Source organism: Streptomyces sp. NBC_00631, assembly GCF_045206895.1.
GTDB lineage: Bacteria > Actinomycetota > Actinomycetes > Streptomycetales > Streptomycetaceae > Streptomyces.
Genome location: NZ_CP107734.1, coordinates 7,180,622 through 7,294,117, shown reverse-complemented (window position 1 = coordinate 7,294,117; position 113,496 = coordinate 7,180,622). Strand labels below are relative to the sequence as shown.

At 71.3% G+C, this 113,496-nt stretch carries 104 protein-coding genes, 2 tRNA genes and 1 riboswitch (2 of these 107 only partly in view); of the genes, 41 read left to right on the top strand and 65 right to left on the bottom strand.

All coding sequences use genetic code 11. The features are described from left to right. The 6 genes from OHB00_RS33675 to OHB00_RS33650 all read left to right on the top strand — a co-directional run. On the top strand, positions 1-473 hold the 3' portion of the coding sequence (locus OHB00_RS33675) for a GntR family transcriptional regulator (RefSeq protein WP_406440398.1). 292 nt of this gene lie to the left of the window's left edge; 473 of the gene's 765 nt are visible here — the last part of the coding sequence; its start codon lies beyond the left edge, outside the window; it ends in the stop codon at positions 471-473. Positions 474-677: 204 nt separating this feature from the next. After that, a complete protein-coding gene (locus OHB00_RS33670; protein ID WP_406440396.1) occupies positions 678-953 on the top strand; it encodes a DUF3311 domain-containing protein in 276 nt (91 codons plus the stop codon). Continuing rightward, positions 950-2,578, top strand: a complete 1,629-nt coding sequence (gene mctP / locus OHB00_RS33665) for a monocarboxylate uptake permease MctP (RefSeq protein WP_406440394.1) — start codon at positions 950-952, stop codon at positions 2,576-2,578. Before OHB00_RS33670 ends, mctP begins: the two co-directional genes overlap by 4 nt. A 77-nt stretch (positions 2,579-2,655) precedes the next feature. Further along, the gene (locus OHB00_RS33660) at positions 2,656-3,162 is read left to right on the top strand and encodes a GNAT family N-acetyltransferase (RefSeq protein WP_406440393.1); all 507 of its coding nucleotides are present in this window, start codon (positions 2,656-2,658) and stop codon (positions 3,160-3,162) included. Between the two features lie 77 nt (positions 3,163-3,239). Then, positions 3,240-3,318: riboswitch (cobalamin riboswitch) on the top strand. 146 nt (positions 3,319-3,464) lie between these two features. After that, a complete protein-coding gene (locus OHB00_RS33655) occupies positions 3,465-5,819 on the top strand; it encodes a ribonucleoside-diphosphate reductase subunit alpha (protein ID WP_406440391.1) in 2,355 nt (784 codons plus the stop codon). After that, a complete protein-coding gene (locus OHB00_RS33650; RefSeq protein ID WP_406440390.1) occupies positions 5,819-6,832 on the top strand; it encodes a ribonucleotide-diphosphate reductase subunit beta in 1,014 nt (337 codons plus the stop codon). Before OHB00_RS33655 ends, OHB00_RS33650 begins: the two co-directional genes overlap by 1 nt. Positions 6,833-7,002: 170 nt before the next feature. Here the strand turns inward: OHB00_RS33650 and OHB00_RS33645 are convergent, their stop codons facing one another. Then, on the bottom strand, positions 7,003-7,197 hold the full coding sequence (locus OHB00_RS33645) for a hypothetical protein (RefSeq protein ID WP_406440388.1): 195 nt from the start codon (positions 7,195-7,197) through the stop codon (positions 7,003-7,005). A 93-nt stretch (positions 7,198-7,290) separates the two neighbouring features. Between OHB00_RS33645 and OHB00_RS33640 the strand changes: the two genes are divergently transcribed. After that, positions 7,291-8,256, top strand: coding sequence for a helix-turn-helix domain-containing protein (locus OHB00_RS33640; protein ID WP_406440387.1), 966 nt, complete (start codon positions 7,291-7,293; stop codon positions 8,254-8,256). A gap of 39 nt (positions 8,257-8,295) precedes the next feature. Here OHB00_RS33640 and OHB00_RS33635 read toward each other — a convergent pair whose 3' ends face one another. The 10 genes from OHB00_RS33635 to OHB00_RS33590 all read right to left on the bottom strand — a co-directional run bounded on the left by OHB00_RS33635 (position 8,296) and on the right by OHB00_RS33590 (position 18,405). Next, positions 8,296-9,675 (bottom strand): cytochrome P450, encoded by a 1,380-nt coding sequence (locus tag OHB00_RS33635; RefSeq protein WP_406440385.1) that lies wholly within the window; start codon positions 9,673-9,675, stop codon positions 8,296-8,298. Next, positions 9,672-10,757: an epi-isozizaene synthase gene (gene cyc1, locus OHB00_RS33630; RefSeq protein ID WP_406440383.1), complete on the bottom strand. Its 1,086-nt coding sequence runs from the start codon at positions 10,755-10,757 to the stop codon at positions 9,672-9,674. The genes OHB00_RS33635 and cyc1 overlap by 4 nt, the downstream gene beginning before the upstream one ends. Positions 10,758-11,051: 294 nt before the next feature. Beyond that, a complete protein-coding gene (gene def, locus OHB00_RS33625) occupies positions 11,052-11,702 on the bottom strand; it encodes a peptide deformylase (protein ID WP_406440381.1) in 651 nt (216 codons plus the stop codon). A 167-nt stretch (positions 11,703-11,869) separates the two neighbouring features. After that, positions 11,870-12,850, bottom strand: coding sequence for a tetratricopeptide repeat protein (locus tag OHB00_RS33620; RefSeq protein WP_406446106.1), 981 nt, complete (start codon positions 12,848-12,850; stop codon positions 11,870-11,872). Between the two features lie 114 nt (positions 12,851-12,964). Further along, complete coding sequence (locus tag OHB00_RS33615; RefSeq protein WP_406440379.1) at positions 12,965-14,227, bottom strand: HD-GYP domain-containing protein; 1,263 nt, start codon at positions 14,225-14,227, stop codon at positions 12,965-12,967. Then, positions 14,224-15,543 (bottom strand): HD-GYP domain-containing protein, encoded by a 1,320-nt coding sequence (locus tag OHB00_RS33610; RefSeq protein ID WP_406440377.1) that lies wholly within the window; start codon positions 15,541-15,543, stop codon positions 14,224-14,226. Before OHB00_RS33610 ends, OHB00_RS33615 begins: the two co-directional genes overlap by 4 nt. 151 nt (positions 15,544-15,694) lie before the next feature. Continuing rightward, positions 15,695-16,012: a mycothiol system anti-sigma-R factor gene (gene rsrA, locus OHB00_RS33605; RefSeq protein WP_406440375.1), complete on the bottom strand. Its 318-nt coding sequence runs from the start codon at positions 16,010-16,012 to the stop codon at positions 15,695-15,697. After that, a complete protein-coding gene (sigR, locus tag OHB00_RS33600) occupies positions 16,009-16,692 on the bottom strand; it encodes an RNA polymerase sigma factor SigR (RefSeq protein WP_381165761.1) in 684 nt (227 codons plus the stop codon). The genes rsrA and sigR overlap by 4 nt, the downstream gene beginning before the upstream one ends. 255 nt (positions 16,693-16,947) lie before the next feature. Next, a complete protein-coding gene (locus OHB00_RS33595) occupies positions 16,948-17,580 on the bottom strand; it encodes an alpha/beta family hydrolase (protein ID WP_406440373.1) in 633 nt (210 codons plus the stop codon). A 9-nt stretch (positions 17,581-17,589) separates the two neighbouring features. Beyond that, on the bottom strand, positions 17,590-18,405 hold the full coding sequence (locus OHB00_RS33590) for an SOS response-associated peptidase (protein WP_406440371.1): 816 nt from the start codon (positions 18,403-18,405) through the stop codon (positions 17,590-17,592). A gap of 51 nt (positions 18,406-18,456) precedes the next feature. On the opposite strand from OHB00_RS33590, the gene OHB00_RS33585 reads away from it, so the two are divergent. The 4 genes from OHB00_RS33585 to OHB00_RS33570 all read left to right on the top strand — a co-directional run bounded on the left by OHB00_RS33585 (position 18,457) and on the right by OHB00_RS33570 (position 22,149). Then, a complete protein-coding gene (locus tag OHB00_RS33585; RefSeq protein WP_406440369.1) occupies positions 18,457-19,179 on the top strand; it encodes a M50 family metallopeptidase in 723 nt (240 codons plus the stop codon). A gap of 218 nt (positions 19,180-19,397) precedes the next feature. Beyond that, complete coding sequence (gene aroA / locus OHB00_RS33580; protein ID WP_406440368.1) at positions 19,398-20,726, top strand: 3-phosphoshikimate 1-carboxyvinyltransferase; 1,329 nt, start codon at positions 19,398-19,400, stop codon at positions 20,724-20,726. Positions 20,727-20,738: 12 nt separating this feature from the next. After that, positions 20,739-21,749 carry a ribosome small subunit-dependent GTPase A gene (gene rsgA / locus OHB00_RS33575; protein ID WP_406440366.1) on the top strand — a complete coding sequence of 337 codons (1,011 nt, stop codon included), beginning with the start codon at positions 20,739-20,741 and terminating at the stop codon, positions 21,747-21,749. A 76-nt stretch (positions 21,750-21,825) separates the two neighbouring features. Next, entirely contained in the window at positions 21,826-22,149 is a 324-nt protein-coding gene (locus OHB00_RS33570) for a multidrug efflux SMR transporter (protein WP_365712037.1), read from the top strand. A gap of 173 nt (positions 22,150-22,322) precedes the next feature. Here the strand turns inward: OHB00_RS33570 and OHB00_RS33565 are convergent, their stop codons facing one another. Further along, positions 22,323-22,931 (bottom strand): TetR/AcrR family transcriptional regulator, encoded by a 609-nt coding sequence (locus OHB00_RS33565; protein WP_406440363.1) that lies wholly within the window; start codon positions 22,929-22,931, stop codon positions 22,323-22,325. Positions 22,932-23,163: 232 nt separating this feature from the next. Between OHB00_RS33565 and hisN the strand changes: the two genes are divergently transcribed. The 3 genes from hisN to OHB00_RS33550 all read left to right on the top strand — a co-directional run bounded on the left by hisN (position 23,164) and on the right by OHB00_RS33550 (position 25,067). Next, on the top strand, positions 23,164-23,964 hold the full coding sequence (gene hisN, locus OHB00_RS33560) for a histidinol-phosphatase (RefSeq protein ID WP_406440362.1): 801 nt from the start codon (positions 23,164-23,166) through the stop codon (positions 23,962-23,964). 181 nt (positions 23,965-24,145) lie between these two features. Next, positions 24,146-24,538: a cyclic nucleotide-binding/CBS domain-containing protein gene (locus OHB00_RS33555; RefSeq protein ID WP_406440360.1), complete on the top strand. Its 393-nt coding sequence runs from the start codon at positions 24,146-24,148 to the stop codon at positions 24,536-24,538. 109 nt (positions 24,539-24,647) lie between these two features. Beyond that, complete coding sequence (locus tag OHB00_RS33550; RefSeq protein ID WP_406440358.1) at positions 24,648-25,067, top strand: Fur family transcriptional regulator; 420 nt, start codon at positions 24,648-24,650, stop codon at positions 25,065-25,067. Between the two features lie 120 nt (positions 25,068-25,187). On the opposite strand, the gene OHB00_RS33545 is transcribed toward OHB00_RS33550, so the two are convergent. The 4 genes from OHB00_RS33545 to OHB00_RS33530 all read right to left on the bottom strand — a co-directional run bounded on the left by OHB00_RS33545 (position 25,188) and on the right by OHB00_RS33530 (position 30,567). Next, positions 25,188-25,261 (bottom strand) — tRNA-Met (locus OHB00_RS33545). A gap of 83 nt (positions 25,262-25,344) precedes the next feature. Next, positions 25,345-27,198 carry a sel1 repeat family protein gene (locus OHB00_RS33540; protein WP_406440356.1) on the bottom strand — a complete coding sequence of 618 codons (1,854 nt, stop codon included), beginning with the start codon at positions 27,196-27,198 and terminating at the stop codon, positions 25,345-25,347. Between the two features lie 222 nt (positions 27,199-27,420). Continuing rightward, positions 27,421-27,494, bottom strand: a tRNA-Met gene (locus OHB00_RS33535). Between the two features lie 97 nt (positions 27,495-27,591). Continuing rightward, a complete protein-coding gene (locus OHB00_RS33530; protein WP_406446104.1) occupies positions 27,592-30,567 on the bottom strand; it encodes a UPF0182 family protein in 2,976 nt (991 codons plus the stop codon). A gap of 187 nt (positions 30,568-30,754) precedes the next feature. Here OHB00_RS33530 and OHB00_RS33525 point away from each other — a divergent pair, with 187 nt between their 5' ends. Beyond that, positions 30,755-31,297, top strand: a complete 543-nt coding sequence (locus OHB00_RS33525; RefSeq protein WP_406440354.1) for a PPA1309 family protein — start codon at positions 30,755-30,757, stop codon at positions 31,295-31,297. A 103-nt stretch (positions 31,298-31,400) separates the two neighbouring features. Here OHB00_RS33525 and OHB00_RS33520 read toward each other — a convergent pair whose 3' ends face one another. The 4 genes from OHB00_RS33520 to OHB00_RS33505 form a co-directional block, all read right to left on the bottom strand. Next, positions 31,401-32,498, bottom strand: coding sequence for a PDZ domain-containing protein (locus OHB00_RS33520; RefSeq protein ID WP_406440352.1), 1,098 nt, complete (start codon positions 32,496-32,498; stop codon positions 31,401-31,403). Between the two features lie 70 nt (positions 32,499-32,568). Continuing rightward, entirely contained in the window at positions 32,569-32,745 is a 177-nt protein-coding gene (locus tag OHB00_RS33515) for a hypothetical protein (RefSeq protein ID WP_406446382.1), read from the bottom strand. A gap of 104 nt (positions 32,746-32,849) precedes the next feature. After that, a complete protein-coding gene (locus tag OHB00_RS33510; protein ID WP_406446102.1) occupies positions 32,850-33,311 on the bottom strand; it encodes a molybdenum cofactor biosynthesis protein MoaE in 462 nt (153 codons plus the stop codon). A 353-nt stretch (positions 33,312-33,664) separates the two neighbouring features. Beyond that, positions 33,665-34,777: an SDR family oxidoreductase gene (locus tag OHB00_RS33505; protein ID WP_406440350.1), complete on the bottom strand. Its 1,113-nt coding sequence runs from the start codon at positions 34,775-34,777 to the stop codon at positions 33,665-33,667. 192 nt (positions 34,778-34,969) lie between these two features. On the opposite strand from OHB00_RS33505, the gene OHB00_RS33500 reads away from it, so the two are divergent. Next, positions 34,970-36,412 (top strand): zinc-dependent metalloprotease, encoded by a 1,443-nt coding sequence (locus OHB00_RS33500; RefSeq protein ID WP_406440348.1) that lies wholly within the window; start codon positions 34,970-34,972, stop codon positions 36,410-36,412. Then, complete coding sequence (locus tag OHB00_RS33495) at positions 36,409-36,930, top strand: NUDIX hydrolase (protein ID WP_406440346.1); 522 nt, start codon at positions 36,409-36,411, stop codon at positions 36,928-36,930. Before OHB00_RS33500 ends, OHB00_RS33495 begins: the two co-directional genes overlap by 4 nt. An 83-nt stretch (positions 36,931-37,013) precedes the next feature. Here the strand turns inward: OHB00_RS33495 and OHB00_RS33490 are convergent, their stop codons facing one another. The 4 genes from OHB00_RS33490 to OHB00_RS33475 form a co-directional block, all read right to left on the bottom strand. Further along, positions 37,014-37,769 (bottom strand): AIM24 family protein, encoded by a 756-nt coding sequence (locus OHB00_RS33490; RefSeq protein WP_406440344.1) that lies wholly within the window; start codon positions 37,767-37,769, stop codon positions 37,014-37,016. Between the two features lie 17 nt (positions 37,770-37,786). Beyond that, positions 37,787-38,467, bottom strand: a complete 681-nt coding sequence (locus OHB00_RS33485) for an AIM24 family protein (RefSeq protein ID WP_406440342.1) — start codon at positions 38,465-38,467, stop codon at positions 37,787-37,789. An 11-nt stretch (positions 38,468-38,478) separates the two neighbouring features. Further along, positions 38,479-40,086: a TerD family protein gene (locus OHB00_RS33480; protein ID WP_406440340.1), complete on the bottom strand. Its 1,608-nt coding sequence runs from the start codon at positions 40,084-40,086 to the stop codon at positions 38,479-38,481. Positions 40,087-40,223: 137 nt separating this feature from the next. Further along, the gene (locus OHB00_RS33475; protein WP_406440338.1) at positions 40,224-40,820 is read right to left on the bottom strand and encodes a M48 family metallopeptidase; all 597 of its coding nucleotides are present in this window, start codon (positions 40,818-40,820) and stop codon (positions 40,224-40,226) included. A 226-nt stretch (positions 40,821-41,046) separates the two neighbouring features. On the opposite strand from OHB00_RS33475, the gene OHB00_RS33470 reads away from it, so the two are divergent. Both OHB00_RS33470 and OHB00_RS33465 read left to right on the top strand, forming a co-directional pair. After that, positions 41,047-42,252 (top strand): TOMM precursor leader peptide-binding protein, encoded by a 1,206-nt coding sequence (locus OHB00_RS33470; protein WP_406440336.1) that lies wholly within the window; start codon positions 41,047-41,049, stop codon positions 42,250-42,252. After that, on the top strand, positions 42,245-43,645 hold the full coding sequence (locus tag OHB00_RS33465) for an ABC1 kinase family protein (RefSeq protein ID WP_406440334.1): 1,401 nt from the start codon (positions 42,245-42,247) through the stop codon (positions 43,643-43,645). The genes OHB00_RS33470 and OHB00_RS33465 overlap by 8 nt, the downstream gene beginning before the upstream one ends. A 10-nt stretch (positions 43,646-43,655) precedes the next feature. Here OHB00_RS33465 and OHB00_RS33460 read toward each other — a convergent pair whose 3' ends face one another. The 5 genes from OHB00_RS33460 to OHB00_RS33440 form a co-directional block, all read right to left on the bottom strand. Further along, entirely contained in the window at positions 43,656-43,877 is a 222-nt protein-coding gene (locus tag OHB00_RS33460) for a hypothetical protein (protein WP_406440332.1), read from the bottom strand. 134 nt (positions 43,878-44,011) lie between these two features. Then, on the bottom strand, positions 44,012-44,338 hold the full coding sequence (locus OHB00_RS33455) for a hypothetical protein (protein ID WP_406440330.1): 327 nt from the start codon (positions 44,336-44,338) through the stop codon (positions 44,012-44,014). Beyond that, a complete protein-coding gene (locus OHB00_RS33450) occupies positions 44,335-44,703 on the bottom strand; it encodes a WhiB family transcriptional regulator (protein ID WP_010984500.1) in 369 nt (122 codons plus the stop codon). The genes OHB00_RS33455 and OHB00_RS33450 overlap by 4 nt, the downstream gene beginning before the upstream one ends. Before the next feature lie 174 nt (positions 44,704-44,877). Continuing rightward, the gene (locus OHB00_RS33445; protein ID WP_406440328.1) at positions 44,878-45,192 is read right to left on the bottom strand and encodes a hypothetical protein; all 315 of its coding nucleotides are present in this window, start codon (positions 45,190-45,192) and stop codon (positions 44,878-44,880) included. Between the two features lie 164 nt (positions 45,193-45,356). Continuing rightward, a complete protein-coding gene (locus OHB00_RS33440; RefSeq protein ID WP_406440326.1) occupies positions 45,357-47,552 on the bottom strand; it encodes an ATP-dependent DNA helicase UvrD2 in 2,196 nt (731 codons plus the stop codon). A 178-nt stretch (positions 47,553-47,730) separates the two neighbouring features. Here OHB00_RS33440 and OHB00_RS33435 point away from each other — a divergent pair, with 178 nt between their 5' ends. Continuing rightward, entirely contained in the window at positions 47,731-47,973 is a 243-nt protein-coding gene (locus OHB00_RS33435) for a mycoredoxin (RefSeq protein ID WP_234542942.1), read from the top strand. A gap of 41 nt (positions 47,974-48,014) precedes the next feature. Here the strand turns inward: OHB00_RS33435 and OHB00_RS33430 are convergent, their stop codons facing one another. From OHB00_RS33430 to OHB00_RS33405, 6 genes are all read right to left on the bottom strand, one after another. Then, positions 48,015-48,638: a class I SAM-dependent methyltransferase gene (locus OHB00_RS33430; RefSeq protein ID WP_406440324.1), complete on the bottom strand. Its 624-nt coding sequence runs from the start codon at positions 48,636-48,638 to the stop codon at positions 48,015-48,017. 10 nt (positions 48,639-48,648) lie between these two features. Further along, positions 48,649-49,593 carry an NAD(+) diphosphatase gene (gene nudC, locus OHB00_RS33425; RefSeq protein WP_406440322.1) on the bottom strand — a complete coding sequence of 315 codons (945 nt, stop codon included), beginning with the start codon at positions 49,591-49,593 and terminating at the stop codon, positions 48,649-48,651. A gap of 150 nt (positions 49,594-49,743) precedes the next feature. Then, on the bottom strand, positions 49,744-51,147 hold the full coding sequence (locus OHB00_RS33420) for a dipeptidase (RefSeq protein ID WP_406440321.1): 1,404 nt from the start codon (positions 51,145-51,147) through the stop codon (positions 49,744-49,746). Positions 51,148-51,157: 10 nt separating this feature from the next. Continuing rightward, positions 51,158-54,628, bottom strand: a complete 3,471-nt coding sequence (locus tag OHB00_RS33415) for a UvrD-helicase domain-containing protein (protein ID WP_406440319.1) — start codon at positions 54,626-54,628, stop codon at positions 51,158-51,160. Positions 54,629-54,710: 82 nt separating this feature from the next. Then, positions 54,711-58,004: an ATP-dependent helicase gene (locus tag OHB00_RS33410; protein ID WP_406440317.1), complete on the bottom strand. Its 3,294-nt coding sequence runs from the start codon at positions 58,002-58,004 to the stop codon at positions 54,711-54,713. A gap of 266 nt (positions 58,005-58,270) precedes the next feature. Continuing rightward, positions 58,271-58,657, bottom strand: coding sequence for an MGMT family protein (locus OHB00_RS33405; protein ID WP_406440315.1), 387 nt, complete (start codon positions 58,655-58,657; stop codon positions 58,271-58,273). 161 nt (positions 58,658-58,818) lie between these two features. On the opposite strand from OHB00_RS33405, the gene OHB00_RS33400 reads away from it, so the two are divergent. From OHB00_RS33400 to OHB00_RS33390, 3 genes are all read left to right on the top strand, one after another. Continuing rightward, positions 58,819-61,647, top strand: coding sequence for a lysylphosphatidylglycerol synthase domain-containing protein (locus tag OHB00_RS33400; protein WP_406440313.1), 2,829 nt, complete (start codon positions 58,819-58,821; stop codon positions 61,645-61,647). Between the two features lie 62 nt (positions 61,648-61,709). Continuing rightward, on the top strand, positions 61,710-63,251 hold the full coding sequence (locus OHB00_RS33395; RefSeq protein WP_406440312.1) for an alpha/beta hydrolase: 1,542 nt from the start codon (positions 61,710-61,712) through the stop codon (positions 63,249-63,251). 180 nt (positions 63,252-63,431) lie between these two features. After that, positions 63,432-64,988: an alpha/beta hydrolase gene (locus OHB00_RS33390; protein WP_406440310.1), complete on the top strand. Its 1,557-nt coding sequence runs from the start codon at positions 63,432-63,434 to the stop codon at positions 64,986-64,988. 62 nt (positions 64,989-65,050) lie between these two features. Here the strand turns inward: OHB00_RS33390 and moeZ are convergent, their stop codons facing one another. The 12 genes from moeZ to OHB00_RS33330 form a co-directional block, all read right to left on the bottom strand. Beyond that, positions 65,051-66,229 (bottom strand): adenylyltransferase/sulfurtransferase MoeZ, encoded by a 1,179-nt coding sequence (gene moeZ / locus OHB00_RS33385; protein WP_406440308.1) that lies wholly within the window; start codon positions 66,227-66,229, stop codon positions 65,051-65,053. A gap of 63 nt (positions 66,230-66,292) precedes the next feature. Beyond that, entirely contained in the window at positions 66,293-67,042 is a 750-nt protein-coding gene (locus tag OHB00_RS33380; protein ID WP_406440306.1) for a spherulation-specific family 4 protein, read from the bottom strand. Beyond that, positions 67,030-67,989: an NAD-dependent epimerase/dehydratase family protein gene (locus OHB00_RS33375; protein ID WP_406440304.1), complete on the bottom strand. Its 960-nt coding sequence runs from the start codon at positions 67,987-67,989 to the stop codon at positions 67,030-67,032. The genes OHB00_RS33380 and OHB00_RS33375 overlap by 13 nt, the downstream gene beginning before the upstream one ends. A gap of 181 nt (positions 67,990-68,170) precedes the next feature. Further along, the gene (locus OHB00_RS33370; RefSeq protein WP_406440302.1) at positions 68,171-69,502 is read right to left on the bottom strand and encodes a hypothetical protein; all 1,332 of its coding nucleotides are present in this window, start codon (positions 69,500-69,502) and stop codon (positions 68,171-68,173) included. Continuing rightward, complete coding sequence (locus OHB00_RS33365) at positions 69,499-71,211, bottom strand: glycosyltransferase (RefSeq protein WP_406446101.1); 1,713 nt, start codon at positions 71,209-71,211, stop codon at positions 69,499-69,501. The genes OHB00_RS33370 and OHB00_RS33365 overlap by 4 nt, the downstream gene beginning before the upstream one ends. Positions 71,212-71,466: 255 nt before the next feature. Continuing rightward, entirely contained in the window at positions 71,467-73,095 is a 1,629-nt protein-coding gene (locus OHB00_RS33360) for a dipeptide ABC transporter ATP-binding protein (protein WP_406440301.1), read from the bottom strand. Further along, positions 73,092-74,090, bottom strand: a complete 999-nt coding sequence (locus tag OHB00_RS33355; RefSeq protein ID WP_406440299.1) for an ABC transporter permease — start codon at positions 74,088-74,090, stop codon at positions 73,092-73,094. The genes OHB00_RS33360 and OHB00_RS33355 overlap by 4 nt, the downstream gene beginning before the upstream one ends. Further along, a complete protein-coding gene (locus OHB00_RS33350) occupies positions 74,087-75,091 on the bottom strand; it encodes an ABC transporter permease (RefSeq protein WP_406440298.1) in 1,005 nt (334 codons plus the stop codon). The genes OHB00_RS33355 and OHB00_RS33350 overlap by 4 nt, the downstream gene beginning before the upstream one ends. Positions 75,092-75,095: 4 nt before the next feature. Further along, positions 75,096-76,814, bottom strand: a complete 1,719-nt coding sequence (locus OHB00_RS33345; protein WP_406440297.1) for an ABC transporter substrate-binding protein — start codon at positions 76,812-76,814, stop codon at positions 75,096-75,098. Positions 76,815-76,982: 168 nt separating this feature from the next. Then, complete coding sequence (locus tag OHB00_RS33340; protein ID WP_309500592.1) at positions 76,983-77,075, bottom strand: Ms4533A family Cys-rich leader peptide; 93 nt, start codon at positions 77,073-77,075, stop codon at positions 76,983-76,985. A 56-nt stretch (positions 77,076-77,131) separates the two neighbouring features. Continuing rightward, complete coding sequence (locus OHB00_RS33335; RefSeq protein ID WP_406440295.1) at positions 77,132-78,733, bottom strand: DUF3152 domain-containing protein; 1,602 nt, start codon at positions 78,731-78,733, stop codon at positions 77,132-77,134. A 7-nt stretch (positions 78,734-78,740) separates the two neighbouring features. Continuing rightward, entirely contained in the window at positions 78,741-79,760 is a 1,020-nt protein-coding gene (locus OHB00_RS33330) for an alpha/beta fold hydrolase (protein WP_406440293.1), read from the bottom strand. 256 nt (positions 79,761-80,016) lie between these two features. Between OHB00_RS33330 and OHB00_RS33325 the strand changes: the two genes are divergently transcribed. The 4 genes from OHB00_RS33325 to OHB00_RS33310 all read left to right on the top strand — a co-directional run bounded on the left by OHB00_RS33325 (position 80,017) and on the right by OHB00_RS33310 (position 81,885). Next, positions 80,017-80,247 carry a hypothetical protein gene (locus OHB00_RS33325; RefSeq protein ID WP_406440292.1) on the top strand — a complete coding sequence of 77 codons (231 nt, stop codon included), beginning with the start codon at positions 80,017-80,019 and terminating at the stop codon, positions 80,245-80,247. Positions 80,248-80,426: 179 nt separating this feature from the next. Next, positions 80,427-81,071: a TetR/AcrR family transcriptional regulator gene (locus tag OHB00_RS33320; protein ID WP_406440290.1), complete on the top strand. Its 645-nt coding sequence runs from the start codon at positions 80,427-80,429 to the stop codon at positions 81,069-81,071. 139 nt (positions 81,072-81,210) lie between these two features. After that, a complete protein-coding gene (locus OHB00_RS33315; protein ID WP_046730492.1) occupies positions 81,211-81,438 on the top strand; it encodes a DUF3107 domain-containing protein in 228 nt (75 codons plus the stop codon). A gap of 174 nt (positions 81,439-81,612) precedes the next feature. Then, entirely contained in the window at positions 81,613-81,885 is a 273-nt protein-coding gene (locus OHB00_RS33310) for a hypothetical protein (protein WP_406446099.1), read from the top strand. Positions 81,886-82,032: 147 nt separating this feature from the next. On the opposite strand, the gene OHB00_RS33305 is transcribed toward OHB00_RS33310, so the two are convergent. Then, complete coding sequence (locus OHB00_RS33305) at positions 82,033-82,779, bottom strand: ferritin-like fold-containing protein (protein ID WP_217553818.1); 747 nt, start codon at positions 82,777-82,779, stop codon at positions 82,033-82,035. Positions 82,780-83,276: 497 nt separating this feature from the next. On the opposite strand from OHB00_RS33305, the gene OHB00_RS33300 reads away from it, so the two are divergent. Beyond that, complete coding sequence (locus OHB00_RS33300; RefSeq protein WP_406440288.1) at positions 83,277-85,988, top strand: DEAD/DEAH box helicase; 2,712 nt, start codon at positions 83,277-83,279, stop codon at positions 85,986-85,988. Between the two features lie 135 nt (positions 85,989-86,123). Continuing rightward, complete coding sequence (locus OHB00_RS33295) at positions 86,124-87,014, top strand: alpha/beta fold hydrolase (RefSeq protein WP_406440286.1); 891 nt, start codon at positions 86,124-86,126, stop codon at positions 87,012-87,014. On the opposite strand, the gene OHB00_RS33290 is transcribed toward OHB00_RS33295, so the two are convergent. Further along, positions 87,011-87,904 carry an NYN domain-containing protein gene (locus OHB00_RS33290; protein ID WP_406440284.1) on the bottom strand — a complete coding sequence of 298 codons (894 nt, stop codon included), beginning with the start codon at positions 87,902-87,904 and terminating at the stop codon, positions 87,011-87,013. The genes OHB00_RS33295 and OHB00_RS33290 overlap by 4 nt on opposite strands. A gap of 170 nt (positions 87,905-88,074) precedes the next feature. Between OHB00_RS33290 and OHB00_RS33285 the strand changes: the two genes are divergently transcribed. Next, positions 88,075-88,227, top strand: a complete 153-nt coding sequence (locus tag OHB00_RS33285) for a hypothetical protein (RefSeq protein WP_089098921.1) — start codon at positions 88,075-88,077, stop codon at positions 88,225-88,227. Between the two features lie 151 nt (positions 88,228-88,378). Here the strand turns inward: OHB00_RS33285 and OHB00_RS33280 are convergent, their stop codons facing one another. From OHB00_RS33280 to OHB00_RS33270, 3 genes are all read right to left on the bottom strand, one after another. Then, the gene (locus tag OHB00_RS33280) at positions 88,379-88,984 is read right to left on the bottom strand and encodes a MarC family protein (protein WP_406440282.1); all 606 of its coding nucleotides are present in this window, start codon (positions 88,982-88,984) and stop codon (positions 88,379-88,381) included. Between the two features lie 48 nt (positions 88,985-89,032). After that, complete coding sequence (locus OHB00_RS33275) at positions 89,033-89,896, bottom strand: PHP domain-containing protein (RefSeq protein WP_406440280.1); 864 nt, start codon at positions 89,894-89,896, stop codon at positions 89,033-89,035. 191 nt (positions 89,897-90,087) lie between these two features. Beyond that, positions 90,088-90,729, bottom strand: coding sequence for a DUF6758 family protein (locus tag OHB00_RS33270; protein ID WP_406440278.1), 642 nt, complete (start codon positions 90,727-90,729; stop codon positions 90,088-90,090). Positions 90,730-90,917: 188 nt separating this feature from the next. Between OHB00_RS33270 and OHB00_RS33265 the strand changes: the two genes are divergently transcribed. Further along, complete coding sequence (locus tag OHB00_RS33265) at positions 90,918-92,180, top strand: MFS transporter (RefSeq protein WP_406440277.1); 1,263 nt, start codon at positions 90,918-90,920, stop codon at positions 92,178-92,180. Between the two features lie 44 nt (positions 92,181-92,224). Here the strand turns inward: OHB00_RS33265 and OHB00_RS33260 are convergent, their stop codons facing one another. Further along, positions 92,225-92,821, bottom strand: a complete 597-nt coding sequence (locus tag OHB00_RS33260; RefSeq protein WP_406440275.1) for a suppressor of fused domain protein — start codon at positions 92,819-92,821, stop codon at positions 92,225-92,227. 485 nt (positions 92,822-93,306) lie between these two features. Here OHB00_RS33260 and OHB00_RS33255 point away from each other — a divergent pair, with 485 nt between their 5' ends. After that, positions 93,307-94,437: a magnesium and cobalt transport protein CorA gene (locus tag OHB00_RS33255; RefSeq protein ID WP_406440274.1), complete on the top strand. Its 1,131-nt coding sequence runs from the start codon at positions 93,307-93,309 to the stop codon at positions 94,435-94,437. Positions 94,438-94,447: 10 nt separating this feature from the next. Next, entirely contained in the window at positions 94,448-94,960 is a 513-nt protein-coding gene (locus OHB00_RS33250; protein ID WP_406440272.1) for a hypothetical protein, read from the top strand. Between the two features lie 333 nt (positions 94,961-95,293). On the opposite strand, the gene OHB00_RS33245 is transcribed toward OHB00_RS33250, so the two are convergent. Then, positions 95,294-96,019 carry a hypothetical protein gene (locus tag OHB00_RS33245; protein ID WP_406440270.1) on the bottom strand — a complete coding sequence of 242 codons (726 nt, stop codon included), beginning with the start codon at positions 96,017-96,019 and terminating at the stop codon, positions 95,294-95,296. Positions 96,020-96,218: 199 nt separating this feature from the next. Between OHB00_RS33245 and OHB00_RS33240 the strand changes: the two genes are divergently transcribed. Genes OHB00_RS33240 through OHB00_RS33230 form a run of 3 tightly spaced genes read left to right on the top strand, consistent with a single transcriptional unit; the run spans position 96,219 to position 99,307 of the window. Continuing rightward, the gene (locus OHB00_RS33240) at positions 96,219-97,547 is read left to right on the top strand and encodes a magnesium transporter MgtE N-terminal domain-containing protein (protein ID WP_406440269.1); all 1,329 of its coding nucleotides are present in this window, start codon (positions 96,219-96,221) and stop codon (positions 97,545-97,547) included. Then, positions 97,537-98,130, top strand: a complete 594-nt coding sequence (locus tag OHB00_RS33235; RefSeq protein WP_406440268.1) for a DUF1003 domain-containing protein — start codon at positions 97,537-97,539, stop codon at positions 98,128-98,130. Before OHB00_RS33240 ends, OHB00_RS33235 begins: the two co-directional genes overlap by 11 nt. 43 nt (positions 98,131-98,173) lie before the next feature. Continuing rightward, entirely contained in the window at positions 98,174-99,307 is a 1,134-nt protein-coding gene (locus tag OHB00_RS33230; RefSeq protein ID WP_406440266.1) for an Mrp/NBP35 family ATP-binding protein, read from the top strand. A 57-nt stretch (positions 99,308-99,364) separates the two neighbouring features. Here OHB00_RS33230 and OHB00_RS33225 read toward each other — a convergent pair whose 3' ends face one another. After that, positions 99,365-99,787 carry a hypothetical protein gene (locus OHB00_RS33225; RefSeq protein WP_406440264.1) on the bottom strand — a complete coding sequence of 141 codons (423 nt, stop codon included), beginning with the start codon at positions 99,785-99,787 and terminating at the stop codon, positions 99,365-99,367. Between the two features lie 131 nt (positions 99,788-99,918). Here OHB00_RS33225 and OHB00_RS33220 point away from each other — a divergent pair, with 131 nt between their 5' ends. Further along, positions 99,919-102,513 (top strand): DUF6185 family protein, encoded by a 2,595-nt coding sequence (locus OHB00_RS33220; RefSeq protein ID WP_406440262.1) that lies wholly within the window; start codon positions 99,919-99,921, stop codon positions 102,511-102,513. 67 nt (positions 102,514-102,580) lie between these two features. Here the strand turns inward: OHB00_RS33220 and OHB00_RS33215 are convergent, their stop codons facing one another. From OHB00_RS33215 to sigE, 5 genes are all read right to left on the bottom strand, one after another. Beyond that, positions 102,581-103,252, bottom strand: a complete 672-nt coding sequence (locus OHB00_RS33215) for a hypothetical protein (RefSeq protein ID WP_406440261.1) — start codon at positions 103,250-103,252, stop codon at positions 102,581-102,583. A 238-nt stretch (positions 103,253-103,490) separates the two neighbouring features. After that, on the bottom strand, positions 103,491-103,934 hold the full coding sequence (locus tag OHB00_RS33210) for a sec-independent translocase (protein WP_406440259.1): 444 nt from the start codon (positions 103,932-103,934) through the stop codon (positions 103,491-103,493). Between the two features lie 201 nt (positions 103,935-104,135). Then, positions 104,136-104,729 carry a trypsin-like peptidase domain-containing protein gene (locus tag OHB00_RS33205; protein WP_406440257.1) on the bottom strand — a complete coding sequence of 198 codons (594 nt, stop codon included), beginning with the start codon at positions 104,727-104,729 and terminating at the stop codon, positions 104,136-104,138. A 155-nt stretch (positions 104,730-104,884) separates the two neighbouring features. Further along, on the bottom strand, positions 104,885-105,856 hold the full coding sequence (locus OHB00_RS33200) for a zf-HC2 domain-containing protein (RefSeq protein ID WP_406440256.1): 972 nt from the start codon (positions 105,854-105,856) through the stop codon (positions 104,885-104,887). Continuing rightward, positions 105,853-106,569 (bottom strand): RNA polymerase sigma factor SigE, encoded by a 717-nt coding sequence (gene sigE / locus OHB00_RS33195; protein WP_406440254.1) that lies wholly within the window; start codon positions 106,567-106,569, stop codon positions 105,853-105,855. Before sigE ends, OHB00_RS33200 begins: the two co-directional genes overlap by 4 nt. A 250-nt stretch (positions 106,570-106,819) precedes the next feature. On the opposite strand from sigE, the gene OHB00_RS33190 reads away from it, so the two are divergent. After that, positions 106,820-107,503 carry an O-methyltransferase gene (locus tag OHB00_RS33190; protein ID WP_406440252.1) on the top strand — a complete coding sequence of 228 codons (684 nt, stop codon included), beginning with the start codon at positions 106,820-106,822 and terminating at the stop codon, positions 107,501-107,503. Between the two features lie 88 nt (positions 107,504-107,591). Here OHB00_RS33190 and OHB00_RS33185 read toward each other — a convergent pair whose 3' ends face one another. Next, entirely contained in the window at positions 107,592-107,759 is a 168-nt protein-coding gene (locus OHB00_RS33185; protein WP_004950282.1) for a DUF3117 domain-containing protein, read from the bottom strand. 379 nt (positions 107,760-108,138) lie between these two features. On the opposite strand from OHB00_RS33185, the gene OHB00_RS33180 reads away from it, so the two are divergent. Continuing rightward, entirely contained in the window at positions 108,139-108,942 is an 804-nt protein-coding gene (locus OHB00_RS33180; RefSeq protein ID WP_406440250.1) for an enoyl-CoA hydratase/isomerase family protein, read from the top strand. A gap of 79 nt (positions 108,943-109,021) precedes the next feature. Here the strand turns inward: OHB00_RS33180 and OHB00_RS33175 are convergent, their stop codons facing one another. Then, a complete protein-coding gene (locus OHB00_RS33175) occupies positions 109,022-109,609 on the bottom strand; it encodes a DNA-3-methyladenine glycosylase I (RefSeq protein ID WP_406446098.1) in 588 nt (195 codons plus the stop codon). A 14-nt stretch (positions 109,610-109,623) separates the two neighbouring features. After that, the gene (locus tag OHB00_RS33170) at positions 109,624-109,983 is read right to left on the bottom strand and encodes a DivIVA domain-containing protein (RefSeq protein ID WP_406440248.1); all 360 of its coding nucleotides are present in this window, start codon (positions 109,981-109,983) and stop codon (positions 109,624-109,626) included. Between the two features lie 161 nt (positions 109,984-110,144). Between OHB00_RS33170 and folP the strand changes: the two genes are divergently transcribed. Beyond that, positions 110,145-111,005 carry a dihydropteroate synthase gene (folP, locus tag OHB00_RS33165; protein ID WP_406440246.1) on the top strand — a complete coding sequence of 287 codons (861 nt, stop codon included), beginning with the start codon at positions 110,145-110,147 and terminating at the stop codon, positions 111,003-111,005. A 113-nt stretch (positions 111,006-111,118) separates the two neighbouring features. Here the strand turns inward: folP and OHB00_RS33160 are convergent, their stop codons facing one another. Continuing rightward, on the bottom strand, positions 111,119-111,877 hold the full coding sequence (locus OHB00_RS33160; protein WP_406440245.1) for a TIGR00730 family Rossman fold protein: 759 nt from the start codon (positions 111,875-111,877) through the stop codon (positions 111,119-111,121). Between the two features lie 104 nt (positions 111,878-111,981). Beyond that, the gene (dapE, locus tag OHB00_RS33155; protein WP_406440243.1) at positions 111,982-113,061 is read right to left on the bottom strand and encodes a succinyl-diaminopimelate desuccinylase; all 1,080 of its coding nucleotides are present in this window, start codon (positions 113,059-113,061) and stop codon (positions 111,982-111,984) included. A gap of 93 nt (positions 113,062-113,154) precedes the next feature. On the opposite strand from dapE, the gene OHB00_RS33150 reads away from it, so the two are divergent. Further along, positions 113,155-113,496, top strand: partial view of a heavy metal transporter gene (locus tag OHB00_RS33150; protein WP_406440241.1) — the beginning only. The gene runs 654 nt beyond the window's last position; only the first 342 of its 996 coding nucleotides appear in the window; it begins with the start codon at positions 113,155-113,157; the stop codon falls past the right edge of the window.

Sequence of the window (113,496 nt, the reverse complement as noted above, 5' to 3'; positions counted from 1 at the left end):
ACACCGAGGACATGCGCGCCCAGGGTCTGGAACCGACCTCTCAGCTGCTGGACATCGGCTACATCACCGCCGACGACCGGCTCGCCGGCCTGCTCGACATAAGTGCCGGCGGCCGGGTGCTGCGCATCGAGCGGCTGCGCATGGCCAACGGCGAGCCCATGGCCATCGAGACCACCCACCTGAGCGCCAAGCGGTTCCCCGCCCTGCGCCGCTCCCTCGTCAAGTACACGTCCCTCTACACCGCCCTCGCCGAGGTGTACGACGTCCATCTCGCCGAGGCCGAGGAGACCATCGAGACCTCGCTGGCGACTCCGCGCGAGGCCGGCCTGCTCGGCACCGACGTGGGCCTGCCGATGCTGATGCTCTCCCGGCACTCCCTGGACCACGAGGGCCAGCCGGTGGAATGGGTCCGCTCGGTGTACCGCGGCGACCGCTACAAGTTCGTGGCGAGGCTCAAGCGGCCTGCGGAATGAGCCCCGGCCCGCCGTCGGGTCCAGGACTGAAGGCCCCTCACAGCCGTGTCTCCTGACATCGCGTCACCCTTCTCCACCAAATCGACATACCGATATGCGGATGAGGTCTTCCACTGACCTCACGCGTTCGCCATGATTGCCTGCGCATTACACAGGTGAACAACGGTGATCGCCGTGCGGTCAGTGAGGGGACGGAGCCGCCAGATGTCAGATGCGTCCGGTGTGACCAAAGCGGCGGTGGTGACGCCTCTGCGCGCCGCCATCGCCCTGTGCCTGATAGCGCCCTTCGTGGCGATGCTGTGGGTGGGCTCGTACGCCAAGTCGGACCCGGTGTTCATCGGGATCCCGTTCTTCTACTGGTACCAGATGCTGTGGGTGCTGCTCTCCACCGCGCTCACGATGACGGCCTACCAGCTGTGGCAGCGTGACCAGCGCGCCCGCAAGGCCGCCACGAGCACGGACGGGGGTGCGCAGCGGTGAAGGACGGTGTGAACGGCGTCGCGCTCGGCGTCTTCGTCTTCTTCTTCCTGGCCGTCACGGCCGTGGGTTTCTGGGCCGCGCGCTGGCGCAAGGCCGAGAACGAGCACTCCCTCGACGAATGGGGCCTCGGCGGCCGGTCCTTCGGAACCTGGATCACCTGGTTCCTGCTCGGCGGCGACCTGTACACGGCGTACACCTTCGTCGCCGTACCGGCGGCGATCTACGCGGCGGGCGCGGCCGGCTTCTTCGCGGTGCCGTACACGATCCTGGTCTATCCGCTGATCTTCACGTTCCTGCCGCGTCTGTGGTCGGTCTCGCACAAGCACGGCTATGTGACGACCTCGGACTTCGTGCGCGGCCGCTTCGGCTCCAAGGGCCTCTCGCTGGCCGTCGCGCTGACCGGCATCCTGGCAACGATGCCCTACATCGCGCTGCAGCTCGTGGGCATCCAGGCGGTGCTCGACGTGATGGGCGTCGGCGGCGGCGACGGCACCAACTGGTTCGTGAAGGACCTCCCGCTCCTCATCGCCTTCGGTGTGCTGGCGGCCTACACCTACTCCTCCGGCCTTCGTGCCCCCGCCCTGATCGCCTTCGTGAAGGACACGCTGATCTACATCGTCATCGCGGTGGCGATCATCTACATCCCGATCAAGCTGGGCGGCTTCGACGACATCTTCGCCAAGGCGGGCGCCGCGTTCGCCCAGACCAACCCGGCGACCGGCAAACCGCGCGGCGCGCTGGTCCCGGCGGAGGCCGGACAGTGGACGTACGCCACCCTGGCGCTGGGCTCCGCGCTGGCCCTGTTCATGTACCCGCACTCGATCACCGCGACGCTCTCCTCCAAGAGCCGTGAGGTGATCCGCCGCAACACCACGATCCTGCCGCTGTACTCCCTGATGCTGGGCCTGCTCGCCCTGCTGGGCTTCATGGCCATCGCGGCCGGCGTCAAGGTCACCAACGGCCAGCTGGCCATCCCCCAGCTGTTCGAGAACATGTTCCCGGACTGGTTCGCGGGGGTCGCCTTCGCGGCGATCGGCATCGGCGCCCTGGTCCCGGCGGCCATCATGTCCATCGCGGCCGCGAACCTCTTCACCCGCAACATCTACCGGGACTTCATCAAGCCGGACGCCACGCCGAAGCAGGAGGCCCAGGTCTCCAAACTGGTGTCCCTGCTGGTGAAGGTGGGCGCGCTGGTCTTCGTCCTCACCATGGACAAGACGGTCGCCATCAACTTCCAGCTCCTGGGCGGCATCTGGATCCTGCAGACCTTCCCGGCGCTGGTGGGCGGCCTGTTCACCCGCTGGTTCCACCGCTGGGCACTGCTGGCGGGCTGGGCGGTCGGCATGGTCTACGGCACGGTCGCCGCCTACGGCGTGGCCTCCCCCACCCAGAAGCACTTCGGCGGCTCCTCCAAGGAGATCCCCGGCATCGGCGAGATCGGCTACATCGGCCTGACGGCGTTCGTGCTGAACGTGGCGGTCGTGGTGATCCTGACCTTCGCCCTGAAGGCGTTCAAGGCCCCCGAGGGCATCGACGAGACCAGCCCGGAGGACTACACGGCGGACGCGGGCGCCCCGGGCGTGGAAGTGGAGCTGCCGCCGGCCGTGGCAGGAAGCGCCCACTAGAGCGACCACACACAACCCGCAGCGGGCCGCCGAAAACCAGGCACGACGGCGGCCCGCTGTCGTACACACTCACTCGCATGACGATCGTGATCCGCGAAGCGCATCCCACCGAGTACGACCCCCTCGGCGAGATAACGGTCCAGGCCTACCTCCAGGACGGCCTCCTCGACTACGGCGAGGACGACGCGTACCTGCCCGTGCTGAAGGACGTCGCCGCGCGGGCGGCCGCCGCCGAGGTACTCGTCGCCGTGAACGGCGACACTCTCCTCGGCGGCGTCACCTTCGTCCCCGGTCCCGGCCCGGTCGCCGACATCGCCCGGCCCGGGGAGGCCGAGATCCGGGCGCTCGCGGTCGCTCACGCGGCTCGCGGCCGAGGCGCGGGCGAGGCCCTCGTCCGCGTCTGCGTCGACCGCGCACGGGCCACGGACGGCTGCGGAGCGGTCGTTCTGTCGAGCCAGCGGAGCATGCACACCGCCCACCGGATCTACGAACGTCTCGGCTTCGTCCGCACACCGGACCGGGACTGGAATCCCGTGCCACACCTGGACGACCTCACTCTCCTCACCTACAAACTGACGCTCTGACACCACCGCGACACAACATCTGGGGGTGACACCGCAGCCCGGCACTAGATGTATGCTCATGCTCGCTGTCACCGCAGGGGAATCCGGTGTGAATCCGGAACTGTCCCGCAACGGTGTACTTGCGCACATCTGTGCGCAGGAGTCAGTCCGAGGACCTGCCGACAGCACGCCCGGCCACCCGGTCTGGGCGTTCTGACGTCCGGGCCTCGTGGAGTGGGCCGGGGTCCCGACGCGTGCCCGCGTGCGCTCGTGCTGCCCCCTGCCCTCCGCCAGGCCCCGTGCCGAGCGAGGGAGAGCCCCACGTGACCATCGCGCCAGCCGACCCGGCTTCAGCGACCATCTCTGTGGAAGAGGACGGTCCCGGTACCGCGCTGCTGCGGACCCTGGCCGAGCTGACCGCCGACCTCCCCGACGCCGACCCCGGCCGGGTCGCCGCCGCCGCGCTGCGCGGCCGGTCCGCCCGGGCCGACGAGGCGGAGTTGCGGGAGCTTTCCACCGAGGCCGCCGCCGGTCTGATCTCGGAGGACCCCGCCTACTCGCGGCTGGCCGCACGCCTGCTCACCGTCTCCATCCGCGCCGAGGCCGCCTCGCAGGGCGTGACGTCGTTCACCGAGTCCGTGGCGGTGGGGCATCGGGAGGGGCTCATCGCCGACCGGACCGCCGAGTTCGTACGGCTGCACGCGGCGCGCCTGGACACGCTGGTCGACCCCGCCGCCGACGACCGCTTCGGCTACTTCGGCCTGCGCACACTGCACAGCCGCTACCTGCTGCGGCACCCGATCACCCGGCGCGTGATCGAGACGCCCCAGCACTTCATGCTCCGGGTCGCCGCCGGTCTCGCCGAGGACGACACCGTCAGGTCGGTGGACGAGGTCGCCGCGCTCTACGGGCTCATGAGCCGCCTCGACTACCTCCCGTCCTCCCCCACCCTCTTCAACTCCGGCACCCGGCACCCCCAGATGTCGTCCTGCTACCTCCTCGACTCCCCGAAGGACGAGCTCGACTCGATCTACGACCGCTACCACCAGGTGGCCCGGCTCTCGAAGCACGCCGGCGGCATCGGGCTCTCGTACTCCCGGATCCGCAGCCGCGGTTCGCTGATCCGCGGCACCAACGGGCACTCCAACGGCATCGTGCCGTTCCTGAAGACCCTGGACGCCTCGGTCGCCGCCGTGAACCAGGGCGGCCGGCGCAAGGGCGCGGCCGCGGTCTACCTGGAGACCTGGCACTCCGACATCGAGGAGTTCCTGGAGCTGCGCGACAACACCGGTGAGGACGCCCGCCGTACCCACAACCTCAACCTCGCGCACTGGGTCCCGGACGAGTTCATGCGCCGGGTCGACGCCGACGGGCAGTGGTCGCTGTTCTCCCCCGCCGACGTGCCGGAGCTGGTGGACCTGTGGGGCGCGGAGTTCGACGCGGCCTACCGGGCGGCGGAGGAAAAGGGCCTGGCCCGCAAGACCATCCCCGCCCGTGACCTGTACGGCCGGATGATGCGCGCCCTCGCGCAGACCGGCAACGGCTGGATGACCTTCAAGGACGCGGCCAACCGCACCGCGAACCAGACCGCCCTGCCCGGTCACGTGATCCATTCCTCCAACCTCTGCACGGAGATCCTGGAGGTCACGGACGACGGCGAGACGGCGGTCTGCAACCTGGGGTCGGTCAACCTCGGCGCGTTCGTGAGCGACGGGGAGATCGACTGGGAGCGGCTGGACGAGACCGTCCGCACCGCCGTCACCTTCCTCGACCGGGTCGTCGACATCAACTTCTACCCGACCGAGCAGGCGGGCCGGTCCAACGCCAGGTGGCGGCCGGTCGGCCTGGGCACGATGGGCCTCCAGGACGTCTTCTTCAAGCTGCGCCTGCCCTTCGACTCCCCCGAGGCCAGGGCCCTGTCGACCCGGATCGCCGAGCGGATCATGCTCGCCGCGTACGAGGCCTCCGCCGACCTCGCCGAGCGCAGCGGCCCGCTGCCGGCCTGGGAGAAGACCCGTACCGCGCAGGGCGTGCTGCACCCCGACCACTACGGCGTGGAGTTCACCTGGCCGGAGCGCTGGGCGGCGCTGCGCGCCCGGATCGCCGGCACCGGCCTGCGCAACAGCCTGCTGCTCGCGATCGCCCCCACCGCCACCATCGCCTCCATCGCCGGCGTCTACGAGTGCATCGAGCCGCAGGTCTCGAACCTCTTCAAGCGCGAGACGCTGTCCGGCGAGTTCCTCCAGGTCAACTCCTACCTGGTGCGGGACCTCAAGGGCCTCGGCGTCTGGGACGCCCGCACCCGCGAGGCGCTGCGCGAGGCCAACGGCTCGGTGCAGGACTTCGCGTGGATTCCGGAGGAGGTACGACGCCTCTACCGCACGGCGTGGGAGATCCCGCAGCGCGGCCTGATCGACATGGCCGCGGCCCGCACCCCGTACCTGGACCAGGCCCAGTCGCTGAACCTCTTCCTGGAGACGCCGACCATCGGCAAGCTCTCCTCGATGTACGCGTACGCCTGGAAGTCGGGCCTGAAGACCACGTACTACCTGCGCTCGCGCCCGGCGACCCGGATCGCCCGCGCCGCCCGGGCCACCGTCCCCGTGCAGGCCACCCCGGATTCCGAGGCCGTCGCCTGCTCCCTGGAAAACCCCGAGTCCTGCGAGGCCTGCCAGTGATGTCCAACGACCACAAGAACCTGCTCGACCCGGGCTTCGAGCTGACCCTGCGTCCCATGCGCTACCCGGACTTCTACGAGCGCTACCGGGACGCGATCAAGAACACGTGGACCGTGGAGGAGGTCGACCTCCACTCGGACGTCGCCGACCTCGCCAGGCTCACGCCCGCCGAGCAGCACCTGATCGGCCGGCTGGTCGCGTTCTTCGCGACCGGTGACTCGATCGTCGCGAACAACCTGGTGCTGACGCTGTACAAGCACATCAACTCTCCCGAGGCGCGGCTGTATCTCTCAAGGCAGCTCTTCGAGGAGGCAGTTCACGTCCAGTTCTATCTGACCCTCCTGGACACCTACCTCCCCGACCCGGAGGACCGCGCGGCCGCGTTCGCCGCCGTGGAGAACATCCCGTCCATCCGCGAGAAGGCGGAGTTCTGCTTCAGGTGGATGGACTCGGTGGAGAACCTGGACCGCCTGGAGTCCAGGGCCGACCGGCGCCGCTTCCTGCTCAACCTGATCTGCTTCGCCGCGTGCATCGAGGGCCTGTTCTTCTACGGCGCCTTCGCGTACGTCTACTGGTTCCGCAGCAGGGGTCTGCTGCACGGTCTCGCCACGGGCACCAACTGGGTGTTCCGCGACGAGACGATGCACATGAGCTTCGCGTACGACGTGGTCGACACGGTCCGCAAGGAGGAGCCGGAGCTCTTCGACGACGAGCTCCGGCAGCAGGTCACCGACATGCTGCGGGAGGCCGTCGAGGCGGAGCTGCAGTTCGCCCGGGATCTGTGCGGTGACGGTCTGCCGGGCATGAACACCGACTCGATGCGCCAGTACCTGGAGTGCGTCGCCGACCAGCGGCTCGGTCGCCTGGGCTTCGCCCCGGTGTACGGCTCGGAGAACCCGTTCTCCTTCATGGAGCTGCAGGGTGTTCAGGAGCTGACGAACTTCTTCGAGCGGCGTCCGTCCGCGTACCAGGTGGCGGTGGAGGGCACCGTGGACCTGGACGAGGACTTCTGAGCCGCTCCGCGCCGGCTACTTCAGGCCGAGTGCGTCCCCGGATGTCGCCCCGCCCCTCCGCGTGCGCTCCGGTCGCCGTCGTCAGCACCAGGGCCGCCGCCCCGCCGGCCGCGGCCCAGGCCGTTCTGCCTCGCATGATCCTCCCCTTGTCGTGCGCATACCAGGAGAGGCTAAGCGATCAGGGACCTCCCACGGCGGGGGGTTTCCGGGCGGCGCCCGGCCTCTGCGACCCGTCGCGCCTGCCTGAGCTGCCGGTCGACGCGCCTGTCGTGCAGGATGCCGAGCACGGACGGCAGGGCCATGAGGACCAGGATGCCGAGGACCAGGACCATTCCGATGAGACCTTCGATCTGGTTTCCGTTCATGGACACCACTGTGGCGCTCGACACTCCTTACCGCGAGTGGCAGCACTGCCACACACCCTCGAATTACTGCCAGCGACGAGGCACACTGGCAGCATGCTGAGGAACGTGGCGACAGTGCTTCTCGACGGCGTGCACCCCTTCGAGCTCGGGGTGGTCTGCGAGGTCTTCGGCCTCGACCGCTCCGACGAGGGGCTTCCGGTGTACGACTTCGCGGTGGTCTCGGCGGAGGGGCCGGCGCTCGGCACCCATGTGCCCGGCCTCACCGTCTCCACGCCGTACGGTCTCGACCGCCTTGAGGAGGCCGATCTGATCGCGGTGCCGGCCTCGGACGCCAACGTGGCCCGGGACTACCCACCCGAGCTGCTGGACGCGCTGCGCCGGGCGGTGGACCGGGGCGCCAGGGTGCTCAGCGTCTGCTCCGGCGTCTTCGTGCTCGGCGCCGCCGGACTGCTGGACGGGCGCCGGTGCGCCGTGCACTGGCGCCACGCGGAGCTGCTGGCCCGCCGTTATCCGCGCACCCGGGTCGAGCCGGACGTGCTGTACGTCGACGAGGACCCGGTGATCACCTCGGCGGGCACCTCGGCCGGCATCGACGCCTGTCTGCACATCGTGCGCAAGGAGCAGGGCCCGGAGGTGGCCAGGAAGATCGCCCGGCGGATGGTGGTGCCCCCGCACCGGGACGGCGGCCAGGCCCAGTACATCGAGCGTCCGCTGCCCGAGGGCCCCTGCGACACGGTCGGCGAGGTGCTGGCCTGGATGACGGAGCACCTGGACGAGGAGGTCACCGTCGAGCAGCTGGCCGCCCGTGCCCTGATGGCCCCGCGCACCTTCGCCCGCCGCTTCCAGCAGGAGACCGGCACCACGCCGTACCGGTGGATCCTGCGGCAACGGGTGCTGCTGGCACAGGAGTTGCTGGAGGGCACGGACGAGACGATGGACGCCATAGCGGGCCGGACCGGCTTCGGTACGGCGGCCGCGCTGCGGCACCAGTTCGTGCGGTCGCTGGGCACCACTCCGCACGCCTACCGGCGCGCGTTCCGGGGCCCTGAGGCCGCCTGAGCGCGCGCCGGTATCAGGCGTGACCCGCCGCTCGGCCGGTCACCAGGGCACGGGTGCGAGCAGCAGCCGGTGCGGGCGCAGGGTGATACCCACCCGGGTGGTGTCGTCCGACCCGGCGACCTGTTCGAAGCGGTACCTGGCACACAGCGCCGCGGTGATCAGGCTGAGCTGGGTCATGGAGAAGTGGTCGCTGGGGCACTTGCGGTTGCCGACGCTGAAGGGGCTCATGGCGTACTTGGGCACGTCCCCCGCCCGCTCCGGCAGCCAGCGGTCCGGGTCGAAGTCGAGGTGCCCGGCGTACGAGTGCGGGTCGCGCTGGATGGCGTAGGGGCTGTAGACGATGTCGGCCCCGGCCGGAATGCGATAGCCCCCGAGCTCGGTGTCGGCCTTGGCCCGCCGCGTCAATATCCACACGGCCGGCCGCAAACGCATCGCCTCGACGACGACATTGTTGGTGTACGTGAGCCGGCGAACATGCTCAAAACCAACCGGCTGACCACCCGTCACGGATTCGACCTCGGTCCGTACCTTCTCGGCGTGTTCCGGGTGTTCGGCGAGGACCTGGAGCAGCCACATGATCGTGGAGGCGACTGTTTCGCTGCCCGGGGTGAGTATCGCGACCACCTGGTCGTGGATCTCCTGTTCCCCGATGGGGTCGCCATTCTCGTCCCGCGCGTCGAGCAATGCCGTCAGCAAATCGTCCGGCTTTTGACCAGATGCCCGGCGCTCGGCGACGATCTCGTCGACGAGGAGATGCAAATCGGCCAGCGCCCGGTTGAATTCGCGGTTGGCCGGCAGCGGCAGCCGGTACAGCGGACCGAGTGGTACGACCATCCGCCGGTACATACCGCGGAAGACGCTCGCGAGATCGACGCTGAGCCGCTCCGCGCGCTCGTCCATGTACTCGCCGCGCAGCAGGCAGCGGGCGGCGATGCGGACGGCGACCCGGAAGGACTCCGAGGTGCAGTCGACGGTGCGGCCGGGCTGCCAGCGCTCGGTCAGCGCATGCGCCTCCTCCTCCATGATCGGCCCGTAGCCGGGGATCGCGGAAAGGTTGAACGCGGGCTGGATGGTGCGGCGCTGGCGCCGGTGGCGGGGGCCGTTGGCGGTGGCGACGCCCTCCTTGCCGAGCAGTCCCTCCAGGGACTCCCACAGCGGGCCGGCGATGACGAAGTCCGGGTTCAGGGCGAGGGCGCCGGTGAGCGCCGGTGTGGTGACGGCGTACACCTCCTTGGGGCCGAGCCTGAGGCGCACCATGTCGCCGTGGGTGCGGAGCCGGGCCATGAAGGCCAGCGGGTCGCGGGCCAGCCGCCAGCCGTGCCCGAGTATCGGCACCCCGCCGCCGGCCAGGGGCGGTTCGCGCAGTTCACCGTGGACGGATGCCTCGGCGGTCGTGGACTTCACGGACTCGACGGTCATTTCTCACCTGCCGCTTCGTTGTTGACGTACGGGGGCGTGGACCGGTCGTCCCAGCTGTCGACCATGTAACGGCCGGATTCGTGGTGGAACCAGTAGACGGAGCTGAACCAGTTCCGCATATTGGCGACGCAGGCCGTGACGGCGGCGCCGAGTTCTTTTCCGCGCACTGTTCCGTCGTCGAGCCGATCGGCGAACCGCAGCGCGGCCCGCTCGGCCACCAGGAATTCGCGAACGCATTCCTCGACGCGTCGCCTGACTTCGTCGACCGCCTGTTCCAGGCTCATTCCCTCGTGGGTGACGAGACTGATTCCGAGATTGTGCACCTCGTCGCCCGCGATTTCCTTCGGAAGTGAGCAGAGGTCGTTGTACCAGGCGGCAAATTCCTGGCTGAGCAGCGCCGACCTGCGGTAGGCCGGGTTTTTCCTCACGGCGTCCGGGAGTTCGGTCCCGGCGCTCGGCTCCAGCAGGTCCGTCCATATCCAGTGGGCGAAGGTGAGGCGCCGCAGGGCCAGGTATTCCTCCACCCCGGGGACGTATCCCGAGGTGCGGTTGCGGAACTCGCGGTCGTACGCCTCGATCACCGCGTGGAAGTGCCGGGCGAAGCGCTGGTTCCAGGCCCCCGGGAGGAACGAGTACAGTCGCGCGACGCTGTCCGCGAACCCCGCGACCAGGGTGTCGGGATGGTGCAGATGGTGCAGGGGTGCGTCGAGGGCCGCGTGCAGCCGGAACCGCAGCCGCCGCCAGTGGGCCGGCCTGCGGTGCACGACGTCACGGTCGTGGCGGTCGTCCCAGACGAAGAACCAGGCGCTGTAGTCGCATATCGCCTGGATGACCTCGTCGGACGCGCCCAGGTAGTACCCCGCCATGAGGTCGGTGTAGCAAAGACCGTCGGCATATTCCTGTACCTTGTCCGCCGGCATCAGCCGCTTTTCCAGCAGCCAGAGGCGGGTCTTCTCCTGGAGCCGTGGCCAATACGGATGCCGCTGCCGGGGAAACTCGGCCTCGATCACCGGGAGGGCGAGTTGCGGTGGAACCGCGACCGCCGTCGGCGTCGATGTGGTGCTGTGTGAGAAAGCATGCACGAACAAACCCCTCTCAGCCGAGCCAGGTGCGCACACCCCTCCCGCTGTGCCGGGCGTGCGCCGTGCGTATCCCCGCAGTCCCCATTCAGCACCACAACTGACCGGTCTGGGAACGGATTTGCTTCACTCACTACCCCACAGTGCCGAGAATCTCCCCTTGTGTGACTGGTTAGGGATCGCTAGGGGTGCACAAAGGATCGAATGTGCGACGCACAGACGAGCGAGTCCGACCGAACATGACGAACGCCTGGTCGGAGCAGGCCCGACCAGGCGTCACAACTGTCCTTCTGCGTCTCAGTCGTTGGCGACCACGGGGTAGCGTGGCTCGTTCTCGGCCATCTGCCGCAGCGCGTCCTTGCGCTCGCGCTTGGAGAGCCGGTCGATGTACAGGTAGCCGTACAGGTGGTCGGTCTCGTGCTGCAAACACCGAGCGAAGTAGCCGGTGCCCCGCACCTTGACCGGGTTGCCCTTCTCGTCCTGGCCGGTGACCTCGGCGTAGTCGGGCCGGGCGAGCGGGGCGTAGGCGGTGGGCACCGACAGGCATCCCTCGTTGCTGTCGTCCAGCCGCCGCTTGTCGGCCGGCAGATCGACGAGCTTCGGGTTGCACACCACGCCCACGTGCCGGACGCCCGCGTCGTCCTGGCAGTCGTAGACGAAGACCTTCAGGTCGACGCCGATCTGGTTGGCGGCCAGCCCGACGCCCTCGGCGGTCCGCTGGCTGGCGAACATGTCCGCGACGAGCTGGTCCAGCTCCGCCCCGAACTCGGTGACGTCCTTGCACTCCTTGTGCAGCACCGGGTTCCCGACGACGGTGATGGGCCGCGAGGTCCCCCGCTCACGCCAGGCGTTCTCGCGCTCCTCGGTCCCCTCGGTGTCGACGACGAATCCCTCGTCGTCCACGGGGAGCACGCCCACGTGCTGCTGATCGGTGTCCTGCTGCGCCATGACCGCGGTAAGCCTTCCTAGGTAAAACGGGGGTGATATTGCTGATACAGGGTACGTGGAGGCGCCCCGTCAGGGGCGCGCCCCAAAGGGGCGCGGGGCTGAATCGACTTGCGGCTCCGTCGCGTGGGCGCGATCAGCCCCCGCCCGGCCGCACCCGGAACACGACCTCAGCAGACCTCTTCCAAATCCCGCCAGTCCCGAGAATCAGGGCTGTCCGCGACCCACCCGTCCAGCAACCCCCTCACCAGCGCAGCCGGCGCAGCCACCCCGCACTCCCGCTCCGGCACCCACAGCTGCCCGTCCGTCCGATGCCCCAGCGGCCCCGGGTGCCCCGGCTCACTGTGATCGTGGGGATCGAGATGCACCCCGTCGCCCTCGTCCGACGGCATCCGCGACTCGGAGCACATCCGGCACAGCAACCGCACAGAAGAGGACCAGTCCTCCGCCGCGAACCCGGCATCCCCCGCCAACTGCTCCAGCGCGTCCCGGTCCGTCTCCGTCGCCGCCTCCAGCAGCACCACCCACGTCGGCACCGGCGACGGCGCCCACAGCTCGATCTCGTCGAAGACGGGGTACGCGTGCCCGGTCGCCGTCGTGCGCTCGCCGTGCGGCACCCCGTCGTGCAGGACGACCTCGCCCCAGCGCCGCCCGGACGAGGGAAGCGGGATGGACTGCACCTCGATACGGGCGGGGTCCAGCCGCCGCCCCCACACCACCTCGGCCTCCCCCTCCGGAGACAGCCGTACGGCGGCACTGCCCAGGTCCATGCCGTCCGGCTCGCCCGAGACGGCGGCGCCGCCCGGCACCCGCAGCCCGTAGGCCTGCCAGGCCCGCCGGGCCAGCGGCCAGTCCTGCAGCGCGGTCGCCGCGATGCCCACGTTCCACCAGTCGGGCGCCCCGGCCTCCCGGTCCAGCAGGGCCACCGCCCGCAGCCCGGCCGCCCGCGCCTGCTCCCAGTCGTGCCGGAACTTGTGCAGCAGAGCGAGGTTGAACCAGGACTCGGACAGCCAGGGTTCCAGGTCGGCGGCGCGTGTCAGCAGCTCGCCCGCGTCCTCGTACCGGCCGTCGCCGATCAGCGTGAACGCGCGGTCGGTGGCCTGCCGCCAGGAGGCGGAGGGCCGGTGCCGTCCCTTGCCGAAGATCCTCACGATTCCCGCCTGCCAGTTCCAGTTCCGCACAGTGGGCTGGCTTGTGCCCCCGGACATCACCCTCTCCCTCGCATCCAACCACGTACGACGGGAGGGCCGCTCATTACCCATGGGTTACCCAGCCGCACGCAAGGTCAGACAGTCTCTGGAGAGCACGCGGGCCAGGGATTCCACGACCTCGGGAGCGTAGTCCCCCGCAGTGGCCAGGCGTAACTCCTCCAGCGCGGTCAGCGGCCCGCCGGGCCCGGAATCCCGGGCCTTCTCCTCGTACGCGTTGACGGCCCGCACGATCCGCGCGGCGACCGGCTGCTCCCGGTACGGGTCGGCCTGCCGCTCCACGACCACGGCGACCGCCGCGTCCACCCCGGTCTGCCGTACGACGGCTCCGCCGAGCAGGGCTATCCGCCGCTGCTCGGCCGCCGGCAGCCCGGCGGTGGCCCCGGCGGGCACCGGGTCGACGAGACTGAGCTGGCCGATGTCGTGCATCAGCGCCGCGTACTCCAGCACGGTGAGCTCCGCTTGGGACAGCCCCAGGTCCCGCCCGACGGCCTGGCTCAGCGTGGCCACCCGGCGGGCGTGCCCGGCCGGGGTGTACCCCGCTGTCTCGGTGGCGCGGGCGAGCGAGGCGATGGTCTGCCGGTAGGTGGCCCGGACGGCCGCGTACCGGCGCAGGGACAGCTGGGTCAGGAGCAGGGGCAGGCAGAAGACGGGCAGCGCCCACAGTCCCGCGACGGCGACGGCCAGCGCCATCACCGCGCCGGTGGCGCAGACGGCGGACCCGATGCCGAGCAGCCCGCGCAGCTCGTCCCGCAGCAGCGGCCCGAACGGCCACCCCGTGCGGGAGTGGGCCTGCGCGGCGGCGAGCACGGCGTCGCACAGCGCGGTGAGCACGAGCAGCGATACGAGCAGCAGCGCGTACGCCGGTCCGCCCCAGTGCTCCAACGCGCCCCTGCTGTAGAGGGGTTGGAAGCAGACGGCGGCGAAAGCGACGGTGAGGACGCGGCGGGCGAGGTGGTCGAGGGTGGGTCGCCGCCCACTGGCTATGTGCGGGACGTTCCCGAGCAGCGCGGCCGCGCAGACGACGGTGACGACCTGGAGGGCCCCGTCGTGCGTGGCGACCCCGGCATCGGCGCCGAGCAGGGCGTAGGCGAGCCCGCCGGCGGCCCCGAGCGGGGCGGCCTCACGCACCTCGGCACCGGTCCACCGGGCCCACTCCCCGACCGTGACGAGGACACCGAAGGCGAGGGCGGCACCGCGGTTGCCGAGACCTTCCCAGAGGGTGCCGGCGAGACAGCCGAGGGCAAGGAGCAGAGCGGCGAGCCGGACACACCCGAGCGCGACGGGACGACGGGGCCGGCATCGGTCGCCGGGAGTCATGGGGCGCCTCGTCCGATGCTTGCGCGGTCGCCGCTCGGCCGGCCGGACGCGGGAGCGCCGGCCGGCGGGACGTCGGCGGTGACCGCGGGGTGCCAGCCGTGCCTGGCCAGTGCTCGCGCCAGGGCGTCGACGACCCCGGCGTCGAAGTGCCGCCCCGCGCACCGTCGTAACTCCGCCACCGCGGCGGCCACCGGGCGGGCCCGGCTGTAGGAGCGCGTCGACGTCATCGCGTCGAACGCGTCGGCGACGGCCACCACGCGGGCGGATTCCGGGATCTGGCTGCCCGCCAGTCCGTAGGGGTAGCCGCTGCCGTCGATGCGCTCGTGGTGGTGGAGGATCGCCGCGCGGGCCTCCCCGAGGAAGGAGATCCCGCGCACCATCTCGTGGCCGTACTCGGGGTGGAGTTCGATGATCCGCCGCTCTTCCGGCGTCAGCGGCCCGTTCTTGCGGAGCAGCCGCGTGGGGACGCCCAGCTTTCCCACGTCGTGGAGGATGCCGGCGAAGCGGAGCATCTCCACCCGGTCGTCGTCCATGTCCAGCTCGCGCGCGATCATCACGGAGGCCTGTCCGACCCGTTCGCTGTGCCCGCGGGTGTATCCGTCCTTGATGTCGACGGCCTGGACGAGCGCGCGGATGGTGGCCTGATGGGCGGCGCGTTCCCGGTGGTACTGGGCGAACACCCACCACGAGACGCACATCGGCAGCAGGACGAGCAGTGCGGCGACGGGACCGTAGGGGCTGCGCCAGAGCACGGCCATCATCAGCCCGGCCAGCCCGTGCACCCCGACGGGCGCGAGGGAACGGGACAGCAGACCGCGCCAGGCCCGCCGGACCGGCACCCTCTCCGCCACCGCCAGGATTCCGCCGTCCAGCAGGGCGAGCACGGCGGAGAAGGCCAGCACGGCCGCGACGCAGGGCAGCAGCGCGTACGGGAAGTCGGAGTCCACCACCGCGTTCCGCCCGCCCAGTGCCCAGTGCACCCGCCCCGCGCCCCAGACGGCGAGCGCCAGTTCGGCGGCCCGCCAGGTCCGGCGCAGCGCCTGCGGCCGTTCCTCGGTGCGCGAGAGCAGCGCGCCCGGCAGCGGTACGAGCGCCGCGGCCGGCGGCGGCAGCAGGAAGGCACCGGCGAGCAGCACCGGGTAGAAGGTGCCGCCCAGACGGCGCCGTACGGCGTGCTCGCAGGCCGCGTACAGCAGGGCGAGAAGGGCGACGGCCCACCAGGGTGTACGTACGCCGGGCAGGGGCAGCAGACAGAACAGGGCTGCGAGGGCGACGCAGGTCACGTACGCGCGTACGCGTGCCGGAACCGCCTCCATCTCGCCCCTCCCCCGACCTTGCCTGCCCAGGCTCCGGAGCCTAGGGCGGGAGCCGGAGGGTCCGGGAGGTCATGACCGGAGGATTAGCACGTTCGGGTGATGGGACACCGCGGCGGGAACGACTCGGCGGCGCTCGGTGGTGCTGCCGCGGTCAGCTCTCCGGCGTGACCGGTGCGGCCTGGGCGGCCGTGACATCGTGGTCCGGGACCGCCTGGCCGGAGCGGATCAGGTCCAGCCGCCCCAGCACCTTGGCCCGCAGGTCGGTGGGCACGTCGTCATGCCCGCAGCACCGCTTGACCAGCTTCTTCACGGCCTGCTCCAGCCCGTACTTCTCCAGGCAGGGGGAGCACTCGTCGAAGTGCTGCTTGAACTTGACGCGATCGACGTCCGGCATCTCACTGTCGAGGAACTCGTACAGATGATCGAGTACCTCACTGCAGTCCGTCTCGTGCGGCTCTCCGCAGCTCATGAGCCCGAGCCTTTCGCTTCGTTCGACTCGCCGGCACCGGCCGGGACGAGCCCGCGCTCACGCGCGTAGTCCTCCAGCATGCCGCGCAGTTGACGGCGGCCCCGGTGCAGCCGGGACATGACCGTACCGATGGGTGTCCCCATGATGTCCGCGATCTCCTTGTACGCAAAGCCCTCTACGTCGGCGAGGTAGACGGCGATGCGGAATTCCTCGGGGATCGCCTGCAGCGCTTCCTTGACGTCCGAGTCGGGCAGGTGGTCGAGCGCCTGCGACTCCGCGGAGCGCAAGCCCGTCGACATGTGCGACTCGGCACGGGCGAGCTGCCAGTCCTCGATCTCCTCGGCCGCGGAGCGCTGGGGTTCGCGCTGCTTCTTGCGGTACGAGTTGATGAAGGTGTTCGTGAGAATGCGGTACAGCCACGCCTTGAGGTTGGTGCCCTCACGGAACTGGTGGAAGGACGCGTACGCCTTGGCGTAGGTCTCCTGCACCAGGTCCTCGGCGTCGGCCGGGTTCCGCGTCATGCGCAGCGCGGCCGAGTACATCTGGTCGAGGAATTCGAGCGCGTCGCGTTCGAAGCGCGCGCTGCGCTCCGTGGTCGACTCCGCGCTGACGCCCTGGCCCTCGGGCAGCTCCGCCTGGCCGTTGTCGGTCCCTGCGTCGGTACCGGTGACCGGACCCACCTCCTCAAGATCCCGGGCAGGACCGAAACCGATCCCACTCGTCTCGGAGGATAGAACACGACCCGTGCCTGCCGCCGCTCGAATAGGAGCGGTCTTGGCCGCGTGCAGCACCGTCCAGTCGAGCTCAGCGCTGCGCTCACGGCTGGGGCAGATGGTCGAACCCATGCGGCGGACTTCCTCTCCTTCGGCGTCGGCGCTGGTTTCCAGCACTTCTTTCCGCCTCAACAGTGGTCCGTCGCCCGACATTCCCGGGCGTCACCCGAGTGAGGCGGTCCACGCGACGACCGCGTCCGTGATGATGGTCACCGCTTGCTCCGGCCCGGTCTCCGCCCGTTTGGGCACCCCGAAACCATGATCGGCGCCCGGCACCTCGACGAGGTCGTACGCCCCGTCCGGGAACTCGTCCGGCTTGCCGAACGGATCGTTCCCGCCCTGGACGACGAGCGTGGGCACCCCGGCCCCGAGCAGCTCCTCGGCCCGTGACTTCTCCGGCTTGCCCGGCGGGTGCAGCGGAAAGCTCAGGGCGAGGACGGCGGCCGCGCCCAGCTCCGTCGCCGTACGGCAGGCGACCCGGGCGCCGGCACTGCGCCCGCCCGACACCACCGGCAGCCCCGGCGTGGCCAGCGCGGGCCACACCCCGCGCCAGCCGGCATCGAGCGTCTTCGGCGCGGGCGCCAGCTTCCTCCCCGCGACCCGCCAGGGCTGCTCCACGAGCGCGACGGTCACGCCGTGGCCGGGGAGGACCGCGGCGATCGCCTGCAGATCCCGCGCCTCGATGCCTCCGCCCGCCCCATGGCTGGCGGCCAGCACCAGCCGCGCCCGCTCAGCCTCGTACCAGGTGATGCGGGCGTCCCCCGCCTCCGTACCGACGATCTTCGACGTAGTCACGCCAGAAGGCTAGAAGAGGGTGCCCGCTTCGGGCCCCTCCAGCTCTTTCAGCAGCTCCGGACTGTTGTTGCGGACGTTGCTGACCGCCGTGGAGACCGGGTAGGCCCGCATCAGGCCCGGCGGCGGCGGGGCGAGCAGCGAGCGCAGGTCCTCCACGTCCGTGCGGGCAGGGTCGAGCCAGGCGTCCCACCGGTCGGGCGTGAGCATCAGCGGCATCCGGGGGTGGATGTCCGCGAGCGCGTACGGCCCCTCGGCCGGCGCCACGGCCAGCGGCGAGGTCTCCGCCTCCGTGGTGATCACCGAGCAGGTCGCCCACCAGGCCAGCGGGTGCTCGTCGGGCAGCGTGCGGTCCCGCCAGAACTCGTACAGCCCGGCCATCGCGAAGACCGAGCCGTCGGCGGGCAGCACGAAGTACGGCTGCTTGCGCGGCCGCTTCTTCTTCCCCTCGACCTCCAGATCCCGCTCCTCCTTCGCCGTGACCCACTCGTAGTAGCCGTCGGCGGGCAGGATGCAGCGGCGGGTGGCGAAGGCACGGCGGTACGACGGCTTCTCGTGCACGGTCTCGGCCCGCGCGTTGATCATCCGGGCGCCGCCCTCGGGCGACTTGGCCCAGCTGGGCACCAGCCCCCACTTCAGCCTGCGCAGCTGGCGAACCGGACGGAGGTCGTCGGCGTCTTTCAACGGACGGTCGAGGACGGCGTAGACCTCCTTGGTCGGAGCCACGTTGTAGTCGGGCTCCAGGGTCTCCTCCGGGTCCCACTTCTCTATTTCAAAGACTCCTGCGAGATCCTCGGGCCCACGACTGGATGCATACCGTCCGCACATACGTGCAACACTGCCAGATTCCGCCTGACCAGAGGGAGTAACCGCCAGATCATGGAGAGCACCGCCGCCCTCGCGCTGCCCGACCTCTGGGACCGTCTGACCGGCACCCAGTCCGACCCCGATCTGTGGGTGGTGCTCGCGACCCTGGTCGCCGCGCTCGCCGTGGTCGTCCCGCACAACCTGTGGCGGATATCCCGCAACGCCATCACCATCGCCCACGAGGGCGGCCACGGCCTGGTCGCCCTGTTCTCGGGCCGGCAGCTCACCGGCATCCGGCTGCACTCCGACACCAGCGGCCTGACGCTCAGCCGGGGCAAGCCGCACGGCATCGGCATGATCCTCACGGCTGCGGCGGGCTACACGGCTCCCCCGCTGCTCGGTCTCGGCGGCGCGGCCCTGCTCGGCGCCGGCCGCATCACCCTTCTGCTCTGGCTCGCCACCGCCCTGCTCCTCGTGATGCTGGTGATGATCCGCAACGCCTACGGCGTCCTGACCGTCTTCCTGACGGGCGGCACCTTCCTGCTGGTGTCCTGGCTGGCCGGACCCCAGGTGCAGGCGGCGTTCGCGTACGCGGTGGTGTGGTTCCTCCTCCTCGGCGGAGTCCGCCCGGCATTCGAACTGCAGGCCAAGCGCTCCCGAGGCGGCGCCGGCGACTCGGACGCGGACCAGCTGTCACGGCTGACCCATCTCCCGGCGGGCGTATGGCTGTTCCTGTTCCACACGGTGTCGCTGTGCTCGCTGATCGGCGGGGGCAGGTGGCTGCTGGGGATGTGAACGGCACCTCGCAGCCGACGGCGGCACAGCCGGCGTGGAGGAGCACGGGGCGCAGATCGCAGCCGACGGCGGCACAGCCGGCCCAAGGGGCGCGGGGCGGTGCTGGATCCGCGGCTCCGCCGCGCGGGCGCGACAAGCCCCCACCGCGCCGCACCCGGCCGGCCACCCCCGCGCCACCGCCGCCGCCCCTCACCCCCGCCGCGCACTAAAGTGACCCCATGGCCGCAAACCCCACCGCACCAACCGCCCTCTGGCCCGCCCCCCACGCGCGCGGAGCCGTCGACGCCACGGTTCACGTGCCGGGGTCCAAGTCGGTCACCAACCGCGCCCTCGTCCTCGCCGCCCTCGCCTCCGAACCCGGCTGGCTGCGCCGCCCCCTCCGCTCCCGCGACACCCTGCTGATGGCCGACGCCCTGCGCGCGATGGGCGTCGGTATCGACGAGGGCGTGGGCCCCGACGGCTCCGGCGAGGCCTGGCGGATTCTCCCCGCTGGGCTCCGCGGCCCCGCCACCGTCGACGTCGGCAACGCCGGCACCGTGATGCGCTTCCTCCCGCCCGTCGCCACCCTCGCCGCGGGCGACATCCGCTTCGACGGCGACCCCCGTTCCTACGAGCGCCCCCTGCACGGCGTGATCGACGCCCTGCGCGCCCTCGGCGCCCGCATCGACGACGACGGCCGCGGCGCGCTCCCCCTCACCGTCCACGGCAGCGGCGCCCTGGACGGCGGCCCGGTGTCGATCGACGCCTCGTCCTCCTCCCAGTTCGTGTCGGCCCTCCTCCTCTCCGGCCCGCGCTTCAACCAGGGCGTGGAGGTCCGTCACATCGGCGGGTCCCTCCCCTCGCTCCCGCACATCCGGATGACCGTCGACATGCTGCGCGCGGTAGGCGCCCAGGTGGACACGCCCGAGTCGGGTGGCGAGCCGAACGTCTGGCGGGTGACCCCCGGCGCCCTGCTGGGCCGCGACCTGACCATCGAGCCGGACCTGTCGAACGCCCAGCCCTTCCTCGCCGCCGCCCTGGTCACGGGCGGCAGGGTCGTGATCCCCGACTGGCCGCAGCGGACCACCCAGCCGGGTGACCGGCTGCGGGAGATCTTCACCGAGATGGGCGGCTCCTGCGAACTGACCGAGTACGGCCTGGAGTTCACCGGCTCGGGCCGGATCCACGGCATCGATGTCGACCTGGGTGACGTCGGCGAGCTGACCCCCGGCATCGCGGCGGTGGCCGCCCTCGCGGACACCCCCTCCACCTTGCGCGGGGTCGCCCACCTGCGACTGCACGAGACGGACCGGCTGGCCGCGCTCACCAAGGAGATCAACGAGCTCGGCGGTGACGTCACCGAGACCGCCGACGGCCTGCGCATCCGCCCGCGCACGCTGCACGGCGGCGTCTTCCACACCTACGAGGACCACCGCATGGCGACGGCCGGCGCCGTCATCGGCCTCGCCGTGGCCGACGTGCAGATCGAGAACGTGGCGACGACGGCGAAGACCCTGCCGGACTTCCCCGACCTGTGGGCCGGGATGCTCGGGAGCGACGGGGCCTAGGGGCGTACGACCATGCGCCGCTACGGCAAGCACACCGACGAGGACGACATCCGCGCCCGCCCGAACCGCAAGGGCAACCGGCCGCGCACCAACATCCGCCCGAAACACGAGGACGCGGCCGAGGGGATGGTCCTCACCGTGGACCGCGGCCGGCTGACCTGCCTGGTCGACGACCGTACGATCCTCGCGATGAAGGCCCGCGAACTGGGCCGCAAGGCGGCGGTGGTCGGCGACCGGGTGGCCCTGGTCGGCGACCTGTCCGGCCAGAAGGACACCCTCGCCCGGATCGTCCGCATCGAGGAACGCTCCTCCGTGCTCCGCCGCACCGCCGATGACGACGACCCGTTCGAGCGGGTGGTCGTGGCCAACGCGGACCAGCTGGCGATCGTCACCGCCCTGGCCGACCCGGAGCCCCGACCCCGTCTGATCGACCGCTGCCTGGTCGCGGCCTACGACGGCGGGCTCACTCCCCTGCTGGTCATGACCAAGTCGGACCTGGCCCCGCCGGACAAGCTCCTGGAGCTGTACGGCGACCTGGAGATCCCGTACGTGGTCACGAGCCGCGAGGAACTGGCGGCGGGGGAAGCGGCCCGCCGGGTCCGGGACCACCTCGACGGCAAGATCACGGCGTTCGTCGGCCACTCGGGCGTCGGCAAGACCACGCTGGTGAACGCGCTGGTCCCCGAGGACCGCCGCCGTACGACCGGTCACGTCAACGCGGTGACCGGCCGCGGCCGCCACACCACGACCTCCGCCCTGGCCCTGCCCCTCTCCGACGACGAGGGCTGGGTCATCGACACCCCGGGCGTCCGCTCCTTCGGCCTGGCCCACATCGACCCGTCCCGCGTGATCCTCGCGTTCCCCGACCTGGGGCCCGGCACCGTGAACTGCCCGCGCGCCTGCAGTCACAACGAGCCGGACTGCGCGCTGGACGAGTGGGTCGCCGAAGGTCACGCGGACCCGGCCCGCCTCTACTCGCTGCGCCGGCTGCTGGCGACACGGGAGCGCACGGAGGGCGACTGACCACCGGGGTGTTTGTCATGACCGGAGTTCGGTAAGTGCATAATCGCACCGAGCTGGACATACGGGAGGACAGCACATGGCGTGGCTGCTGGTGATCGTGGCCGGGATCCTGGAGACCGGCTTCGCCGTGTGTCTCAAGCTGTCCCACGGCTTCACCCGACTATGGCCGACGATAGCCTTCGCCTCCTTCGCCCTGGGCAGCTTCGGCCTCCTGACCCTCTCCCTGAAGAAACTGGACGTGGGCCCGGCATACGCGGTCTGGACCGGCATCGGCGCGGCAGGCACCGCCATCTACGGCATGATCTTCCTCGGCGACCTGGTCTCGGCCCTGAAGATCGTCTCCATCAGCCTGGTGATCGCAGGAGTGATCGGCCTCCAGCTCTCGGGCTCGGCACACTGAAAAGCGCCCAAAGGCGCGCGGGGCCATACCTGATATCCGGCTCCGCCGCACGGACCCGACCAGCACATCACAGCCCACGCGAAAACAACCGACCTGAAGGGGCGCGGGGAACTGCGCGATCAACCCCCACCCGCCCGCAGCCGACGCACAAACCGGCACCACCCCTCCCCTCCTCACACCGGCTGCCGACAGAGCGCCCCGCGCACCAGCTCCGCCACCCCGCCCTCCCCCGGCGGCGCCGCGACACACGACAACGCCAGCCGCACCACCAGCTCGCACGACCGGGCCAGCTCACCGTTCCCCTTCACGGCCCCGGCCCCGGCCCGGGAAAGCACCGTCACCGCCCGGTCCCGCACGATCTGCACGAAGTCCCCGGGAGAAGGCAACGGCCCGTCCGCCCTCCGCTGCGCCGGCACCGCCGAGGAAGACGACACCGCGGACAGCGTCGGCGACGGCAAACGCTCGCTCCAGCACCCCGTGAGCATCGCCCGTACCAGCACGTTGTCCCGAGCCGCCACCGCCATCCACTCGGCCGTCGCCGTAAGCCGCTCCCGTACCTCGGTATGGCTCCCCAACGCCCGCTCGACCCCCGCGAGATACCCGTCGGCCTCCCTGCGTACCAACGCTCTCGCCAGGCCTTCCTTGCTGCCGAACTCGTTGTACAGCGTCTGCCGGGACACTCCGGCCGCCGCCGCCACATCGACCATCCGCACGGCAGCCCACGGCCGGCGCGCAAGCGCCGCGTAGGCGGCGTCCAGTAGGGACTCCCGGGCTGCAGGCATCATCGCCTCCCTGTGGGCGAGCGACTCTGCGCCCAGATTTGACGCGCACGAATCCACTGTCAAGGGTTCGCGAAGGCACCGGGGGGCGCCCTTCGGCCAACACGCGCGGGCGTGCCACGGGCGGGCCACCGGCGTACCGCAGACGCACCGAGGTGCCGGTCCGATCACTTACCGGCATCACCACGCCCTCCCTTGTAGCCCCGCGCCCACCCCGGCAGATACCGTTCGTCACATGCCGGACTACCTTGATGACCTGCGTCTCGCCCACGTGCTCGCGGACGCGGCCGACGCCGCGACCATGGACCGCTTCAAGGCCCTCGACCTCAAGGTCGAGACCAAGCCGGACATGACCCCGGTGAGCGAGGCGGACAAGGCCGCCGAGGAACTGATCCGCGGCCAGCTGCAGCGCGCCCGCCCACGGGACGCGATCCTCGGCGAGGAGTACGGCATCGAGGGCACCGGCCCGCGCCGCTGGGTGATCGACCCCATCGACGGCACCAAGAACTACGTCCGCGGTGTCCCGGTCTGGGCGACCCTGATCTCCCTGATGGAGGCGGCCGAGGGCGGCTACCAGCCGGTCGTCGGCGTGGTGTCCGCGCCCGCGCTGGGCCGCCGCTGGTGGGCCGCGAAGGGCCACGGCGCCTTCACCGGCCGCAGCCTGTCCTCGGCGACGCGCCTGCACGTCTCCAAAGTCTCGAAACTGTCCGACGCGTCCTTCGCGTACTCCTCGCTGGGCGGCTGGGAGGAGCGGGGCCGGCTGAACGGTTTCCTGGACCTCACCCGCGACGTGTGGCGCACGCGCGCGTACGGCGACTTCTGGCCGTACATGATGGTCGCCGAGGGCTCCGTGGACATCTGCGCCGAACCGGAGCTGTCCCTGTGGGACATGGCGGCCAACGCCATCGTGGTGACGGAGGCCGGCGGCACCTTCACCGGCCTCGACGGCCGTCCCGGCCCGCACAGCGGCGACGCGGCCGCGTCCAACAGCCTGCTCCACGACGAGCTGCTGTCGTACCTCACCCAGGGTTACTGAAACGGTCTTCTGAGGCACAACGGGCTCACAGAGCTCGGCACATATGAGCGCGTGCGCCCTCAATTGGCCGCACGCACCCCCTTGTTGACCCCCGCTTTGCCTGCCACCCTGAGAGCACCCCCACTTGTGCATTTGTGAATCGCTGAACTATCCGGCGATTCCCTAGGAGGTGGCACCTTTCATGCTCGTCCGCGACGCCATGAGCACGGTGGTCCTCACCGTCGGCCCCGCCCATACCCTCCGCCAGGCAGCCGTCCTGATGTCCGCGCGCCGCGTGGGCGCGGCGATCGTCCACGACCCGGACGCCGGCGGCATCGGAATCCTCACCGAACGCGACATCCTCAACTCCGTGGGCCTCGGCCAGAACCCGGACACGGAGCCCATCCACGCCCACACCACCAACGACGTCGTGTTCGCCACCCCGACCTGGACGCTGGAGGAGGCGGCCCGGGCGATGGCCCACGGCGGCTTCCGTCATCTGATCGTCCTGGACGGCGGCGAGCCGGCCGGCATCGTGTCGGTCCGCGACGTCATCCGCTGCTGGGCCCCGGCCCGCGCACCGGAACCCGTCTAGCGCCCCCGTTCCAGCCAACCCGTCCCATCTTGGACGTAGTCCAAGTCAAGTAGAGCTCCAAAGTCACACCTGTTCGGAAAAAGGGGGCCCTGCTGTTAGGCTGAATGCCATGAGTGACCTTCTGGAACGGCTGCGTGGACGCGGATGGCGGATGACCGCGCAGCGACGCGTCGTAGCCGAGGTGCTCGACGGCGAACACGTCCATCTGACGGCCGACGAGGTCCACGCCAGGGCTGTCGTCAAGCTGCCCGAGATCTCGCGGGCGACCGTCTACAACACGCTGGGCGAGCTGGTCTCGCTCGGTGAGGTCATCGAGGTCTCGACGGACCAGCGCGCCAAGCGGTACGACCCGAACGCGCACCAGCCGCACCACCACCTGGTCTGCGCGCACTGCGGCTCGATCCGCGACGTCCACCCGACCGGCAACCCGCTGGCCGACCTCCCCGCCTCGGAGCGCTTCGGCTTCACGGTCTCCGACGTCGAGGTGACGTACCGCGGGCTGTGCCCGGACTGCGCGGCAGCCGCCTGACGAACGAACGTTCCCGAAGGCCCCGGCACTCGCGATGAGCGCCGGGGCCTTCGTCGTGTCCTGGTCCGGCAAACACCGAGGGCCGGAATCCGTTTCCGGATTCCGGCCCTCGACCTTCAGTAGCGGGGACAGGATTTGAACCTGCGACCTCTGGGTTATGAGCCCAGCGAGCTACCGAGCTGCTCCACCCCGCGTCGATGAATGCAACACTACGTGAGAGACACGGACGGAGGCAAATCAATACCGCTCAGCCATCCTGACCTGCGAGAACCTCGGCCTAGGCCGACAGCTCCTCGCGCAGTGCGTCCCGGAGCCGTCCCGCCCGCTCGGTCACCTCCGCCGGGCCCAGCGCCACCGCCCGGTCGGCCCATCGCTGCCCCTCGGCCAGCTCGCCCCGACGCGCGTAGACGAGGGCGAGTCGCAACGCCGCCCGCCCGTGCCCCGCGTCGGCGGCCCGCTCCCACCACACGGCCGCCTCCGGCTCACTGCCCTCCCGGGCCAGCAGCAGCCCGAGGTTGAACGCGCCGTTCCGCGACCCGGCTTCGGCCGCCGCCCGGTACCAGCGCGCCGCCTCCACCACGTCCCCGCGCGCCGCGGCCAGCATCCCGACCCGCACCTGGGCCCGCCGGTGCCCCTGCGTGGCGGCCCGCTCGTACCACTCCTCGCACTCGGTCTTCACGTTCAGGGAGGACTCGCCGAGCTCGTGCTCGGGCACCGGCGGCCGGCGCGCGTCGAGGACCGCGGCGAGCCGGTAGGCGGCCTCGGCGCTGCCTCCGCCCGCCGCACACCGCAGGTGGCGCTCGGCGGCCGCCTCGTCGCCCTCACGCAGCCGGGCGATGCCGACCTGCAGGGCCGCCTCCGTGTGCCCGGCGGCGGCCGCCTGCTCGTAGCAGCGCAGCGCGACCCGGTCCTCGCCCCGCCCGGCGTACAGGATCCCCAGGTTGAACGCGGCGTCCACACTGCCCGCCTCCGCCGCCTTGGAGAACCACGGCTCGGCGCCGCTCGTGTCGCCGCCCTGGAGCAGCAGGATGGCGAGCGCGTTCGCGGCCTCGCGGTGCCCTGCGTACGCGGCTCGCCGGTACCACTGCTCGGCCTGCGCGGTGCGCCCCTGCTCGGCGCAGAGCAGCCCGAGGTTGTACGCCCCGTTGTCGTCGCCGGCGTCCATCGCCGCCCGGTACCAGCGCTCGGCGGTCTGCGTCTCGCCACGCTCGGCGTGCAGCGCGCCGAGCGCGTTCGCCGCGTTGCCGTCGCCGTCCTGGGCGGCTCGCAGCCACCAGACGGCGGCACTCTCGGTGTCCCCGGCGTCGCGCAGCAGGAAGCCGAGCGCGCAGGCGGCCCTGGCCTCGCCGTCCTTGGCGGAGGTCAGGTACCAGCGCCCGGCCTCCTTGAGCGCACCGCGGCGCTCCAGGATCGCGCCGAGGTGCAGCGCGGCCCGCCGGTGCCCGCGGGCGGCGGCCTGCCGGTACCACTGCTCGGCCTCGTCGGTGTCCGGTGCCCCGGTCGCGTCCTCCACCGGGTTCTCCGTGCCGACACCGTTGTCAGGCCCGGCCTCGCCCTCGGCCACGGCGGCCCTGCGGTCGAGCGCGCGCGCCAGCCGGTACGCCGCCTCCCGGTGCCCCCGCTCGGCGGCCGCCCGCATCCACTGTCCGGCCTCCGTGTCGCCCCGGTGTTCCAGCAGGTCGGCCAGCGCGTAGGCGCCGAGCGCGTGTCCCTGCTCGGCGGACTGGCGCAGCCAGTACTCGGCGGCGGGCTCGTCGCCACGTTCGCGGTGGTGGCGGCCCAGCGCGTGGGCGGCGGCCGCGGATCCGGCGACGGCGGCGATCCGCCACCAGCCGGCGGCCTCCTCGGGGTAGCCGCGCTGGTGCAGCAGGACACCGAGGTTGTTGGCGGCGGCCCGGTCACCGGCGGCGGTGGCCGCGCGCAGCCGGGGTTCGGCTCCGTCGAGGTCGCCACGGCGCAGCAGCATGGCGCCGAGCACGCTCATCGACTCCACGTCACCGGCCTCGGCCTGGAGCCGGTGACGTGCCTCCTCAGCGGCCTCGGCGGCCTCGTCGCGGGTCGGCTCCTCGCCCGAAGGCTGCACAAATCGCCCTGTCTCGAACAGAGTTGCCTTGTCCCCCATAACGTTCATCGTCGCACCACCTGCAACCTGGGTACACCACGTATACCGCAGACCGTGAGGTCACTTCAGCGTTTTGTCGACATGCCCACAGAACGACAAGTCAAACACATCTCAGCCAACTCCCCGCGGCGGCACGGCGACCCGTCCACCGGTACATGCGTTCGCCGCCCGTCCGGACACCGGGACGCACGAAGGCCCGGATCCCAAGAGGATCCGGGCCTTCGACTTCAGTAGCGGGGACAGGATTTGAACCTGCGACCTCTGGGTTATGAGCCCAGCGAGCTACCGAGCTGCTCCACCCCGCGCCGTTGCAGTGAAACCGTACCACGGCGCGGGGCGGCTTGATCACCAATTCGGGATCACCCCGGGCGGGATCGCCCGCCCGGGATCATCCGCTCGGGATCATCCACTCGGACTGGAACTTCCGCTCGGACTGGGGCTGGTACTGGTCGCGGGACTCGGGCTGCTGCTGGCTTTGGGACTCGGGCTGCCGCTAGGCGTCGTGCCGCCGCCGCTGGTCTTGGCCGACTTGGACTCCGCGTCCGCGGCCCGCTTCAGCGCCTCCTGGAGCTCGCTCTGCGCCTTGCCGTACGCCGTCCAGTCGCCCTTCTTCAGGGCCTCCTGGCCCGCCTCGAAGGCCTTCTGGGCGTCGCTCAGCGCCTGTTGGACGGTCGGGTTGGCCGACGTCGGCGGTGTGGTCGTGCCGGTGTCCGAGGACCCGGTGTCCGTGCCGGCCGAGCCGAAGACCTTGTCGAGCGCCTCGTCGAGGGTGTCCTCGAAGGCCGTCTTGCCCTCGTAGGTCACCAACACCTTGCGCAGCAAGGGGTACTTGACGCCGGCGCCGCGTACATAGACCGGCTCCGCGTACAGCAGGCCCCCGTCCAGGGGCACGGTCAGCAGATTGCCGTACTCGACGTCGGAGTCGCCGCCCTTGAGGAGTTTGATGGCGGCCGCGATGTCCTGTTCGGAGTTGAACTGGCTCTGGACCTGTTTGGGTCCGTCGACGGTGGTACTGGTCGGCAGTTTCAGGATTCTGATCTTGCCGTAGTCCTTGGAACCGGCCTCGGAGTCCACCGACATGAACGCACTGAGGTTGTCCCGGCCGTTGGGCGTGAACGTCGTCGACAGCGAGAACGCCTGCGCGCTCTGGTCGGGCATCTTCATGCTCAGGTAGTACGGCGGTACCGCGTCGCCCGAGTTGTTGGTCGGGTCGTCGGGCACCTGCCACACCTCGCTGCCGGTCAGGAACGTCTGGGCGTCCGTCACGTGGTAGCGGGTGAGCAGCTCGCGCTGCACCTTGAACAGGTCCTGCGGGTACCGGAGATGGTCCATCAGGTCCTGGGAGATGGCGCTCTTGGGCTGCACCGTGCCCGGGAAGGCCTTCATCCAGGTCTTCAGCACCGGGTCCTGGGTGTCCCACTGGTAGAGCTTGACCTCGCCGGTGTACGCGTCGACGGTCGCCTTCACCGAGTTGCGGATGTAGTTGACCTGGTTCTGCTGGGCCACCACCGCACGGGAGTTGTTGGTCGCGGTCAGCGAGTCCGCCGTCGTGTCACCGAGGGTGGTACGGGAGGCGTAGGGATAGCCGTTCGACGTCGTGTAGGCGTCGACGATCCACTGGATACGGCCCTTCACCACCGCCGGATAGGCGTCGCCGTCGATGGTCAGCCAGGGGGCGACCGCCTCGACGCGCTCCTTGGGCGTGCGGTTGTACAGGATCCGCGAGCCCTTGCCGATCGCACCGGAGTACAGGATCTGCGGCTCGTTGAACGCCACCGCGTACGCGGCCCGGTTGATCGGGCTGGAGAGGCTGACCCCGCTCTTGCCCGCGTAGCTGGTGGTCTTCTCCCCGCTGTCGTCGGAGTAGTCGATCTCCTTCTGGGGACCGCCGACGATCGAGTACGTGGTCGTCTTCTCGCCGTAGTAGACGCGCTGCTGGTACGTGCCCAGGCTGCCCGTGGACGGCAGGTCGGACTCGGTGAAGACCGGCTGGCCCTGGTCGTCGGCCTCGGTGCCCTTGGCGGCGACCACCCCGTAGCCGTGGGTGTAGCGGAAGTGGTCGTTGATCCAGTTGTTCTTCGGGATGCCGGCCAGGTTCAGCTCGCGGAGGCCGATGACGGTGTCCTGGGCCTTGCCGTCCTTGGTGTAGCGGTCCACGTCCAGATTGGTCGGGAACGCGTAGTAGTTCCGCATCTGCTGGAGCTGCTGGAACGTGGGCGACACGATGTTCGGGTCCATGATCCGGATGCTCGCCGTGGAGTCGACGTCGTCCCGGAGCTTGGTCTTGTCCGTCGTGGTGCTCTTGCCCGTGTACTCGGTGACCTGGGTGTCGTCGATGCCGTACGCCTCGCGGGTCGCCTTGAGGTTCTTCTGGACGTACGGGGCTTCCTTGGCCTGCTCGTTGGGCTGGACCTGGAACTTCTGGACGATCGCCGGGTACAGGCCGCCGATGAGGATCGCGGACAGGACCATCAGGCCGAAGCCGATGACGGGCAGCTGCCAGGTGCGCCGCCACAGGGTGGCGAAGAACAGCAGCGCGCAGATGACCGCGATGCAGAACAGGATCGTCTTGGCCGGCAGATACGCGTTCGCGTCGACGTACCTGAGGCCGGTCCAGTTGTCGGTGGCCTTGAAGTCGCTGGACTTGACGGCCAGTCCGTAGCGGTCGAGCCAGTAGGCGACCGCCTTGAGGGCGACGAAGATGCCGAGCAGCACCGAGAGGTGGCCGGTCGCGGCACCGGTGGCACGCGCGCCGGGGCTGGTGACGCGCAGCCCGCCGTACAGGTAGTGGGTGAGCGCGGCGGCGATCAGGGAGAGGATCGCGGTGGCGAAGCCGAAGCCCAGCAGGAAGCGGTACCAGGGCAGGTCGAAGGCGTAGAAGGAGACGTCGAGGTGGAACTGCGGGTCCTGCTGGTGGAAGGGCACGCCGTTGACCCACATCAGCCAGGTGCGCCACTGACCGGCCGCGGACGCGCCGGCGATCAGCCCGACCAGCGCGGTGACCGCGAGCAGCAGCCACTTCTTGTACGGCGCGATGCCCATCCGGTAGCGGTCGAGGCTCTGCTGCTCCATGGACATGGCACTCAGCGGGGGCCGCAGCCGGTGCGCCAGCCAGATGTTGAACCCCACCGCGGCGGCCATCAGCAGGCCGAAGACGGAGAACAGCCCGATCTTGGTCCACAGGGTGGTGGTGAACACCGAGGAGTAGTGCACCGACCGGTACCAGAGCCAGTCCGTCCAGAAGCCCGCGAACATGGTGAACGCCATGCCGAGCACGGCAAGGACGCCCAGTGTCAGGAGCAGGGTCCGAGCCCGCCGGGACGGGCGTCCCGTCGCTCTGATCCGTGGCCCCGTCGGGCCTCCGCCGCGGTCCGGCATCTGGAAAGCCAAGGTGCGCACCTCGAAGTTCGCTGTTTGATCCGCTGTTGAATCCGTGTTGTTGCGTCAGGCCGTCTTGTTCGCGGGCCCGACGTGTCCCCCTGTGATCGCGGGGCCACACCTATGCAACTTACTCACGGCTTACTCGGTTCCCGATTCCGGCCATGAACGAGGCAGGATTGTGACCATGTCCAACACTCCCATGGCAGCGAACCCGCTCACCCGGGCCGTGCTCGAAATCGACGAGTACGCCTCCGGCCTCGGCTGGGACCAGCCCGCTCGCCTCTTCGCCCTCGTCGACACCGCACGGCTGCGCGCCCAGGAACCGGCTCTCGCCGCCCAGCTCGGTCTGGAGGACGAGTCCGCGACCACCGGTCTCACTCCCATCGAGCAGGACGAAGTGCCAACGGACAAGGCGTTGGACGAGTTCCTGGGCACCATCGCCTGGCCGGACGCGGTGGTCGGCTGCGCGCTCACGGTGGAGCGGCTGATGCTGCCGCCGTCCGCCGAGTCCCAGGTCCCCGAGGGGCTGAGCGGGGCCAGCCTGACCAAGTGGGTGGCGAGCCACCCCGAACGTCAGGAGGTCAGGATGACGGTCGCCGTGCTGCGCGACGGCAGCCGCGACTCGGCCGTGCGTCTGCGCGAGAAGGACACGCCGACGGAGGTCCTCACCGGCCCCGACCTGGTGCCGGGCCTGGCGGACGCGCTGAAGGCGACGTTCGAGGACTGAGCCCACCGCCGGACCGCGCCGGACGCCACCGGACGGGCACCGGCGGACATCGGGGGCGCCCCTTTCGTCAGGAAGGGCGCCCCCGGCCGCGTACACAGCCTTCTCAGTCCTTCGTGGTGCACTTCGGCAGGGCGCCGGTGTCTCCGCTGCGGATGTCCTTGAGGGCGCCGAGGGCGTCGTCGATGGTCTTGACCTTGACCAGGGTGAGCCCGCTCGGAGTGTCCTTGGCGGCCTCGGCGCAGTTGTCTGCCGGGGTCAGGAAGTACTGGGCGCCCTTGCTGCGGGCGCCGATGGTCTTCATCGAGATGCCGCCGATCGGCCCGACCGTGCCGTCGTCGTCGATCGTGCCGGTACCGGCGACGAACTTGCCGCCGGTGAGGCTGCCCGGGGTGAGCTTGTCGTAGATCCCGAGCGAGAACATCAGCCCCGCGCTCGGCCCGCCGACATCGGCGAGCTTGATGTCGATGGAGAACGGGAACGTGTGATCGGTCCCGGCGGAGATCCCGACGATCGCGCGCTTCGCGCCGCTGTCGTCGGAGGTGGTCGTGGTGACGGTGACCTTCTCGGTCTTGGTGGCCGTCTTGTTCGCCTTCTCGGCGGCGGCCTGCTCCTTGACCGGCACGACGGTGAAGACGACGTCCTGGCCGGGCTTGTGCTTGGTCACCAGCGTGGCGACGTCGGCCGGCTCTTTGACCGCCGTACCGTCGACGGCCTTGATCACGTCACCGGCGTGCAGCTTGCCCTCGGACGGCGAGCCCTTCAGGACCGTGGAGACGATCACCCAGGACTTCACCGGGACGCCCAGCTCCTTCAGCGCGGCGACCTTCGCGCTCTCCTGGGACTGGCTGAACTCCTCGGCGTTCTCCTGGGTGGACTGCTGCTCCGTCTTGCCGTCCGGGTAGAGCGTGTCGTGCGGGACGACCTTGCCGTCGTGGGAGAGCCACCCGTAGACGGCCTCGACGAGATTCATCTTGTAGTCGGCACTGGTGACCCTCACCGTGGTCATGTTCAGATGCCCGGAGGTCGCGTAGGTCTTGTGCCCGGAGATCTGCAGCACCGGCTCGCCGTCGTGGTCCCCGAGCGTGTTCACGGTCGGGCCGGGAGACATCTCCGAGTACGGCACGTTGATGAGCACTCCGGCGCACAGGAGCGCGATCAGCATCAGGGTGGAGGCGAGCATCGTCGCGGTGCGGCGTGGCATGCGACGACAGTACGGGACGGGTCTGTCAGCACACCGTCAGGGCCACCCGTCACACGCGCCCCGGCCCGCCTCAGCTGCCGGAGCGGGACTTCTCCATGGCCTCGCGGAAGCGCGCGTACCCGTCGAGTTCCGGTCCGTCGCTGCGCGCTCTCCTGGTCCGGTTGGCCCAGCTGCCCCACAGACCGGCACCGACCGCCGCCACAAGCGGAATCAGCAACCAGACGAGCGCCGCCATGCCGACCTCCAACCCCGTGACCGTCCGCGACTGACTGATCAGCAGATTAATCACCCGCACTGACAACGCTCACGCGAGGGGTACGGTTACGCAAGCGGAGGCCGGACAGGGGTCATTCAGCAGGCCCCGACCCATTCCTCCGTCCCATCCGAGAACTTCTGGTGCTTCCAGATGGGCACCTCGTGCTTGAGGTCGTCGATCAGCTTCCGACAGGCTTCAAAGGCGTCGCCCCGATGCGGACACGACACGCCGACGACCACGGCGAGATCACCCACCCGCAGGTCCCCCACCCGATGCACGGCGGCCAGCGCCCGCACCGGGTACTCGGCGGCGACCTTCTCGGCGATCCGCCGCATCTCGCTCTCCGCACTGGGATGACACGAATACCCGAGCGCGTCCACGTCGGCGCCCCCGTCGTGATTCCGCACCGTGCCCACGAACAGCGCGATCCCACCGGCCGCGTCGTCCCCCACGGCCGCGAAGACCTCGTCCACGGAGAGCGCGCTCTCCCGAATCCCGATCAGCTTCACGGGATCGCCGGCGCCCAGCTCCCCAGGATGATCACTCACAGCAGCCATACCCCCATCGTGCCGCACCCCCACCACCACACGAAATACGACCAGCACCACGCACCCACGCGTGCGGCTTTGGAGACTCCCACAAAGGAGAACGACCAGCCCGCACCCCCACCCCCCAGCCCGTCCGGCCTCCCAGGACAAAAACCGGCCCACCCCCACCCTCCAGCCCGTCCGGACTCCGAGGACGAAGGCCAGTCCGCACCCCCACCTCCAGCCCGTCCGGCGTTTGAGGACGAGGCCGTTCAGGCCGATGCGGGGGTCCGGGGGCGGCAGCCCCCGGAACGGGCGGTCGAAGGGGGCCCACCCCCTGGAGGACGGGACGGGTAGGGGCGGCGGGGGCGAAGAACCCGCCCTCAGATCCGCCGCCGAGCCTTCCGCGCACGCCGCACCACAGCCGCCGCCCCCAGCAACGCCACCGTCGCCCCCGCGGCCCCCGCGGCCGTCGCGTCCTTACGCCCGAGCCGCCGCCCCACCACCGTGTGCCGCCCGGTCACCTCCTCCAGCAACTCGGCCAGCACCTCCTCGTTCGTCCACCCCGGCCGCCACCCGGCGTCATGCAGCCGGCTCCCGCTCACCACCCACGGATACATCGTGTACGCCAGATCCCCGGCCGGCGACGGCGTCAGACCGATCCGGTGCAGCCGAGCCGCGGCCCCCAGCGCCACCGCCGACGGCAGCTCCATCCGCCGTACCCCGCTGAGCTCCTCGACCTCCTCCTGCTCCAGCCAGCCGTCACACCCGACGGCGAGTTCCCCGTCGACCTTCTCCAGGACGGCGTACTCCAGCGCACTGCACAGATCCTCGACATGGCAGAACTGCCACGCGGGCCGCGACCCGGCGACGACAAGCAGCCGCGGCGACTCGAAGTACCTGGTCAGCGCGGTGTCGGTGCCTCCGACCAGCACCGCGGGGCGCACCACGGTGACATTGAGCCCGGGGTGCGCGCGGGGCGCCCGGCGCGCGAGCCGCTCGATCTCCAGCAGGTCGCCCACGCCGGTGGCCTCGGCGGTGGCCCGCAGCTCCGCGTCCTCGGACAACGGCAGCTCGTTGTCCGGCAGCGCGCCGTAGACCATCGCGGAGGTGCACAGCACCACGCGATGCACGCCGGCCGCGGCCGCCGCGGTCAGCACGGTCTGCGTCCCGCGCACGTTGTAGGCGGTGCGCGCCGCCGGATCCGTCTCCAGATCCAGGTCGAGCGCGAGGTGCACGACCACGTCGGCCCCGCGCAGCTTGTCGGCGATGGCCGGATCCCGTACGTCGAGGATGTGCCAGAGGGCGTCCGCGCACTCCCCGCGCCGCTCGTCGATGGCGATGACCTGCTTGATCTCCTCGGACGCGGCCAGCCGCTCGGTGAGCAGCGCGCCGACCCCGGTCGCGGCGCCGGTCACGGCGACGACGGGCCCGCGCACCGCGGGAGGGGTTGAGTGGTTTCGCGCTGCGCGAACCTGCGGATCTGGGGAACTCACCGGGCGTCTCCAGCGGTTGTCTTCAGTACGAGCGTGAGTGACGCGTACGTACCAGGTGGCATCCATCCTGCCGCAGGCCGACTGTCGGCGAAGCACCGAGGCCCGATCGGGTCGGGGTGTCTACGCTGGGTGGTGTTGTCGGGCAGCCGCGCCGCCGGAGCAAACCGGTGGCCTTACCAGCCGAGGATTCCCGTGAGTGACACCCCATTCGGTTTCGGCCTTCCGCCGGAGGAGCCGGAAGACGGCGACGAGGGCAAGGAGAAGGACCAGCAGAGCGGTGGTGGGCAGGGACCGGCCAATCCGTTCGGTTTCGGCACGCCCGGAGCCGGCGGCTTCGGCGGCCCCGGCGCAGACAATCCGTTCGCTGCCATGTTCGGTTCGCTGAACCCCACCGACCTGGGTGCGGCCTTTCAGCAGCTGGGCCAGATGCTCTCGTACGAGGGCGGCCCGGTGAACTGGGACATGGCCAAGCAGATCGCCCGCCAGACGGTCTCCCAGGGCACCTCGGACGGCGTCAAGGACGCGAGCGTCGGTCCCGCCGACCGCACCGCGGTCCAGGAGGCCGTCCGCCTGGCCGACCTGTGGCTGGACGACGCGACGTCGCTGCCGTCCGGTTCCGGTTCGGCCGTGGCGTGGTCGCGCGCGGAGTGGGTCGAGGCGACGCTGCCCGCCTGGCAGGAGCTGGTCGACCCGGTCGCCGAGCGGGTCGGCGCCGCGATGGGCGACGTCCTGCCGGAGGAGATGCAGGCCATGGCGGGCCCGCTGATCGGCATGATGCGCTCGATGGGCGGCGCCATGTTCGGCACCCAGATCGGGCAGGCCGTCGGGGTGCTCGCGGGCGAGGTCGTCGGTTCGACCGACATCGGTCTGCCGCTGAGCCCGGCCGGCAAGGCCGCGCTGCTCCCGGTGAACATCGAGGCGTTCGGCAAGGACCTCGGTGTGCCGAAGGAGGAGGTGCGGCTGTATCTGGCGCTGCGCGAGGCGGCCCACCAGCGGCTCTTCTCGCACGTGCCGTGGCTGCGCTCGCACCTGTTCGGCGCGGTCGACGGGTACGCGCGCGGCATCAAGGTCGACACGGCCAAGCTGGAGGACGTGGTCGGCCAGTTCGACCCGCAGAACCCCGAGCAGCTTCAGGACGCGCTCCAGCAGGGCATGTTCCAGCCCGAGGACACGCCCGAGCAGAAGGCCGCCCTGGCCCGTCTGGAGACGGCTCTGGCGCTGGTGGAGGGCTGGGTGGACGCGGTGGTCCACGCGGCCGCGAAGCCGCGCCTGTCGTCCGCCGACGCGCTGCGCGAGACGCTGCGCCGCCGCCGGGCCACAGGCGGCCCCGCGGAGCAGACGTTCGCCACGCTGATCGGCCTGGAGCTGCGCCCGCGCCGCCTGCGCGACGCCTCCCGGCTGTGGGCCTCGCTCACGGACGCGCGCGGTGTCGACGGCCGGGACGCGCTGTGGGCGCACCCGGACATGCTGCCGACGGCGTCCGACCTGGACGACCCGGACGGCTTCGTCCACCGCGAGCAGCTGGACTTCTCCGAGCTGGACAAGATGCTCGGCGAGGCGGCCGAGAAGCCCGACCTGCGCAAGAAGGACGCCCAGGAAGGAGACGACCGGACAAAGGGTGACGACACCGAGTGAGCCTGTACGACGACGCGGTCCTCGTCCTCAAGGGGCACGAGGACCAGGACGAGCTGCGCCAGGCGTACCTGGACCACCTCGCGGCGCACCCCGACGGTATGTGGAAGGCCTGTCACGCCGGGCATGTCACGGCGAGCGCGCTGGTCGTCGACCCCGAGCACGGCCGGGTCCTGCTGACCCTGCACCGGAAGCTGCGGATGTGGCTGCAGATGGGCGGCCACTGCGAGCCGGGCGACGACACGCTGGCGGCGGCAGCGCTGCGGGAGGCGACCGAGGAGTCCGGCATCCCCGGGCTGACGCTGCTGCCGGGCGGCCCGGTCCGCCTGGACCGGCATCCGATCCCGGCTCCTTGCCACTGGCACTTCGACGTCCAGTACGCGGCCCTCGCCCCGCGGGACGCCTCCCATGCCATCAGCGACGAGTCCCTCGACCTGCGCTGGTTCGCCTACGACGAGGTACCGGAGGTCGCCGACGACTCGGTCGTACGGCTGCTGGAAGGGTCCCGCGCGCGGCTCTGACCCGGGATGTCAGAGACATCGACCCATGTGTAAGGGGCGCCCGCTAAGGCGGGCGCCCCTTACTTTGCGGGTCTTCGTGGACCTCAGCTCCAGACGTTGCCCTGGTTCATCCCGCGCGCACCCTGCTGGCCCATGCCGAACTGGGCGGCGACGCCGTGGCCGATCTGGGCGTGCTGCGGGGGCAGCAGTTCACTCGGCTGGACCAACGCGAAGCCACTTCCCATGAAACTCAGCTCCCAGCCCTCCCCGGTGCTGCCCCGGCGCCGCCACACCCCCGAGGAATGCGTCTGGGCCTGCATCTGGACGCGCAGCCCGGTGGACCAGGCGACGATCGCGTCGGCGTCGCAGTTGACGTACCGGTCGGGCGTGACCTGCATCAGCAGCGGCGCGCCCGAGGTCATCAGGGCGACCTTGCCGCGTCCGGTGATGTTGAGCTGGTACTTCCCGGAGCCGGAGATGCCGTAGAGGCTGTCGACGGCGACGACCTCGTAGTGCAGTGAGGAGTCCATGGCGAGGACGTAGCCGCTGTCCACGGTCAGGCCGTCCTGCTCGACGTCCAGGACGTGGATGTGCTGGGCGAGGTTGGCGAAGTAGACCGTGCCCTGACCGTGGCAGCGCATCAGGTCCAGGCCCTCGCCGGTGTACGCACGCGCGCGTGCCTGGTTGCGGCCCTGGTACTCGGCGTCGAACTCGACGAGCCCCTGGTAGGCGACCATGGTGCCCTTGCGGGCGAGGATGTCGTCGTGGCCCTCCAGGACGACCCGCAGCATCTGCTTGTTCTGCAGGCTGTAGCGGTCCGGGGCCTGGGAGTCGTTGAAGGCGAAAAGCGGGCTCTGCATGGTTTCCTGACTCCCCCTCAGCCCCGGAACCGGAGGCGGTCGGTGCTGTCCTCGCTGGGCTGGACGACGACGATGCCCTGTCCGGAGAAGGCCATCTGGTAGGCCTCGCCGCTGCCCCGGCCGATCAGCGACTGCGCCTTGAAGCTGCGCTTGCCCTTCACCTTGAGGTTCGGGGACCAGGCGACCAGCGCGTCCGGGTCGACGTACGTCTCGTCCTCGCCGCCTCCGCAGTCGACGACGATCGGCTTGCCCCGGGAGGTCAGCGCGACCCAGCCCTGTCCGGAGATCTTGGTGTTCCACAGGCCCTGACCGGCGAACTTCGCGAGCCCCTTGACCCGCTCCACGCCCCACGTCAGATGCGCGTCGAAGGCGAGGAGGTTGGTGGCGTTGACGGAGATGCCGTCGCCGTTGAGGTTGATGACGACGACGTCGGCGCCGTAGTCGGCGAGGTAGAGCAGGCCGTCGCCGGAGCACTTCATCAGGGGCGCGCCCTCGCCGGTCATCCAGTCACGGGCGATCTGGCGGACGGCCGGCGGGTTGGGCTCGTACTGGATGAAGCCTTCGTAGGCGACCATCGAGCCCACGCGCGCGAGGAGGTCGTTCCCGGTCTGCATGGCGACCTTCAGCATGTTGTTGCCGTGGTTGTCCATGCGGGCGGTGACGGGTGCGGGGGCGTAGCCCGCGAGCGGCTGGTTCATGACGGGCTCCCTCAGACCTCGTACGGCTGGACGACGATGAAGTTGCCGGGCGCGCCCCGGAACTGCAGGTTGACGCTCTCGCCGGTGTCACCCGGATAGGCGTTGCGGCGCATCCGCACCTGGCTGGAGACGATCACCTGGGAGGCCGCCGACCAGGCGACCACGGCGTTGCAGTCGGCGAACGTCGTCGGGGTCACGGGCAGCACGACGGGCGTGCCGTGCGTCTTGACCACGATCGTGCCGGTGCCCTGGAACTGCATCGTGAACAGTGCGCCGCCGGGAATGCCGTGCCCCTCGATCCTGCGGACCTCGTACTGGAGGCCCTCGTCGAAGGCGAGGACGCTCTCGGCGGAGACGCAGATCGCGTCGCCCTGGAGCTCGATCGGGTGCAGATGGGCGGAGTTCTCGGCGAAGAACACCTGGCCCTGGCCGGTGCAGCGCATCAGCTGCATCTCCTGGCCGGTGGCGTTGCCCACGATCCGGCCGGCGAATCCGGCGCCCTTGTAGCTGAAGTCGACCTTGCCCTGGTAGAGCACCATGCTGCCCTGCCGGGCCAGCACCGGCTGACCGCCCATCCCGAGGTCGACGCGGATGAGCTTGCTGTTCTGCGGAGTCCAGCGCTGCCCGGTGGGCGTCTCCTTGAACTTCTGCAGTGCGGCACCGACACCGGCACCGCCCTGGGGAGCGCCCTGCGGAACCGCGTAGGCCTGCTGGCCGGGGACCTGCCCGAACGGGGGCTGCTGGCCGTAGCCCGGGGGCGGGGTCGGGGGCTGGGGCGCCTGGGGGTATCCGGGCGGCGGGCCCGGAGTCTGCGGGGGCGCCGGGGGCTGGCCGTAGCCGGGCGGGGCGGGCGGCTGACCGTAGGGCGCGGGCGCCGGGGCCGGGGGCGGCACGGTGCCGGGAGCGAGCGGGGCGATGACGGTGGGCGCATGGTGCACGTTCGGGGCCGACGCGGGAGACGGGGCCGGGGGCGGGGTGAAGCCCTGAGGTGCCGGGGCCGGCGCGGGCGGGGCGGCGAACGCGGGCGGCGCGAAGCCGGGCGCGGACCCGGTCTGCGACTGCTGCGGCTCCGGCGCGGCGGGCGCCGCCTCCTCCAGCACCTCGCCGCCGAAGTTCTTCAGCAGCGCGTCCAGACCGCCGTCGAAGCCCTGGCCGACGGCGGCGAAGCGCCACACGTCCTTCAGGTAGAAGTCGCCGAGCATCACCGCGCGCTCGGTGGAGAACTCCGAGCCGGTGAAGGAGTACCGGGCCACCTCCTCGCCGCCTGCGACGATCCGGACGTATCCGGGCCCGACCTGCGACATCTGTCCGGCGCCGTCGATGGTCGCCGTGAACGCCAGCTTCTGGATCTGCGGCGGGACCCGGTCCAGCGTGACCCGGAAGGACTCCGTGTCGCCCGCCTGCGCACCCAGCAGCTGGATGGACTCCTCGGGCGACTTCGGCTGGTTGAAGAAGACGAAGTACCGGTCGTCCGACAGCCGTTCGTCGGTGTCGAGGCCGAAGCAGCTGATGTCGAAGGTCAGTCCGGGGCCGGAGATCTGCACGCCTACGTACAGATCCGTGCCCGCCGTGAGGTCACTGATCCTGGCCTTGTGGCCGCGTTGGAATTCCCTGGCCATGCGTTACGACCGTCCCCCATCCCGAATGTGAGTGCGTCGCGCCAGGCTAACGGCTAACTCGGACATCGGAAGAAGTCGGTACAGACCCGGTACACAACCGCGTTCAGCGACCCCGAAGGGAGCGCTCCCGGGGTACGTCACTCGTCGCGCGCACCGGGCACGTGGGGCAGCCGGTCGGCCGCGACCACACCTTCGAGGTAACCGCGGGCCCGCTCGGTGCGCGGATACGCCTCCAGCAGCCGCCAGAACCGGGGGCCGTGCCCCGGTACCAGCAGATGCGCCAGTTCGTGGCAGAGCACGTAGTCGACGACGTACTCGGGCATGCCCTGGAGCCGGTGCGAGAGGCGGATGCTGCCCTCGGACGGGGTGCACGAGCCCCAGCGGGTGTTCTGGTTGGTGACCCACCGCACCGAGGCGGGACGGGCCCGGCCGCCGAAGTACTGGGCCGACAGCCGCTCGGCGCGCTCGGCCAGTTCGGCGTCGCCCAGCACTCGCTTGCTCTCCTGGGCAGCGAGTTTGTTGAGCATGACGGTCACCCAGCGTTTCTCCTCCGCCTCGGACATCCGGGCGGGGATCAGCACGACGGTGCGATCGCCCTCGCGGTACGCGGAAACGGTCCGGCGGCGCCGGGCGCTTCTGCGAACCTCGATCGCGCTCGCCCCCAAGCCGCTGGGCGGCTGACTCGTCGTGCTGCGCTGTGGCTTTCCGGCGCGGTGCAGGGGGTCGGCGGGCACGCCCCGACGTTACCCGCTGCACATGGGGGAAGTCCCGGGTCCGGGACGGTTCGATGTCGATCCCCCACCATGCGTTTGATTTGTACGACGAATATCCCCTGCCTGTGGACAACTTTCGGCGGCCGCCCGGCGGGCCGGGCATGCTGGCACTCGTCGGCGGAGCGCGACCGGCTCCACCGGCACACGGGGACGTTCTGTGACCTTTCGACAGCTACGGGGGCCTGTCATGCATCCGTTGGTGAAGCCCGCGCTGCGGCGCGGCTGGCGCGATCTCAACACCGTGCAGTTCGGGATGACTCCCGCGCACGCGATGACCCTGGGGCCGATGGACACGGCGACCGGGAGCTTCCTTGACCTGCTCGACGGCGCCCGGGGGCTCGCGCTGCTGCGCGAGGAGGGGCGCCGCATGGACCTGCCGGACGGGCATGTCGACGCTCTGGTCGAGCGGCTGTCCCGGGCCGGGCTCGTCGACGACGCACACGGCGGCGGGCCGGCGGCGCAGTCGCTGCGCGAGAAGAAGGAGGTGCTGGAGCGGCTGCGCCCCGATCTCGCCTCGCTCTCCCTGATCACTCCGGAGCCGGGCGGCGCGATCGGCCGGCTGGCGGCCCGGCAGGCGCTGCGGGTGCAGGTACAGGGCGCGGGCCGGGTCGGTGTCACGCTGGCCGCGCTGCTGTCGGGCGCGGGCGTCGGCGAGGTCGACGTCCGGGACGTGGGCCGTGTCCAGCCGTGGGACGTGGCGCCGGGCGGGCTGCCCGCGGAGGCGATCGGCGAGCGCCGGGACGAGGCCGCGCGCAGAGTGGTCCGCCGGGCGGCGCCGGACCGCCCGCCCCGCCGCCCGGCCCCTTCGGCGCAGGAACCCGGCCTCGCGCTGGTGGTCATCGCCCCACGCGACGACGTGCTGGTGCACGCCCCGGACGCACGTGCCGCAGAACCGCTGATGGCCTCGGGGACTCCTCATCTCTACACAGGTGTCGTGGAGGGGACCGGTGTGGTCGGCCCCCTCGTCCTGCCCGGTGGGACGGGCTGCGCCCGCTGTCTGCACGAGCACCGCACGGACCGGGATCCGGCCTGGCCGCGGCTGATCGCCCAGTGGCGGTCCGGGCAGGCCCGCCGGGTGGGCGCCTGCGATCTGACGCTGTCGGCGGCCGTGGCCGGGCTGGCCGCCGCGCACGCCCTGGCCTTTCTCGACGGGGAGTCGCCCGCCGGCACGGGGGTGCGCTGGGAGGCGTCCGTGCCGGTTCTGCACTGGCACGCGCGGCCGGTTTGGCCGCACCCCGCATGCCCGTGCGGAGCGGCGGAGAAAGCTAAGGGGGAACACTCCTCAACCAACGGGGATCCACACGCGACAATGGTGGTGCAAAGGCCGTCGGCGGAGCGACGAGAACACGCGGACGCGGCACGGCCGACTGGGACTTGGAGGGCGCATGTCTGATCTTCCCCGGAAGGCGGTCACCCGGACCGCCAAGCTCGCCGCGCTCCCGCTCGGCTTCGCCGGCCGGGCGACCTGGGGTCTGGGCAAGCGCATCGTGGGCGAGTCCGCGGAGATCGTCGGCCGGGAGCTGCAACAGCGCACCGCGGAGCAACTGTTCAAGGTTCTGGGCGAGTTGAAGGGAGGGGCGATGAAGTTCGGGCAGGCCCTGTCCGTCTTCGAGTCGGCCCTCCCGGAGGAGGTCGCCGGCCCCTACCGGGCGGCTCTCACCAAGCTCCAGGACGCCGCGCCGCCGATGCCGACCCGCACCGTGCACTCGGTGCTCGCCGAGCGGCTCGGAGAGGACTGGCGGGAGCTGTTTCTGGAGTTCGAGGACAAGCCCTCGGCGGCGGCCTCGATCGGCCAGGTGCACCGCGCGGTGTGGCAGGACGGCCGGGCGGTGGCGGTCAAGGTGCAGTACCCGGGAGCCGGCGAGGCCCTGCTGTCCGACCTGGGACAACTGAGCCGCTTCGCCCGCCTGTTGGGGCCACTGATCCCCGGCATGGACATCAAGCCGCTGATCGCGGAGCTGCGCGACCGGGTCTCCGAGGAACTGGACTACTCCCTGGAGGCGCAGGCCCAGGCGGCGCACGCGGCGGAGTTCGTGGGCGACCCCGATGTGGTGGTGCCGGCGGTGGTGCACCAGTGCGACCAGGTCCTGGTCACGGAGTGGATCGACGGGATACCGCTCTCCGAGATCATCTCGGGGGGTACACAGGAGCAGCGCGACCGGGCCGGTCAGCTCCTGGCCCGCTTCCTGTTCTCGGGCCCGGCCCGCACCGGCCTGCTCCACGCCGACCCGCACCCCGGCAATTTCCGCCTGCTGCCCGGTGAACCGGAGGACGAGGAGGAGTGGCGCCTCGGCGTGCTGGACTTCGGCACCGTCGACCGGCTCCCCGGCGGCCTGCCCAGCCCGATCGGCGACTCCCTGCGGTTGACGCTGGACGGTGACGCCGAGGCGGTCTACGAGCTGCTGCGCGAGGAGGGGTTCGTCAAGGAATCCATAGAGCTGGACCCGGACGCCGTTCTGGACTACCTGGTGCCGATCATCGAACCGGCCCAGGTCGACGAGTTCACCTTCACCCGCAACTGGATGCGCAGCCAGGCGGCCCGCATCGCCGACCCCCGCAACCCCGCCCACCAGCTGGGCAAGCAGCTCAACCTGCCGCCGGCCTACCTCCTGATACACCGGGTGACCCTGAGCACCATCGGCGTGCTGTGCCAGCTGGGCGCGACGGTCCGGCTGCGGGAGGAACTGGAGGCATGGCTGCCCGGTTTCCTGCCCGAAGAGCTCGAAGAGCTTCAAGAGGCCGAGCAGGCCGCCGAGCAGACTGAGGAGCCCGTGGAGGCACAGTAGGGGGCGGTGTTCACCACCAGGACGAGTCGAGCCTGCCCTCGATCGCTCTGAGGTTGTCCCTGGAGCAGGCGTCGCAGAAGAACTGGCGGACGCCGTTCTCCACCGAGCAGGCCCAGGTGGCGGGCGGGGGGCCGGCTGCCGCGTCGGCCGGGGTGCCGCAGCGGGCGCACTCGAGCGGGTGGGGCTCCGTGGCGGAGCCGCCGTGATCACTGCCTCCGGAAAGACTCGTCACCTGGTGACGATAACTCCGCAGCGCGGATCCGAGGGCACAACGCACCGCGGGGGCCGGTCCGTTCGGCCGGACCGGCCCCCGCAGGGAGCTTTCGCCTCCCGGGGTCGCGAGGCCACCGCTTCAGGTGTACTGGGTTACTGCATCAAGGCCATGGCGAGCGCACGGCGGGCGCGCATCGAGGCGCGCTCGGCCCGGCGCTGCATCCGGCGAGCGGTCGCCAGGCGCACGGCCCGGCGTTCCTGCTCGGCCTCGTGCAGTCGCTCGTGCATATGCGCACGAGCCAGGGCTTCTGGGATGAGTTGCATCTCTCGGGTCCTGTTCTGACGCGTGCCGGTGGCGGTACCGGCGGTGGTGAAGTCTGGAATCGCGGAGCCTGCGGGCTCGCTGGTGGACGGCTTCATCGGGGCCTGCTTCTTGGGGTCGTGCGTGACGGGGCGGTCGATCGTTCCGTGGATGTTCATGCCGTGACCGGGTTCTTGCGCGGGCGGCCACGCGGCCGCTTCCGGGCGACGACGACACCCTGGACGAACAGCTCGCCACCCCAGACGCCCCAGGGCTCACGCCGCTCCTTGGCCCCGGCGAGGCAGGCCTCGATCAGCGGGCAGGTGCGGCAGAGGGACTTGGCGTACTCGACGTCCGCCGGCGACTCGGCGAAGAAGACCTCCGGGTCGTAGGAGCGGCAGGGGACGGGTACGCCGAGGTTCTCGATGGCGTCGTCGAGCGCGGTGAGCGCGGTGAGCGGGATCAAGGTGGAGTCCTCCGTGAGGCCGGGCGGGGGGATCGTTTCGGAAGGCGGTACGGACGGGGCGTGCGCTTCGAGTTGCACGGCTGTTGTTCCTCGTCTGGTCGTGCCGGTCGGGTTGGACCGGTTGGCTGCTGGTACCGGGTTCTGCTCTTGCCCCGAGGCCCCTTCGCCCGTCTGTCCCTGTGATGGGGACAAACAGAAGGGCCGCGGATCCCGGATGGGGTTCCGCGGCCCTGAAGGCGCCGGCCTGATCGATCAGGCTGGATCACTCCAGGGTTCTGGCCCACGGAAGGCCCACATCAGGTGGTGCTGCGTCTGCTTCCGGCTTGCGGCACCGGCTGCCGTAAAGGCATAGGCCTGCGCCTGTGCCGCTACTGCTTCCAGTGCCTTGGTCGGTCGCTCATTGCGCTCACGGACGGGAAGACCCGCGAGAGAAACGGAGGACGCCGGACGCACGGCAGGAATGCCGGACAGACCGGTGCCCAGGTTGGAGACGCCGAGCATGCACACGGAGACGGCCGAGAGATCGGTCATTTTGGCCGCGCTGATGTTGGTCTCGATGCTGATCACTGAACTCGCCTCCTCTCGGCGTCTAGGGGACCGGCGTTGAGCCGATCCACTCGGATATGCAAGTACAACACGGAACCGGGCCTTCGAGAAGGCCGCCGCTTCCGTGCCTAGAACCTATGGGGATTGCCGGGGCATGCGCAAACTATTTTTTCGACGAGTTCGCATCAGTCCGCCGCGACTTCACCGTCGGGCTCCTGGCCTGCGCAGATGGCCAGAACATCGGCCCCGTAGCGGTTGAGCTTGCGCACGCCGACGCCGGGGATGCGGGCCAGCTCGCGGTCGTCGTCCGGAGCGCTCTCGGCGATGGCCATCAGCGTCCTGTCGGTGAAGACGCAGAAGGCCGGCTGGCCGCTGAGCCGGGCCTGGTCCGCACGCCATTCACGCAGCCGCTCGTAGAGACTCTCGTCCATGTCTGACGGGCAGTCGTCACAGCGCATCAGTTTCATCTCGCCGGCGTCGGTCAGCGTGCGTCCGCAGACCCGGCAGCGGGCGGGAGTGCGCTGGGTGCGCCGGGGTGCGGCCGCGGGGCCGCCGGAGAAGCCGCGTTCGACGCCTGCGCCGCCGGTGCCGCCGCCACGGCCGACGGTGCCGGTGGAGCCGGGGCGCAGTCCGTCCAGGAAGTGGCTGGGCCTGCGGCCGGGTCTGCCGCCGGGAGTGCGGGAGAGGGACCAGGAGACATGGAGCCGTTCCCTGGCGCGGGTCACGCCGACGTAGAGGAGACGGCGCTCCTCCTCGATCTGCTCATCGGTCTTCGCATAGGTGATCGGCATCATGCCCTCGGCGACGCCGACCAGGAAGACGACGTCCCACTCCAGGCCCTTCGCCGAGTGCAGGGAGGCGAGGGTGACGCCCTGGACGGTCGGGGCGTGCTGGGCGCCCGCGCGCTCGTCGAGTTCGGCGACGAAGTCGGCGAGGCCGGCGGTGGGCCGGGCGGCGGCGACGTCGTGGGCCAGGTTGACCAGGGCGGCCAGCGACTCCCAGCGCTCCCGGACCGCGCCCGAGCCGGCCGGGGGTTCGGTGGTCCAGCCCTCGCCGGAGAGGACCGCACGCACCTGGGAGGGCAGGTCGACGGTGTCGTCGAGCAGTGCGTCGTTGCCGCCGAAGCGGGCCGCGGCGCGCAGGGCGACGCCCGCCTTGCGCACCTCGGGCCGGTCGAAGAACCGCTCGGCACCGCGCAGCTGGTAGGGCACCCCGGCGTCGGCGAGGGCCTGTTCGTAGGTCTCGGACTGGGCGTTGGTGCGGAACAGCACGGCGATCTCGGCGGCCGGCACGCCCGCGTCGACGAGCTCCCGGATGCGGCGGGCGGCGCCCTCGGCCTCGGCGGGCTCGTCGGTGTACTCGGTGTACACGGGCTCGGGTCCGGCGGGGCGCTGGGAGATCAGCTCCAGCCGGTGGTCGGCGGCCCGGCCGCGGGCCTGGGCCAGCAGACCGTTGGCCAGGTGGACGACCTGGGGGGTCGAGCGGTAGTCGCGGACCAGCTTGACGACGGTGGCCCCGGGGTGGCGGGTACGGAAGTCCAGCAGATGGTCGGGGGTTGCTCCTGTGAACGAGTAGATCGTCTGGCTGGCGTCGCCGACGACGCACAGGCTGTCGCGGTCGCCGAGCCACAGTTCCAGCAGCCGCTGCTGGAGCGGGCTGACGTCCTGGTACTCGTCGACGACGAAGTGCTGGTACTGGGTGCGGACCTGTTCGGCGATGTCGTGCCGGTCCTGGAGGATGCCGACGGTCAGCAGCAGGACGTCCTCGAAGTCGATGACCGCGCGGTCGCGCTTGAGGTCCTCGTAGACCGAGTAGAGCTGGGCGATCTCGGCGGGGTCGCGGGGGGCCTCCCGGCCGGCCTTGACGACCGCGAGCGGATAGTCGCCGGGGACGGTCCGGGTGACCTTGGACCATTCGATCTCGGCGGTGACGTCCCGCAGCTCGCCACGGTCGAGGCGGATACGGCAGGCGGCCGCCGCGTCGGCGACGAGCTGGATCTTGCGGTCGACGAGCCGGGGCAGGGAGCCACCGATCGCTTTCGGCCAGAAGAACTGGAGCTGGCGCAGCGCGGCCGAGTGGAAGGTGCGGGCCTGCACCCCCTGGGCGCCGAGCTGGCGTAGCCGGCCGCGCATCTCCCCGGCGGCGCGGTTGGTGAAGGTGACGGCGAGCACGCTGGACGGCTGGAGGATGCCGGCCCGCACCCCGTAGGCGATCCGGTGGGTGATCGCACGGGTCTTACCGGTACCGGCTCCGGCCAGCACGCACACGGGACCGTGCAGCGCGGTCGCCACCGCGCGCTGCTCGGGGTCGAGCCCTTCGAGCACCGCGTCGGCAGAGTCCGGTACCGGCGGGAAGAGGGAGGAGTGCGTTGCTGCTGTCACATGGCCATGCTGCCAGGTCGCCCGAGACGGCTGTGCCGGTTGTCCACAGGCGACCGGGCGCAGTCGTACTAATGCGGCAGGTGTCGCCGGGCACTCGTACGGCGGGAATGGCGGACGGGTCGCGTACGTTCCTCCCCTGGAGAACCTTCCCCCGACCTGCCGAAGGAGTGCGAGCGAGATGCAGGGCACTGTGACGATGTACAGCACCACGTGGTGCGGCTACTGCCGCCGGCTGAAGAGCCAGCTGGACCGCGAGGGCATCGCGTACACCGAGATCAACATCGAGCAGGACCCGGAGTCGGCCGCGTTCGTGGAGAAGGCGAATGGCGGAAACCAGACGGTCCCCACGGTGCTCTTCGCCGACGGCTCGACGCTGACGAACCCGTCGCTGGCCCAGGTGAAGCAGAAGGTCAGCGCGTAGGTTCCCCGGCGCTTCCCGGCACAAGGCGGTCCCTGATCTGGTCAGGGGCCGCCTTCGCGCGTTCCGCCCGGCTTGTCCCACACCAGCGTGTAACGCCACAGCAGCCGGCGCCGGTACCGGCGGCCGGGGAGCAGGTGCCCGGTCGCTTGCCGGACCTCCCCCCAGTGCATGGCGGAGTCCTCGACGGGCATCCCGGCCGGGGCCCGCTTGCCGCCTCGCAGACGCGCGTACAACCGACTCGCGGGGACTCCGCAGCCGCTGATCACCCAGTCCAGAGCGGTGTGATTGAACGCCATGCCCACGATGACCAGCCGGCCGCCGGGCGCGAGCAGCGCCACCAGCCGGTCGATCGCGTCGTCGAAGGGGGCGTGGTGGATGACGGCGACGGCGCTGACGAAGTCGTAACTGCCCTCGTCGAGGAGGACGCCGTCGAGGTAGTCGCCCTCCAGGAAGGTGACGTTGCCGGTGTCCCTCTTGCGCGCCTGCCTGATCATCTCCGCCGACCGGTCCACGCCGGTCACCGACTCCGCCCTGGCAGCGAGCCCGGCGGCGAGCAGGCCGTCGCCGCAGCCGACGTCCAGGGCGGCGCGGCAGCCTTCCGGTACCGCGTCCAGCACCACGGGGTGGTAGTGGACGTTGTGGTTCCAGTACTCCCGCGCGGTCACGACGGTCGTCTCAGACGAAGCTCCTCGTGGGAAGGGGCTTGCCGTACCACATCTCGATCAGTCGGGCCGCGATCGAGATGCCGTACGGCGGCAGGACGTCACCGGAGTCGAAGGCGGCGCCGAGTTCGTCGCGGGAGAACCAGCGGGCCTCGTGGATCTCGTCGCCGTCCACGTTGATCTCCGTGGAGGTCGCGCGGGCCATGAAGCCGAGCATGAGGCTGGACGGGAACGGCCAGGGCTGGCTGGCGACGTACTCGACCGGGCCGACGGTGATCCCGGCCTCCTCGAAGACCTCGCGGCGCACCGCCTGCTCGATGGACTCGCCCGGCTCCACGAAACCCGCGAGCGTGGAGAAGCGGCCCTCCGGCCAGTGGACCTGGCGGCCGAGCAGAATGCGGTCGTCCTCGTCGGTGACGGCCATGATCACGGCCGGGTCGGTCCGCGGGTAGTGCTCGGCGCCGCAGGCGGGGCAGCGGCGGATGTGGCCGGCGGCGGCGATGACCGTGCGCTCGCCGCAGCGGGAGCAGAAGCGGTGGGTGCGCTGCCAGTTCTCCAGGCCGACCGCGTGCACCATCAGGCCCGTGTCCCTGGGGGACAGCAGCAGTCCGGCCTCGCGCAGGCCGGCCGGGCGCGCGGACTGGTCGATGCGGCCGGGCAGGGCGTCCTTCTGGAGGGCGAAGTAGCTGACGCCGTCCTCGTCGGTGCCCAGGAAGTAGCGGTGTGCCTCGGTGAGGGGGGCCTCGAAGGAGGGTGTCATGACGAGTTCGGTGCGGCCCTCGGGCGTTTCGTCGATGAGGACCTGACCGCCGGAGACCACGAAGCAGCGGGTGTCGGGGTGGCTCCACGCCGCCGCGAGCCAGGCCTCGTCGAGCCGGTGGTGGGCGGCGCGGTCGATGCCGCTCGGGGCGGTGAGCGAGATGGGTCGGTCGGCGGTGTGGTCGGTCCAGGTGGTCACGGGTGCTTCCAACTCCCCCAGTGCAGCGGATGGTTCAGCGGGTGGTTCAGCGGGACGAAGGGCGGGAGGAGACCGGGCCGGGTGGGGCCGGGCGGGGCGGTCCTTCCAGTGTGCCCCGCTCGCGGTGCCGCTCCGGACGGCGTCGGTGGCTCAGGGGGCACGGCGCCAGTTCTCGGCGAGGTCGTCCCAGAGGTAGGCGCTGGTCTCGACGCCCTTGAGGAGGAGGTCCAGCTCGACCTTCTCGTTCGGGGCGTGCCAGCCGTCGGAGGGGACGGAGATGCCCAGGAAGAGGACGGGTGCGCCGAGGACGTCCTGGAGGTCCGCGGCCGGTCCCGAGCCACCCGAACGGGTGAACCGGACAGGTCCCTCGAAGGCCCGCCCCATGGCGCGGGCCAGCGACTGCAGACCGGGGTGGTCGAGCGGGGTCAGACACGGACGGGTGGCCGGCAGGAACGTGATCTCGGCGCGGACGCCAGCGGGGATCCGGTCGGCGGCCCAGGCGCGGACGGCCTCGTTGACGCGGTCGGGTTCCTGTCCCGCGACCAGCCGGAAGGACAGCTTCAGCTCCGCCGAGGACGGGACGATCGTCTTGCTGCCGGGGCCCTGGTAGCCGCCGCCGATGCCGTTGACCTCGGCGGTGGGACGGGCCCAGACGCGCTCCAGGGTGGTGTACCCGGCCTCGCCCGCGGTGGCGTGCGAGTGCGCTCCGCGCAGCCAGCTCTTCTCGTCGAAGGGCAGTTCGGCCCACAGCCGCCGCTCGCGGTCGCCCGGCTCCACGACGCCCTCGTAGAAGCCGGGGATCGCCACCCGCGCGTGTTCGTCGTGCAGGGCGGCGACCAGGCGGGCCGCGACGGTGGCCGGGTTGGGCACGGCACCGCCGAACTCGCCGGAGTGGATGTCCTGGTCCGGACCGTGCAGGACGATCTGGCACTCGGTGAGCCCACGCATGCCCGTGCACACCGTGGGGGTGTCCTCGGACCACATACCGGTGTCGGAGACGATCACGACGTCGGCGGCGAGCCGCTCGGCGTGCTCCTCGACCAGGGCGCGGAAGTGCGGGGAACCGGACTCCTCCTCGCCCTCGATCAGCAGCTTCAGGTTGACCGCGGGCGCGGCGCGGCCGGTGGCGGCGAGGTGGGCGCGGACGCCGAGTGTGTGGAAGAACACCTGGCCCTTGTCGTCGGCCGCCCCGCGCGCGTAGAGGCGGTTCCCTCGGACGACGGGCTCGAAGGGCCCGCTGTCCCAGCCGTCCTCGCGAGCGGCGGGCTGCACGTCGTGATGGCCGTAGACGAGGGCCGTGGGTGCCTCGGGGGCACCCGCGGGCCACTCGGCGAAGACGGCCGGGGCGCCCGGTGTCTCCCAGACCTCGACGGTCGGGAAGCCGGTCTCCGTCAGCTTGGCGGCGAGCCAGTCGGCACTGCGACGCACATCGGGAGCGTGCTCGGGCTGGGCCGACACGGAGGGGATGCGCAGCCATTCTGCGAGGTCGTCGAGGAAGGCGGCGCGGTGCTGCTCGATGTACGTACGGACGGCGCTGTCCGGGGTCTGGCTCATGGTCACGAGCCTATCGGCCCGGACCGACATCCTCGGCGGGCGATTCGTCACACTCAGTTTGCCCGACGATCAGCCTTTCCAGGGCGGCCCGGTCCGGAAGTCCCTCCGGTCGTTCGACCTCACCGGTGCGCACGTGCACGAACGCGGCCGTGACCGACTCCGGCGGCACGCCCTGCTGCTCGGCCCAGCCGATCCGGTAGATCGCCAGCTGGAGCGGGTCGGCGGGGCGGACACGGCTGGTCTTCCAGTCGACGATCTCGTACCTCGCCCCGTCGTCGTGATCCGTCCGGTAGACGGCGTCGATACGGCCCCTGACGACCCGGCCCGCGAGGGTGAGCTGGAAGGGGGCCTCGACGCGGTAGGGGGTGCGATGCGCGTACTCGGTGCGCTCGAAGGCCTCCTTGAGGGTTTCGAGGTCGCGTTCGTCGGCGATCTCGGCGTCGCTGCCGGGCAACTCGTCGGGCTCCAGCATGGGCAGCGTGAGCTCTTCGAAGCGCGCCTCGACCCAGGCGTGGAAGCGGGTGCCACGGCGTGCCGCCGGTTGCGGAGGGCGTGGCATGGGGCGCGCGAGTTCCTGCGCGAGCCCGTCGGGGTCCTCGGCGAGCCGCATCAGCTGGGTCGCGGAGAGCGTGGCCGGCAGGGGGACGTCGGTGACGCTCCGGTGGGCGCGCAGCAGCTCGCCGGTGAGCGCGTCGAGGTCGCGGTCCCAGGAGGCGACGGCGCGGGCTTCCTCGGGGGTGAGAGGGACGAAGGGAGCATGCTCGTCCGCCGGCGCGCGCGGGGGCGTGCGCTCGGCGTGCGCGACCTGGTGCGGGACCGTGGGGCGGTCGGTGCTCCAGGAGTCCCAGTCGGCGGAGCCGGCGTCCGCGAAGGCGTCCTCGTCGGGGTCGGGTTCCTCGTCCTCTGGCGGCGGAGGCCAGTCCGGGTCCTCGACGGCGGCGGGGTCGTGGGCGGCGGGAGCGCCTGAGCCGGTTTCGGCCGTGACGGCGTCCAGGTGGGCGAGGACGGTCGCGGCGGCCGCGCGGCGGCGCGCCAGGGCGGCCGTGTCCAGGGGCAGTGGCCACACCTGGTCGGCGCTCGCCGTGTGCAGGGCCGGGTTCTCCTCGTCCTCCTCCGGTTCGTCGGCCCAGGCCTCGATCTCGCCGTGTCCGGTGGCGCAGTGGTCGTACAGGGCCCGGAGGAAGTCGGAGGGGCCGCGGGGCTTCTTCTGGCTGGGGCCCCACCAGTGGCCGGAGCCGAGGAGCAGCGAACGGGGGCGGGTGAAGGTGACGTAACCGAGGCGGAGTTCCTCGGTGTGCTGATGGTCCTTCATGGCCTCGTGGAAGGCCTTCATGCCCCGCGAGTCCCAGGCCTCGACGTCGGGCAGGGTGGCGGTGTCCCCACGCAGGGCATGCGGGAGCACCTTGGCCTGAGCGGTCCACTTCTCCCGCCCCTGGCTGCTCGGGAAGGTGCCCTTGACCAGGCCGGGAACGGCGACGACATCCCACTCCAGGCCCTTGGCCTTGTGCGCGGTGAGCACCTTGACGGTGTTCTCGCCGCCGGGCAGGGCGTTGTCCAGGCCCTTCTCGTACTGGGCGGCGGTGCGCAGGAAGCCGAGGAAGGCGAGCAGGGTCGCCTCCTGGTCGCCGGCCGCGAAGGAGGCGGCGACGTCCAGGAAGTTGGAGAGCGTCTCGCGGCGGCGGGCGGCCAGCGCGTGCGGGGACGCGGACAGCTCCACCTCCAGGCCGGTGACCGCGAGGACGCGGTGCAGGACGTCCATCAGCGGGTCGGACAGGGAGCGGCGCAGCTCGCGCAGCTCGGTGGCGAGGCGGGCGAAGCGCACGCGCGCGTCCGGCGAGAACGGCAGCCCGTCGTCCTGCCGGTCGCTGTCGAACGGCAGCTCCAGGAACGTGTCCAGGGCGTCCGCGAGGGATATCACCTCGGACGGGTCGACCCCTTCGACGGCCTCGGCGAGCCTGCGGTCCGGGTCGTCGGCGTCGCCCACGCGCGCGTGCGTCACCAGCAGCCGGGCACGGCGGCCGAGGAGGGCGAGGTCGCGGGCGCCGACGCGCCAGCGCGGGCCGGTCAGCAGCCGGACCAGGGAGGCGTTGGCGCCGGGGTCCTGGAGCACTTCGCAGACGGCGACGAGATCGGCGACCTCCGGCAGGTGCAGCAGCCCGGAGAGGCCGACGACCTCGACGGGGATGTCGCGGGCGACGAGTGCGCCCTGGATCTGCGCGAAGTCGGTCGCCGTACGGCACAGGACCGCGATCTCGGCGGGCGCCGTGCCGGTACGGACGAGGTGGGCGACCGAGTCGGCGATCCAGTCCATCTCCTCGGCGTGGGTGCGCAGCAGGGCGCAGCGGACCGTGCCGTCCCGCTCGGCGCCCGGCGCGGGGCGCAGTGCCTCCACGCCCGCGTGCATGGCGCGCAGCGGCTCGGCGAGGCCGTTGGCGAGGTCGAGGAGGCGGCCGCCGCTGCGGCGGTTCTCGCTGAGCGCCTGGCGGGCGGCGGGGCGTCCGTCGGCGTGCGCGAAGTGCTCGGGGAAGTCGTCCAGGTTGGCGACGGAGGCGCCGCGCCAGCCGTAGATGGCCTGGCAGGGGTCGCCGACCGCGGTCACGGGGTGGCCGGTGCCGGCGCCGAACAGGCCCGCCAGGAGCACGCGCTGGGCGACCGAGGTGTCCTGGTACTCGTCGAGGAGTACGACCCGGAACTCGTCGCGCAGCAGCCTGCCCACCTCGGCGATGCCGGCCAGAGCCGCGGACAGCGCGATCTGGTCGCCGAAGTCGAGCAGGTCCCGCTCGCGCTTGGCGGCCCGGTAGCGGACGACCAGCTCGGCCAGTTCACGGCGCGCGGCTGCGGTCTCGGGGACCTTGCGCAGGTCGGCGTTGCCGAGCTTGACGCCCGCCAGGGTGTTCAGCAGACCGGCGTCCCAGGCCCGCAGCTCCTCGGGGCGCACCAGGTGCTCGGCGAGCTCGGAGTCGAGGGTGAGCAGGTCGCTCACCAGGTCGGCGAAGGAGCGGGTGAGGGCCGGGTAGGGGCCGGGGGCCTCGCGCAGCACCCGCGCGGCGAGCTGGTAGCGGGTGGCGTCGGCGAGCAGCCGGGAGGTCGGCTCCAGGCCGATGCGCAGGCCGTGGTCGGTCAGCAGCCGGCCCGCGAAGGCGTGGTACGTGGAGATGACCGGCTCGCCGGGCGGATTGTCCGGGTCGATGACGTCGGGGTCGGTGACGCCGGCCCTGGCGAGTGCCTTGCGGACGCGCTCGGCGAGTTCACCGGCCGCCTTGTTGGTGAAGGTCAGGCCGAGGACCTGCTCCGGAGCCACCTGCCCGGTGCCGACCAGCCAGACCACGCGGGCCGCCATCACCGTCGTCTTGCCCGAACCGGCCCCGGCAACGATCACCTGCGGGGCGGGCGGCGCGGTGATACAGGCCGTCTGCTCCGGGGTGAACGGGATGCCGAGGAGCTCTTTGAGCTGATCGGGGTCGGTGATACGGGCGGGCATGAGGAAAGAGGCTAATGGCGGGCACTGACAATCGGTAAAAGCACTGACACTCGGTGGAACAGCGCAATCGATGGCACAGCGCTCACTCCACCACGTGCCGCCCTTCCGGCCGGGCGCTGCACGACGCGCGGAAGGCGCAGTGGGTGCAGTGCTGGCCGGTGGTCGGCGCGAACCGTTCGTCGAGGACCTTGCCGGCGGCGGTGGCCAGCAGGTCTCCGACCCACTCCCCCTCCAGCGGCTCCTGCGCCTGCACCTTGGGCAGGGTCTCGCCGCCGTCACGCTGGGCGGCGCCCTGTCTGAGCTGGACCAGTTCGGCGCCGCCGGGCTCGGGCCGTACGCCGTCGAAGGCCTCGTCGACGGCGCCCTCGCGGACCGCGAGCTGGTAGACGGCGAGCTGCGGATGGCGGGCCACCTCGGCCGCGCTGGGCGCCTGCTTGCCGGTCTTGAAGTCGACGACGTACGCGCGCCCCTCGCCGTCCGTCTCCACCCGGTCCATCTGGCCGCGGATGCGCACCTCGTAGTCGCCCGCTCCGAGGGTGACGTCGAAGTCCTGCTCGCTGGCCACCGGGGTGCGTGCGGTGCGGTCCAGGACGTGCCACTTCAGGAAACGTTCGAGCGCCACGCGCGCGTTGTCCTTCTCCTGCGCCGACTTCCAGGGCGCGTCGAAGGCGAGCGCGTTCCACACCGAGTCCAGGCGCTCCATGAGGACGGCGAGGTCGGCGGGGGTACGGCCGGAGGCGACCTCGTCGGCGAGGACGTGCACGACGTTGCCGAAGCCCTGGGCGGTGGTGGCGGGGGCGTCGGCCTTCACCTCGCGGCCCAGGAACCACTGCAGGCTGCAGGTGTTGGCGAGCTGGTCGAGGGCGCTGCCGGAGAGCACCACGGGCTGGTCGCGGTCGCGCAGCGGCACCTTGCTCTCGGTCGGTTCGAACATGCCCCACCAGCGGTAGGGGTGGGCGGACGGCACCAGGGGGCGGCCGTCCTCGTCGGCGAGCGCGGCCAGCCGGGCCAGGCGGCGGGCGGCGGCGTCCCGCAGGGCGTCGGACGCGCGCGGGTCGACGGTGGTCGCGCGCAGCTCGGCGACCAGGGCGGCCACGGCGAGCGGCCGGCGGGGCCGGCCGGTGACGTCCTGGGGTTCGACGCCCAGTTCGGTGAGGAACCGGGAGGGCTGGTCGCCGTCGTCGGCGGGGGCTTTCACGGCGGTGACGACGAGGCGTTCACGCGCGCGCGTGGCGGCGACGTAGAACAGGCGGCGCTCCTCGGCGAGCAGCGCGCCCGGGGTGAGCGGCTCGGCGAGTCCGTCGCGGCCGATGCGGTCGGCCTCCAGGAGCGAGCCGCGGCGGCGCAGGTCCGGCCACAGGCCCTCCTGGACGCCGGCCACGACGACCAGGCGCCACTCCAGGCCCTTGGCGCGGTGCGCGGTCATCAGACGCACGGCGTCGGGGCGTACCGCGCGGCCGGCGAGGGTGTCGGCGGCGATGTCCTCGGCCTCTGTCTCCGCGAGGAAGTTCAGCGCGCCCCGGCCGCCGCTGCGCTCCTCCGCGCGGGCGGCGGTGGCGAACAGGGCGCACACGGCGTCCAGGTCACGGTCGGCGTTACGGCCGGCCGCGCCGCCGCGGCGGGCGGCGCGCTCCAGGCGCGAGGGCCAGGGTGTGCCGTTCCACAGGACCCACAGCGCCTCCTCGGCCGTACCGCCGCCCGTCAGGCACTCCCGGGCCCGGCTGAGCAGCGCGCCGAGCCGCTGCGCCCCGCGGGCGTACCCGGGATCGTGCACGGCCAGGCGCTCGGGCTCGGCGAGCGCCCTCGCGAGCAGTTCGTCGGAGGGGGGCGGGAGCGCGTTGCCGGCCGCCCGCTCCTCGTCGCGCAGGGCACGGCCGAGGCGGCGCAGGTCGGCCGCGTCCATGCCGGCGAGGGGGGAGGTGAGCAGGGTGAGGGCGGTCTCGGTGTCGAGCCAGCAGGCGCCCTCTTCCACGTCGTGCGCCGCTTCCGCGGTCGCCACCGCCCGTAGCGCCGTCAGCAGGGGTGCGACCGCCGGTTCGTGGCGCAGCGGCAGGTCGTCACCGTCGATGTCCAGGGGTACGCCGGCCGCGGTGAGGGCGCGCCGGACCGTCGGGATGGTGTGGGACCCGGCGCGCACCAGGACGGCCATGTCGCTCCAGCGGACGCCGTCCTCCAGGTGCGCCCGGCGCAGGATGTCGGCGACGTTGTCCAGTTCGGTGCCGGGCGTCGGGTACGTGTAGACCTCGACGCGGCCGTCGTCCCGCGCGGCGGTGAGTTCGCGGTGCGCGCGCACCTTGTCGGCGGGCAGCCGGGTCAGCGGCATCCGCTGGGTCAGCAGCCGGGTCGCGGCCAGCAGTCCGGTCCCCGAGCGGCGGGACGTGCGCAGCACCTGCACCGGGGCGGGACGGCCGTCCGGGGGCGCGAAGGCCGACGGGAAGTCCAGGATGCCGTTCACGTCGGCACCCCGGAACGTGTAGATCGACTGGTCCGGGTCGCCGAACGCGACCAGGGTGCGGCCGCCGCCGGCCAGGGCGTGCAGCAGGCGCACCTGGGCCGGGTCGGTGTCCTGGTACTCGTCGACGTACACGGCGTCGTAACGCCCTGCGAGGTCCAGGGCGACCTCGGGGCGGTGGGCGAGGAGCACCGCGCGGTGGACGAGTTCGGCGTAGTCGAGGACGCCCTGGAGGTCGAGGACGTCGAGGTACTCGGCGAGGAAGGCGGCCGCGGCCCGCCAGTCGGGGCGGCCGATCCGGCGGGCGAAGGCGTCCAGGGCGGCCGGGTCCAGGCCCAGTTCGCGGCTGCGGGCGAGGACCGCGCGGACCTCGTCGGCGAAGCCCCGGGTGGTGAGGCAGGCGCGCAGTTCGTCGGGCCAGCGCACATGGTTCAGCCCGAGCCGCTCCAGGTCGGGCTGACCGGCCAGCAGCTCGCGGACGGCGACGTCCTGCTCGGGGCCGGAGAGCAGCCGCAGCGGGTCGACGAACAGACCGCTGTCCTGGTGCGCGCGGACCAGGGCGTAGCAGTACGAGTGGAAGGTGGTCGCCCGGGGTGCGCGGGCCGCGCCCACCCGCAGGGCCATGCGGTCGCGCAGCTCGACGGCGGCCTTGCGGCTGAACGTCAGCACCAGGATCCGCTCGGGGTCCGAGCCGCGGGCGATCCGCGCGGCCACGGACTCCACCAGCGTGGTGGTCTTCCCGGTGCCGGGACCCGCGAGGACGAGCAGTGGGCCGGACCCGTGGTCAACCACGGCGCGCTGTGCGGCGTCCAGAGGAGGGGGATCCACGTCGGCAGGCGGGGTACGGACCAGTCGGTAAGCGCCACGGTTCCCCTGGCGCACCTGGGGGTGCGGCAGGCGCCTGGTGGAGGAAGAGGAGCTCACGTGGTTCGCCGGTCCTGGTGGGTGTGCTGGTCGGTTCGCGGTCGCGCGTGCGCAGGGGTGGCCGCGGGGTGAGCGGGACACGCGCAGCCGACGCTACGCCGACGAACCGCACGGAAGCAGAGCTTCCGATTCTTCCCGTCCGCCCCGGGGGACCCTCGCGGCACACGGGCCGCACATCTCACGAACGTACGTCATGCCACGGACGTCCCCGGTGTCCCTCGTACGGGCCACAGGTTCCCCCCGAGGGCCCGCGATGGCGGAAGCTGTCAGGTGTGAGCCCCCGCGTCCGCGCCGCCGTCCCACCGCGCCCGCTTCATGTCGAGCCGCGGCAGGTGGCCCTCCGCGGCCCTGCCCGCCTCCCTCAGCGGGGTGCCCTCGGCGCGGTAGTGGTCCAGCGCGCCCAGCTCGTGCCCCGGGAGGAGCACCCCGTCGGCACGCACCACCCGCCACCACGGGCCGGCACTGCCGTAGAGGGACATCACCCGGCCGACCTGGCGCGGCCCTCCCTCCTCCAGCCACTCCGCGACGTCGCCGTACGTCATCACGCGCCCGGGCGGGATCCGCTCGGCGACCTCCAGGACCCGCTCGGCGTACTCGGGCAGCTCGTCCGCATACCCCTCTCGGGTGTCCTCGGGAAGGCTCTGCTCGTTCATTCGCCCCATCCTGCCGCACCCCACCGACAACCAGCGCGGTCCGCGGCAGGCCTCCGCCTCGCCCTCTCGCGGCGCTTGGGGCAGACTGTGCGCCCCCGCATCTGCACCCTGATGCCCTCGGGTGTCGGTGGGGCATGCCACCATCGTGCGGGCGGTGACTGGTGATACGAGATCAAGAAGAGACGACCGAGCAGCAGGGCGTGCCCTCCGAGGGCGGGGCGAGCACCTCTGACGCCGCCGCACGCCCGGACGCGGCGGAACCCGGTACCGCACAGCCGGAAGCCGCACAGCCGGAAGCCGGTCGCCCGGCCGCCGCACGGCCGGAACCCGCACGGCCGGACCTCGTGAAGCCGGACTCCGCGCACCAGGCCCCCGCCGAAGACCCCGACGCCGCCGAGGCGGAAAACGTGCCCGACGAGACGCACACCGACGAGGTGGAGGGCGACGAACCGCTGCTCCCCGCGCGCGTACACCGCCCCTCCGACCTCATGCGGCTCCTGGTCGGCGTGCTCGCCATCGCCGTGCTGCTCGGCATCTCGGCGTTCGCGCACGGCACCACCTCCGGTCTCGAACAGGACATCAACAAGGGCACCGGACAGGCCCCGGACCTGCTGATCAGGTTCGCGGGACTGGCCTCCAGCATCGCCATCCTGCTGGTCCCGGTCGCGTTCGCGATCGAGCGGCTGATCAAGCGGGACGGGCTGCGCATCGCCGACGGCGTGCTCGCGGCCGTCCTCGCGCACGGCGTGACCCTCGCCACCGACCTGTGGGTGGCCAGGGCCGCCCCGGGTTCGATCCAGGAGGCGCTCACCCAGCCCTCTCCCGGTGACATCCACGCCCTCACCGACCCGGTGCACGGCTATCTCGCGCCCGTCATCGCCTATATGACGGCCGTCGGCATGTCCCGGCGGCCGAGATGGCGGTCCGTGCTGTGGATCGTGCTGCTGCTCGACGCGTTCTCCATGCTGGTCACGGGCTACACCACCCCGTTCTCGATCATCCTCACGGTGCTGATCGGCTGGACCGTCGCCTACGGCACGCTGTACGCGGTCGGCTCCCCCAACGTGCGTCCCACCGGACGCACCCTGCTGGCGGGCCTCAGGCACGTCGGCTTCCACCCGGTCGGCGCGGCCCGCGAGGAGACCCTGGACACCGAGAACGGCGACCGGGGCCGGCGCTACTTCGTCACGCTGGAGGACGGCCCGCCGCTGGACGTCACGGTCGTCGACCGGGAACAGCAGGCCCAGGGCTTCTTCTACCGGGCGTGGCGCAACCTGACCCTGCGCGGCTTCGCCACCCGCTCCAGCCTGCAGTCCCTGCGCCAGGCCCTGGAACAGGAGGCCCTGCTGGCGTACGCGGCGATCGCGGCCGGCGCCAACGCGCCCAAACTGATCGCCACCTCCGAGCTGGGCCCCGACGCGGTGATGCTCGTCTACGAGCACACCGGCGGCCGGACCCTCGACTCGCTGACCGACGAGGAGATCACCGACGAGCTGCTGCGCAACACCTGGCACCAGGTGCAGGCGTTGCAGTCGCGCCGGATCGCGCACCGCAGGCTCGCGGGTGACGCCATCCTGGTGGATCGTTCCGGCACGGTGATCCTCACCGACCTGCGCGGCGGCGAGATCGCGGCCGGTGAACTGCTGCTGCGCATGGACGTCGCGCAGCTCGTCACCACGCTCGGCCTGCGGGTGGGCGCCGAGCGGGCGGTGGCCTCGGCGGTCGGTGTCCTCGGCCCCGACGCCGTCGCCGACTGCCTGCCGATGCTCCAGCCGATCGCGCTGACGCGCTCCACGCGCGCGACGCTGCGAAGACTGGCCAGGGAGCGCGCCCAGCGGGAGCGGGATGCGGTCCTGGAGGCGTCCCGGCAGGCCAAGCAGGCCCGCGCGCAGGAGGCCGAGAAACCCGACAAGAAGACGGTGCGCGCCGAGCAGCGGGCCGAGAAGCGGGCTCTGGACGACGCACTGGAAGAGGCCCGCGAGGAGGACCTGCTCACCCAGATCCGGCACCAGGTGCTGAAGATCAGGCCGCAGGCGCCCGTCGAGCCGGCCCGTCTGGAGCGGGTACGGCCGCGCACGCTCATCAGCGTCATCGCCGGCGCGATCGGCGGGTACTACCTGCTGACCCAGCTCACCCACATCGAGTTCGGCCCGCTGGTCGCGAACGCCCAGTGGGGCTGGGTGATCGCCGCGGTGCTGTTCTCGGCGATCAGCTATGTGGCCGCCGCGATGTCGCTGCTCGGGTTCGTGCCGGAGCGGGTGCCGTTCCCGCGCACCGTGGCGGCGCAGGTCGCCGGCTCCTTCGTGAAGATCGTGGCGCCCGCCGCCGTCGGCGGTGTCGCCCTCAACACGCGCTTCCTGCAGCGCGCGGGAGTGCGCCCCGGGCTCGCGGTGGCCAGCGTGGGCGCCTCGCAGCTGTTCTCGCTCGGCTGTCACATCCTGATGCTGCTGTCCTTCGGTTATCTGACCGGCACCGAGAAGACCCCGTCACTGTCGCCGTCCCGCACGGTCATCGCGGGCCTGCTGACCGTCGCGGTACTGGTCCTCGTGGTGACCTCGGTGCCGTTCCTGCGGAAGTTCGTCAGCACGCGCGTGCGGTCGCTCTTCGCGGGAGTCGTGCCACGCATGCTGGACGTGCTGCAGCGCCCGCAGAAGCTCGTCACCGGCATCGGCGGCATGCTGCTGCTGACCGCCTGCTTCGTGATGTGCCTGGACGCCTCCATCCGCGCGTTCGGCGACCAGTCGACCTCGTTGAGCATCGCCAGCGTCGCCGTCGTCTTCCTCGCCGGCAACGCGCTCGGCTCCGCGGCGCCGACCCCGGGCGGTGTCGGCGCGGTCGAGGCGACCCTGACGGTGGGCCTGATCGCCGTCGGGCTCCCCAAGGAGGTCGCGGCGCCCGCCGTCCTGCTGTACCGGCTGCTGACCCTGTGGCTGCCGGTCCTGCCGGGCTGGCTGGCCTTCAACCACCTCTCGCGCAAGGGCGCGCTCTAGGGGCGTACCTCGGACGGCTCGCGCCCCGCGCGCGTGCCACTGCGCGACCCCAGGATGGGAGCATGCCGAACCCCTTCCGGATCCGCGTCGCCGCCCTGACCGCCGCCGTGGCGCTGTCCTCCTTGCTGACCGGGTGCGGCGACGGTTCCAAGGACGGGGATCTGACGGCGCAGAAGCTGGACTGGAAGAACTGCCCGGCGCCCGACGAGGCCGAGGGCGGCGGCGACTCGCCGTCGCCGCTGCCCGGCGGCGGCCCCTGGCAGTGCGCCACCATGAAGGCCCCTCTGGACTGGTCGAAGCCCAAGGGCGCCACCATCGGCCTCGCCCTGATCCGGGCCAGGGCGAGCGGCGACGCGAGCAAACGGATCGGTTCCCTGATCTTCAACTTCGGCGGCCCCGGCGGCAGCGGGGTCACCACGCTTCCCGCGTTCGGCGAGGACTACGCGGCCCTGCGCACCCGCTACGACCTGGTCAGCTTCGACCCGCGCGGAGTAGGCCGCAGCGACCCCGTCGAGTGCGAGAACGACGCCCAGCTGGACGACTACTTCCAGCAGGACGCGACCCCCGACACCAGCGCCGAGCGCACCCAGCTGGTCAACCGCACCAAGCAGTTCAACGCCGCCTGCGAGAAGAACTCCAGGACGATCCTGCCGCATGTGCGCACCACCGACGCCGCCCGCGACATGGACCTGATGCGCCAGGTCCTCGGCGACGCGAAGATGCACTACTTCGGCATCTCCTACGGCACCGAACTCGGCGGCGTCTACGCCCACCTGTTCCCGAAGAACGTGGGCCGGGCCGTCTTCGACGCCGTCGTCGACCCCACCCAGGACCCGGAGCAGAGCTCGCTCGGACAGGCCAAGGGCTTCCAGCTCGCACTCGACAACTTCGCCGAGGACTGCACGTCGAAGAAGACGGAGTGCCCGATCGGCGCCACCCCGCAGGACGTGAAGGACCGTATCGCCAAGCTCCTCGCGGACCTCGACGCGAAACCGATCCCCGGCATCCTCCCCCGCATGCTGACCCAGACCGCCGCCACCAACGGCATCGCCCAGTCCCTGTACTCCAAGGACTTCTGGGAGTACCTCACCGAGGGGCTCGAAGAGGCGTACGACGGCGACGGGAAGATCCTGATGCTGCTGTCCGACTCGATGAACGGCCGCAGCCAGAACGGCGAGTACAGCAACATCACGGCGGCGAACATCGCCATCAACTGCGCCGACGAGAAGCCGCGGTACACCGCCGACTACGTGCAGCAGAAAGTGCCCGAGTTCCGCGCCGCCTCCCCGCTGTTCGGCGACTACCTCGCCTGGGGGATGGTCAGCTGCACCGACTGGGCGGTACCGGGCGCCGCCGACCATCCCGACGTCAGCGCCCCCGGGTCGGCGCCGATCCTGGTCGTGGGCAACACCGGGGACCCGGCGACGCCGTACGAGGGCGCGAAGAAGATGGTGGACGCGCTCGGGAAGGGCGTCGGGGTCGAGCTGACGTACAAGGGACAGGGGCACGGGGCGTACGACAGCAAGAACAGGTGCGTGCAGGGTGCCGTGAACGGCTATCTGCTGGAGGGGACGGTGCCCAGGGCCGGGGAGATCTGTACGTAGGCGTCCGCAGCCGCGGCGCGGCTGGTCGCACAGTTCCCGTGGCCCTCCGGGGTGCGCTGCAGAACCGCAGGTCAGACGGTTATCCACAGGCTTTCACGGGCTCTGCTCGATCCGCCTACTATGGCCTGACCGCTCTCCCGCGACGAACCTGCGGAGAGCCTGTGTGGGGGGTGTGCACGCATGTTGCGATATGTACGGTGGGCGGCCGCCGTTGCCGCGGCGCTGCTCGTGGCCGGGTGCAGTGGCGGGACGCCAGGCGGGGGTGCGGACGAGGGAAAGCCCTCGTCCCCGCAGCAGTCGACGGCCACGTCCGCCACCGGCGGCTCGGCCGCCCTGCCCGCTTCCCTCACCTCCCAGAAGCTCGACTGGGGCCGCTGCAAGGCCACTTCGGACTCCGCCGCGCCCGGGGACGAGTGGCGGTGCGCGACGCTCAGGGTGCCGTTGGACTGGGCGAAGCCGGCCGGGGAGACGATCGGGCTGGCGCTGATACGGGCGCAGGCGAGCGGCGGTTCGGGGAAGCGGATCGGCTCACTGCTGTTCAACTTCGGCGGGCCGGGCGGCTCCGGCGTCTCGACGATGCCGTACTACGCCTCCACCGTCTCCGCGCTGCGCGAGCGGTACGACCTGGTGAGCTGGGACCCGCGCGGGGTGGGAGCGAGTGAGGGGATCCGCTGCCGCAGCGACAAGGACATCCAGAGCGCCGAGTCGGTCGACGCGACACCGGACACCGCCGCCGAGGAGAAGGCGTACTTCCAGGACGCCGCCGACTTCGGCAAGGGCTGCGAGAAGGCAGCCGGCAAGCTGATCGCGCATGTGTCCACGACCGACACGGCCCGCGACATGGACCTGATGCGCCAGGTCCTCGGCGACGCGAAGATGCACTACTTCGGCATCTCCTACGGCACCGAACTGGGCGGTGTGTACGCCCACTTGTTCCCGAAGAAGGTGGGGCGGCTGATCCTGGACGCGGTGGTGGACCCGACCGCCGACTCGGTCGGCCAGGAGAAGAACCAGGCCGCCGGCTTCCAGCGGGCCCTGGACGACTACCTCAAGTCCACCGGCCAGGACCCGAAGCAGGGCTCCCAGAAGATCGTCGATCTGCTCAGGCGGCTGGACGCCACACCGCTGCCCACCTCGTCCGGGCGCAAGCTGACACAGACCCTCGCGGTCACCGGCATCGTGCTGCCGCTGTACAGCCAGGACAGCTGGCCGACACTGACCAGCGCGCTCAAGGCGGCCGAGGAGGGCGACGGCTCGGAGCTGCTCTCGCTCGCCGACCAGTACAACGAGCGGGACTCCTCGGGGCACTACGGCACGACCACGCACGCGCAACGGGTCATATCGTGCCTGGACGACAAGGAGCGTCCGACGCTCGCCGAGACGAAGAAGCTGCTGCCCCGGTTCGAGAAGGTCTCGCCCGTCTTCGGGGACTTCCTGGGCTGGGACTCGGCCGGCTGGTGCCACGACTGGCCGGTGGCCGGGCAGTACGACACCCCGGAGGTGAGCGCGCCGGGCGCGGCCCCGATCCTGCTGGTGGGCAACACGGGCGATCCGGCGACCCCGTACGAGGGCGCCCGGAAGATGGCCGACGAACTGGGCAAGGGTGTCGGCGTCGAGCTGACCTGGAAGGGCGAGGGCCACGGCGCGTACGGAAGCGGCAGCGACTGCGTGGACTCGGCGGTGAACGCCTATCTGGTCAGCGGCACGGTCCCGAAGGACGGCACGGTCTGCTCATGACGAAGGCGGGGGCCGCGGACACCTGTGGTGCCCGGGGCCCCCGCCCGTCGCGGAGCCTGTGCTCAGTAGACCGGCTTCGACGGCTCGATCTGGTTGACCCAGCCGATCACGCCGCCGCCGACGTGGACCGCGTCGGCGAAGCCCGCGGACTTCAGGACCGCGAGGACCTCCGCACTGCGGACACCCGTCTTGCAGTGCAGGACGATCTTCTTGTCCTGGGGCAGCCCCTCCAGGGCGGTGCCGAGGAGGAACTCGTTCTTCGGGATCAGCTTGGCGCCCGGGATGGAGACGATCTCGTACTCGTTCGGCTCGCGGACGTCGATGATCTCGATGTTCTCACCGTCGTCGATCCACTCCTTGAGCTGCTTGGGAGTGATCGTCGAGCCGGCCGCCGCCTGCTGGGCCTCCTCGGAGACGACGCCGCAGAAGGCCTCGTAGTCGATGAGCTCGGTGACGGTCGGGTTCTCGCCGCAGACCGCGCAGTTCGGGTCCTTGCGGACCTTGACCTGGCGGTACTGCATCTCCAGGGCGTCGTAGATCATCAGCCGGCCGACGAGGGGCTCACCGGTGCCGGTGAGGACCTTGATGGCCTCGGTGACCTGGATGGAGCCGATCGACGCGCACAGCACGCCGAGGACGCCGCCCTCGGCGCAGGAGGGGACCATGCCCGGCGGCGGGGGCTCCGGGTAGAGGCAGCGGTAGCAGGGGCCGTGCTCGGACCAGAAGACCGAGGCCTGGCCGTCGAAGCGGTAGATGGAACCCCAGACGTACGGCTTGTTCAACAGCACGCAGGCGTCGTTCACCAGGTAGCGGGTGGCGAAGTTGTCGGTGCCGTCGACGATCAGGTCGTACTGGCTGAAGATGCCCATCACGTTCTCGGCCTCAAGCCGCTCTTCGTGAAGGATCACGTTCACGTACGGGTTGATGCCGAGAACGGAGTCACGGGCGGACTCGGCCTTGGAGCGGCCGATGTCGGCCTGGCTGTGGATGATCTGGCGCTGCAGGTTCGACTCGTCGACCTCGTCGAACTCCACGATGCCCAGAGTGCCGACGCCCGCGGCGGCCAGGTACATCAGCGCAGGCGAGCCCAGGCCGCCGGCGCCCACACAGAGCACCTTGGCGTTCTTGAGCCGCTTCTGCCCGTCCATCCCGACGTCAGGGATGATCAGGTGGCGGGAGTACCTGCGGACCTCGTCTACGGTGAGCTCAGAGGCTGGCTCGACCAGGGGTGGCAGCGACACGGGGACTCCGTTGATCGGTCAATCACTACAGTTGTTCTCCCTGTAACACTGCCACGGGCTTCTTCATTCCGAGACACCCGTTCCGATCCGCGAGACGATCTCGTCCCAGTAACCGGGCACGGTCTCCCAGGGGTCCGCCCGGCCCCAGCTGTCGGTCCGGTCGGTGAAGTAGATCGTGGCGGCGCCCTGCCAGCGGGCGATGCGCAGCGCCTCGTCGAGATGGCCGAGGGGCACGCCGTGCACGAAGTGGCAGAAGCGGTCGGGCGGGTAGTCGGCGGTCCACTCGGCCACCTGGGACCAGCGGTAGTCGCTCCAGGGCCCCGCGAAGGTCACCAGCTGGTCGGCGTTCTCGGCGTAACCCGGGTAGGGGTGGGTGCCGTGGCCGAGGACGATGTGGGGCTCGTCACCGACGGCGCGCAGCGCGGCGACCGCGCGGCGGACCTCGGGGAGCGCGGAGCGCTCGGTGGGGCACCGGTCCAGCAGGAAGCCGTCGACGCGGTACCAGTCGTGGAAGCGATGAGCCTCGGTGATCAGGTCTCCGTGGGGGCGGGCACCGTAGGTGCTGTCCAGGTGGCCGAGGACGCGGACGTCCGCGTTGCGGAGCCGGCCGGCCGCCTCCAGGCAGTGCGGGTCGGGGCGGCTGCCGGGGCCGTTCGCCACGTCGAGGACGACCCAGTCCAAGGGGACGCCGGGGCGGGTGAGCTCGGCCCATTGGGCGGGGGCGAGCAGGGGGTGGGCGTAGCCGGGGATGCCGACGGCGGTGCGGACTCCGGTGGCCGCGGCGCCCGCCCGGGTACTGGTCAGATGCGGCATGCCGCCTCCATCCAGATGTCCGCGAGGGACTCTTCGAGGTTGATGCGGGGCCGCCAGCCGAGCCGGTCGCGGGCGCAGCGCACGTCGGCCTGCTGCCAGCTGCCGCAGCCGTCCGGGTACGGGTACGCGACCGGGCCGGTGTGCTCGCCGTCCATCCGGGGGTGGCCGATGGCGCTGCGCAGCGGGCCGGGCGGGCCGTCCAGCTCGTGCAGGGCGCCGCCGTATCCGGCGACCCTGGCGAGGACGCCCGCGGCGTCGCGGAGCCGGACGGCGCGGCCGGAGCCGATGTTGATGACGCCCTGTGCGGCGGAGAGCGAGGCCGCGTGGACGGCGCGGGCGACGTCGCGTACGTCGACGAAGTCGCGCTGGGCGCCGAGGCCGCCGAGTTTGAGTTCGCCGTCGCCGGACTGCATGGCGCGGCGCATGGCCTCGGCGAGGCGGCCGAGCGGGGAGCCGGCCGGGGTGCCCGGCCCGGCCGGCGAGAAGACGCGCAGGACGACGGCGTCCAGGCCGGAGCCGAGGACGAGTTCGGTGGCGGCGAGCTTGCTGACGCCGTACGGGCCGCCGGGGCGGGGTACGGCGTCCTCGGCGGTGGAGGAGCCGGGCTGGCTCGGGCCGTACTCGGAGCTGCAGCCGACCTGCACCAGGCGGGCGCCGCAGCCGCTGCGGCGCAGGGCCTCGCAGACGGTGGCGACGGCGACGGTGTTGTGCCGGGTGAGTTCGCGGGCGCCGCCGCGGGTGGCGCCGGCGCAGTTCACGATGACGCCCGGGTGGACCGCGTCGAGGAAACGGGTGAGCGCGCCGGGGCTGCCGGTGGCGAGGTCGAAGCGGACGTCGGCGTCGTCGCCGCGGCCGAGCGCGGTGAGCTGGACGGCCGGGTCGGCGAGCAGCCGGTCGGCGACGAAGCGGCCGAGGTATCCGTTGGCTCCGATCAGCAGAACCCTCATCGTGCGGCTCCCGGGGTGTGCGCTCCGGCGACTCCGGTGGTTCCGGACGCTCCGGGTCCGGGTCGGGAGGTGGTCATCTGGTGGTCTCCTTCGAGGGATGGTGCGGTTGCCTCCGGCGGAGTGCCGGGCGCCTGCCGCCGGGACGGCTCGGCGAGGCGTGCGAGGACATCGGCGGCTGTGTTCACTCCGGGGCTCCCGTCGGCGCGTGGGCCGAGGCCCGGGTGAGGGTGCGGGTCGCCCGGAACAGCAGTGCCAGGGCTGCGGCGCCGCAGCCGAGCGCCGGGACCGCGTTCGGTCCCCAGGTGTCGACCAGGGCGTCGACGGGCGTGGCCAGGAAGGCGCAGCCTGGCAGCCGGCCGGCCAGGACGAGGGCCACGGCCGCTGCTTCCGTGGCGGCCGCGGCGGCGGGGGCGGGCCCCTGCGGGACGTGGTGGACGGCGAGGAGGCGGGCGAGCAGGAAGAGGGCGCCGAGGGTGAGGGCCGCCGGATAGCCGGCGGGTTCGCCGAGGGCGGCGCCGCACAGGGCGAGCAGCGCGGTGAGGGCGCCGAGGAAGAGGGCGAACGTGCCGAGCAGCGACGGCTGCACGGCGCCGGTGAACTCCTCCAGGCCCCGGCTGCTCGCGAGCCTGCGGCGGGCGCCCGCCGTGAACAGGTGGGTGCTCCAGGCCGCCGGGGCGCAGGCCAGGGTGAGGGCGAGGACGGGCGCCGTGGTCACCGGCCAGGTGCCGTGCGCGGCGCCGGTCGGGAGCCCCTCGGGGCCGCCGTCCACGACGGCCCGCAGCAGGCCGTCGCCGAGGAGGGCGTAGGCGAGGAGCCAGCAGGTCCACGCGCGGGTGCCGGTGGCGGTGTGCCAGGCGGGCCCACGGACCGGCACCGCCAGGGGGCCGCGCCGCAGGGCCGAGCGTACGGCCAGGGCGAGGGCGAGCACGCCGACGACGGCCACCAGGAGACGAGGGCGGCCCTCCGTGAGCCGTACGCCGGTCACGGCCGCCGCGCACACGGCGCCCGGGAGGAGCGTGAGCAGCACCCGGTCGACGCGGAAGCGGGGCGCCGGCGCCGGTCCGGGGAGCGGGTGGGGGGCGTCGTCGCGGGGCACGCGTGCGTAGAGCTCTTCAGCGAGCGAGAAGACGTCACGGTGCCGGAAACGGGCGGCGGTGCGGTCGGTGACGCCGTGCGCTTCGAGGCCGGCCGCGATCTCCAGAGGGTCCACGGCCCGCTCGCAGAGCGCACGGTGGCGGTGCATCAACGCCTTGACGGGGTCGGCGGTGGCGCCTCGGCGGGGCGTGGAACCGCGGCTGCCGGCGGTGCCCTTCGCAGTGGTCCGGCCGCCCGAAAAGACCTCATCGGCTCCCTGCGGCCCGTCAGCGGGGAAGGCGTCCCCCGAGCCGTCCTCGTCGACTCCCAGGAGCCATTCCTCCGGTCTCGCGTCCCAGGCGACGGCCGCGCCCGGGCGCCCGGGCCGGTCGAGCTCTCCCGGACCGCCGTTCAGCGCGCCGACCTCGTCGCCGCTCACAACGCCCCCTCGGTGGCCGCGCGCGGAGTGGGCCGCATGGCGGTGCCCAGACCCCAGCCGGGTCCGGCGCGATGCGCGACGCGGGCCGTGGGACCGGTCCAGTGGCCGGGCACACGGGCCTCGGCGGGGACGGCGAACGGCAGGGGCTCGCCCGCCCGGTCGACGACGACCCGCCGTACCGGGCAGTGCGAGACGATCTCCAGGTAAATGCTGTGAAATGCTGCGATGTTCTGCTCGACGGTGAACAGTTCGAGCGCACGGGCGCGCGCGGCCGCTCCGAGGCGCTCACGGCGCTCGGGGTCGCGCAGCAGCGCCACGCACGCCTCCGCGAGCGCCCGTGGATTGCGCGGGGGTACGACGAGCCCGGTGCCGCCGATGGCCTCCACCACGGCGCCGACGTCCGTGGAGACGGTCGCCCGGCCGCAGAGCATCGCCTCCACGAGCCCCACCGGGAAGCCCTCGACGACGCTGGAGAGCACGACGACCGCGCCGGACGCGTAGGCGTCGGCGAGGGTCGGTGCCTCCGGGCCGCCTATCTCCTCGAAGGAGACCGGGTTGTCGCCGACGGCGTGCAGACCCTCGGCCTCGTCGGGGAAGAGCTGCGCGGCGAGCGCCCTGCAGTGCCCCAGATAGGCCTCGCCTTCCGGTCCCGCCGGGGCGCCCACGAGCCGCAGTCGCGCCTTGGGCTCCTCCTTGCGGATCTCGGCGAAGGCGTGCAGCAGTGACACCAGGTCCTTGGCCGGCTCGACACGGCCGACCCACACGAGCGTGTCGGGGTCGGCGCGGTCCGGCGCCTCGCCCACCTCGGTGAACCGGGCGGCCGCCATGCCGGGATGGACGGTACGGATACGGGCGCGGGCGGCGCCGCAGCGCTCCTGCCAGCGACGGGCGTGCGCGTTGCCCGGAGTGATGATCGCGGCGCGCCGGTAGACCTCGGCGGCGAGGCGGCCGTGGAAGGCGGCGAGCAGGGCGCGGACGGCGGGGGTGGCCGCGTCGGAGCCGAAGGCGAGGTAGTGCGAGCGCAGGTGCACGCCGTACTCGGTGACCAGCAGCGGCACGCCGGAGAAGTGCCCGGCGAGCAGCCCGGCCAGGGCGGCCGGGCCACCGGCGGTGGCGTGGCAGAGGTCGGCCGCGCCGAGGCCGTCGTCGCCGTACCAGTCCAGGGAGAGGGGGCGAAGCGCGCGTTCGAGATGTGCGGTGACGGCGAGCAGATCGGGTACGCGCGCCTCGCGCGCCGTACGGAGTGCGCCGGGCGCGCGGCAGGCGCGCTCCAGCGCGCGTACGGCGGTGTCGGAGCGGAGCGCGCCGACCAGTCCGCCCTCGTCGCGGGCGAGTTCGGCAAGTCCGTGGAGCGCGTTGCGGAAACGGTCCGCCAGGGAGCCGGGTGCGGCTCCGGTGGCGTCCGCGGCGTTCTGCCCGTCCACGCTGTGCGGAACGTCCGCGCCGTCCGCGCCCGGACCGGCACACAGCACCCCCGCGAGTTCGCCGTAGCTCTCGGCGAAGCGCCGGCGTGCGCGCCGTCCGTACCTGACCCCGTCCTCCTCGGCGGCCCACAGGGGGGCCGTCCGCACCCGGCTGACGTGCGGCGGCAGCGGCAGCCAGCCCTCGTCCTCCTGTCGGCGGGTGCGGCTGAGCGCGTAGAGGTCGAACTCGTGCTGCCCGAGCCCGCGCACGAGCCGGTCGCACCAGAGTCTGGCGTCACCGCTCACATACGGATAGCCACCCTCCGTAAGCAGTCCGATGCGCACGTGTGCACCCCCGATCGATCTCCCGTATGGGGAGCCACCGTGGCTCGGTGGCTCGCAGCGGGACGAAGGTATGCGGACAAGGCGGTGGCGCGACGGACGGTTGTCCATCGCGCCACCAAAAGGGGTGAACGGTCGTAACTTTCCCGTGCGGGGCGCGTTCGGTCGCGCTAGGCAATCAAGCGGCGGCGGAACGTCACGCCAGGAACTGCGGAAACGTCACGCCGATGCCAGCTCCCGGCGCACCGCCCGCCGCCTGGCCGCCGCCTCGGGGTCGAGGGCGGGTACGGCGGCCAGGAGTTGCCTGGTGTAGGGGTCCCGGGGGTTGTCGTAGACCTCGTCGGCGGGCCCCGTCTCGATGATCCGGCCGCGGCGCATGACCGCGACCCGGTCGCTGACCTGGCGCACGACGGCGAGGTCGTGGGCGACGAAGACGAGCGCGAGTCCGAGTTCGCGCTGGAGTTCGCCCAGCAGGGCGACGACCTGGGCCTGGGTGGTGACGTCCAGCGCGGAGACCGGCTCGTCGCAGACGATGACGCGTGGGTCGGCCGCGAGCGCCCGCGCGATGCCCACGCGCTGGCGCTGGCCGCCGCTGAACTCGTGCGGGTAGCGCTGGTAGTGCGCCCCTTCGAGCCCCACGCGCTCCAGCAGCTCGGTCACGCGCGCCCGGATGCGCCGCTCGTCGCTCCCCCACTCTCGGCTTCGCTCGAGCGGGGGGACCCCCATGCCGCGTGCGCGCAGCGGGTCGGCGATCGACTCCCCGATGCTGCGCCGCGGGTTGAGGGAGGACACCGGGTCCTGGAAGACCATCTGGACGGCCGGATTCACGCCCACGCGCGCGTGGCCGTCGTACCGGACCTCACCCGCCGTCGGCTCCAGCAGCCCGACCAGCATCCGGCCGAGGGTGGTCTTGCCGCTGCCGCTCTCACCGACGACACCGAGGGTCTCGCCCCGGCGCACGGTCAGCGACACGTCGTCCACGGCCGCGAGGGCCCGCTTGCCACGCCCGAACTCGCGGCGCAGGCCGGACGCCTCCAGGACGACCTCCTCGGACGCATGTGAGGGCGCGCGCACCGCGTCCACGCGCGGGACTGCCAAGAGCAGCTCCCGGGTGTACGGCTCGGCGGGCGCGCCGAGCACGGCGGCGACCGGCCCCTGTTCGACCACGCGCCCGTGCCGCATGACGAGCACCCGGTCGACGCTCTCGGCGGCGACGCCCACGTCATGGGTGACGAGGAGCAGGCCCATGCCGGTCTCCTCGCGCAGCGTGTGCAGCAGGTCGAGGATCTGGGCCTGGACGGTCACGTCCAGGGCGGTGGTGGGCTCGTCGGCGATGAGCAGCTCGGGCTCGCAGGCGAGCGCCATGGCGATCAGCGCGCGCTGGCGCATGCCGCCGCTGAACTCGTGCGGACGGGACCGGGAGCGGCGCCGGGCGTCCGGGATGCCGACCCGGTCGAGCACCTCCACGGCACGCGCGCGTGCGGCTCGCCGTGTCCCGCGCGCGTGCACGCGGTACACCTCGGCGATCTGGTCGCCGATCGCGTAGTACGGGTCGAGGGACGACAGCGGGTCCTGGAAGACCATCGCCGCCGTCGCGCCGCGCAGCCGCCGCAGTTCGCCGTCGGAGGCGGTCTGCACGTCGGTGCCGGCGACCTCGATCGAGCCGCCGACCCGCGCCCCGGTGCCGTGGTGCAGGCCCAGCAGGGCCGAGGCGACCGTGGACTTGCCGGAGCCGGACTCGCCGACCAGGGCGAGCGCGGCGCCGCGCTCCAGGGCGAACGAGAGCCCGTCCACGGCCCGCAGGTCGCCGAACTCCACGGTCAGATCAGTGACTTGGACGAGACTCATGTCAGTACCACCCGTCGGTCGGCCACCGCGTACAGCACGTCGGCGACGGCGTTGGCGAGGACCACGAAGAAGCCGATGACGAGGACCATGCCGACCACGACGGGCAGGTCGACCACGCTGACGGCGTGGACGAGTTCCTGGCCGAGGCCGGGCAGTCCGAACAGCGTCTCGGTGAGCACGGCGCCGCCGACGGCCGAGCCGAAGTTGTTGGCGTTCAGCGCGATGACCGGCGCGAGCGCCCCGCGCAGGGCGTGCCGGCCGACGATCGAGCGCTCGCCGACGCCGTACGCGCGGAAGGTGCGGATGTGGTCCTCGGCCAGGGTCTCCAGCATCGACGCCCGGGTCATCCGGGCGAACGAGGCGGACTCGATGAGGGCGAGGGAGAGCCAGGGCAGCAGCAGGTTCCACGCCCACTGTTCGGGGTCGTCGGTGAACTTCACGTACTGCGGGAAGGGCAGCAGTTGCAGTTCGCCGCAGACGACGATCATCAGGACCAGACCGATGACGAAGACCGGCGTGGCCCAGCCCGCCAGCGTGAGGCCGGTCAGCACCCGTTCGGTGAGCCGGCCGCGCCGCCAGACGGAGAGCACGCCCGTGCCGACGCCCAGGACCAGCCACAGCACCATCGCGCCGAACACCAGCGAGAGGCTGACCGGGAGCCTGGTCAGGATGATGCTCAGGACCTGCTGGTCGGTCTGGTAGGAGAGACCGAGGCAGGGCGCCGAGCAGTGCTCCACGGAGGTGCCGGTGGAGTAGTCCTGCCCGGCGACCAGGCCCTGGAGGAAGTGCCAGTAGCGCACGTACAGGGGGTCGTCGAGATGCAGTTGCTGGGCCACCTGGTGGACCTGCTCCGGGGAGCAGCGGGGGCCGCAGGTGATCTGGGCGACGTTGCCCGGGGTGACGTAGAAGACGACGTAGACGATCACCGAGATGGCGAGCAGGGTCGCCAGGGTGCCGATGGTGCGGCGGAGCAGGAAGCCGCCGAAGCCGTTCACGCGGATTCCTCCTTCGCCGCCCCGGCCTCGCGCCTGCGACCGGTGCCGACGCCGAGCCGGGAGGCGGCGCGCGGGTCCAGGGCGGTGCGGACGCCGTCGCCGAGGACGGTCAGCGCGAGGACGGTCACGAACAGGGCACCGGCCGGCAGGAGAAGGTACTGCGGGGCCGCCTGGTACCAGACGTCGGCGGCGGTGAGCATCTGCCCCCAGGAGGGCGTCGGCGGCTTCACCCCGACGCCCAGGAAGGACAGCGCAGCCTCGGTGCTGATGTTGACCGGAATGAGGATCGAGGCGTAGGTGATGACGGGTGCGGCCAGGCCGGGCAGCAGTTCACGGCGGGCGATGCGCCAGGCACCCCAGCCGCTGAGCCGTGCCGCGGCGACGTAGTCGAGCCCCTTCAGGGTGAGTGTCTGGGCGCGCACGATCTTCGCGAGGCTGCCCCATGCGATGAACCCGATGACGAGGGTGACCAGGACGGGCCGGGGGAAGCTCTGCGGCACGATCGCGAGCAGCGCCAGCGACATGACCATCAGGGGCAGCGCGACGAAGATGTCCGTGATCCGGCTCAACAGTTGATCAATCCATCCACCGCCGAGCGCGGCCGCCACACCGACGACGAGGCCGAGGAGGACCTGGATCAGGGTCGCCGCGAAGGCGACGCCCAGGGAGACCCGCGCCCCGTACACCAGCCGCGCGAACAGATCGCGGCCGGTCTGCGGCTCCACGCCCAGCCAGTGGTCGCCGGAGAGGCCGCCGAGGGAGCCGGTCGGCACGCCGCCGCGCGCCGAGTCGATGAGCGACGGGTGGTAGGTGGTCGGGTCCTGGCCCTCCAGCGCGGTGAGCAGCGGTGCGGCGAGCGCGACCAGGACGAGCAGCGCGACGACCCCCGCCGCGACCGTGGCGGCCCGCTGCGTACGCAGCCGGCGCCAGAACTGACGAGCCCCCGAAGCCCCCGAGACGGACGCCTCGGGGACCTGGGTGGCGACAAGTGCCTCGCTCACGGCGCTACTTCACCGCGACCTGGGAGATGTCCAGGACACCGGTCCAGTCGCTGATCACGACGTTCTTGATGTCCTTGCCCACCAGCCGCTTGTAGACGGGGTGGAACAGCGGCACGGTCAGCGCCTGCGCGCCGATCTTCTTGTCCAGCGCACCCCACCGCTTGGCGGCCGCGTCAAGGTCGGTCAACTTGTTGATCGCGTCAATCTCGGCGTTGACCGAAGCATCGTTGAGCTGGGAGGCGTTGAAGTTCGCGCCGTCCTTGACGATCTGCCGGCCGTCGAAGATCGGGGCGAGGAAGGGGCCGCCGGAGGGCCAGTCGGCACCCCACGCGGCGAGGAAGAAGCCCGGCTCGGTCTTCAGGCTGTGGACCGTGTCGGAGTAGTTGTTGTCCTCCAGGCCCTGGAGCTTGACCGTGATGCCGGCCTTCTTGAGGGCGTCCTGGATCGCGGTCGCGATCTCGGGGCTGGTCTTGAAGTTCTGGGCGTTGTCGTGGGTCAGCGTGACGGTGAGGCCGTTCGGGTGACCGGCCTCCTTCAGCAGCTCCTTGGCCTTGGCCGCGTTGCCGGTGTCACCCGCCGGGAAGAGGTCGTACGGCGTGTAGCCGAAGGACTTCTGGTTCGGCAGGAAGGTGGTCGCGGGCTCGGCGAGCGCGCTGCCGCCCGCCGCGTTGATCACGGACGACCGGTCGACGGCGTACGAGATCGCCTGCCTGACCTTGGGGTTGTCGAACGGCTTGACCTTCGGGTTGAACGCTATGTAGTTCGTGTAGCCGAAGTGCCCGGTACCGACGCGCGCGGCGAGTTCCTTGTCGCCCGTCACCTTGGCGAGCTCGGCCGGACCGAGGTTGGTGTCCGTCGTCACGGCGGCCGCGTCCGTCCCCTGGGACGCCGACAGCCGCTGGTTGATCACGGACGAGTCGAGCCCGGACTGCACGTCGATCTTGTCCGGGTACGCCTTGCGCTGGTCGTCGACGGCCGCGGACCAGTACGTGTTCCGCTCCAGGACCAGGTGCTCGCCGTCGTTCTCGTTCTTCACGACCTTGTAGGGGCCGGACGAGATCGGGTGCTCCTCGTACTTCGTGCCCGTGTCCTTGGCCTTCGGGACCGGTGTGAACTGCGTCTGCGTGGCCAGGAACGGGAACTCGCCCTCGGGCTTGTTCAGGTGGAAGACGATCGTCCGGCTGTCCGGCGTCTCGATCGCCGACAGCCCCTTCTTGTCCTTGTACGGCCCCTGGTAGTCGGCGGCGCCGACCAGCCAGTCGCGCAGATAGGGCGCGCCGCCGGAGAGCTCGGGGGCGAAGGAGCGCTCGATGCCGTACTTGATGTCGGCAGAGGTGATCGGGGTGCCGTCCTCGTACTTGAGGCCGGCCTTCAGGGTGTACGTCCACACGGTCGCGTTCTTGCTGGGACGCCCGGTGTCGGTGGCCAGGTCGGGGACGACCTTGGTGCCGGCGGCGCCGTCCGCGCGGTTGCGGGTGGTGAGCGTGCGGAAGACCAGGGAAGGCACGTTGCCGCCGCCGGAGGTGTACAGGCGGGCCGGGTCGAAGTCCGACTGGGGGTCGGAGTTCAGGACGGTGAGCGTGCCGCCCTTGTGCGGCGTGGAGTCGCCACTGGAGCCGTTGGCATCGTTGTCCTTCGGCCCGCACGCGGCGGCGCCCGCTGCCACGACCAGGGCAAGCGAAACGTACGCCGCGCGGGCGCTGTTCACGGACGGGTGACGCATCGGAATGACGACCTCTCGGAAGAGCAAATCTCGACAGGCGAGACAGATTGACGAGGAGTGAGACGAAAGTGAACAGACGTCTGCCCGGGCGTCAGGTCGCCGAAAGAGCCGTGACCCAGGTCACGACGGAAGAAAGGAGATCGCGACGCGAACGCCTGAAGGCGGGCGTCAGCGACAGTCGATGTCGGCCACGCAGAGCGCGGTCACGCCGATGAGCGCCAGCTCGATGGCGGCGCGCGCGGAGGCGTGAAGGGACGACATGCCCAGAAATATCTACGAACTTTCTGCGCATGTCAATGTGATGTATGAGCCACCTGTCAACTCTTGGGATAGGGCCAGGGGTTGGGCAGGCAGTGGATTCCGTCGTGGTCGAGGAACTTCGTCTGCTGCTGCATGACCGGCGCCAACTCGCCGTCCTTGTCGCAGGTCACATGGCCGTAGCCGAGCCGGTGGCCGACCTCGTGGTTGATCAGCATCTGCCGGTAGGCGTGGATCTTGTCGCCGTAGGTCTTGCTGCCCTGGGCCCACCTGTATGCGTTGATCATGACTCGGTCGGTGGCGGCCGAGTCGCAGGACACGTTGTCCTCGGTCGTGTCGAGGCCGGACTTGGCGCACCACTTGGCGGTGGTGCCGGGGCTGGCGAGCGTGATCACGAAATCGGGCTTGCCGGAGGAGACGCGCTCGAAGGTGCGGGCGCCGTCGTGGGCCCAGCTGCGGTCGTCGTTGAGCGTCTTCTGCACGGCCTCGGCGAACAGTTTCCCGTCCAGCCCGAGCCCCTGCTCCACGTCGACGCGGTAGGTGTACTTCCGCCCCTTGCCCGGCGCCTTCGCGCTCCCGGGCACGGTGGCGAACTTCCCGGACCCGGCCAGCTGGGCACTGAGCGGGTACTTCTCGTCCATCGCCTGCTCGTACGACAGCGTCGCCACGTTCGGCGAGGCGGAGGCGGACGGCGTCGTGCGGCCGTTTCCGCGCGAGGCGGCACCGTCGGTGGCCCGCGTCTCGCCCGCGGCCGACTGCGACCCGGCGGCGCCGGCGTTCCGGCCGTCGACGACCTGTCCGGCGACCATCACCGCGAGCACGGTGGTGACGGCGGCGGCCGCGACCCCGGCGAAGGTCCGGCTCTTGCCGCCCTTGGGCTGCGCGGGCTCGCCGGTGGGTGCGGCGTCCTCGTCGTCGGCGTCACCGCCGTCGGCGCCGGAGGAGAGCGGAGAGGTGTGCGGACCCGACCCTGGCGGATACGTTTCCGCACGCTGGGCGCCGATGCCGGGGCGGGGGGTGAAGACGTCGGCGTCCTCGTCGAAGGCGTCGACATAGTCCTGCCGCGGTCCGCCGGGCCCGCCCTGCCGCTGCCGCGGTATGGACACACCGGCCGACCTGAAGGCGGCACCGGCAGGCCCGGAAGCCGTCCCGAGGGGCCCGGAGCCGCCCCCGGCCGTCCCACCCGACTCACCCCAGCCACCGCCCGCTTCCCGCTGCTGAGGGTGACCACCACGCACTCGCGGGACACCGCCGGCCGGGGTCCCGTCAGGGAGACGCCGAACACCGCGGGCCGGAGTCCCGTCCGGGAGACGCGGAACGCCCTGCGCCGGGGTTCCGTCCGGATGGCGAGGCACGCCATGGGCGGGCGTGCCGTCGGGGAAGCGGGGCACCCCCCGGGCAGGTGTGCCATCGGGCGCGCGTGGGGCGCCCTTGGCAGGCGTACCGTCCGTGAATCGCGGCGGGCCGCCCGCGGATGTCCCGGCGCGGTCCGTGAATCGCGGCGGGCCGCCTGCGGGTGTCCCGGCGGCCGGACGCGGCGCCGGCGCCCCCGTGGGCCCGCGCTCCCCGTCCCCCTGACCCGGATTCCGGGCCGGGCGCCCGTTCGCTATGTCCGCCGCGTCACCTTTGGGTGCCGGGCCGCGGCGGCTGTGACGTCCCACTCGCCCCTCAGCTCCCCGCGCCCGGTGCGGCCGGGCCGCCGCCGATGGTCCGGGCAGCCGGTTGGTCCCCCGCCTCCACGGCGGCCGCGAGGAGTTCACGGAACGCCCCGGCCACCGCCTCCGGGTACTCCATCATCGCCACATGCCCGGCGTCCGGCATGGAGAGCAGCCGGGAGCAGCGGAAGGTGCGCGCGGCCTTCTGCGCCATGCGGTAGCCGACGAGCTGGTCGCGGCCGCCGTAGATCAGCAGGGTCGGGGCGAGCACGCGCTCGGCCTGGCGCCAGAGCCCGTGCTGGCCGCCAAGGGTGTAGGCGTTGACGATCCCGCGCGCGGACCGCGCCATCGCGTCCCAGAAGTACGGCAGCCGCAGCCGCCGTTCCAGCTCCTCCACGGCGTGCTGGAACGCCTCGGGCGTCACCCGGCCGGGGTCGCCGTAGCAGAGGGCCAGCACGCCCCGTACCCGCTGTTCGGCCGTCCACTTGCCGGTGGTGCGGGTGAGGAGCCCGGCGACGCCGGGGAGGCCGAGCAGGACCGTCGGCATGGCGGTGCGCTGCACGCGCAGCTCGGGCAGGGCCGGCGAGACGAGTGTGAGGGTGCGGACGAGGTCCGGGCGGACGGCCGCGACGCGGGTGGAGATCGCGCCGCCGAGGGAGTTGCCGAAAAGATGGACGGGACCACGGCCGGTCGAGTCGAGATAGCGGATGACCGCGCGCGCGTGCCCGGTGACGGAGTAGTCGCCGTCGTCCGGTGGCGGCGAGTCGCCGAAGCCCGGCAGGTCGACCGCCTCGCCGTCCACGACGCCTTCGAGCCGCTCCATCAGCTGCGACCAGTTCTGCGAGGAGCCGCCGAGCCCGTGGATGTACAGCGCGGGCGGCAGGCCCTCGCGCGCGGGCGGCCTGGCGCGGACCGAGAGTGTGACGCCGGGCAGTCCCACCGACCGCAGCCGCTCGCCCTGCGCGACTCTGACTGCCGCGGCCTCCGGGAGCACGCTGGTGGGCGGCACTGAGGGCAGCTCGGTCGAAGACATGCGCCAATGTTACGAGACGATCACACGGTGATTCGTGTGTTCGCCGTCACAGAGCCACCCGGGACGAGCCGTGCGGGAACCGGGAATGAAGGGCCTCCTGTGTCCGCGGCGAGCGCCCCTGGGCGGCAGTCGGACGGCGGCTGGACGGCAGCTCGGTGGCATAGCGTCCGAATCCGGTGTCTCCTACGCTCGTAAGCAGGGCACCCGGTTGTGGCCCCCTGCTGTGCCAGGGACGTTCGAAGGAAGGGAGCCCACCATGACCTACGACCCCACCGACCCCGACGTGCTCGACGATCTGGAAGCGGAGGCGGAGGACGCCCAGGAGATCGACGTCGAGGCCCCGGAGGGCGACGCTGCCGAGCAGCACACGGACATCGCACCGTCCCACGACGACCCGCTCACCGGCGTGGACCCGGACCGCGCGAACGAGGCCGATCTCATCGAACAGGCGCGCGTGGTCTCGCTCGACGAGGACGACTACCGCTGACCGCGACCGGCCTCCGACCGGCCTCCGGCGGGCCCACCTGGCCTGTCCGCATTTCCCGGTGCGGCTTTCGCCGCCGTCCGGTACGTGAAATTCTGCGCTCGCACCGCGCACAGGACGGTTACCGAAAAGTACGATGGCCGCGCGGAGCGATCCGCATGTGGACCACATTGGGAGGCGGCGTGACAGCCATCGAGCAGACAGAGGCGGCACGCCCGCGGGGCACTCGCCTGCCGCGCCGTGCCCGACGCAACCAGTTGCTGGGCGCCGCCCAGGAAGTATTCGTCGCGCAGGGGTATCACGCGGCCGCGATGGACGACATCGCCGAACGTGCCGGCGTCAGCAAGCCGGTCCTCTATCAGCACTTCCCGGGCAAGCTCGACCTCTACCTGGCGCTGCTGGACCAGCACTGCGAAGCGCTGATCCAGGCGGTGCGCGGCGCGCTCGCGTCGACGAGTGACAACAGCCAGCGGGTCCGGGCGACGATGGACGCGTACTTCGCGTACGTCGAGGACGACGGCGGGGCCTTCCGCCTGGTCTTCGAGTCCGACCTGACGAACGAGCCCGCGGTACGCGAGCGCGTCGACAAGGTCACCACCGAGTGCGCCGAGGCGATCTGCGAGGTAATCGCCGAGGACACCGGCCTGCCGCGCGCCGAGTCGATGCTGCTGGCCTCCGGCCTCGGCGGCCTCGCCCAGGTGGTGGCGCGTTCCTGGCTGCACAGCGACCGCACCGTCCCGCGCGACCAGGCGGTACAGCTGCTGACCTCGCTGGCCTGGCGGGGCATCGCGGGCTTCCCGCTGCACGGCATCGAGGCCCACCACTGACGGCCTCGCGCGAAATTCCCGTTCCCTGTTCGCTCCTGGCGTGCAGGCGCGCAGCGTCTACGTCCCCTCACCGGGCTAATGTGTGCTGCGTACGGCGCGGAAGGTCGCGCACTTCAATGACCGTCGGAGGGACATAGCCGTGGAGGTCAAGATCGGCGTGCAGCACGCGCCCCGCGAGATCGTTCTGGAGAGCGGTCTGAACGCCGAGGAGGTCGAGCGACTCGTCGCCGACGCGCTGGCCGGCAAGTCACAGGTGCTGTCCCTGGAGGACGAGCGCGGCCGCAAGGTCCTGGTCCCGACGGACCGCCTGGCGTACATCGAGCTCGGCGAGCCGACGGTGCGCAAGGTCGGCTTCAGCGCGGTCTGACCACAGCAGCACGGAGGGGCCGGGAGGACACACGTCCTCCCGGCCCCTCCGCCATGTCCGCCTTCCACATGTGGCCCACAAGTCACCCACAGAGGAGGATTGCATTCCGCAGGTCACGGGTATGACGGGCTACGACCGTGAAGCACCGGCCGGCCGTGGGAGGGACCCCTCGTGATGCTCCTGGAAGTCCTTGGATCAGCCCTGCTCGGCCTGGCCCTGTCGTGGGCCGCGGTCAGCCGCCTGTCCCACCGGCTCCCGGCCCGCCCCCTGGTGTTCTCCACGGGCGTCGCGGGCGCCCTCTTCGGCGACTTCGTCACCCACAGCGCACTCGGCCCCGGCGCGGTCCTGGTCACTCTTCTGGGCGCGGCGATCGTCTCGGCGGCTTCCCTGTCCCTGCTGCTCCGCCCGGCGGGCCGCCGCCTGCGCCGACGATCGATCCCGGCGTAGCTGCAGGCGCCTTCAGACGGCAGCGACCCAGCTGAAGCGCCCCGTCAGGGGCGCGCGGCCTGCTCGATCGGCGGCTCCGCCGAGGGGCGCGGCCAGCCCCCACCGGCCTCAGGCCGCGCAATCCCCGCAACCACCCCCCACGGAGCGCTACGCCGCCAGCCCGAGCGCAGCCATCCGCTTCGTGTGCGCCTCGGTGATCCGCGAGAACATCCGCCCCACCTCGGCGAGATCGAACCCGTCGGCCACGCCCCCGACCAGCATGGTCGACAGCGCGTCCCGGTCGGCCACCACCCGCTGCGACTGCGACAGGGCCTCGCCCATCAACCGCCGTGCCCACAAGGCCAGTCGGCCTCCCACCCGCGGGTCGGCGTCGATGGCGGCGCGCACCTTCTCCACCGCGAACCCGGCGTGCCCGGTGTCGTCGAGGACGGCCAGCACCAGTTCGCGCGTGTCCGAGTCGAGGCGCGCCGCGACCTCCCGGTAGAAGTCACTGGCGATCGAGTCGCCGACGTACGCCTTGACCAGACCCTCCAGCCAGTCCGACGGCGCCGTCTGCCGATGGAAGCCGTCGAGGGCCGCTACGAACGGCTCCATCGCCTGTGTGGCGTCCTCGCCGATCTCCGTCAGCCGGTCGCGCAGCCGCTCGAAGTGGTGGAACTCGGCCGACGCCATCTTCGCCAGCTCGGCCTTGTCCGCCAGCGAAGGCGCCAGCTTGGCGTCCTCCGCCAGCCGCTCGAACGCCGCGAGCTCGCCGTATGCGAGCGCGCCGAGCAGGTCCACGACCGCGGCACGATAGTGCGGGTCGGCAGCCGCCTGCGCCCAGTCCTGGGCGGCGACACCCGTCGGTTCGGCGGAGGCGGTCTCAGGCTTGTCAGAGCTCGTCATGAAGCGCACAATAGCCCGCCCGTCGACTCGGGGAAGCCCTGGTCAACCACTGTGACTACCATGACGTGACCAAATCGGCCATCGCATGTGCACGATTCCGGGGTATGGTGGTAATGCGCCTGCTGGTACGCCGTCGAATCTCGACGTATCTCGACAGGCCGCACGTATGAGGATGCCCGGTCGGTGGCCCGATCGGCTCCGACCCGACAGCCCTCCCGGCTCGTACGGCACTGTGCGTACGACGACCGGAGGGACACACCCTCAGCGGTACGAGCGCTAGAGCGTCGGCAGAGGTCCCGTGCACTACGGCGTGCCCCCCACGGCCCGCCCGTAAGGCAGCCGACGTCCCCGGCACGGTCCGTCAAAGACCCCCGCGCTCGCCTCGCGCCGCGACACACAGAAGAGGCAGCACCCTGACTACGACGTTTCGTGAACTCGGAATCCTTCCCGAGACCGCCGAGGCCCTGGAAGCCGTCGGCATCATCACCCCCTTCCCCATCCAGGAGATGACACTCCCGGTCGCCCTGTCCGGCAGCGACGTCATCGGCCAGGCCAAGACCGGCACCGGCAAGACCCTCGGCTTCGGTCTGCCGCTCCTGGAGCGCGTGACCGTCCCCGCCGACGTGGAGGCCGGCCGTGCCGCCCCCGAGGCTCTCACGGACGCCCCGCAGGCGCTCGTCGTCGTCCCCACGCGCGAGCTGTGCACCCAGGTCACCAACGACCTGCTGACGGCCGGCAAGGTCCGTAACGTGCGCGTTCTCGCCATCTACGGCGGCCGGGCCTACGAGCCGCAGGTCGAGGCCCTGAAGAAGGGCGTCGACGTGGTCGTCGGCACCCCGGGCCGGCTCCTCGACCTCGCGGGCCAGAAGAAGCTGGACCTGAAGCACATCAGGTCCCTCGTCCTCGACGAGGCCGACGAGATGCTCGACCTGGGCTTCCTGCCCGACGTCGAGAAGATCATCAACATGCTTCCGGCCAAGCGCCAGACCATGCTGTTCTCGGCGACCATGCCGGGCGCGGTCATCGGCCTCGCACGCCGGTACATGAGCCAGCCCACCCACATCCGCGCCACCGCGCCGGACGACCAGGGCGCGACGGTCGCGAACATCGCGCAGTTCATCTACCGCGCGCACTCCATGGACAAGCCGGAGATGATCGCGCGCATACTGCAGGCCGAGGGCCGCGGCCTCGCGATGATCTTCTGCCGCACCAAGCGCACCGCCGCCGACATCGCCGAGCAGCTCCAGAGCCGCGGTTTCGCCTCCGGCGCCGTCCACGGCGACCTGGGCCAGGGCGCCCGCGAGCAGGCGCTGCGCGCCTTCCGCAACGGCAAGGTGGACGTCCTCGTCTGCACCGACGTCGCCGCGCGCGGCATCGACGTCGAGGGCGTGACGCACGTCATCAACTACCAGTCCCCCGAGGACGAGAAGACGTACCTGCACCGGGTCGGCCGTACCGGCCGCGCGGGCGCGTCGGGTACGGCGATCACCTTCGTCGACTGGGACGACATCCCTCGCTGGCAGCTGATCAACAAGGCGCTGGAGCTGGGCTTCAACGACCCGGTGGAGACGTACTCGACCTCCCCGCACTTCTTCGAGGACATGAAGATCCCCGCGGGCACCAAGGGTGTCCTGCCGCGCTCGGAGCGCACCCGCGCCGGGCTCGACGCGGAGGAGCTGGAGGACCTGGGCGAGACCGGCGGCCGCGGTGGTCGCGGTCGTGGTGGCCGGGGCGGTCGCCCCGACTCCCGCGCCGAGGCCCGCTCCGAGGAGCGCGAGCGTCCGGCCCGCACCCCGCGCCGCCGCCGTCGCACGCGCGGCGGTTCGGCCCTGGACCAGGCCTCCGGTACGGCGTCCACGGCGCCGGCCGCCGAGGCCGCCTCGCACGCCTCCGCCGACGACGCCGTCGCGGCGTCGGAGCCGGCGGCAGCGCGGACCCCGCGCCGCCGTCGCCGTACGCGCAACGGGGCGGCGCAGGAGCCGGTGGCGGCCGCCGCTCCGGTGACCGTGACGCCGGAGGCCGTCGTGGAGACGGTCGAGGCCGTCGTTGAACCCGTGGCGGCCGAGAAGCCGCGCCGCCGTCGTACCCGCAAGTCAGCGGAGACCGCGCCGGTGGCGGAGGCGACGACGCCGGTGACCGAGGCACCGCAGACCGAAGAGGCCCCGGCGGCCCCCGCGCGTCGCCGTACCCGCAAGGCGGCCGAGGCCCCCGAGACGACCGCCCCCGCGGCAGCCGTCGAGACGGCCGAAACCGTCACCGAGCCCAAGCCCCGCCGCACCCGCAGGACGGCCACCGCCGCCGAGACCGCGGTGGACACGGCCGAAGCCACCGAGGCCCAGCCCCGCCGCCGTACCCGTAAGGCCGCCGAGCCGGCGACCGAGGTGGCACAGGCCCCGGTGGAGGCCGTCGAGGCCCCGGCGGCCCCCGCGCGTCGCCGTACCCGCAAGGCGGCCGAGGCCCCCGAGACGACCGCCCCCGCGGCAGCCGTCGAGACGGCCGAAACCGTCACCGAGCCCAAGCCCCGCCGCACCCGCAGGTCGGCCACCGCCGCCGAAGCCGCGGTGGACACGGCCGAAGCCACCGAAGCCAAGCCCCGCCGCACCCGGAAGACGGCGGCAACCGCCGTCGAGACGGAGACGGCCGAGGCGGTCGCCGAGGCGAAGCCGCGTCGCACCCGCAAGACGGCAGCCGCCGCCCCGGAGGCCACCGAAGCCGAGGCCGAGGCGGCGCCCAAGCCGCGCCGGACCCGCAGGACGGCCACCGCCGCCGAGACCGCGGTGGACACGGCCGAAGCCACCGAAGCCAAGCCCCGCCGCACCCGGAAGACGGCGGCAACCGCCGTCGAGACGGAGACGGCCGAGGCGGTCGCCGAGGCGAAGCCGCGTCGCACCCGCAAGACGGCAGCCGCCGCCCCGGAGGCCACCGAAGCCGAGGCCGAGGCGGCGCCCAAGCCGCGCCGGACCCGGAAGGCGGCCGAGGCCGCCGTCGACTCCGCCGAGGGCACCGAGGCCAAGCCCCGCCGCACCCGCAAGGCGACGGCAGCCGCCGCCGTCGCGGAGATCCCGGCGCAGGCCACCGAGGAGCCGGAGGACAAGCCGAGGCGACGCACCACCCGCAAGGCCACCGAGACCGCCGGATCCGTCGAGGCGGCCGACGCGGAGGCCAAGCCGAAGGCCCGCCGCACCCGGAAGGCCACCGCCGCGGCCCCCGAGGCCTGAGCGAGCGTCACGACGGCCCGGACCACCCCGTGTGGTCCGGGCCGTCGGCGTTTCCGCGGGGCCCGCCGTGCTCCGCTGCGGGGATTCACCCACCGGCCCCCGGCCGGTCGCCCCGCTCCGGTTACCCTCTCCCCCATGAGCAGGCCTCGTACCTTCGTCCCGCCCGCCGGCGCCCGGGCTTATGCGCTCGCCACCGACCGGGGTGAGTTCGCCGTCGTCGACGCGCCCGTGGCCGACGGGGTGGCGTCCAGGGGGGTCGCACTGCTGCTGCCCGGGTTCACCGGCAGCAAGGAGGACTTCAACCTGCTGCACGAGGCACTGGGCCGGCGCGGATACCGGACGGTCGCCGTGGACGGGCGCGGACAGTTCGAGTCGGACGGCCCGCAGGACGACGAATCGGCCTACGCCCAGGAGGAGTTGGCGCGGGACGTGCTCGCGCAGACGGCGGCGGTCGGCGCGGGCCGGCCGGTGCATCTGCTGGGGCACTCGCTCGGCGGACAGATCGCACGCGCGGCCGTGCTCCTCGACCGGTCGCCGTTCCGCTCGCTGACCCTGATGGCCTCGGGTCCGGCGCAGATCTCCTCCTCCCAGCAGCAGCGCGTGAAGCTGCTGCGGGACGCGCTCGCCGTGATGTCGATGGCCGAGGTGTGGGAGGCCATGCAGGCCATGGAGCCGCCGGAGGAGCTCGACGATCTGGACGGGCTGGACGAGGGCCTGGAGGACGGCGAGGATCTGCGGCGCCGCTGGCTGGGCAACAAGCCGGCCCAACTCATCGCCACCGGACGCCAGTTGTGCACCGAACCGGACCGCGTCACGGAACTGGCCGCCGTACCGCTGCCGTTCCACGTGCTGTCCGGCGCCCGGGACGACACCTGGCCGGTACCGCTGCTGGACGACATGGCGCTGCGGCTGCGGGCGCGCCGGACAATCATCGAGGGGGCGGAGCACTCGCCCAACACCGAGCGGCCCGCCGCCACCGCGGAGGCGCTCGCCGCCTTCTGGGACGGTGTCACCGACGCGGGCTAGTACTGCGTCCGCAGGTGCTCCCAGAAGCCGTCCCGCAGGGCGCGGCGCAGGTCGGCCTGGCCGCGCAGGGAGTACTGGAGCATCCCCTCGGCCTCGACGAGGAGGTCCTGGTCGACGGACCCCGGCAGGTAGGGGTGGCCGGGCAGCAGTTCGACGAGCGCGTCACGGCCCCGCGAGGACAGCCACTTCGCGGCGATCTGCGCGCCGACGAAGCGGACGTCCTCGCGGGTGGGTCTGGTGGCGCCGGCCTCGTAGGCGGGGGCGGTGCGCCGGGAGACGTACGGCTTGAAGAATTCGAGGTCGAGGGTGCGCTGGCTGTCGACCTCCCAGAGCAGCGGCTCGGCCTGGTTGCGGCCCTCGGGGGCCTCGATGCCCCAGAGGTGGACTCGGGCGCCGTAGCCCTGGGCGGCCTCGACCGCGGAGACCAGGTCCTCGTCGCCGCCGAGCAGGGCCGCGTCGCTGATGGCGCGGTGCCGGGCGAGTGACTCCAGGTCCGTGCGGATCAGGGAGTCCACGCCCTTCTGCTGGTTGTTGGCGTTGAGGTTGCCGAGGCGGACCTTGACGTCGGGCAGCTCGGCGATGGTCTGCTGCTCGGCGGTGTGGATGCGGCGGCGGGCGCCGTCGTACCAGTAGACGCGCAGCAGCCGGCTGTCGGCGAAGATCTGGCGCGCCTTGTCGATGAGCGCTTCGATCAGCCCCTCGGCGTCGAGGTCGAAGGCGCGGCGGTCCTCCGTCCCGGCGGCCAGCCGGCCCGTGGCCGCGTAGAGGTAGCCCGCGTCCACGAAGATGGCGTGCGTCGAGGGCGTCTTGGCCACTTCGGCGAGCATGCGGGTGAGCAGCTCGTTCGTGCGGTCGATACGGGCCTGGAGGGCGGCGAGGTCGTCGTTCATCGCCTCCATTGTCCCGGCGGTCACGCTGCGAACACAACCGGTCCCGGTCAGTCTTCCGAAGACTCTTACCGGTCGGTAATTAGGCGTTCGAAAAATTTCTTTAGCGTAGGGAATGTTTGTAACACGCAAGCCGTTGACTCGTACGGAACACAGCGACGAAGGGAGAGGCCATGCGCTTCGAAATCATGCGACTCGACGAGGTCGACGGCACCACCGTGGACAGCACTGTCGTGGACGCCGCCTCCGTCAGCAGGATCGTGCAGCAGGCCGCCGCCGTGGGGCAGCGCCTGTGGATCCGACCGGCCGAGACCCAGGCTTCGTAAACAGCACGACGCGACGACGACAGACACAACGACAGACGACGACAAGCACAACGACGGACGAGCAGCCACAACGACGACACGCGGAACACCGCACAGTCTTCGGAGCCCCCGTACGGCACCCACGCCGTACGGGGGCTCCGCACATGGCGCCCTACGCGCCCTTGATCACCTGGGTGACACCGTTGATGATCTGCTGCACCGCGATGGCGGAGAGCATCATGCCCGCCAGACGTGTCACCAGGACCACGCCGCCGTCCTTGATGAGCCGGATGATCAGCAGCGAATAGCGCATCACCAGCCACAGCACGACATGGATGGCGAGGATCGCGGTCCATACGGACGCCTGCATGGCCACGCTGTCGGCCTTCTGCACCGCGAGGATGACGGACACGATCGCACCGGGGCCGGCCAGCAGCGGCATGCCCAGCGGCACCAGCGCCACGTTGACGTCCTTGGTCTGCTTCGGCTCGTCGTTCTTGCCGGTGAGCAGGTCCAGGGCGATGAGCAGGAGCAGCAGCCCGCCCGCGATCATCAGCGCGGGCACGGAGACGTGCAGGTAGTCCAGGATCTGGTGCCCCAGCAGCCCGAAGACGGTGATCACGCCGCCCGCCACGCACACGGCCTGGAAGGCCATCCGCTTCTGCACCTTGCCGGGCCGGCCGGCGGTGAGGGCGAGGAAGATCGGGGTGATCCCGGGGGGATCCATGATGACGAACAGGGTCAGGAAGAGGGAGCCGAAGACGGCGAGATCGAACATGGGGGTGGTACAGGCCTTGCGGAGTGAGGGACTTGGGCGGGCGAGGGCTCAGCCTCGGGTTCCGCCGGCCCCCGGCACGGGAAACGCGCCGGTCGCCCGTCGGGTGATCTCGCCGTACACCTCGGGGTCCGTGGTGTACTCGCCCAGCGTCACCGTCTTACGGCTGCCGTGGTAGTCGGAGGACCCGGTGACCAGCAGCCCGAGTTCCCCGGCCAGCCCCCGCAGCCGTGCCCGGGTGTCCTCGTCGTGGTCCATGTGCTCGACCTCGATGCCGTCGAGACCGGCCGCGGCCATCTCGGCGATCGCCGCCTCGGGCACCGTACGCCCGCGTTTCGCGGCTCCGGGGTGCGCGAACACGCACACGCCGCCGGCGCCCTTGACCAGCCGGATCGCCTCGAAGGGGTCGGTCTCGTGCTTCTCCACGAAGGCCCGGCCGCCGTCGGCGAGCCACTCCTCGGTGAAGGCGTCGCTCACGGTCGGCACGACACCGAGCTCGACGAGCGCGGACGCCACATGCGGCCGGCCGACCGAGCCGTCCCCGGCGATCCGCTTCACCTGCTCCCAGGTGACCGGCACCCCCAGCGCGTTCAGCTTGGCGATCATGCCCTGGGCGCGCGGCACCCGGTCGTCCCGGACCAGCTCGCGCTCGGCGAGCAGAGCGGGCTCCTCCGGATCGAAGAGGTAGGCCAGCATGTGCATGGAGACGCCGTCGACACGGCAGGACAGCTCGGCCCCCGTGACGAGGGTGAGTCCCTCGGGCCGGGCGGCGATGGCCTCGGCGTACCCGCGGGTGGTGTCGTGATCGGTCAGCGCGACGACGTCGAGCCCGGCAGCGGCGGCGTTGCGCACCAGCTCGGCCGGGGTGTCCGTACCGTCGGAAGCGGTGGAGTGGCAGTGCAGGTCGATGCGCACGGTGCGGACTCCAACGGGCCGTGACGGATGGGGACGCGTCAAGGATAACGGCCGGCAGGGGGTGCCCCTGTCACACCCGAAAGCGGGGGCCACCCCGTACAGCCGACACACAGGACAACGCGCCCCCCGAAGGGGCGCGGGGAACTGCGCGCTCAGCCCCCACCGACCCGCGCACGACCGACCGCCGGCCCCTACGGCTCAAGCAGGCGCGGCGACAACGCACCGCACGGCACCAGGTCCACCTCGGCCCCCGCGTCCCGCAGGTCCGTCAGCACCAGCTCGTCGTACATCAGCAACCCGGTCTGCTCCGGCCACACCACGGCCCAGAGCCACAGCCCCCGGGCCTCGCCCGCGAAGACGGCCCGGTCGTCCGGCGCGCCGGAGACATGCCACATCGGCGCGGGCCGCCCCGCCGCCAGGACCTTCGCCTGCGGCGGCTTCTCCACGTTCATGTACGGTCCGGGATCCGGCGCGTCGATCCCCGCGTACCGGGCCCCGAGGCCGACCCCCAGCTCCTCGGCGACCAGGATCATCTCCCCTATGCCGCCGAGCGGCGCGGGTCCGGAGCAGGCGACGGCGGTCGCGCGCCCTCCGCTGCGGTCGTCACCGGCGCACGCCACACCCGTGAACAGCCAGCCGACCGGCAGCGGCCAGGGCATCCACACCGGGACCTGGGTGCGGTGCACCACCACACCGAGGGCCTCGACGCTGGGCGGGATCACGGGCTGCACCGGATGCACGGTCCCGTGCACATCGCACTGCCAGGTGTCGGCGAAGAGTCCGGGAGCCCTGACCCGGCCACCACACTTCGGGCAACTGGGTTCGCCCCTCATAGGGCCCCACGGTCCTACCCAGGATCCCCCACGTCAAGGACGATCACCCGTCCGGGCGGAAGCAGTCACCCGAGGGAACTAGATGCGTCTTGCATTTATTAGCTCCCCTAACTTACTATGTGTATACGCCAACCAAATCCGTAACCGAATCCGCATCAGGCATTCGCGGCACAGAGTGGAGGAAGCGCATGGAGGACACGTTCGACACGGGAGCCGGCGGCATCCTGCGGCAGCCGAAGGCCGTGTGGGCGACGGCCGGTGCGTCCGTCGTGGCCTTCATGGGCATCGGACTCGTCGACCCGATCCTGCCCTCGATAGCCAGGGGCCTGGATGCCACGGCCGGTCAGGTCTCCCTGCTCTTCACCTCGTACTTCCTGATCACCGCCTTGGCGATGCTGCTCACCGGCTTCGTCTCCAGCCGGATCGGCGGCCGCAGGACCCTGCTTCTCGGTCTCGCGTTCGTGGTCGTCTTCGCCGGTCTGGCCGGCACGTCCGACACGGTCGGCCAGCTGGTCGGCTTCCGGGCCGGCTGGGGGCTCGGCAACGCCCTGTTCGTCTCGACCGCCCTGGCCGTCATCGTCGGCGCGGCGGCCGGCGGCAGCGCCGCCGCGATCCTGCTCTACGAGTCGGCGCTCGGCCTCGGCATGGCGTGCGGCCCGCTGCTGGGCGCGGTGCTCGGCAACATCAGCTGGCGCTACCCCTTCTTCGGCACCGCCACGCTGATGGCGATCGGCTTCCTGTGCATCACCGCGTTCCTGAAGGAGCAGCCGAAGCCCGCCCGCAAGACCTCGATCCTGGACCCGATCCGGGCGCTGGGCCACGGCGGTCTCGCCTCCGCGGCCGTCTCCGCCTTCTTCTACAACTACACGTTCTTCACGGTGCTGGCCTTCACCCCGTTCGTGCTGAACATGACCCCGTACCGCTCGGGCGCGGTGTTCTTCGCCTGGGGTGTGCTGCTCGCGCTCTTCTCCGTGGTCGTCGCCCCGCGCATGCAGCGGCGGTTCGGGTCCCTGAAGGTGCTCGGCGGCTCGCTGGTCCTGCTCGCCGCCGACGTCCTCGTCCTCGGCTACGGCGGCCACACCGCGGCCGTCGTCTGCACGATCCTGTCCGGCGCGTTCATCGGCGTGAACAACACCGTCTACACCGAACTGGCCCTCGGCGTGTCGGACGCGCCACGCCCGGTGGCGAGCGCGGGCTACAACTTCGTCCGCTGGTTCGCCGCGGCGGCCGCGCCCTACTTCGCGCCGAAGATCGAGGAGTGGACCGACATCCACGTCCCGTTCGTGGTCGCGGCGGTCACCGCGGTCCTGGGCGCGGTGGTGGTGCTGGTACGACGGAACGCTCTCACGCTCCCCCACTCTCGACTTCGCTCGAACGGGGGGACCCCCATCGCCGAGGAACTGGAACCGCGGCACGCCACGGAGGACAGCGTCACGGTCTTTGCCAACTGACTCCCGGCGAGCGGCGCTTGGTGAGCTTGCTCACCAAGCGCCGCTCAGTCCAGCGGGACGGACGTCCGGTGCGGGTCCCGGAGGTCCGTCCCGTTGGCGAGCCAGCGCTCCTGGAGGGCCTCGGCGCCGTGCACGCGTTTCCAGGCCGCCTCGTTCGGAGTCATCGGCAGCAGCGGCAGGAACCGTACGGGATCGAGAGGCGCGTCCAGCTCCAGATCCTCGACGAGACCGCCCGGCTCGCCGACCAGGACGGAGGTGAAGGGTGCCCCCGGCCACAGCGGGTCGCCGACGTCCAGCGACGCGCCGGGCGTCACGACCAGGCCCTCCACCTGCGGTGACGCGGCGAGTACGGCGAGCGCGCGCAGCACCTTGTCGGTCTCGGCGAGCCCGGCCCGGACCGACAGGACCAGCTCTGCGCGCGGTCCTTTCACCGGGTCCGCGACCATGGCCGTGGGGTCGGCCATGGGGTGCGCGGACATGCCGAGCGTGGCGTAGCGGACGACGTTCTCGCCCTGGAGATCCTCGTGGAAGCGGAGCACCTCGATGCGGTCCGTGCCGAGGAAGGTGACCGCCGCGCGCGCGTCCGGTTCGCCCAGTGCGGTGGTCAACCGGGCTTCGACCAGAGGAAGAACTTCAGCCATGGCGCGAGCATAGAACTCGTCAGTGCCGGGCAAAGCGGCGCCTTGACACTGAGGGCTACTGCTACTCTGGCCGCGGTGGTTCGGGGCAGCACGCAGCGCGTCGCGGTCAGACCCCGACGCCGACAGGACTCCCTTACGAGGGACCGGCTGGAGGAGGTGGGGCTGTCATGGATCGAAGTCACCCGTGCAGTACCACTCGCTCTTCCGGCCTCTGAATTCTTCTCTGGCTGGCTGCCGCCTTCTCGTGCGCGTTGTCGTTCGGAAGAGCACTTCGTTTCGCTTGCCCGATCCTTCTGACCGGTCCCTTCCGGATCTGTCTGGATCCGTTCGTCTGATCTGAATCAGTAGCGAAGTCGCCACCGCAACGGTGCGGTGCTCCCCGCTTTGTGGACGTGCCAAACATCCGAAGCCAGGACGTCCCCATTCCGGGTAGTTCCACCCGTTCGCCGGCGGTCCTCCGCTGCCTGTCGCGAAGGAGCCTGCCCATGTCGATGATCCGCGACCTCCGTGCCGTGGTCCGCCCCTCCCGCCCCTCGCTGCGCAAGAGCCTGCGCCCGGACAGCGGCGCGTACGACACCACCCGCGACCCCGGCACGCCGTCGGCCGTCGTCGACTGCGCCGTCTACCGTGACGGCGCCCGTGTCGAGACGGGCAAGCCGCTGACCCCGCACGAGGCGATGCGGCTGGTGCGCCGTGACGGCGGGTTCGTGTGGATCGGCCTGCACGAGCCGACCGAGGCCGAATTCGCCGGTATCGCGAGCGAGTTCGGCCTCCACCCGCTGGCCGTCGAGGACGCGGTCCAGGCCCACCAGCGCCCGAAGCTCGAACGCTACGACGACTCGCTCTTCACCGTCTTCAAGACCATCCACTACGTCGAGCACGACCAGCTCACCGCCACCAGCGAGGTCGTGGAGACCGGTGAGGTCATGTGCTTCACCGGCCGGGACTTCTTCATCACCGTCCGGCACGGCGGGCAGGGCTCCCTGCGGGCGCTGCGGCACCGGCTCCAGGACGACCCCGAGCTGCTCGCCAAGGGTCCCTCCGCCGTGCTGCACGCCATCGCCGACCACGTCGTGGACGGCTACGTCGCCGTCGCCGACGCCGTGCAGGACGACATCGACGAGGTCGAGACCGAGGTCTTCACGCCGGGCCGCAAGGGCGGGGTGTCCCGGGGTGTCGACTCGGCGCGGATCTACCAACTCAAGCGCGAGGTGCTGGAGTTCAAGCGGGCGGTGTCGCCCCTGCTCCGCCCGATGCAGCTGCTGAGCGAACGCCCCATGCGGTTGGTCGACCCGGACATCCAGAAGTACTTCCGGGACGTCGCCGACCACCTCGCCCGGGTCCAGGAGCAGGTCGTCGGCTTCGACGAACTCCTCAACTCCATCCTCCAGGCCAACCTCGCGCAGGCGTCCGTGGCGCAGAACGAGGACATGCGGAAGATCACGGCATGGGCCGCGATCATCGCCGTGCCGACGATGGTGTGCGGTGTGTACGGCATGAACTTCACGTACATGCCGGAGCTGCACTGGAAGTACGGCTACCCGGTGATCATGGGCGTCACGGTCTGCATCTGCCTCGGCATCCACCGCACGCTCAAGCGCAACGGCTGGCTCTAGGCTGGGCGCCATGACAAGTCAGCTGCTCGACCAGGCCCTCGTCGAGGAGGCCACCAAGAAGTCCGGCCTCATCTGGGTGCGGGGCGCGGGGGCGGCGGCCGCGCGTGCGGTGTGGCATGCGTGGGCCGACGGAGGCGTGTGCCTGGTCGGTGACGGGGCCGAGCAGCCGCTGGGTGAGCTGACCGACGGGGGGTCGGCGGAGGTGACCGTCCGCAGCAAGGACAAGGGCGGCCGACTGGTCACCTGGACGGCGACGGTCGCGGAACTGACGGCCGGCACCCCGGAGTGGGACGCGGCGGTGGCCGAACTGAAGGGCAAACGCCTCAACGCCCCCGACGGCGAGGCGATGACCGACCGCTGGGCGAGGGAGTGCAGGGTGCTGCGCCTGACGCCGACGGGGGCGACCTCGCCCCTGCCGGAGGGGAACCTGGCAGCGGCTCCGCTCCCCTCCCCGGCAACGACCCGGCATCCGGTCCCGGCCGCCCTGCCACGGCTGCTTTCCAAGCGCCGAAAGCCCAAGTAAACGAAGCCCGGCCAGAGTTCGGCACCGCCGAGCACGACCGTCGGGGCGCACCGGCGTTGCGGCGGAACTCAGAAACCCACCGGGCACCGCCTGCCCCGCCCGACAATTCCCCTGCCCCAACCCCGAACCCGCCGGCCACACAGCCCCACCGGCCCTGCGACCCACCGCCCCCATCGACCCCGCTGACCGCCGGTTCTCCAGACCGCCGGCCCCTGGATCCGCAGGTCCTTCGAAACCGCCGGTCCCCTGAATCCGCCGCCACGGCGCTCGACCCCCGCGGCGCCGACCGGCGGTGCCGGACTCACCGGAAGCCCGACGCCACCCCGCCGCCCCCTACGACGTGGGCAGCTGCTTCCCGTAGTCGACCGTCTCACCCTTCTCCGGTTCGATCACGCTGAAGTCCTTACCCCAGTCGGAGAAGGTGAGGGTGCCCGCGCCGCCGCCGCGCTGCAGGCGGAGGGGGTAGGGCTTGCCCTGCAGGGAGACGTCGAGGGTGCCCCCGGAGCCGCCGTCGCCGGTGATGCGGATGGTGGGGGTACCCGACTGCTCGTGGTGACCGGCCGCCGAAAGCGAACCGTGCAGGGTCAGCAGGCCCGAGAGGAGGACGTCCTTGTCCGTGAAGCCGCTGAACTTCTTGTACGCGGGGTCCGTCCGCGGCACCTTGACGTACTTGCCGTCGAGCTTGGTCGCGGCGGTCGTGTCGCTGCCGTCGGCGTGGTTCCAGAACGCCGCGTCGGCCTGCAGATACAGCGTGTCGCCGACCCGCAGGAGCTGGAACGTCGAGTCCTTCGACGTCACCGACCCCGTCCCGCCGTCCTCGTTCAGGCGCATGTCCAGCCGGTACGTACGCCCGCTCGTGACCACCGTCCCCGCCATCCGTACCGTCGCCACCGACGATGCCGCCGCCCGCGTCTTCGACTGGATCGCGGCCGGCGCCAGCTTGCCCACCCCGTTCGTGCCGGCGTCCGGATCTCCGCCGCATCCGGTGAGGACGGCCAGTGCGCACACGGCGGTGACCAGTGCGGCGTGGCGAGTACGGCCCGGAGCGATCGCGGTCACGGACGGGGCCACCTTCCTGAGGGGTCCGGCAGGGCGTACCGCAGCGTACCGGTGCCCCAGCCGCCCGGCGGAGCCAGTCCGTCCGGACCGCCCACCAGGGCGTATCCGATCGGTACGGGCTAGCCTGAAGCCCACCGGGCGGGTGAAAGGGACTGAAAACCACGCAAGCAGCACTCAGGCAGGAAAAGGAAGCAACCCCATGGCAGCCGGCGCTCCCCGTGTCTTCGTCTCGCACCTCGCCGGTGTTCCCGTCTTCGATCCCGCCGGTGACCAGGTGGGCCGCGTCCGCGACCTCGTCGTCATGCTGCGCGTCGGCCGCCGCCCGCCCCGGCTGCTCGGCCTGGTCGTCGAACTGTCCACCCGGCGCCGCATCTTCCTGCCCATGACCCGGGTGACCGGTGTCGAGTCCGGCCAGGTCATCACCACCGGCGTGCTGAACGTCCGCCGCTTCGAGCAGCGCCCCACCGAACGCCTGGTCTTCGGCGAGCTCCTCGACCGCCGTGTCCAGCTGGTCGAGACCGGCGAGGAGGTCACCGTCCTCGACCTCGCCGTGCAGCAGCTGCCGGCCCGCCGGGACTGGGAGATCGACCGGGTCTTCGTCCGCAAGGGAAGGACAGGAACCTTCCGGCGGACCCGGGGGGAGACGCTCACCGTGGAGTGGACACAGGTGAGCGGGTTCTCCCTGGAGGAGCACGGCCAGGGCGCCGAGAGTCTGCTCGCCACCTTCGAGCAGCTGCGCCCCGCCGACCTCGCCAACGTGCTGCACCACCTCTCCGCCAAGCGCCGCGCCGAGGTGGCCGCGGCACTCGACGACGACCGGCTGGCCGACGTGCTCGAAGAGCTCCCCGAGGACGACCAGATCGAGATCCTCGGCAAGCTGAAGGAGGAGCGGGCGGCGGACGTCCTGGAGGCCATGGACCCGGACGACGCGGCCGACCTGCTCGCCGAACTCCCCGAAGCCGACAAGGAACGGCTGCTGAGCCTCATGCAGCCGGCGGACGCGGCCGAGATGCGGCGCCTGATGTCGTACGAGGAACACACGGCGGGCGGTCTGATGACCACCGAACCGATCGTCCTGCGTCCGGACGCCACCGTCGCCGACGCCCTCGCCCGGGTCCGCAACCCCGACCTCTCCCCGGCCCTCGCCGCCCAGGTCTACGTCTGCCGGCCGCCCGACGAGACCCCGACCGGCAAGTACCTGGGCACCGTGCACTTCCAGCGACTGCTGCGCGATCCCCCGTACACCCTGGTCAGTTCGCTGGTCGTCGACGACGATCTGCAGCCCCTCGCCCCCGACGCCACGCTCCCGGTCATCGCCGGGTTCTTCGCCACGTACGACATGGTCGCGGCGCCCGTGGTGGACGAGGCGGGGTCGCTGCTCGGCGCGGTGACCGTGGACGACGTCCTCGATCACATGCTGCCGGAGGACTGGCGGGAGACCGAGTTCCACCTGGCCGAGGGGGAGCCGGCGGAGACGAAGGCGCCGGAGAAGACGCCGGAGAAGGGGGCGGGGATCCATGGCGCCTGAGCGTGAGAGCACCCGTGAGCGGACGCCGTCCGGCGCCACCGCCGCCACCCGGCCGCGCGCCCGGCTGGACCAGCCGCGCCCGCCGCGGCGCAGACTGCTGCCCGAGTGGGACCCGGAGGCCTTCGGACGGCTGTCGGAACGCATCGCCCGCTTCCTGGGCACCGGACGGTTCATCGTCTGGATGACGTTCGTGATCATCCTCTGGGTGCTGTGGAACATCGCGGCGCCCGGCCGCCTGCGCTTCGACGAGTATCCGTTCATCTTCCTGACCCTGGCCCTGTCCCTGCAGGCCTCCTACGCGGCCCCGCTGATCCTGCTCGCGCAGAACAGGCAGGACGACCGCGACCGGGTCAACCTCGAACAGGACCGCAAGCAGAACGAGCGGTCCATCGCCGACACCGAGTACCTGACCCGGGAGATCGCCGCCCTGCGCATGGGCCTGGGCGAGGTGGCGACCCGGGACTGGATCCGCTCCGAGCTCCAGGACCTGTTGAAAGAGATGGGCGAGCGGCGGGACGGGCATCACGAACATGCCGTATTCCCGGCAGAACGGTCGGCGAGGCGTGACGTAGACGACCGCTGAGGAGCGTTATAGGGGGCCTGTGCCGCGCCGTACCATCGTTGGTATGGCTAGCGAAGACGCGGTGCGCGAGGCACTGGCGACGGTGAACGACCCCGAGATCAACCGGCCCATCACCGAACTGGGGATGGTCAAATCGGTGGTGATCGGGAAGGACGGCGCGGTCGCGGTCACCGTGTACCTGACGGTCTCCGGCTGCCCCATGCGCGACACGATCACCCAGCGCGTCACCGAGGCGGTCTCCCGGGTCGAGGGGGTCACCGGGGTCGACGTCACTCTGGACGTGATGAGCGACGAGCAGCGCAAGGAGCTGGCCACCGCCCTGCGCGGCGGCCAGGCCGAGCGCGAGGTCCCCTTCGCCAGGCCCGGCAACCTCACCCGCGTCTACGCGGTCGCCTCCGGCAAGGGCGGTGTCGGCAAGTCGTCGGTCACGGTCAACCTCGCCGTCGCGATGGCCGCCGACGGCCTCAAGGTGGGCGTGGTCGACGCGGACATCTACGGCCACTCGGTCCCGCGCATGCTCGGCGCGGACGGCACCCCCACCCAGGTCGAGAACATGATCATGCCGCCGTCGGCGAACGGCGTGAAGGTCATCTCCATCGGCATGTTCACCCCGGGCAACGCGCCGGTCGTCTGGCGCGGCCCGATGCTGCACCGCGCCCTCCAGCAGTTCCTCGCGGACGTCTACTGGGGTGACCTGGACGTCCTCCTCCTCGACCTGCCGCCCGGCACCGGAGACATCGCCATCTCGGTCGCCCAGCTGGTCCCCAACGCCGAGATCCTGGTCGTGACCACGCCTCAGCAGGCGGCGGCGGAGGTCGCCGAGCGGGCCGGTTCCATCGCGGTCCAGACCCACCAGAAGATCGTCGGCGTCGTCGAGAACATGTCCGGCCTGCCCTGCCCGCACTGCGGCGAGATGGTCGACGTCTTCGGTACGGGCGGCGGCCAGCTGGTCGCCGACGGCCTCACCCGCACGACGGGCACGACCGTCCCCGTCCTCGGCAACATCCCCATCGACGTCCGCCTCCGCGAAGGCGGCGACGAGGGCAAGCCGGTCGTCCTGACCGACCCGGACAGCCCGGCGGCAGCGGCCCTGCTCGGCATCGCCGGCAAGCTGGGAGGACGCCAGCGGGGTCTGTCCGGCATGTCCCTGGGCATCACGCCGCGCAACAAGTTCTAGCCGCCTGCACAACGAAGGGGGCGCCGGGCTCGGAGGGCTCGGCGGCCCCTTCGGTCGCTAGTCGCTCCCTGGGCACAGGTCCTGAGTGAGGCACAACATGAGCACCTGGTAGGAGCCTTCTCCGGGCTCCCCGCCCTGGTCTTCCCGGTCGTGCGACAGGAAGCGCCACTGCGAGGCCTTGATGTGCCGGGTGCCCTCTGCCTTCTCCACGCGCGCGTGGAGCGTGCGGGCCGCGGAGTCGTTCGTCTCCACCAGCACCTCGTCCGCGGCGATCGGAAAATGATCGTGCAACAGGCAGAGGCCGAAACGGTTCAGGTTGCCGTGTTTGGCCAGCACCGCCGCCAGTTCCCGGACGAACTCCGCATCCTGGGGGCCCAGCGGCTCGGCTTCTTCGAAGTGCGGAAGTGAAGTCCGCGCAGCGGAAACGTTTATGTCCGTCATAATTCCTCCGTCAACCACCTGACGGTCATCGGATTCCATTATCAGCCCCGGACTGTTTTCCTTCCATTCCGCCGACTGGGGCGAAGGGGTGGCGCAACTCCGTCTCTGCGTGTCTGTGCAGGTCACCCCCGGACACCGTCACTAAATTCCTTGGCGGGAGGTGGCAGCGCATGAGGGGTGTCCGGTGGTGGCGACTGCTGTCGCTGCTGGTCCTGGCGGTCACGTGGTGGGGGTGCGGCTCCGCGGAAGCGCACCCGAACAGTCACGACGACTGCCAGGAGGAACGGCTCAACGCCGGTACGGTGGACGCCGCCATCCGCTTCCATCAGCACGGCAGAAATTTCGTAGAGGTGTCCTCGGACATGACGGTCGAGGTTCCTGTACGGGAATGGAGCATGGCAAACCAGCTGACATTCAGCAAAGATTCCGCCGCCTACCAGAAAGCAATGAGCTGCCTGCTGCGCGGGCCGGACCATGCACTGCGCACGACTGAATGGCGGCCTACCGATCCTGTCGCCACCTCAAGCGGCGACAGGGTGAAGGTGGCTTACAAGTCCGTCACCTGGATCAAGGCCCATCAGGATTACCGGCTCGGCCCATGGGAGATCAAAAAGCCCAGGAAAAAAGGCGCGAAATGGGAGGTTGACCTCCGGCCGACGACGTTACGCAAAGCCCGATGGAGTGTGGAGGCCGAGCTGGGGGACCTCAACTTCGAACACTATGGCCAGACGTCGTACGTCGACAAGGCCAAAGTGGTGTGGTCGACGCAGTCACCCGGGGGAATCTGCCCCGGGAAATGCATCGCCGTAGATCTGCCGTGGCAGCGGTCTTTCCCCCTGCTGTGGGATCAGTCGATCTGGAAACCAGCGGGCATTGCCACCTGGTGGGTGTTCGCCTCCGGCCTCCTCGCCCTGGCCGCCCGCCGCGCCCGACGTCCGTACGGGTCTCCCGCTGCCGGGGCGCCAGGGCCCGTCCGACGGGTCGGCATGTTCGGAGGCGGGCAGGGCCTCGCGCAACCGGTTCTGCAGTGGGCGCTGCTCAGTGGTGCGGTCGCCCTGACGCTGCTGCTGTTCATCCGCGAGCCGGAACCCGAGAACCCGGGACCCCACACGCTCGTCTGCATCGCTGTCGGCCTGGCCTTGATCCTTGTCGCCCGCCCCTGGCACCACCCCGCAACCCCGAGAGCCCAGTCGCCCGACGGCTCCGGAAGCCGACGGCGCCGCCAGGCATACACCGTCATCGGGTTCGCCTCGGTCATGGCGACGGCGGGCATCCTGGTGATCCTCGGCCACGAACTTTTCGACCTGCCCGAGAGCCTGGTTCCCAAGAAAGCAGAAGCACCGGACGTCCCGGGCGAGGTCGGGTACATCCTCATGGGCCTCACGACGGTGTGGCTGTGGCTTGCCGCCATGGCCGCCTGGACCTGGCGCTTCGCCCGCGAAGGAGGACTGGTCCCCGCCGACTGGTCCCGCAAGTGGGACGAAAAGCCGGTTGTCTGCGTCGCCGTCGTCTCAGCCCTGCTGGGACTGGTCGCCGGAGGCCTTCTCTGGAGTCTCCTCTGGGCAAGCGAAAATCAGTGGGAACGCGTGACCTGGCTCATCGACCAAGACAACTCCGCAGCACGCGAAAACTACATCGGAAAAGCGCTGGCGAATTTCCCCTCCACGGAACTCACATGGATCTTCGCCTACAGCTGGTTCCTGGCCGGTATCGCACTCCTCGCCCTGCTGAAACTGCACTTCACCGCCCAACGGGCTCGGGTGAGCAGCAAAATGGAGTACATCCCCTTCGGACCGGACAAGCCCGACCTCCTGCTGATCGCTGCACTTTTTTCCCTGACCGTGGGCATGAGGGGGGCAAAGTTCGCCAGCTACAACGCCCAGTACGGCATCTGGTTCGTACTGAACATCCTCTCGCTCTTCGCCGTCCTTGCCGCAGGGCGACGCTGGTCGGTGCTGAGCAGGACGGGATACCTTTTTCACATGCACAGACCTGGAGCAAACAACCGGGGCGAATTGATGGAAAAGGTTCACCAGTATCGCAATCTCAACCATCAACTGAAACTGGCGGATCAGGGGCGCGCCAGCGGCGTGACGTGCGAGCAATTGGAGGAGCAGCTGCGCGGGCTGCGCCGCTGGTTGGTCGAGCGATGCCTGAAGAAGAATCCGCCGTGCCAGATTTCCATTCTCGACGTCGCTCTGGCCTGGGGGCCGGAAACCCATTGGTGGCCCAACGCGGTGCGGGGCGCACGTCTGGCGTTCTGCTTCGGGGTTCCGGCCAGTTTCATCCTGCTCGAAGTCGAGTCACACGACAAGTACAGCGGGCAGCAACTCCCGTTCGAGCCCACCGCGGTTCCGAACCTCGTCGCCGGGCTCATCACCTTTCAGACGGCGTGGGTCGGCGCCGGATTCGTCCTCGGTGCCCTCTGGCGTCTGCTACCAGGCCGCCAGAGCGCGGTTCGGGCATGGACCCTTACTTTCGCCTACATCATGCCGGCCGTACTGGCCGCTCTGCTCACCACATTCATCGACTCGGACCCCACCATGCTGCTCCTGTATTCCCTCGTCATGCTGTTCATCCTCACCCTCACCGGCCTCTGGATGGACACATTGACATTGAAGGAGGAACGGCAGTACTGGCCCAGTCGTTTCGCCCTCCTGGTCTCGATCCACCGGCTGCGGGGCCTGTCCGGACAGCTCGCCTATCTCCTCGCCCAGCTCGCGGCGGTCGCAGCGATCCTCAAGGGATTCATCAAGATCCCCTGAAGGACCGGGGAAGCAGACTCCGTTGCCGCCCCACCTCCTCGGAGCGCGGGGCGGTGACCGGCAACCGTCAGGCGTACGTCGTGATGTCCTTGATCACCGCGAACCCCAGCCCATAAGCCGACATCCCCCGCCCGTACGCCCCGAGGTGCACGCCCTCCTCCGTGGACCCGGCGAGCACCCACCCGAACTCCGACTCCCGGTAGTGGAACGGCGTGGCCACCCCGTCCACCGGCAGCGAGAGCGTCGACCACTCCGGCCCGGTCAGGTCGTCGGCCAGCTCCCACGCCGTCTCGGTCTGCTGCTCCAGCCAGTCGTCGCGCAGACTGTGGTCCATCTGCCCCGGCCAGGTGAAGGACAGCAGCCCGACCCCGGCCAGCCACGCGGCGGAGGACACCGACGTGGCCTCCAGCAGCCCCGTACCGTCGGCGCTCCGCCGGGACGGACTCGCCGCGACGGTCACGACGACCGCGAACTTCTCCCGCGGCTCACCGACGGACGCGGCGAGATGCTCGTTGCGCACCGACGGCTCGTCGCCGTGTCCGATCGACCCGTGCTCCACCGCACCGTCGGCCGCCACACCCACCTGCATCAGCCAGCGCGGCCCCGTGAACGCCTCGTCGAGGCCGTACCAGGGGAAGGGCGCCTCAAGGTAGCCGCCGACCGCGCGGCGGGCGTAGGGGACCTGCTGCTCGTCCTCCGCGACCGGCGCCTGTCCGTCCACCCGACTTGTCGTCTCCATCTGTCCGGACGCCTCCTAGTTCTCGTCGGTCCGGGGCGGCCCGCCCCCCTTCGGGCGCACTCGTCCGGTCCGCACAACAACTCGGCAGCATATCGACACCGCCGGGACCAGCAGCGAAACCGCCCGGTGCGTGGGTCGCACGGGCGGCGGGTTCGGGCTGTAAGAGACGTATGAGCGGCGCACACGCGCTATGAAACGCGTCACGTGCGCCGCTCTCGTGCGGGTCGGTGATCCGGACTCAGGTGGCGTCCGCGTCGTACGGCGGACGCTCGTTGCCCGGATCATCCGGCTTCTTGGTCATGTCGATCCGGCCGCTCCCCGACGAACCGCTCCCGGAGGACGACGGCGAGGGGTCGGTGTCGCGGCTGTGCACCGCCTCCGTGACCTCGGCCATCTCCTTCTTCAGGTCGAAGCCGTTGCGGATCTCCTTCAGCCCCAGCTCGTCGCTGTCCAGGTGCTTGCGGATGAAGGTCTTCGGGTTGAGGTCCTCCAGCTCGAAGTCCTTGAACTCCGGGCCGAGTTCCTGCCGGATGTCCTCTTTGGCGCTCTCCGAGAACTCCCGGATCTTGCGGATGGTCCGCATGACGTCCTGGATGACCTTCGGGAGCTTGTCCGGACCGAAGACGAGCACGGCAAGGACAACGATCGTCACCAGCTCTAGTGGTCCTATGTCATTGAACACCTGAAGCTCCTTGCGATGTCCTCGGTCCTCGGCCCTCCGGTCGCTGTTGCGGGTGTTCCGTGGTCCGGGCCGGGTCCACGGTACCCGGCGGACCTGTCCGACCGGTACTGCCCCGAGGTGTCCGACTGCGTGTGTACGACCGGTTTTCCGGGTTGTTTGCCTAGTCGGGGCACGAGTGGGGCCCTGGCTGTGAGGTTTCTGTCAGTTCCTGTCCGAGAAGCGGGGGTGGTTGCCGAGCGGCAGCGGGGTGAGGCCGGGCACGCCGTGCACCTGGACGACGGCGAGGTCGTAGCCGGCATCGCGGCCGACGACGGTGGCCCGGGCGGTGACGCCGCTGCTGAACGTCACGGTTATCCGGCCGCCCGCGGAGCCCGCGGGGGCGACGACGTGGTCGTTGGTGAGGATCCGCCCACGGGTGTCGAGGACGAAGCCGGTGCCGGTGGCCTGTCCGCCGGTGCCGGTGCCGGTGCCGGTGACGTGCAGGGTGACGACGCTGGGCAGCGCACGCGCGGCGATTCCGGCGACATCACCGGGCGGCCGCCCGGGCGGGGGCGGACCCGGCTGGGGCAGCTTTACGGTCTCCAGGCCGCCGGTGCGCTGCAGAGAGGCGCCGATCAGCCCGCCGGCCGCACCGGAGAGCACGGAGAGCACCAGCGCCCCCACGACGAGCGTCCGCCGGCTCCCCGACCGGCGCCGCTGTGCCACCGCCGCGGTCGCATCGCTCTGCAGGGCGGAGGGAGCGTTGCCGGAGGTGTCGCCGGGTGACGCCGGTGGCGTCGGTATCCCCTCGTCCATGCTCTCCTCGCGGGCTCACCGCGGCCCTGTGCACGGGCGGGCTCGCGGAAGGTCGGCTCCGTGCCCGCGGCGGTGCCCCGGGCATGGCTGGCTCACAGGATTCAACCAGGTTCGCGAGTCGCCGCGCAGGGCCGTTCAGCAGGTGGGCAGGCCGGTCAGCGGGGTGCGTGGGAGGAGCGGGACGGGGACGGGGAGGGCGCGGAGGTGGTGTCGGGGAGGGGTGCGGCGAGCAGGCCGGTGCCGGTCGCCCCGGGGGTGGCGGTCCACGAGGTGAGGGAGAACGGCGGGTTGGCGCTCAGCGGCCGTATCAGCGGGGAGACCGCGGCCGCGCCGGCCATCACCGGTGCGGTCAGTTCCCGCAGCACCTGCTGCGCGGCGGCCCCTGAGGGCACTCCGGGCAGCAGCGGCGCGGAGACCGAGGTGGGCACGGCGGGGGCGCCGCCGAGCAGCGTGCCGGACGACAGCAGCGGGGTGTGCAGCCGGCGGCGCTGGGCGTCGGCGGCCCCGGTCGTGCCCGAGCCCGCCGCGCCGGCCGGGGCGACGCTGCCGCCACCGGACCCGCTGCGGGCGTCGGCGGCCGGGGCCCCGGGCAGACCGGTGGTGACCCCGCCGAGGGCGACGGCGGCCAGCGAGACCGCGCCGGCGGCGACGAACGCGAACCGCAGGGAGCGCGAGGCGGAACGGTCGCTGTCCGGACGGCCGACGGGGTGGATACGGAAGCCCCGGCCGACGGCCGCGGCCGGGTCGTGCGGACGGGCCGGGACATAGCCGAACTCGAATCGGTCGTCCCGGCTCATGCCGAAGACCCCGCCGTCGGATCCGCGCCCCGAGGGGTCCGTCCCGCCGAACGGTGAACCGCCGCCGTCCGGGTCACCGCCCGCGGGCAGCCCCTGGAGGCGGGCCAGGAAACTCTCGGAGGGCGGGGGTGGAGCGGCCGCCGCGAAGACGTTCTTCAGCGCGCGCTGCGCGTCCGCCTCCGCCTTGCACCGGGCGCAGGTCGCCAGGTGGGCCAGGACGCGCTCACGCGTCTCATGACCGAGCTCTCCGTCCACCAGGGCGGAGAGTCGGTCTCCAAGGTGCTGTTCGGCGAGCTGCCGCTCGGCCGGTTTCGATCGTGATCCACTCACGCGGTCGCGCCCCCTCCTCCCAGCGCGGGAACACGGGGCACGAACGAGCGGCGCTCCGCCTTGCGGGCCTGCGGCGAGCGGTGCGCGAGAGCCTTGCGCAGCTGGGAGCGGCCCCGGTGGATACGGGAGCGGACCGTGCCGAGCTTGACGCCGAGCGTCGCGGCGATCTCCTCGTACGACAGGCCCTCGATGTCGCAGAGCACGACGGCGGCGCGGAACTCGGGCGCGAGGGTGTCCAGGGCCTGCTGGACGTCGGCGTCGAAGTGCGCGTCGTTGAAGGCCTGCGAGGGGGTGGGCTCGCGGCTCGGCAGGCGCTCGGCCGCGTCCTCGCCGAGGGCGTCGAAGCGGATGCGCTGCTTGCGGCGGACCATGTCGAGGAACAGGTTGGTGGTGATGCGGTGCAGCCAGCCCTCGAAGGTCCCCGGCGAGTAGGTCGACAGGGAACGGAAGACGCGGACGAAGACCTCCTGGGTGAGGTCCTCGGCGTCGTGCTGGTTTCCGGTCAGGCGGTAGGCCAGACGGTAGACGCGGCCGCTGTGCGTGCTGACGATCTCCTCCCACGTGGGCGGAGTCCATGCCTGCCCGTCCGCGTCGCTGGAGAAGGTCGCGGTCCGGTCCTCGCCCATGGCGAGCGCGTCGGCGTGGCTGGGGTCAGCAACGGTGTCGTTCACGGATTTCGGCCTGCCCGCCGACCCGAGGAAGCGCCTCAGCACTCCGCCCCGGTCCTCAGGCGCGGCCGCACCTCCCCTGTCGGCTCTGGTGGTGTCCAGTGGAGCCCCTACCATAGCCACCTCGCCCGTTAGCACCGGATAAGCGGTTTTACGAGAATTTGATCTCTGCTGGTACGGCTCATCCGGCCGCGGCAGCAGGTAATCGACCGCCGTCTCTCCACCGTGATCCATTCGTGTCCCCCCGCCTTGTCTTCCACCCCTCTAAACGCCCGGTCCCATCTGCGGGTTCCCGGTGCCAACGGATACAGTCACGCCCAGGCAACCACGGGGACAGGAGAGGGTCATTACCGGCAACCGGCAGACGAGCTGGGCGTTCGCCGACGCCTTTGTCGCCGAGGACGAAGCACTGCGGTGGGCCCGTGACCGGGCCCGCGAGGCAGGGCTGCGCTCGGTGTCGCCCGGCACGGGCGCCGCGCTGCGCATGCTCGCCGCCTCCGTGGACGCCAAAGCGGTCGCCGAGATCGGCACGGGGTGCGGGGTCTCCGGGATGCATCTGCTGCACGGCATGCGCCCGGACGGCGTGCTGACCACCGTGGATCCCGAGCCCGAGCACCAGCAGTTCGCCCGGCAGGCCTTCCGCGCCTGCGGCTTCGCCAGCAACCGGGCCCGCTTCATCCCCGGCCGTGCCCTGGACGTGCTCCCCCGCCTCGCGGACGCCGGCTACGACCTGGTTTTCTGCGACGGAGACCGGCAGGAGTACTCCGACTACCTCGCTGAATCGTTGCGCCTGCTGCGCCCCGGTGGCCTGGTGGTCTTCGAGGGCGTCTTCGCCAACGGCCGCACCGTCGACTCGGGGCCACAGCCGACCGAGGTACTGCGGCTGCGCGAACTGCTGCGCACGGTCCGGGAGAGCCCGGAGCTGGTGCCGTCGCTGCTGCCGGTGGGTGACGGCCTGCTGTGCGCGGTCAAGCGCTAGCCCGCTCCGGTGGGGACCGGTGAAGACGGCAGCGCCCCGGCACCGCTCGGGATGCCGGGGCCGCCGAAAGGGTATGGTCGCTGACGCCTCAGACGACGACGTTCTTGAGGGCGTCGGCGAGTGCCGCGGCCTCGTCAGGGGTCAGCTCGACGACGAGCCGACCGCCGCCTTCGAGCGGAACGCGCATGACGATGCCCCGCCCCTCCTTGGTCACCTCGAGCGGGCCATCACCCGTTCGCGGCTTCATGGCCGCCATGCTGGTTCCCCTTCCTGAAAACAGCTCATCGTCTGCCGACGGCCCCCGAGGGCGCGCACGGTCCTCGCGGGACACGCGACTCCGGCATCGAACACATTGCTTCCAAGCCATTATCCCGCATCTCAGGACCCGATGACCAACATCAGTCGGCATCGCTTGGGCAACGCGCGCGAGCAAAACCACCCAATTCGGCGATGTGACTGCGATACTGCGCCGCCTCGCGTCCTTACGCCGACCGAGTCGGCACCGGTTTTCTTTGACGCAGGTCACATGCCGGGTCCGGTCCCCCGACGGCGATCTCCGCCATGCTGTCCTTCGGACAACGACGTACTGAGCGGTACGTCAGCCGCGACGACGGAGACGACGGAGGGGACGCACCATGACCGACACCGTGCTCTACGAGGTGAGCGACGGGCTCGCGACGATCACGCTGAACCGCCCCGGGGCGATGAACGCGCTGAACATCGCGACGAAGGTGGCACTTCGGGAGGCCGCGCGGGAAGCGGCGGCCGACACGGCTGTCCGCGCGATCCTGCTGACCGCCGCCGGGGACCGGGCGTTCTGCGTGGGCCAGGACCTCAAGGAGCACATCACGCTGCTCGCGTCCGACCGGGAGACCGGGGCGGGGCAGACGATGACGACGGTGCGGGAGCACTACAACCCGATCGTGCGGGCGTTGGTGTCGGCGCCGAAGCCGGTGGTCGCCGCCGTGAACGGGGTCGCCGCCGGCGCCGGTCTCGGTTTCGCGCTCGCCGCGGACTACCGGGTGGTGGCCGACACGGCCGCTTTCAACACCTCGTTCGCGGGGGTGGCGCTGACCGCGGACTCCGGGGTGTCGTGGACGCTGCCGCGGGTGGTGGGGCCGGGGCGCGCCGCCGACCTGCTGCTCTTCCCCCGGAGCATCAGCGCGCAGGACGCGTTCGAGCTGGGCATCGCGAACAAGGTCGTGCCGTCGGCCGAGCTGCGGGCCGAGGGCGAGAAGGTCGCGCGGAAGCTGGCGGAGGGGCCGACGGTGGCCTATGCGGCGCTGAAGGAGGCGGTGGCTTACGGGCTCACGCACTCCCTCGACGAGACGCTGGACAAGGAGGACGAGCTGCAGACTCGGGCCGGGGCCGCCGAAGATCACGCGATCGCCGTGCAGGCCTTCGTGAACAAGGAGAAGCCGAAGTACCTGGGGCGGTGACCCGTTGTGGGGAACTGCGGGTGCGCGGGGCTTCTCGCGCCCGCGCGGCGAAGCCGCAAATCGATGCGGCCCCGCGCCCCTAAGGGGCGCTCCTCGCCACGCATGCTTCCAGGTGGTCGTTGACCAGGCCGCAGGCCTGCATCAGGGCGTATGCCGTCGTCGGGCCGATGAAGCGCAGGCCGCGCTTCTTGAGGGCCTTGGACAGGGCCGTCGACTCCGGGGTCACCGGAGGGACGTCGGCGATGGTCTTCGGCGCGGGGTACGTGCCCGGCTTCGGGGCGTGCGACCAGATCAGTTCGTCCAGCTCGCCCTGTCCCCACTCGGCCAGGACCTTCGCGTTGGCCATCGTCGCGTCGATCTTGGACCGGTTGCGGATGATGCCGGGGTCGGCCAGCAGGCGTTCGCGGTCCTCGTCCGTGAACGCGGCCACCTTCTCGATGTGGAAGCCGGCGAAGGCGGCCCGGAAGCCGGGGCGGCGGCGCAGGATCGTGATCCAGGAGAGGCCGGACTGGAAGGCCTCCAGGCTGAGGCGTTCGTAGAGGGCGTCGTCGCCGTGGACCGGGCGGCCCCACTCCTCGTCGTGGTACGACACGTAGTCCTCGGTGGACAGGGCCCAGGGGCAGCGCAGTCTGCCGTCCGGCCCGGCCACCGCGGCTCCGGCGACCACGTCGGTGATGTCGCTCATCGCCGGTCCTCCGGCTCGGGCTTGTCGAGCGAGGTGTGCGGGGTGTGGGGTGCGGCCTGGGCGCCGGCCAGCGCGGACTCCAGGTCGGCGATCCGGGCGTCGCGCTCCGCGAGCTCGGCGCCGAGGCGGCTGAGCGCGTCGTCGACGTCCGCCATGCGGTAGCCGCGCGGGACGAGCGGGAAGCGGATGCTCTCCACGTCCGCGCGGTTCACCGGGCGGTCCGGGGGCAGCGGGTCCTGGAACCGCTCGGGCGCCACCTCGGGCAGCGGTCCGCTCTCGCCGCCGCTCACCACGGAGAGGGTGACCGCGGCGACCACGACCGCGAGCGCGACGACGAGGAACAGGAACATAACCATCGCGGTGGGCCCCCAGGCTCGGTGAAGCTCGGTGCAGCAGCACTCGTTGTGCTCAGTGTGCTCGGTGTCGAATGTGTCTGTGTCCGATCGTGCCATGCGAGTCTGACAGTTAGGGTCGCAGGCGGTCGTACCGAGGGAATTACTACGAGAGGTCACAGGCGATGCTCAGGCTGGGCAGGCGGGAATTCGGGCCGAACGAACCGGTGATCATGGCCATCGTGAACCGGACGCCGGACTCCTTCTACGACCAGGGGGCGACCTTCCGCGACGAGCCGGCCCTCGCGCGCGTGGAGCAGGCGGTCGTCGAGGGGGCCGCGATCATCGACATCGGCGGGGTGAAGGCCGGACCGGGCGAGGAGGTCACCGCCGAGGAGGAGGCGCGGCGCATCGTCGGGTTCGTCGCGGAGGTGCGCAGGCGTTTCCCGGACGTCGTGATCAGCGTGGACACCTGGCGGGCGTCGGTCGGGGAGGCCGCCTGCGAGGCCGGGGCGGATCTGCTGAACGACGCCTGGGGCGGGGTCGATCCGGGGCTGGCGGAGGTCGCGGCGCGGTACCGGGTCGGGCTGGTGTGCACGCACGCGGGCGGGGCCGAGCCCCGGACACGGCCGCACCGGGTGTCGTACGACGATGTCGTGGCCGACATTCTGCGGGTGACCCTGGGACTGGCCGAGCGGGCCGTGGCGCTGGGGGTGCCGCGGGAGTCGGTGCTGATCGATCCGGGGCACGACTTCGGCAAGAACACCCGGCACAGTCTGGAGGCGACGCGGCGGCTCGGGGAGATGGTGGAGACGGGGTGGCCGGTGCTGGTCTCCCTGTCCAACAAGGACTTCGTGGGCGAGACGCTGGACCGGCCGCTGAAGGAGCGGGTGATCGGCACGCTGGCGACGACGGCGGTGTCCGCGTGGCTGGGGGCGCAGGTGTACCGGGTCCATGAGGTGGCCGAGACGCGGCAGGTCCTGGACATGGTGGCGTCGATCGCCGGCCACCGCCCTCCGGCGGTGTCCCGGCGGGGGCTGGCGTAGCGCCCTGGGGGCTCCGCCCCCGGACCCCCGAATCCGTCGCCCACCCACCATCCGACTCGGCTTCCTGAGAAGCGGGCGTCCGACAGCCGTGGATGGGCGGGCGACCGGCGGTCCTAGCGGGCCGCTTCCTTCGAGACCAGGCCCACTGCCTCCTCCACGTCGTCCGTGACGTGGAAGAGGAGGAGGTCCTTCTCGGCGGCCTTGCCCTGGGCTACCAGGGTGTTCTTGAGCCAGTCCACGAGGCCGCCCCAGTAGGCGCTGCCGAACAGGACGATCGGGAAACGGGTGACCTTCTGGGTCTGGACGAGGGTGAGGGCCTCGAAGAGTTCGTCGAGGGTGCCGAGGCCGCCGGGCAGGACCACGAAGCCCTGTGCGTACTTGACGAACATCATCTTCCGCACGAAGAAGTAGCGGAAGTTGAGGCCGATGTCGACGTACGGGTTGAGGCCCTGTTCGAAGGGGAGCTCGATGCCGAGGCCGACCGAGACGCCGCTCGCTTCGAGGGCGCCCTTGTTCGCCGCCTCCATGGCGCCGGGCCCGCCGCCGGTGATGACCGCCCAGCCGGCCTCGACCAGGCCGCGGCCCAGCTTCACGCCCGCCTCGTACTCGGGCGAGTCCACCGGTGTCCGAGCCGACCCGAACACGCTGATGGCGGGCGGCAGTTCGGCGAGCGTGCCGAAGCCCTCGATGAACTCCGACTGGATGCGCAGCACCCGCCAGGGGTCCGTGTGGACCCAGTCGGACGGGCCGCCCGCGTCCAGGAGGCGCTGGTCCGTCGTGCTGGCGGTCACCTGGCCGCGCCGTCGGAGGACCGGTCCCAGGCGCTGCTCGTCCGGCGGCACCTTCTTCCCCTCGGGGTTCCCGGTAGGCATATAAGCGCTCCCTCCGCTTGCAGGTGTATCTGCTTCAGCCTAGATCGGAGCGGGTTACAGGCGCGGGACGTCGGCATGTCGGGCGCGAAGCGCCGTCGTGCGGCTCAGCTGGTCAGCCAGTTGCGCAGCCGTTCCTCGCCCGCCAGGATCTTTCCGGTTTCCACCCTTTCGTCCCGCTTGTGCGCCAAGTGCGGGTTGCCGGGGCCGTAGTTGACCGCGGGGACGCCGAGGGACGAGAAGCGGGAGACGTCGGTCCAGCCGTACTTGGGCATCGGGGTGCCGCCGACGGCCTCGATGAAGGCGGCCGCGGCCGGGTGGGAGAGGCCGGGCAGCGCGCCGGGGCTGTGGTCGTCGACCACGAACTCCTCGACCCCGCAGTCGGCGAAGACCTCGCGGACGTGGGCGACGGCCTCGGCCTCGGAGCGGTCCGGTGCGTACCGGAAGTTGACGGTGACCACGCAGGCGTCGGGGATGACGTTGCCGGCGACCCCGCCCGAGATGCCGACCGCGTTGAGGCCCTCGCGGTACTCCAGGCCGTCGATGACCGGGTAGCGGGGCTCGTAGGCGGCGAGGCGGGCGAGGATCGGGGCGGCCGCGTGGATGGCGTTGGAACCCATCCAGGAGCGTGCAGAGTGGGCTCGCTCGCCCGAGGTCTTCAGAAGGACGCGCAGGGTGCCCTGGCAGCCGCCCTCGACCTCGCCGTTCGAGGGTTCCAGCAGCACCGCGAAGTCGCCGGCCAGCCATTCGGGGCGGGCCTCGGCGACGTGCTTGAGGCCGTTGAGGTCGGCGGCGACCTCCTCGTTGTCGTAGAAGACGAAGGTCAGGTCGCGGTTGGGGGCCGGGACGGTGGCCGCGATGCGCAGCTGGACGGCGACGCCCGACTTCATGTCGCAGGTGCCGCAGCCCCACAGCACGCCGTCCGCGTCGAGGCGGGAGGGCACGTTCTCCGCGATGGGGACGGTGTCGATGTGACCGGCCAGGATCACACGTTCGGGGCGGCCGAGGTTCGTCCGGGCGATCACGTTGTTGCCGTACCGGTCGACCGTCAGGTGCGGGAGGGCGCGCAGCGCGCTCTCGACCGCGTCCGCGAGGGGCTTCTCGGTGCCGCTCTCGGAGGGGAAGTCGACGAGCTGCGCGGTGAGCGCGGCGGCGTCCAGCGTGAGGTCAAGCGAGGTGTCGGCCATGACCTCGACCCTAGCGCGCGCGATCCCGCGGGCGGGTTCACGGGCTTTCGCACCCGGGGGTGGGCGGCTCGTACTCTCCAGTATGTTGTACGCGTGCCAGAGCCGTCCCCCATCCGCCCCACGCGTCGCGGCCGTGTCCTGCGTTTCGTGTCGGGCCTGCTCATTCTGTGCGCCGTCGCGGCCTATCTCGTCGTCCAGTACGTCACCGGCGGCGGTGGCGCCGAGGGCTGCAAGGTCGTCTCGGGCCGAAGCGACGACGAGTCGTACCAGTTCACGCCCGAGCAGGCGGTGAACGCCGCGACGATCGCCGCCGTCGGCACCGGCCGTGGGATGCCCGAGCGGGCGGTGGCCATCGCCCTGGCCACCGCGATCCAGGAGTCCGGGCTGCTCAACATCAAGCATGGCGACCGGGATTCCCTCGGCCTGTTCCAGCAG

What these genes read in the sequence shown, in the direction of transcription:
- OHB00_RS33360 (WP_406440301.1), bottom strand. Translation starts at nt 73,095, where the DNA reads ATGAGTCTCGTCCAAGTCACTGATCTGACCGTGGAGTTCGGCGACCTG.
- OHB00_RS33585 (WP_406440369.1), top strand. Translation starts at nt 18,457, where the DNA reads ATGGAGAGCACCGCCGCCCTCGCGCTGCCCGACCTCTGGGACCGTCTG.
- OHB00_RS33295 (WP_406440286.1), top strand. Translation starts at nt 86,124, where the DNA reads ATGAGCAGGCCTCGTACCTTCGTCCCGCCCGCCGGCGCCCGGGCTTAT.
- OHB00_RS33615 (WP_406440379.1), bottom strand. Translation starts at nt 14,227, where the DNA reads ATGACTCCCGGCGACCGATGCCGGCCCCGTCGTCCCGTCGCGCTCGGG.
- OHB00_RS33185 (WP_004950282.1), bottom strand. Translation starts at nt 107,759, where the DNA reads ATGGCGGCCATGAAGCCGCGAACGGGTGATGGCCCGCTCGAGGTGACC.
- OHB00_RS33375 (WP_406440304.1), bottom strand. Translation starts at nt 67,989, where the DNA reads ATGAGGGTTCTGCTGATCGGAGCCAACGGATACCTCGGCCGCTTCGTC.
- rsrA (WP_406440375.1), bottom strand. Translation starts at nt 16,012, where the DNA reads ATGAGCTGCGGAGAGCCGCACGAGACGGACTGCAGTGAGGTACTCGAT.
- OHB00_RS33415 (WP_406440319.1), bottom strand. Translation starts at nt 54,628, where the DNA reads ATGCCCGCCCGTATCACCGACCCCGATCAGCTCAAAGAGCTCCTCGGC.
- OHB00_RS33660 (WP_406440393.1), top strand. Translation starts at nt 2,656, where the DNA reads ATGACGATCGTGATCCGCGAAGCGCATCCCACCGAGTACGACCCCCTC.
- OHB00_RS33480 (WP_406440340.1), bottom strand. Translation starts at nt 40,086, where the DNA reads ATGGCCAGGGAATTCCAACGCGGCCACAAGGCCAGGATCAGTGACCTC.
- OHB00_RS33280 (WP_406440282.1), bottom strand. Translation starts at nt 88,984, where the DNA reads ATGTTCGATCTCGCCGTCTTCGGCTCCCTCTTCCTGACCCTGTTCGTC.
- OHB00_RS33485 (WP_406440342.1), bottom strand. Translation starts at nt 38,467, where the DNA reads ATGAACCAGCCGCTCGCGGGCTACGCCCCCGCACCCGTCACCGCCCGC.
- def (WP_406440381.1), bottom strand. Translation starts at nt 11,702, where the DNA reads ATGGCGCAGCAGGACACCGATCAGCAGCACGTGGGCGTGCTCCCCGTG.
- OHB00_RS33525 (WP_406440354.1), top strand. Translation starts at nt 30,755, where the DNA reads ATGTCCAACACTCCCATGGCAGCGAACCCGCTCACCCGGGCCGTGCTC.
- OHB00_RS33420 (WP_406440321.1), bottom strand. Translation starts at nt 51,147, where the DNA reads ATGAGCCAGACCCCGGACAGCGCCGTCCGTACGTACATCGAGCAGCAC.
- OHB00_RS33570 (WP_365712037.1), top strand. Translation starts at nt 21,826, where the DNA reads ATGGCGTGGCTGCTGGTGATCGTGGCCGGGATCCTGGAGACCGGCTTC.
- OHB00_RS33310 (WP_406446099.1), top strand. Translation starts at nt 81,613, where the DNA reads ATGCTCCTGGAAGTCCTTGGATCAGCCCTGCTCGGCCTGGCCCTGTCG.
- aroA (WP_406440368.1), top strand. Translation starts at nt 19,398, where the DNA reads ATGGCCGCAAACCCCACCGCACCAACCGCCCTCTGGCCCGCCCCCCAC.
- OHB00_RS33325 (WP_406440292.1), top strand. Translation starts at nt 80,017, where the DNA reads ATGACCTACGACCCCACCGACCCCGACGTGCTCGACGATCTGGAAGCG.
- OHB00_RS33300 (WP_406440288.1), top strand. Translation starts at nt 83,277, where the DNA reads ATGACACTCCCGGTCGCCCTGTCCGGCAGCGACGTCATCGGCCAGGCC.
- OHB00_RS33255 (WP_406440274.1), top strand. Translation starts at nt 93,307, where the DNA reads ATGTCGATGATCCGCGACCTCCGTGCCGTGGTCCGCCCCTCCCGCCCC.
- OHB00_RS33170 (WP_406440248.1), bottom strand. Translation starts at nt 109,983, where the DNA reads ATGGTTATGTTCCTGTTCCTCGTCGTCGCGCTCGCGGTCGTGGTCGCC.
- OHB00_RS33390 (WP_406440310.1), top strand. Translation starts at nt 63,432, where the DNA reads ATGTTGCGATATGTACGGTGGGCGGCCGCCGTTGCCGCGGCGCTGCTC.
- OHB00_RS33225 (WP_406440264.1), bottom strand. Translation starts at nt 99,787, where the DNA reads ATGGAATCCGATGACCGTCAGGTGGTTGACGGAGGAATTATGACGGAC.
- OHB00_RS33220 (WP_406440262.1), top strand. Translation starts at nt 99,919, where the DNA reads ATGAGGGGTGTCCGGTGGTGGCGACTGCTGTCGCTGCTGGTCCTGGCG.
- OHB00_RS33395 (WP_406440312.1), top strand. Translation starts at nt 61,710, where the DNA reads ATGCCGAACCCCTTCCGGATCCGCGTCGCCGCCCTGACCGCCGCCGTG.
- OHB00_RS33405 (WP_406440315.1), bottom strand. Translation starts at nt 58,657, where the DNA reads ATGAACGAGCAGAGCCTTCCCGAGGACACCCGAGAGGGGTATGCGGAC.
- OHB00_RS33650 (WP_406440390.1), top strand. Translation starts at nt 5,819, where the DNA reads ATGTCCAACGACCACAAGAACCTGCTCGACCCGGGCTTCGAGCTGACC.
- OHB00_RS33455 (WP_406440330.1), bottom strand. Translation starts at nt 44,338, where the DNA reads ATGAACATCCACGGAACGATCGACCGCCCCGTCACGCACGACCCCAAG.
- OHB00_RS33270 (WP_406440278.1), bottom strand. Translation starts at nt 90,729, where the DNA reads ATGAGGGGCGAACCCAGTTGCCCGAAGTGTGGTGGCCGGGTCAGGGCT.
- OHB00_RS33345 (WP_406440297.1), bottom strand. Translation starts at nt 76,814, where the DNA reads ATGCGTCACCCGTCCGTGAACAGCGCCCGCGCGGCGTACGTTTCGCTT.
- OHB00_RS33160 (WP_406440245.1), bottom strand. Translation starts at nt 111,877, where the DNA reads ATGCCTACCGGGAACCCCGAGGGGAAGAAGGTGCCGCCGGACGAGCAG.
- hisN (WP_406440362.1), top strand. Translation starts at nt 23,164, where the DNA reads ATGCCGGACTACCTTGATGACCTGCGTCTCGCCCACGTGCTCGCGGAC.
- OHB00_RS33670 (WP_406440396.1), top strand. Translation starts at nt 678, where the DNA reads ATGTCAGATGCGTCCGGTGTGACCAAAGCGGCGGTGGTGACGCCTCTG.
- OHB00_RS33645 (WP_406440388.1), bottom strand. Translation starts at nt 7,197, where the DNA reads ATGAACGGAAACCAGATCGAAGGTCTCATCGGAATGGTCCTGGTCCTC.
- OHB00_RS33250 (WP_406440272.1), top strand. Translation starts at nt 94,448, where the DNA reads ATGACAAGTCAGCTGCTCGACCAGGCCCTCGTCGAGGAGGCCACCAAG.
- OHB00_RS33435 (WP_234542942.1), top strand. Translation starts at nt 47,731, where the DNA reads ATGCAGGGCACTGTGACGATGTACAGCACCACGTGGTGCGGCTACTGC.
- rsgA (WP_406440366.1), top strand. Translation starts at nt 20,739, where the DNA reads ATGCGCCGCTACGGCAAGCACACCGACGAGGACGACATCCGCGCCCGC.
- OHB00_RS33540 (WP_406440356.1), bottom strand. Translation starts at nt 27,198, where the DNA reads ATGAACGTTATGGGGGACAAGGCAACTCTGTTCGAGACAGGGCGATTT.
- OHB00_RS33635 (WP_406440385.1), bottom strand. Translation starts at nt 9,675, where the DNA reads ATGACCGTCGAGTCCGTGAAGTCCACGACCGCCGAGGCATCCGTCCAC.
- OHB00_RS33530 (WP_406446104.1), bottom strand. Translation starts at nt 30,567, where the DNA reads ATGCCGGACCGCGGCGGAGGCCCGACGGGGCCACGGATCAGAGCGACG.
- OHB00_RS33340 (WP_309500592.1), bottom strand. Translation starts at nt 77,075, where the DNA reads ATGTCGTCCCTTCACGCCTCCGCGCGCGCCGCCATCGAGCTGGCGCTC.
- OHB00_RS33330 (WP_406440293.1), bottom strand. Translation starts at nt 79,760, where the DNA reads ATGTCTTCGACCGAGCTGCCCTCAGTGCCGCCCACCAGCGTGCTCCCG.
- OHB00_RS33205 (WP_406440257.1), bottom strand. Translation starts at nt 104,729, where the DNA reads ATGGACGAGGGGATACCGACGCCACCGGCGTCACCCGGCGACACCTCC.
- OHB00_RS33510 (WP_406446102.1), bottom strand. Translation starts at nt 33,311, where the DNA reads ATGGCTGCTGTGAGTGATCATCCTGGGGAGCTGGGCGCCGGCGATCCC.
- OHB00_RS33235 (WP_406440268.1), top strand. Translation starts at nt 97,537, where the DNA reads ATGGCGCCTGAGCGTGAGAGCACCCGTGAGCGGACGCCGTCCGGCGCC.
- OHB00_RS33285 (WP_089098921.1), top strand. Translation starts at nt 88,075, where the DNA reads ATGCGCTTCGAAATCATGCGACTCGACGAGGTCGACGGCACCACCGTG.
- folP (WP_406440246.1), top strand. Translation starts at nt 110,145, where the DNA reads ATGCTCAGGCTGGGCAGGCGGGAATTCGGGCCGAACGAACCGGTGATC.
- OHB00_RS33555 (WP_406440360.1), top strand. Translation starts at nt 24,146, where the DNA reads ATGCTCGTCCGCGACGCCATGAGCACGGTGGTCCTCACCGTCGGCCCC.
- OHB00_RS33550 (WP_406440358.1), top strand. Translation starts at nt 24,648, where the DNA reads ATGAGTGACCTTCTGGAACGGCTGCGTGGACGCGGATGGCGGATGACC.
- OHB00_RS33215 (WP_406440261.1), bottom strand. Translation starts at nt 103,252, where the DNA reads ATGGAGACGACAAGTCGGGTGGACGGACAGGCGCCGGTCGCGGAGGAC.
- OHB00_RS33640 (WP_406440387.1), top strand. Translation starts at nt 7,291, where the DNA reads ATGCTGAGGAACGTGGCGACAGTGCTTCTCGACGGCGTGCACCCCTTC.
- OHB00_RS33565 (WP_406440363.1), bottom strand. Translation starts at nt 22,931, where the DNA reads ATGCCTGCAGCCCGGGAGTCCCTACTGGACGCCGCCTACGCGGCGCTT.
- OHB00_RS33265 (WP_406440277.1), top strand. Translation starts at nt 90,918, where the DNA reads ATGGAGGACACGTTCGACACGGGAGCCGGCGGCATCCTGCGGCAGCCG.
- OHB00_RS33610 (WP_406440377.1), bottom strand. Translation starts at nt 15,543, where the DNA reads ATGGAGGCGGTTCCGGCACGCGTACGCGCGTACGTGACCTGCGTCGCC.
- OHB00_RS33260 (WP_406440275.1), bottom strand. Translation starts at nt 92,821, where the DNA reads ATGGCTGAAGTTCTTCCTCTGGTCGAAGCCCGGTTGACCACCGCACTG.
- OHB00_RS33380 (WP_406440306.1), bottom strand. Translation starts at nt 67,042, where the DNA reads ATGCCGCATCTGACCAGTACCCGGGCGGGCGCCGCGGCCACCGGAGTC.
- OHB00_RS33490 (WP_406440344.1), bottom strand. Translation starts at nt 37,769, where the DNA reads ATGCAGAGCCCGCTTTTCGCCTTCAACGACTCCCAGGCCCCGGACCGC.
- dapE (WP_406440243.1), bottom strand. Translation starts at nt 113,061, where the DNA reads ATGGCCGACACCTCGCTTGACCTCACGCTGGACGCCGCCGCGCTCACC.
- OHB00_RS33520 (WP_406440352.1), bottom strand. Translation starts at nt 32,498, where the DNA reads ATGCCACGCCGCACCGCGACGATGCTCGCCTCCACCCTGATGCTGATC.
- OHB00_RS33470 (WP_406440336.1), top strand. Translation starts at nt 41,047, where the DNA reads ATGCATCCGTTGGTGAAGCCCGCGCTGCGGCGCGGCTGGCGCGATCTC.
- OHB00_RS33465 (WP_406440334.1), top strand. Translation starts at nt 42,245, where the DNA reads ATGTCTGATCTTCCCCGGAAGGCGGTCACCCGGACCGCCAAGCTCGCC.
- OHB00_RS33240 (WP_406440269.1), top strand. Translation starts at nt 96,219, where the DNA reads ATGGCAGCCGGCGCTCCCCGTGTCTTCGTCTCGCACCTCGCCGGTGTT.
- OHB00_RS33180 (WP_406440250.1), top strand. Translation starts at nt 108,139, where the DNA reads ATGACCGACACCGTGCTCTACGAGGTGAGCGACGGGCTCGCGACGATC.
- OHB00_RS33230 (WP_406440266.1), top strand. Translation starts at nt 98,174, where the DNA reads ATGGCTAGCGAAGACGCGGTGCGCGAGGCACTGGCGACGGTGAACGAC.
- OHB00_RS33290 (WP_406440284.1), bottom strand. Translation starts at nt 87,904, where the DNA reads ATGAACGACGACCTCGCCGCCCTCCAGGCCCGTATCGACCGCACGAAC.
- OHB00_RS33590 (WP_406440371.1), bottom strand. Translation starts at nt 18,405, where the DNA reads ATGTGCGGACGGTATGCATCCAGTCGTGGGCCCGAGGATCTCGCAGGA.